Genomic DNA, 112968 nt, shown 5'->3' on the forward strand with positions numbered 1-112968 from the left:
TGGGAGCACATTCCCGCGCCGCCGGCCCTGCTGATCGGCATCCACTCCGGGGCGCCGTTCGTCTGGGACGCCTGGACCGTCGGCCTGCAATGGTGGCGGCGGTTCGGTCAGCAACGCCCCCTGCACGGCACCGCTCATGACGCCCTGATGGCCATCCCGCTGTTCGGGCGCTACTTCCGGTCGATGGGCGTGCTGCCGGCCGCGCCGGATGCCATCGCCACCGCCCTGGCCGAGGGCCGCGATGTGGCGCTGTGGCCCGGCGGGGAGGTCGACTCGCTGCGGCCCTGGACAGAGCGCGATCGCGCAAACCTGGCGGGACGTTCGGGTTTCGTGAAGATGGCGATACGCGCCGGGGTCCGCATCGTGCCGGTCGCGACCGTCGGCGGGGCCGATGCCATGCCGGTGCTCTTCCGCGGCGACCGGCTCTCGCGAATCTTGCACCTCGATCGCGTTCTGCGGCTCAAGGTCTTTCCGCTGGCTATCTCGCTGCCCTGGGGCATCGCCCCGGCCGCTTTGCCGCAACTTCCGTTGCCGGCCAAGATCAGGACCCGGTTCATGCCCGCGATCGAGCTCGACCACGATCCGGTGCGCGCCGAGGACGACGACTACGTCGACCGCAAGTACCGCGAGGTCCAGGACAGCATCCAGCAAGGCATGGACGCGCTGGCGCGCAAACGGGCGCTGCCGCTGTTTGCGTAACGCGAAGTCCTTGTAGCGCAGGACTTTCGAATTCGAACGTGCGGTGCGGTCAACGAGCGACGGCGTCGGACGCCGGCTCGTCCGCCGACGCCCACGCCGGTTGCTGCACCGGGTCGGTGAATATCCACTGCGGCTGCGGCGGCGTCAGCGCCATGTAACCCACCCCGCGGACGGTGTCGATCATCGACTCGTGTTGGGTGCCCAGCTTGGCGCGCAGCCGTCGCACGTGGACGTCGACTGTGCGGACCCGTCCGGTGGAGTCGTATCCCCACACCTCGTGCATCAGCCGGGTCCGACTGAAAGCCCGACCCGCATGTTGGACAAGGAAATTCAACAATTTGAATTCGGTGGCGGTCAGCCCCAGCTCCTTGCCGCCCAGCGAGGCGGCGAAGGTGGCGGGGTGCAGCAGCAGGTCGCCGAATTTCAGGGTGCCGTCAACGGCGTTGCGCCGTCGCTTGATCGCGAGTCGCAGCCGTGCCTCCAGTTCATCGGCCCCGGCGGCGGGCAGCAACACGTCGTCGCAGTGCCAGTCGATATCGACGGCGACGAAGTTGGTGGGCGCTACGACGACCACCACCGCGACACCGGGCGCGGTAGAGGTGAGCCGACGGCAGACCGCGCGGGCCGCCGCGAGGTCGCTGCGCGCATCGACGATCGCCGCGTCGACGGCATGCCGGCGCCCGGCGCCGTCGTCCTGGAGGGCCGCCCGGCGCATGGTGTGCGTCAACGCCTTCAGCGCCGGCAACGCCGCTTCGAAATCGTCCTGGTCAGAGACGAGTAGGACGTCCAAAGCTATCTCCAAACCTCGTGAGGGGTGTGCCTTACCCCTGCCCCCGTCGGCACTCGCAGGGAGATTTCTGCCAGCGCAACGCTGTGTACCCCCCAGGGGGTGAAGTATGCCAACTTTTCGGTTCACGGTTGGGGAAAATCCACGTCCCGGCATCGGATCCGGAAAACCCCACTCAGTCGATGGGTCCGGTCCGTGTACACGGACCGGACCCATCCTGGTGGCAAGCTATTGGTGCGACTTCTGGCGCTCCTCGGCGACCTCGGCACTGCCACGAGCCGCCTCGGCCTCGGCCTCTTTCTTGGCCGCGTCGCGCTGGGCTTCGGCCTTGTCCTGCTGCGCCTGGCCCTCGCGAGTCAGGTCGTCTTGACCGGTGACCGCGCCGACGGCTTCTTTGACCCGGCCCTTGACGTCTTCAACGACGCCCTTGACGGCTTCCGCGGGTCCTGACTTGTTGTCGTCCGACATGGATGATTCCCCCTCAGTGGCGTACTGGCGTGAGCGCTGCAACGCTCCTGGCAATCGATCGCGTCGATCGATCCAATGACACGGCGGGGCGGGGCCCTGCATTCTCAAAACCACTGGTTCCCGCCGTCTCGGACGTTATTCCCAGGCCACCGGCAGCTCAAACATGCGGTGCCGGAAAGCAAGTCGTGATCATCCGATGCCTGGGTGACCTGCGCAGACGGGTTGCGGCGTCGACCCGGACCGTCGAGCGGACACATAATGCACCCCGCCGGGGCGCGATTGTGTTGCGATGGGGCAGGATGTGAATGCCGTTCCGGAAAGGGCCGTCCGGGATCGCACTGTCATGCGAGGAGTCTGATGACGCAGCCCGAGCCGAACAGCGCCAACGGGGCGCAGCCATCCTCCGGGAACCACCCAGAAGCGTCCGGCCAGCCGCCGAGCCGGGCCAAGTATTCGCGAGTGCTGCTCAAGCTCGGCGGCGAAATGTTCGGCGGCGGTCAGGTCGGACTGGACCCCGATGTCGTCGCCCAGGTGGCCCGGCAGATCGCCGAGGTAGTCCGCGACGGCGTCCAGGTCGCGGTGGTGATCGGCGGCGGCAACTTCTTCCGCGGCGCGCAGCTGCAGCAGCGCGGTATGGAGCGCACCCGCTCGGACTATATGGGCATGCTCGGCACCGTCATGAACAGCCTTGCGCTGCAAGACTTTCTGCAGAAGGAAGGCATCGACACCCGGGTCCAGACCGCGATCACCATGGGCCAGGTCGCCGAGCCTTATATTCCGCTGCGCGCGGTTCGTCACCTGGAGAAGGGCCGGGTGGTGATCTTCGGGGCCGGCATGGGGTTGCCATATTTCTCCACGGATACCACCGCCGCCCAGCGGGCGCTGGAGATCGGCGCCGAGGTGGTGCTGATGGCCAAGGCGGTCGACGGCGTATTCACCGAGGATCCGCGCGAGAATCCCGATGCCGAACTGCTCACCGCGATCAGCCATCGGGAAGTCATCGATCGCGGCCTGCGAGTGGCCGATGCCACGGCGTTCAGCCTGTGCATGGACAATGGCATGCCGATCCTCGTGTTCAACCTGTTGACCAACGGCAATATCGCCCGCGCGGTTGCTGGTGAGAAGATCGGAACGCTGGTCACCACCTGAGGGGAAGGCGCGGAAATGCGTGCCGCGACGATGCAGAGCGCAGCTATGAGGAGGAGAGGCACAGATGATTGACGAGGCCCTCTTCGATGCCGAAGAGAAGATGGAAAAGGCCGTCACCGTCGCGCGGGACGACCTGTCCAACATTCGAACCGGCCGCGCCAACCCGGGCATGTTCTCCCGGATCGTGATCGACTACTACGGCACCAACACCCCGATCACCCAGCTGGCCAGCATCAACGTCCCCGAAGCCCGCCTGGTGGTGATCAAGCCGTACGAAGCCAATCAGGTGAACGCGATCGAGAACGCGATCCGCAACTCCGACCTCGGTGTCAACCCCACCAACGACGGCACCCTGATCAGGGTGGCCGTACCGCAGCTCACCGAGGAGCGCCGCCGCGAGCTGGTCAAACAGGCCAAGAGCAAGGGCGAGGACGCCAAGGTCTCGGTGCGCAACATCCGCCGCAAGGCGATGGAGGAGCTGCACCGCATCCGCAAGGACGGCGAAGCGGGCGAGGACGAGGTCGGCCGCGCGGAGAAGGACCTGGACAAGACCACCCAGCAGTACGTCAACCAGATCGAAGAGCTCGTCAAGCACAAAGAAGGCGAGCTGCTGGAGGTCTAGCGGCCGCTCAGCAGCTATGTTTTCGGGTCAGTGGCAACCTCCGACGCCGGCACCGGCACCCAGTCCGACGAATCGGCTCGTGGGGCCAAGAAGACATCGCGGGCGGGACGCGATCTGCCCGCCGCGATAGCGGTGGGCCTGTTCACCGGTGGCCTCGTCGTCGTGACGCTGCTGGTCGCGCCGCGGTACTGGGTGGTCCTGTGCGCGGGAGCGATCCTGGTCGCCAGCCACGAGGTGGTCCGGCGCCTGCGCGAAGCGGGCTACGTCATCCCGCTGATCCCGTTGCTGATCGGCGGGCAGGTCACCGTGTGGCTGACCTGGCCGTACGGTGCCCGGGGCGCGTTGGCCGGGTTCGGCGCCACCGTCGTGGTGTGCATGTTCTGGCGGTTGTTCATGCACGACGAAAGCCGGCACCACGATCCGGCGGCCGGTCCGCCGCCGCCGTCGAACTACCTGCGCGACGCGTCGGCGACCATCTTCCTGACCGCGTGGGTCCCGCTGTTCGCCTCGTTCGCCGCGTTGCTGGTCTATCACCCGCAGGAGGGCGCGGCGCGGGTTTTCTGCCTGATGATGACCGTCGTCGCCTCCGACGTGGGCGGGTACACGTTCGGTGTGTTGTTCGGCAAGCACCTGATGGTTCCGATGATCAGCCCCAAGAAGTCCTGGGAGGGTCTGGCCGGATCGCTGCTCTGCGGGATCACCTCGGCGTTGCTGATCGCCACCTTTTTGGCCCGCCGGCCCCCGTGGGAGGGTGTCGTGCTGGGCGTCGTGCTGGTGCTGACGTGCTCGCTCGGCGATCTGGTGGAATCTCAGGTCAAGCGCGACCTCGGCATCAAGGACATGGGCCGGCTACTGCCCGGCCACGGCGGTCTGATGGACCGGCTGGACGGGGTGCTTCCGTCGGCGGTCGCGGCCTGGACGCTGTTCACCTTGCTGCCCGCCTGACACCGCCATACTGGACACGTGATGGTCGGAGAATTGGTGTTCGATGCGCCGCGCCGCGGTCTGCCGCCGCGGCATCTGGCCGACCTCGACGAGGCGGGGCGCGCGTCGGCCGTCGCCGAACTCGGGTTGCCGCCGTTTCGGGCCAAGCAGCTCGCGCAGCAGTACTACGGCCGGTTGATCGCCGATCCGCGGCAGATGACCGACCTTCCGGCCGGCGTGCGCGATGCGGTCGCCGAGACGATGTTCCCGAATCTGCTCACGGCGGCCACCGAGATCACCTGCGACGCCGGCCGGACGCGGAAGACGTTGTGGCGCGCCGTCAACGACCCTGCCGGCACCACGTTCGAATCGGTGCTGATGCGCTACCCGCAGCGCAACACCGTGTGCATCTCGTCGCAGGCCGGCTGCGGGATGGCGTGTCCGTTCTGCGCCACCGGGCAGGGCGGCCTGACCCGCAACCTGTCGACCGCCGAGATCGTCGAACAGGTGCGAGCCGCCGCCGTCGCGGTCCGCGACGAATTCTCCGACCGGCTGTCCAACGTCGTCTTCATGGGGATGGGGGAGCCGCTGGCCAACTACGCGAGGGTGCTGGCCGCGGTGCGGCGCATCACCGAGGCTCCGCCGCACGGTTTCGGGATCTCGGCCCGCGCCGTCACGGTGTCGACGGTGGGTCTGGCGCCGGCGATCCGCAAGCTCGCCGACGAGCGGCTCGGGGTGACGTTGGCGCTGTCGCTGCATGCCCCCGACGACGAGCTGCGCGACACGCTGGTCCCGGTCAACAACCGCTGGAAGATCAGCGAGGCCCTGGACGCGGCCCGATACTACGGCGACGTCACGGGCAGGCGGGTCTCCGTCGAGTATGCCTTGATCCGGGACGTCAACGACCAGCCGTGGCGAGCCGACCTACTGGGCGAGCGGCTGCACGGCGCGCTGGGGCCGCTGGTGCACGTGAACCTGATTCCGCTCAACCCGACGCCGGGCAGCGATTGGGACGCCAGCCCGAAGCCGGTCGAGAAGGAGTTCGTCCGGCGGGTTCGCGCCAAAGGCGTCTCCTGCACGGTTCGCGACACCCGCGGGCGGGAAATCAGTGCTGCGTGCGGGCAGCTGGCGGCCGAAGGCAAGTGAACCGCGGCGGCGGGCGGCACGTCGTAGCAGACAAGACCAGCAGAGAAGGAACGCCATGATGAATCGCCTGTTGTCGCCCATGCGGCTGATAGCCGCCGCCCTCTTCGCCGCCGCCCTGATCCTCGGGCTGGCCGCTCCGCCGCCCGCCCAGGCCGCCGACGAACGCCTGAATTTCACCGGGACCACGCTGTCCGGGGCGCCGTTCAACGGCGCCAGCCTGCAGGGCAAGCCGGCGGTGCTGTGGTTCTGGGCGCCGTTCTGCCCGTTCTGCAACGCCGAGGCGCCCGGCGTCGCCCAGGTGGCGGCCGCCAATCCCGGCGTGGCCTTCGTCGGCATCGCCGGGCATTCGAGTGTGGGAGACGAGCAAGCTTTCGTCTCCAAGTACGGGCTGAACTTCACCAACCTCAACGACGCCGACGGCTCGATCTGGGCCCGCTACAACGTGCCGTGGCAGCCGGCGTACGTGTTCTATCGGGCGGACGGCAGCTCGACCTTCGTCAACAACCCCACCTCGGCCATGTCCCAGCAGGATCTGGCCGGCCGGGTGGCCGCGCTGAAGTGAACCAGGGCCTCGTCGGCCTGGCGTTCGCCGCCGGGCTGGTGGCCGCTCTGAATCCCTGCGGCTTCGCGATGTTGCCGGCCTACCTGCTGCTGGTGGTCCGCGGGGAGCGGGAGGGCAGCGCGCTGGGCGGCGTCGGGCGTGCCTTGGCGGCCACCGCGGGGATGGCGCTGGGCTTTCTGACGGTGTTCGGTGTGTTCGGCGCGCTGACGATCTCGGCGGCCGGCGTGGTGCAGCGGTATCTGCCCTACGCGACGGCCGCGATCGGCATCGTGCTCGTCGCACTCGGCGCTTGGTTGGTCGCGGGTAGGGAGTTGGCCGCGCTCACGCCTCGCTCGCTGGGCCCGCGGTGGGCGCCGAAGGCCGGGCAGCGCTCACGGATCCTCGGCATGTACTCCTACGGCGTCAGCTATGCCATCGCCTCGCTGTCCTGCACCATCGCGCCGTTCCTGGCGGTCACCGCGGCGGGCTTTCGCGGCGGATCGGTCGCCGGCGGCGTGCTGATCTACCTCGCCTACGTCGCGGGCCTGACCCTGGTGGTCGGCGTGCTGGCCATGGCCGCGGTGACGGCGAGCTCCGCGCTCACCGACCGGCTGCGCCGGGTCTTGCCGCTGGTGAACCGAATCGGCGGCCTCCTGCTGATCGTGGTCGGACTGTATGTGGGCTACTACGGCCTCTACGAGCTGCGCCTGCTGTACGCCGACGCCGATCCGCAAGACGCGGTGATCTCCGCGGCCGGGCGGCTGCAAGGCCCGCTGGCGGGCTGGGTGCACCAGCACGGCCTCTGGCCGTGGATCGCCGCGCTGGCGGTGCTGGTGATCGCCGCGCTCGCGGCGGCCCGGCGGCGACGCACCCGGGCGCGGTGACGAACCGGAGGGTTACGGCGCGTTACTTGAGCCAGCCGCGCCGGCGGCCCCACCAGTCGCGAACCAGAATCGCGAGGGCGAGCAGGGCGAAGCCGATCAGGTAGGCGTTTTCGACGTGGCCGATGTGGTTACCGCGCAGCATCGCCAGCAGGAAGATGATGATGAACACGCCGAGCCCGTGCCAGGTGCGGATGTTGATCTTGCTCCAGCCCCACGCGGCGGACGGCACCTCGGCGGGATCGACGCCGTTGTAGTGATCGACCTCGGTACTGGCCACGGCGCGTCCCTTCGAATCGGATTGGCTTCCGGTCAAGATTCTGGCATACGCACCGCGCTGGTACCCGGCCCAGGCGCGGGTTGGTGGTCGACCCTGGGAATCAGGGCCGACCACCAGCCTCGGCCGGCCTGCGCCACCGGCTTACGAGGGCGGCATCAAGACCGTGTCGATCATGTACACGGTCGCGTTCGCGGTGTGCACCCCGCCGCACACCAGCCCCGCATCGTTGACCTTGAGGTCATTTCCTTGACCGGCCACCGTCACTGTGGCGCCCTGCAGGGTCGCCGGGGTGCCGTCGACCTTGGCCGGACTGAGCTGACCTTGCACGACGTGGTAGCTCAGGATGCTTTTGAGCAGTACGGAGTCCGTCTTGAGTTTGTCCAGGGTGGCCGCCGGTAGCTTGTCGAATGCCGCGTTGGTCGGCGCAAACACCGTGTATTGCCCGTTGTTGAGAGTGTCGACGAGATTGACGTTCGGGTTCAACTTGCCCGACAAGGCCGCGGTCAGGGTGCTCAGCATCGGGTTGTTCGACGCCGCCGCCGCGACCGGGTGCTGCGCCATGCCGGCCACCGACCCGGGACCCGTGGGGTTTTGCGAGGCATACGCCGAGCACCCGGACCCGATCAGGCCGGCCGCCGGGTCGGCCGTCGCGGTCATCATGGCGGAGGACGCCGTGCCGGCAGGGGGTGCGGTGCTGGGGGTGCTCTGAGCCGTGGGCTTGTTGCTCGAACACCCGGCGATGCCCGTGATGACAATCGCTACGAGACCCGCAGCCGCGAGCGTTTTGGCGTGAACGTTCATCATTGAATTTCGCTTCCTTTGCTCGGCGCGGCCTACCGCCGCCCTCCCGGTTGACACGATTGATTCGGAGTCGCGCCGGTCCTGGATGGGTTCGAAATCCGTTCGCGGTGCGCGCCACCGGAAAGCGCTACGGGCGGACTACGAACACGGGGCGCCGAAACGGCACAATGAGGGGGTGACCCGCCCGACGACCACCGATCCCGGCGCGCGCCTGCGCGTCCTGGTGCTGGGCAGCACCGGTTCCATCGGCACCCAGGCGCTGGAGGTCATCGCCGACAACCCCGACCGCTTCGAGGTGGTCGGGCTGGCGGCCGGCGGGGCAAACCCCGAGACGCTGCGACGCCAGCGCGCCGAGACGGGCGTGACCAACATCGCCGTGCCCGACGAGCGCGCCGCGCAGCACATCGGTGACGTCCCCTACCGCGGTCCCGACGCCGTCACCCGGCTGGTCGAGGAGACCGAGGCCGACGTCGTCCTCAACGCACTGGTCGGGGCCCTGGGCCTGCGGCCGACGCTGGCCGCCCTGCAGACGGGTGCCCGGCTGGCGCTGGCCAACAAGGAATCGTTGGTTGCCGGCGGTCCGCTGGTGCTGCAGGCGGCGCGGCCAGGCCAGATCGTGCCCGTCGACTCCGAGCACTCCGCGCTGGCCCAGTGCCTGCGCGGCGGGGCGCCCGACGAGGTCGCCAAGCTGGTGCTGACCGCCTCCGGCGGGCCGTTCCGCGGCTGGTCCGCCACCGACCTGGAGGCCGTCACGCCCGAGCAAGCCGGCGCCCACCCGACCTGGTCGATGGGACCGATGAACACGCTGAACTCGGCGTCGCTGGTCAACAAGGGGCTCGAGCTCATCGAGACGCATCTGCTGTTCGGCATTGCCTACGACCGCATCGACGTCGTGGTGCACCCGCAGTCGATTGTTCATTCGATGGTCACGTTCGTCGACGGTTCGACGATCGCGCAGGCCAGCCCCCCGGACATGAAGCTGCCGATCTCGCTGGCGCTGGGCTGGCCCCGGCGGGTGGCCGGCGCGGCCGCCTCCTGCGACTTCAGCACCGCCTCTAGCTGGGAATTCGAACCGCTCGACGCCGAGGTTTTCCCCGCGGTGGAGCTGGCCCGGTATGCCGGGGAGACCGGCGGCTGCCTGACGGCGGTCTACAACGCCGCCAACGAGGAGGCGGCCGCCGCGTTCCTGCAGGGGCGGATCACGTTCGGCGCCATTGTCAGAACAATCGCCGACGTGCTGCACGCCGCGGACAAATGGGCGCCGCAATTGGGGGAAGTACCCGCTACCGTGGATGACGTACTAGACGCGCAGCGCTGGGCGCGTGAGCGAGCACAACACGTCGTGCGAGCCGCGAGCCCCGCAGGAGTCTGAAGCAGGGCTCCGCACACGGTTTGAGAAGGTCTCAGAAAGGTCCTGGCGCCTCATGTTTGCTATCGGCATTGCGCTGTTCGCGCTCGCCATCCTCATCTCGGTGGCGCTGCATGAGTGCGGGCACATGTGGGTCGCCCGCGCGACCGGCATGAAGGTGCGCCGCTATTTCGTCGGCTTCGGACCTACGCTGTGGTCCACCCGGCGCGGTGAGACGCAATACGGGCTCAAGGCCATCCCGCTGGGCGGGTTCTGCGACATCGCCGGGATGACGCCCGTCGAGGACCTGGCACCCGACGAGGGCGAGCGGGCCATGTACAAGCAGAAGACCTGGAAGCGGGTCGCGGTGCTGTTCGCCGGCCCGGGCATGAACTTCGTCATCTGCCTGGTGCTGCTCTACGCCATCGCGCTGATCTGGGGCCTGCCCAACCTGCACCCGCCGACCCAGGCCGTCATCGGCGAAACCGCCTGCGCCCCAGCCGAAATCGCCCCCGGAAAGTTCGGTACCTGCGCCGGGCCGGGACCGGCCGCGCTGGCCGGAATTCGCGCCGGCGACGTCGTCGTCAAGGTCGGGGGCACCCCGGTGTCCACCTTCGAGGACATGGCCGCCGCCGTGCGGAAGGCGCACGGCATCATCCCGATCGTCGTCCAACGCAACGGCAACCCGGTCACCACCTACGTCGACGTCACGCCCGTCCAGCGCTACGGCGTCAGTGGCGCCAATGGGCAGGGCGGCCCGAACCAGCCGTCCACGGTCGGCGCCATCGGGGTGGCCCCCGTCCATCTCGCCCCCACCCGCTACGGCGTGCTGTCGGCCATCCCGGCCACCGTCGCCTTCAGCGGCGAGCTGACCGTCGAGGTGGGCAAGGCGCTGGTCGCGATCCCGTCGAAGGTCGGCGCGCTGGTGCACGCCATCGGGGGCGGGCAGCGTGATCCGCAGACACCGATCAGCGTGGTGGGGGCCAGCATCATCGGCGGCGACACCGTCGACCACGGGCTGTGGGTGGCGTTCTGGTTCTTCCTGGCCCAGTTGAACCTCATCCTGGGGGCGATCAACCTGGTGCCGCTGCTGCCGTTCGACGGCGGCCACATCGCGATCGCGGTGTTCGAGAAGATCCGCAACGTCATCCGGTCCACCCGGGGCCTGGTCGCCGCGGCGCCGGTGAACTACCTCAAGCTGATGCCGGCGACCTACGTGGTCCTGGTGTTCGTGGTCGGGTACATGCTGCTGACGGTGACCGCCGATCTGGTGAACCCGATCCGGCTCTTCCAGTAAACGATCGAAAGGGGGAACAGTGACGATTGGCTTGGGCATGCCGGAGGCACCCGCGCCCACGCTTGCCCCCCGGCGCACCACCCGCCAACTGATGGTCCGCGACGTGGGGGTCGGCAGTGACCATCCCATCTCGGTGCAGTCGATGTGCACCACCAAGACCCACGACGTCAACTCGACGCTGCAGCAGATCGCGGAGCTCACCGCGGCCGGCTGCGACATCGTCCGGGTGGCCTGCCCGCGCCAGGAGGACGCCGACGCGCTGGCCGAGATCGCCCGGCACAGCCAGATCCCGGTGATCGCCGACATCCACTTCCAGCCGAAGTACATCTTCGCCGCGATCAACGCCGGCTGCGCCGCGGTGCGGGTGAATCCGGGCAACATCAAGGAGTTCGACGGCCGGGTCGGCGAGGTGGCCAAGGCCGCGGCCGCCGCGGGCATCCCGATCCGCATCGGCGTCAACGCCGGGTCGCTGGACAAGCGGTTCATGGAGAAGTACGGCAAGGCCACGCCCGAGGCACTGGTCGAGTCGGCGTTGTGGGAGGCCTCGCTGTTCGAGGAGCACGGTTTCGGCGACATCAAGATCAGCGTCAAGCACAACGACCCCGTCGTGATGGTCGCCGCCTACGAGCAGCTGGCCGCCCGGTGCGACTACCCGCTGCACCTCGGCGTCACCGAGGCCGGGCCCGCGTTCCAGGGCACCATCAAGTCCGCGGTCGCCTTCGGCGCGCTGCTGAGCCGCGGCATCGGCGACACCATCCGGGTGTCGCTGTCGGCGCCGCCGGTCGAGGAAGTCAAGGTCGGCATCCAGATCCTCGAATCGCTGAACCTGCGGCCGCGCGGGCTCGAGATCGTGTCCTGCCCGTCGTGCGGGCGTGCGCAGGTCGACGTCTACACCCTGGCCAACGCCGTCTCCGCGGGGCTGGACGGCCTCGACGTGCCGCTGCGGGTCGCCGTGATGGGCTGCGTCGTCAACGGACCCGGCGAGGCCCGCGAGGCCGACCTGGGCGTCGCGTCCGGAAACGGCAAGGGCCAGATCTTCGTGCGCGGCGAGGTCATCAAGACCGTGCCCGAGGCTCAGATCGTGGAGACGCTGATCGAAGAGGCTCAGCGGCTCGCCGCTGAAATGGGCATGGCGATGGACAGCGATCACGGTCCTGAAACAACAGCGAGCGGTTCGCCGATTGTGACCGTAAGCTGATGATTGCCGGTTCGCTGCTGCGGGCCTTCGAGTCACCCCACAGAGAGTTCGCCCCATGTCGGCTCCGCCCCTCTTTCGCCTGGTCGGCGACCGACGGGTGTCCGTGGTGCGTGATGCCGCCGCCGTCTGGCGGGTGTTCACCGACGATCCGATCGGGTCGTGCATGGTCGCGTCCCGCGTCGCCGATCACGGTATCGAGCCCAACGCCATCGGCGGGGAGCTGTGGACGCGGCGCGGCGCGCAGGAGTCGCTGTGCTTCGCCGGCGCCAACCTCATCCCGCTGCGCGGCGGACCGGACGATCTGAATGCCTTCGCCGACGAGGCGATGAGCGCGACCCGGCGGTGTTCGTCGCTGGTCGGCCGGGCGGAGCTGGTGATGCCGATGTGGCAGCGGCTCGAGCCGGCCTGGGGCCCGGCCCGCGACGTGCGCGCCAACCAACCGCTGATGGCGCTGGCCACCCACCCGCGGTGTGAGCTCGACGCCGAGGTGCGCCAGGTGCGGCCCGAGGAGCTGGACGCCTACCTGGTGGCCGCGGTCGACATGTTCATCGGCGAGGTCGGCGTCGACCCGCGGCTCGGTGACGGCGGCCGCGGTTACCGCCGCCGGGTGGCCAGCCTGATCGCCGCCGGCCGCGCCTGGGCACGCTTCGAGCGCGGTCAGGTCGTCTTCAAGGCTGAGGTCGGGTCCCAATCCCCGGGGGTGGGCCAGATCCAGGGGGTCTGGGTACATCCCGAGTGGCGCGGGATGGGCCTGGGCGCGCGGGGCACAGCGATGCTGGCCGCGGTGATCATCGGCAGCGGCCGCATCGCCAGCCTGTACGTGAACAACTTCAACGCGGTGGCCCGCGCCGCCTACGCGCGGGTGGGTTTCGAGGAAGTCGGGACCTTCGCGACGGTGCTGCTCGACTAGCCCCTCGGCCCGCGGGCGTAACGGGGTGACGATTTTTCGGCCGTTTTTTCGCCCTGGCGTGACGTGCGCGTGCATAACGGCTGGGTCTCGGTGTGTCGGCGCCGGTGTCGCGGCCGGAGTTTCTAACATCAGCACCGATGGCCACAAAAACCTCACCTGTATCAGTTGTTTCGGTCGCCGCCGGCATGCTGCTCGCGGCGGTGCTGGCGCTGTCCGGATGCACGCCGCGGCCCGACGGCCCGGGGCCGGCGGCCGACAAGTTCTTTCGCGCCCTGTCGGTCGGGGATACCGCGACGGCCGCGCAGTTGTGCGACGACGCCAACGACGCCCGCGAGGCGCTCAACGCCGCCTGGTCGGGGCTGCAGGCCACCCATCTGGACGCCCAGGTCCTGAGCGCGAAGTACGCCGAGGACACCGGTACGGTCAGCTACCGCTTCACCTGGCATCTGCCGAAGAATCGGACCTGGAACTACGACGGCGAGCTGAAGATGGCGCGCTACGAAGGTCGCTGGGAGGTCCGCTGGACGCCGACCGATCTGCATCCGCGGCTGGGCGAGCACCAGACGTTCGCGCTGCGCGCCGATCAGCCGCGGCGGGCCTCGGTCAACGAGCTCGGCGGCAGCGACGTGCTGGCGCCGGGCTACCGCTATCACTACACGCTGGACGCCGCCGCGGCCGGACCGCCGCAATCGCTGAGCTTCACCACCCACATGATCGTCGACGTGCTGCGGCCGTTCAACGACACGCTCACCGACCCGCAGCTGCTCGCCGAGCGGGCCAGCTCGACACCCAACCAGGTCGACTTGGGCGTGACGCTGCTGCCCGCCGACAACGACAAGGTCTTTCCCGCCATCGGACGGCTGCCCGGCATCGTCGTCACGCCCCAGGCCGACATGCTGCCCACCGACCCGCATTTCGCGTCGGCGGTCATCGGCCAGGTCAAGAAGGCGGTGATCGACCAGCTCGACGGCCAGGCGGGCTGGCGGGTGGTCAGCGTCAACCAGAACAACGTCGACGTCGCCGTGCTGCACGAGGTCGAGGGGTCGCCGGCGCCGTCGGTGTCCATCACCCTTGACCGCGCGGTGCAGAACGCCGCGCAGCACGCGGTGGACACCCGCGGCGGCAAGGCGATGATCGTGGTGATCAAGCCGTCGACGGGCGAGATCCTCGCGATCGCGCAGAACGGCGCCGCCGACGCCGACGGTCTGCCGGCGACCAACGGCCTGTTTCCGCCCGGGTCGACGTTCAAGATGGTCACGGCCGGCGCGGCCATCGACCGCGACATGGCCACGCCCAACACCATGCTCGGCTGCCCGGGCCACCTGGACATCGGCCACCGCACCATCCCGAACTACGGCGGCTTCGACCTCGGCGTGGTGTCGATGTCGCGAGCGTTCGCCAGTTCGTGCAACACTACGTTCGCCGAGCTGAGCAGCAAGATGCCGCCCCGCGGCCTGACCCAGGCGGCCACCCGCTACGGCATCGGGCTGGACTACACCGTCGACGGCATCACCACCGTGACCGGGTCGGTGCCGCCGACCGTCGACCTGGCCGAGCGCACCGAGGACGGCTTCGGCCAGGGCAGGGTGCTGGCCAGCCCGTTCGGCATGGCCCTGGTGGCGGCCACCGTCGCGGCCGGCAGGACGCCGGTGCCGCAACTGATCGCCGGCCGGCCGACGACGGTCGAGGGCCCGGACGTCCCAGACACACCGATCAGCCCGAAGATGGTCGACGCGCTGCGGCCGATGATGCGGCTGGTGGTGACCAACGGGACCGCCAAGGAGATCAACGGCTGCGGCGAGATCTACGGCAAGACCGGTGAGGCCGAGTTCCCCGGCGGATCGCACTCCTGGTTCGCGGGGTACCGCGGCGATCTGGCGTTCGCATCGCTGATCGTCGGGGGAGGCAGTTCGGAGTACGCCGTCCGGATGACCAAAGTGATGTTCGAATCGTTGCCCCCGGGCTACCTGGCCTGACGCCCCGGGCGCATCCGGTCCACGGGCCGCAACAGCGGTAAATTGCGAACATGACGGAAACCGGCGGGGACATGGTGGCCCCGATGTCACTGCGGGTCTCCGACGCCGACCGCAACGGCACGATGCGGCGACTGCACAACGCGGTTGCGCTCGGGCTGATCGATATCAACGAGTTCGAGCAACGGTCGTCGCGGGTGTCCTACGCGCGCACCCGCAGCGAGCTGGACGGCCTGGTCGGTGACCTGCCGGGTCCGGGCGCGATCGTGACCTCGGCGGCCGACCGGGTGGAGTTGCGCGGCTGGGCCGGCTCGCTGCGGCGGCACGGTGAATGGACCGTGCCCACACGGCTGGCGCTGGTGCGCCGGGTCGGTTCGGTCAAACTCGAGCTCACCAAGGCCCGGTTCGCGGGGCCGGTGGTGGTGATCGAGCTGGACATGCGGTTCGGCTCGGTGGAGATCTGGCTGCCGGAGGGCGCCAGCGCCTCCATCGACGACGTCCAGGTGTACGGCGGCAGCGCCCGCGACCGCCGCAAGGACGCACCGGCCGAGGGAACGCCGCACGTCGTGCTGACCGGCCGGGTGGTGTGCGGCTCGGTGACCATCCGCGGACCGCGCCGCTCGCTGCACTGGCCGCCGCGCGCCCGCTGACGGTGCGTTGACGGCGCAAAAGCGCGCACCCTCGAAGCCGCCGATGCAGAACCCGCGGCCCAGCGCCGCCTGCGATTAAGCTGGCGGCATGCCTGCTCGCACCGCGCTTTCGCCGGGAGTGTTGTCGCCGACGCTGCCGGTGCCCAATCGCATCCCGCGCCCGGAATACGCCTGGAAGCCCACCGTCAGGGAGGGCACCGAGCCGTGGGTGCAGACACCGGAAGTGATCGAGAAGATGCGCGTCGCCGGGCGGATCGCGGCCGCCGCGCTGCAGGAGGCGGGCAAGGCCGTCGCGCCGGGCGTGACGACCGACGAACTGGACCGGATCGCCCACGAGTACATGGTCGACAACGGCGCCTACCCGTCGACGCTGGGCTACAAGGGATTCCCGAAGTCGTGCTGCACGTCGCTCAACGAGGTCATCTGTCACGGCATCCCGGACTCGACGGTGGTGCAGGACGGTGACATCGTCAACATCGACGTCACCGCGTACATCGACGGCGTGCACGGCGACACCAATGCGACGTTTCTGGCCGGCGATGTCTCGGAGGAGCATCGGCTGCTCGTCGAGCGCACGCACGAGGCGACGATGCGCGCGATCAAGGCCGTCAAGCCCGGGCGTGCGCTGTCCGTCGTCGGCCGCGTCATCGAGGCATACGCAAACCGGTTCGGCTACAACGTCGTTCGCGACTTCACCGGCCACGGGATCGGCACCACCTTCCACAACGGGTTGGTGGTGTTGCACTACGACCAGCCCGCCGTCGAGACCATCATCGAGCCGGGCATGACGTTCACGATCGAACCGATGATCAACCTCGGTGCGCTGGACTACGAGATCTGGGACGACGGCTGGACGGTCGTCACCAAGGACCGCAAGTGGACCGCGCAATTCGAGCACACCCTGCTGGTCACCGCCGCCGGTGCCGAGATCCTGACCCAGGTGTAAGGAGCCGTGAGCGGGGCTCTGCTCGTCGCGGGGACCAGCTCCGACGCGGGCAAATCGGTGGTGGTCGCCGGGCTGTGCCGGCTGTTGGCCCGCACCGGAATCCGGGTCGCGCCGTTCAAGGCGCAGAACATGTCCAACAATTCGGTGGTCACCGTCGACGGCGGCGAAATCGGCCGCGCCCAGGCGCTGCAGGCCAGGGCGGCCGGGCTGGCGCCCAGCGTGCGCTTCAACCCGATCCTGCTGAAACCGGGCAGCGACCGGACCTCGCAGCTGGTGATCCGCGGGCAGGTCGCGGACTCGGTCTCCGCGGCCGACTATGTGCAGCACCGCGACGTGCTCGCCAAGGTCGTCATCGAGGAATTGTCTTGTCTGCGCGACGAATTCGACGCGGTGATCTGCGAGGGGGCCGGATCTGCGGCCGAGATCAACCTGCGCGCAACCGATCTGGCCAACATGGGACTGGCCCGGGCGGGGAACCTGCCCGTGATCCTGGTCGGCGACATCGATCGCGGCGGCCTGCTGGCCCACCTGTTCGGGACGGTAGCGGTGCTCGAGGCGGCAGACCAGGCGCTGATCGCGGGCTTCATCGTCAACAAATTCCGCGGCGACCCCGCGCTGCTGGAGCCGGGGTTGCGGCAGCTGCTCGACATGACCGGCCGGCCCACCTACGGGGTGCTGCCGTATGCCGAGGAGCTGTGGCTGGATGCCGAGGACTCGCTGTCGGTGCTGGCCCACCGCGTCGTCGGGACCCCGGAGCCGCCGCGCGGCGACGAGTGGCTGCGGGTGGCTGCGGTACGGCTGCCCCGGATCTCCAACTCCACCGATGTCGAGGCGCTGGCCTGCGAGCCAGGCGTGCTGGTGCGCTGGGTGACCGACCCGGCCGACGTGGCCGACGCCGACCTGATCGTGCTGCCGGGCAGCAAGGCCACCGTCGCCGACCTGGCCTGGCTGCGCGAGCGCGGGCTGGCCGCGGCCATCGCCGGGCATGCCGCGTCCGGCGGGCCGGTGCTCGGCATCTGCGGCGGCATGCAGATGCTGTGCCGGAACATCACCGACACGGTGGAGTCCCGACGCGGCGAGGTCGCCGGGCTGGGGCTGCTGGACGCCGACATCGCCTTCGGCGACGTCAAGACGCTGCGCAGCTGGCAGCGCCCGCTCACCGGGTACGAGATCCACTACGGCCGGCTGACCCGGTGCGGTGCGGCGAGCTGGTTCGATGTCGAGGCGCAGCCGCACGGCATCCACCGGGGTGCCGTCTACGGCACGCACTGGCACGGCCTGCTCGACAACGACGACTTCCGGCGCGCCTGGCTCACCCGCGTCGCCGACGCCGCCGGCCGGACCGGGTTCGTCGTTGCCGCCGACACCGACGTCGCCGGCCGCCGCGACGCCCAGCTGGATCGGGTCGCCGACCTGTTGGCCGCGCACCTGGACACCGACGCGGTGCTCGGCCTCCTCGACGGCCCGCCGCCGCAGCGGCCGCACGTCGCGAGCAGGCTGCGATCCGGATAACGCATGGAAACCTCGCGCGGCCAGGCCGGTTGGCTGTAGCGTGCGTAAGTGTCTTCGATGATGACCACTCTCGACGGCTTTCCCGTCCCGGTGGACCTCGCCGGTCCAGAAAAGGGTGTCGTCGTCATCATCCTGGGCGATGAGGACCGCCCGTTGGTCGCCTACGAGGCGGTTTGCGAACGCCTGCACACCGCCTCCCTGCGCACCGTCGTGATCGGCTTCGACCCGCGGCTGACCCCCAAGTCGGTGGTCGGCATCCTCGACGCGCTGGGCATCAGCTGGGCGGTGGTTGTCGGTGACCGCGCCGGCGGCGAATTGGCCTGGCAACTCGCGGCGACCCGGATCGGCCGGTTCGTCGGCCTGGTGGCCGTCGACCGCGGCCACCCGCGGGTGGCCGACCGCAACGGCGTGGTGCGCGACGAGCAATGCCCGCCGGTGGAGGTCGGCACGACCGTGTTGGTCAGCTCGCCGGCCGCCCGCAACGTGGCCCGCGACAGTCAGCGCTACGTCTACTCCGAGTACCGCACGGTCGACCTGCTCACCCGGCGCAACGCGCAAGAATCGACGGCGCAGTTGGCGGCCGAGATCGTGTTGCGCACCAGCACCTGGTAAACCGGGGCCCGTGGGTTTGAACGCTGAGCCGGAGGGTCTCGACCCGCAGCGCCCGGTGGTGGGCCTGACCAGTTACCTGGAACAGGTGCGCACCGGGATCTGGGACCTCTCCGCCGGGTACCTGCCCGCCGACTATTTCCAGGGCGTCAACTCGGCCGGCGGCATCGCGGTGTTGCTGCCGCCGCAGCCGGTGGACGACGGGGTCGTCGGCTCGGTGCTGGACGGCCTGGACGCCCTGGTGATCACCGGCGGTTACGACCTGGACCCCGCCGCCTATGGGCAGCAACCGCATTCGACGACCGACACGCCCCGCGCCGACCGCGATGCCTGGGAATTCGCGCTGTTGCGTGGCGCGCTGGACCGCGGGCTGCCGGTGCTGGGCATCTGCCGCGGCGCGCAGGTGCTCAACGTCGCCTTCGGCGGCACTCTGCACCAGCACCTACCGGATGTCCTGGGGCACAACGGACATCGGGCCGGCAACGGGATCTTCAACCGGCTGCCGGTCGGCACCGTGCCGGGCACCCGGCTGGCCGGACTGATCGGGGAGTCGGCCATCGCCTCCTGCTATCACCATCAGGCCATCGACAAGGTCGGCGAGTCGTTGGTGGTCAGCGCGCGGGATGGCGACGGCGTGGTCGAGGCGCTCGAGCTGCCCGGCGACGACTTCGTCCTGGCCGTGCAGTGGCATCCGGAGCAGACGCCGGACGACCTGCGGCTGTTCGAGGCGGTGGTGCACGCCGCCCGGTTGTACGCCGGCAGCCGATAAGCCTAGGCCTGCCGTCACACCGCTTCGACGGCCGCGTTCGCGGGCCCGGCCACGTTGGAAGTCACAACACGATCAGCGGAATCGCCGTCTCGGCCGGGGTGTCGCCGCCGTGGAAGCCGACGAGCTGCGCCATTTCCGGCGATTCGTGTGCGGTGGCCAGCACCGCGGCATCGCCGCTGCACACCACGACGACGTCGCCGATGCGCGCCAGGTGCCGGGGGTCGACCGGCCCGAACATCCCGGCGGCCACCGCCTGCCCGCGGCTGTACACCCGCGCCCGGTCGCCCAACAGCTCCGCCCAGGCTGCGCGCACGTCGGCCGCGGCGCCCGGCTCGGTGTGCAGGTAGCGCACCCGGGCCTCGCCGGCGACCACCCGCACGCCGGCGCTCAGCCGCGGATCGGCGTCCAGGTCGATGCGGGCCTCCGGCGGCACGTTGAGTCCGCCGTGATCGGCCGTCACCAGCAGCGCGGCGTTGGCCGGCAACGCGTCGACGATCCGGGTGAGCAGCGCGTCGACGCGGGCGCCCGCCTCGTGCCAGAACGGCGATCCGATGCCGAACACATGCGCGGCGGTGTCCAGTTCGGCGGTGTAGCCGTAGATCAGACCGGGCGCCGCGCGCAGCTCGTCGATGATGTGCTGGGCGTAGTCGGCGGCCGGGTCGACCGGGCGAAAGTCGGCGCCGCGGTACGCCGCGTCGGTCAGCCCGCTGCCCAGGAAGTAGGCCGGCAGCACCGCCCGCGCGGCGACCCCGCTGCGGCTCAGCCGCTCGAACCAGGTTGGCAGCGGCTGCCATTCGGCGTACGGCGGGTCGTCGCGCCAGTGGATGTGGGTGAGCACGCGATCGGTGCCGGGCACATTGAGCGTGAAGCCCAGGATCCCGTGTTCGCCGGGCTGCGCGCCGGTACCCAGCGACACCAGGCTGCTCGGCGTGGTGGACGGGAACGTGCAGGCGAGCTCGGTCAGCCGGCCCGCGCCGCCGGTCCAGACGGACGCCAGCAACGGCGCGCTGCCCGCCAACCGCGGTAGCAGGTGCCAGCCGAGTCCGTCGACCAGGACGACCGCGACGCGATCGATCTGCTCGGTGACCGATTCCGTCAGCCCGAGCGCGTCGACCGCGCCCGGGACCCCGAGTAGGGCGGCCGCCGACGGCAGCACATCGCGGATCGAGCCGGGCACGGGCCCATGGTCCCACGCGACAGCCGCCGGTCTTAACTCTCGGCGGGTGACCACTTTTCTTCGATGCGGGCGTATCGCCAGACCAGCAGTGCGGTTGCCCAGGTGAATAGGAACAGGCCGACGACGATGAAGCCGAGGGTGTTGAGGTCCAGGCTGGCCAGCCAGTCCCAGAACGGGCCTTGCCAGCCCAGTTGGCCCGCGAATAGGTCGAGCAGTTCGACGCTGCCGATGAGCAGCGCGACTGCGATCGACAGGCCGGTGATGGCGATGTTGTAGTAGATCTTGCGCACTGGGTTGGACAGGGCCCAGCCGTAGGCGAAGTTCATGAACGAGCCGTCGATGGTGTCCAGCAGGCACATACCGGCGGTGAACAGCACGGGCAGGCACATGATGGCATACCAGGGCAGTCCGGCTGCGGCGCTGGTGCCGGCCAGTACCAGTAGTGCGATCTCGGTGGCGGTGTCAAAACCCAGGCCGAACAGCAATCCGATCGGATAGCAATGCCAGGAGCGGGTGATCGATCGGGTGAAGCGGCCGAGGGCCCGGTTGAGTAGGCCGCGATTGTTCAGATGCTGTTCGAGTTCGGCGGCCATGGTTTGGGAGTCGTAGTCGCCGCGGCGCAACCGGACAAAGGCCCGCAGGATTCCGATCAGCACCATCAGATTGAGGATGGCGATCACGTAGAGGAACACGCCCGAGACGCTGGTGCCGATCAGGCCGGTGTAGTGGTGCAGCGCCGAGGAATCGTCTTCGACCGGTCCGATGATCGCCCTGACCCCGGTTGCCAGCAGTACCGCGAGTGCGAATACGACGGTGGAGTGGCCCAGCGAGAAGAAGAACCCGACGGCTAGGGGGCGTTGCCCGTCGCTCATCAGCTTGCGGGTGGTGTTGTCGATGGCGGCGATGTGGTCGGCGTCGAATGCGTGCCGCAGGCCCAGGGTGTAGGCCGTCACCCCGATGCCGATGCCAAACGCTTTGCCGCCCAGGCTGAGCCGGGCGGGATCAACAATCAGCAGCAGGATGCCCCAGCCGATGACGTGCAGGGTGACGATCAGTGCCAGCATCACCGCAAGGCGTCGCCACTCCGGCCGCGTCAGGGCGATCCGGAATCCAGGGCGCACCACGGGCCACCACGACGACCGCCGGGCGGCTTCTCTGTGCAGCATCACGGTCCTTACTGCGTTGGGCAGACAGCGATCGACTGTAGGTTCGGTCTTACCCTGGATGCAAGTTGATTGCAGGAAGGCGGGCACTCGAGCGCGCGAACGCTGGCAATCCGCGGTATCGGGCGCAACACTGAATGCGTGACGTCGAACCCGTCGCCTCTTGATCCCGCAGTCACCGAGCGCATCGGGGAGTTTCTGCGTGCCCGCGGCCTGCGGCGAATGGCCTCGCGGATCCAGGTATTGGCGGTGCTGGAGCCCGTCAACGGGCACCTCTCGGTGGCGGAGATCCACGAACGGGTGCGCGGCTGCCTGCCCGATGGCGCCCAGCCGCCCGACGTGGCAACCATCTACCGCACAGTGACCACCCTGGTCGACCAGGGGGTGCTGCACGCGCTGACTCTCGACGACGGTGTCACCACCTACGGACTGGCCACCGCGCCGCACCACCACGCCGTATGCACGCGCTGCGCCTCGATCAGCGAGGTGCCGGCGCGGCGGCTGTCCGCCGCGCTCGAGCACGCGATGGCGGGCAGCTTGTTTTCGCTGTCGGAGCGGGCCGGCTTGACGCTGCGCGGCCTGTGCCCGCAATGCCAGTCAGTCCAGGCCCAGTAACGCGTTTTCGACCACCTCGGCCAGGGCTGGATGAATCCAGTATTGACCACGGGCCATCTGTGCTGCCCGCAGTCCGAAGCTCATCGCCTGGATCAGCGGCTGGATGATCGACGACGCCTGATGGCCCATGATGTGTGCGCCCAGTAGTCGCCCGGTGCCGCGCTCGGCGATGAGCTTGACGATCCCGGTGGTGTCCTCCGTCGCCCAGCCGTAGGCGACGTCGCCGTAATCCTGGATCTTCACCGAGATATCGAAACCCTGTGCAATGGCCTCGTTTTCGGTCAACCCGACGGAGGCGATCTGAGGATCGGTGAATACCGCCGAGGGCACGTAGCGATGATCGGAGACGGCCATCGCCGCGGTGTCGTCCCAGTCGCACAGCAGGTTGTGTTGCACCACGCGCGCCTCGTGGTTGGCGACGTGCTTGAGCTGATACGGTGACGAGACATCGCCGAGGGCGAAAATCCCACGTGCGGAAGTCCTTTGGTATTCGTCGACCACCACCCGACCGTCGGCGACGGCGACGCCGGCCTGCTCGGCGTCGAGCTGGTCGGCGTTGGACACCCGGCCCGTCGCGACCAGCAGCGCGTCGGCGTGCACGCTGCGGCCGTCGTCGAGGCGCACCGCGACGCCCGAACCGTCGTTCTGCACACCCACCACATTGCGGTGTGTGTGCAGTTCCCATTTGTTCGAGGCGATGCGGGTGAAGCGCTTGCACACGGTGTCGTCGCAGTGCCGCAGCAGGCCCGAGCCGCGCACCACCAGGGTGACTCGGCTGCCCAGCGAGGAGAAGATGTGCGCGAATTCGGCCGCCACGAACCCGCCCCCGACGATCACCAAATGCGCTGGCAATTCGGCGATCCGCATGATCGTGTCGCTGGTGTAGTACCGGGCGCCGCAGTCCAGGATCACCGGCGGAACCACCGCCCGCGCCCCCGCGGCGATCACCACCCGGTCGGCCGTGAACTCGTCGCCGGCATCGGTGCGCAGCAGGTAGCGCCCGTCGGCCGCAACGGGACCGAAGCGGGTGTGCTGCTTGTAGACGTCGATGTTGGGCGCGGAACTTCGATAGTCCTCGCCGCTGACCCCGATCGGATCGATGCGTCCGAAGACGCGCGAGACGATGTCGTCCCAGCGCACCCGGTCGATGCGCGCATCGACGCCGTAGCGCGCCGCCTCGCGGACCGCCTGGGCGACCTCGGCGGCGTAGACGAACATCTTCGTCGGGATGCATCCGACGTTCAGGCAGGTCCCGCCGAAGGTGTCCTGCTCGCAGATCGCGACTCGCTTACCGGCGAACCGGTCGTCGAGAATGCTGTTGCCCGAACCGGCCCCGATGATCGCGATGTCGTAGGTCGGCACGCTCATCCCGCCTTGCCGGACGCCGCCGGCGCGCCGGCGGTGCTCAGGTAGCCGTCCAGCCAGCGGTCGAGTTCGCGGTAGGCGACCTCGCGGGGTTCCGGCAGCGACAGGAACACGTCGTGCTTGGCATCGACCACGGGAACGACCGTGCTGCGGTCGCCGATGCAGCCGGCCCACCGGGCGATCTGGGTGACGTCGAGCACGGCGTCACCGCGGTGCATGGTCTCGGGGTCGGTGAGCCGGTGCACGCTGTGATCCGAGCGCAGGATCAAATTCGGCACCCCGACATCGAGGCCGCGATGCAGCCTGCGCTGGCCGCGGCGCACGGCGTGCAGCCAGCCGAACGTGATGGGGAAGCCGCCCAACGGCTTCCACTGCAGGTTGTAGTCGAACTCGCCGTCGAAATCACGGTGCAGGGTGTTGCCGTAACCGCCCTTGCTGGACGGCCGGAGCACGCCCTTGGAGCGCACCCGCGACAGGCCGCCGATCATCGCGGTGGTCACGGGCAGCCGGACCACCATCGGGCCGTGCAAATCCAGAAACGGGCTGTTGAGCACCAGGCCGCCGACACCGGCGTGGGCGCCGGGTCGCTGGCGGCGCAGCCGGTCCAGCCACAGCGACACGATGAGCCCGCCGGCCGAGTGGCCGTACACCAGGACCCGGACGGGGTGGCCGGGACGGGCCGGCTCGCCGATGATGGCCAGGGCGCGTTCCAGCTCCGCGTCGTAGTGAGCCAGGTCGGTGATGAAGTGGGGCGTCTGGCCGTCGCGGTGCGAGCGGCCGCACTTTTGCAGGTCCAGTGCGTAGAAGTCGAAGCCGCGGTTGGCGAAGTGCTCGCCCAGTGCGGTGTTGAAGAAGTAGTCGGTATACCCGTGCACCGTCAGGACGGCATGCCGGGCGGCGGCCTCGGGTCCGCGGCGGATCAGGGTCGCGGCGATGTCGCCCTCGCCGGCGGGATCGGGCCCGAGCGGAATCGTGCACTGCCAGTAGCCGGGCAGGACGTCGGGCTCCCAGCCAGTCACGGGGCCAGCTTATAGCTCTTGCTGGAGCGGGCGGCGCAGGTCGGCCCGGTCACCCCGTTCGGGATAACCTGGGACCGGCGAAGCCGCCGAGGAGAGGATTAACGACCCGGTGTCAGACGTAGGGACCGCGCGCGTCGACGTCGTGCTGGTGGGCGCGGGCATCATGAGCGCCACCCTGGGTGCGTTGCTGCGGCTGCTGGAGCCGGACTGGTCGATCACCGTCGTCGAACGGCTGGACGCCGTCGGGGCCGAGAGCAGCAGCCCGTGGAACAACGCCGGCACCGGCCATTCGGCGCTGTGCGAGCTGAACTACACCCCGCAGCGCGCCGACGGCTCGATCGACATCAGCAAGGCGGTGACGATCAACGAGCAGTTCCAGGTGACCCGGCAGTTCTGGGCCTACGCCGTCGAAAACGGCGTGCTGACCGACCGCAGCTTCGTCAACACCGTTCCGCATGTGAGTTTCGTGCACGGGGCGCATCGCGTCGACTACCTGCGCCGGCGACGTGCGGCGCTGACCGGCAATCCGCTGTTCGCCGGAACCGAATTCATCGACGATCCGGACGAATTCGCCCGCCGGCTGCCGCTGATGGCGACCCAGCGCGACTTCTCCGAGCCCGTCGCGCTCAACTGGGCGGCCGACGGCACCGACGTCGACTTCGGTTCGCTGTCAAGACAACTCGTCGGCTTCAGCGTGCGCCACGGCGCCACTCTGCTGCTCGGGCACGACGTGAGCAACCTGACCCGGCGCTCCGACGGCGGCTGGACCGTCACTACCCGCAACCGCCACACCCGCGAAAAGCGCAACATCACAGCGAAATTCGTGTTCCTGGGAGCCGGCGGTGACACGCTTCCGCTGCTGCAGAAGTCCGGCATCACGGAGGCCAGGGGCTTCGCCGGCTTCCCGATCGGCGGCCGGTTCCTGCGTGCCGACAACCCGGCGCTGACGGCCGCGCATCGGGCCAAGGTGTACGGCGCTCCCGCGCCGGGGGCCCCGCCACTGGGGGCGCTGCATCTGGATCTGCGATTCGTCAGCGGCAAGTCCTGGCTGGTGTTCGGGCCCTACGCCGGCTGGTCGCCCAAGTTCCTGAAGTATGGCCGCCGCACCGATCTGGCCCGATCGATCAAGCCGGACAACGTGTTATCCATGCTGGGTGTCGGATTCACGGAGCGGATGTTGGTCAAATACTTGATCGGCCAGCTGCGCCTCACCCACGCCGACCGGGTTCGCGTGCTGCGCGAATTCTCGCCGGGCGCGGCCGATTCGGACTGGGAGCTGATGGCGGCCGGTCAGCGCGTGCAGGTAATTCGCCGGGACCGGCGCAAGTGCGGGGTGCTCGAGTTCAGCACCACCGTGGTGGGTTCGGCGGACGGCAGCATCGCGGGAATGCTCGGCGGCTCTCCTGGCGCCTCGACCGCGGTGCCGATCGCGCTCGATGTGCTGCGGCGATGTTTTTCCCACCGCTACCAGGCGTGGCTACCGATCCTCAAGGAGATGGTTCCATCACTGGGCGCCAAGCTATCCGACGAACCGGCGTTATTCGACGAGGTGTGGTCATGGGGATCGAAGATGTTGAAGACAGGCGTGTCATGACAGAGGCTTTGCGGCGCGTGTGGGCCCAAGATCTCGATGTGCCAACGCTTTACGAGCTACTGAAGCTAAGGGTCGAGGTGTTCGTGGTCGAACAGGCGATCCCGTATCCGGAGCTGGACGGCCGCGATCTGCTGCCCGAGACCCGCCACTTCTGGCTGGAGACATCCGGCGGGGAGGTGATCTGCACGCTGCGCCTGATGGAGGAGCACGCCGGCGGGCAGAAGGCCTTCCGGATCGGCCGGCTGTGCACCAAACGCAGCGCCCGCGGTCAGGGCCATACCACCCGGTTGCTGCGCGCCGCGCTGGCCGAGGTCGGCCACTACCCGTGCCGCATCAACGCGCAGACGTATCTGGCCGAGATGTATGCCCGGCACGGGTTCGTGCGCGACGGCGAGGACTTCGTCGACGACGGCGTCCCGCACGTCCCGATGCTGCGGCCGGGCTCCGGTCTGGCGGCAAAGCCGTGAAGCCCTACCCCTTCAGCGCGATCGTCGGCCACGAGCAGCTGCGCCTGGCCCTGCTGCTGTGCGCAGTGCGCCCGGAGATCGGCGGCGCGCTGATCCGCGGCGAGAAGGGCACCGCCAAATCGACGGCCGTGCGCGGACTGGCCGCCCTGCTGTCCGCCGCCACCGGAGCAGAGGGTGCCGGCCTGGTCGAAATGCCTTTGGGTGCTACCGAAGACCGGGTGGTCGGCTCGCTGGATCTGCAGCGGGTGCTGCGCGACGGCGAGCACGCGTTCTCGCCGGGCTTGCTGGCCCGCGCCCACGGCGGCGTGCTCTACGTCGACGAGGTCAACCTGCTGCATGACCACCTGGTGGACGTTCTGCTCGACGCGGCGGCGATGGGCCGGGTGCACGTCGAACGCGACGGCATCTCCCACTCGCATGAGGCCCGGTTCGTGCTGATCGGCACCATGAACCCGGAGGAGGGCGAGTTGCGCCCGCAACTGCTGGACCGGTTCGGCCTCACCGTCGACGTGCACGCTTCGCGCGACGTCGACGTGCGGGTGGAGGTGATCCGCCAGCGGCTGGCCTATGAGGCCGACCCGGACGGTTTCGCCCTGCGTTATGCCGCCGACGACGCCGAGCTGGCCCGGCAGATCGCCGAGGCCCGCGCCCTCGTCGGCGATGTGGTGCTGGGCGACAACGAGTTACGTCGCATCGCCGCGCTGTGCGCGGCCTTCGACGTCGATGGGATGCGCGCCGATCTGGTGGTGGCGCGCACCGCCGTCGCGCACGCCGCCTGGCGCGGCGCCGGCCAGGTCGAAGAGCAGGACATCCGGGTGGCCGCCGAGCTGGCATTGCCGCATCGCCGCCGCCGCGACCCGTTCGACGACCCGGGCATCGACCGCGACCAGCTGGACGCGGCGCTCGAGCAGACCGGCGCGTCGGAGGACCCGCGGCCGGATCCGGATCCGCCCGGCGGCGGATCAGCCACGGGGACGGAACACGAATCACTGCAACAGCATTCGGGATCCGCACGGCCGCCTTCGGCCCGGCCCAGTGCGCCCCCGGCGCAGACCTTCCGCACCCGGGCGCTGACCGTGCCGGGGGTCGGGGAGGGCGCACCGGGCCGGCGATCCCGCGCGCGCAACAGCTCCGGCAGCGTGGTGGCCGCCGCCGACGGCAGCGACGCCGGCGCGCATGGGCTGCACCTGTTCGCCACACTGCTGTCGGCCGCCGAGCACGCCGGGCCCGGGCCGTTGCGGCCCGGCCCGGACGACGTGCGCCGAGCCATTCGGGAAGGGCGCGAAGGCAATCTGGTGATCTTCGTCGTCGACGCGTCGGGCTCGATGGCCGCGCGGGATCGGATGGCCGCGGTTGGCGGCGCCGCCCTGTCGCTGCTGCGCGACGCCTACCAGCGCCGCGACAAGGTCGCGGTCATCACGTTCCGCGGGCAGCAGGCTCGGCTGGTGCTGCCGCCGACGTCGTCGGCATACATTGCGGGGCGCCGGCTTTCCCGGTTCGATACCGGCGGCAAGACCCCGCTGGCCGAGGGTCTGTTGGCCGCGCGCGAGCTGATTGTGCGAGAGCGGGCACGCGACCGGGCACGGCGCCCGCTGGTAGTGGTGCTCACCGACGGCCGGGCTACCGCCGGGCCGGACCCGTTGGGGCGCAGTCGCTTCGCCGCCGCTCGGCTGGTTGCCGAGGGCGCGGCCGCGGTCGTGGTGGATTGTGAAACCTCGTACGTGCGGCTGGGATTGGCCGGCCAGCTGGCCGGCCAGCTCGGGGCGCCGCTGATAAGGCTCGAGCAGCTGCACGCCGACCAGCTGATGCACGCCGTGCGCAGCGTGGCCTGAGTCGGGCGAAAGGTAGCCGCCGATGCCGCAGGGCACCCCAGCGCAGATCCCCGACGACGGCCTGACCACCCGAGCCCGGCGTAACACGCCGGTGCTGGCGGTGCACACCGGCGAGGGCAAGGGCAAGTCGACCGCGGCGTTCGGAATGGCGTTGCGCGCGTGGAATGTCGGACTGAGCGTCGCGGTGTTCCAATTCGTCAAGAGCGCCAAGTGGAAGGTCGGCGAGGAGGCGGCGCTGCGCGAGCTCGGGCAGCTGCACACCGAGCGTGGCGTGGGCGGGCCGGTGGAATGGCACAAGATGGGCTCGGGCTGGTCCTGGTCGCGCAAACCCGGCAGCGACGTCGACCACGCCGCGGCGGCGGCTGACGGGTGGGCCGAAATATCGCGGCGGCTGGCCGCGCAACGGCACGACTTCTACGTGCTCGACGAGTTCACCTACCCGCTCAAGTGGGGCTGGATCGACGTCGGTGACGTGGTCGAGGCGTTGGCGGCCCGGCCCGGGCACCAGCACGTGGTGATCACCGGGCGCGACGCCCCGCCCCGGCTGATCGAGGCCGCCGATCTGGTCACGGAGATGAGCAAGGTCAAGCACCCGATGGATGCCGGACGCAAAGGGCAAAAGGGCATCGAGTGGTGAGCGTTCCCGCGGTCGTCGTTGCCGCGCCGGCGTCGGGCAGCGGAAAGACCACGGTCGCAACGGGTTTGATCGGCGCGTTGCGACAGGCCGGGCATGTGGTGGCGCCGTTCAAAGTGGGCCCGGACTTCATCGACCCGGGCTATCACACACTGGCGGCCGGCCGACTCGGGCGCAACCTCGACGCGGTGATGGTGTCCGAGCGGCTCGTCGGGCCCCTCTACGCCCACGGCAGCGCCGGCGCGCAGCTTTCGGTGATCGAAGGCGTGATGGGCCTTTTCGACGGGCGGATCGGGCCCGCCGCGACCGTGCCGGCCCAGGGGTCGACGGCTCATGTCGCCGGGCTGCTGGGCGCCCCGGTGCTGCTAGTGGTCGACGCGCGCGGCCAAAGCCAGAGCATCGCCGCGCTGCTGCACGGGTTTTCGACGTTCGACTCGGCAACCCGGATCGCGGGCGTGATCCTCAACCGGGTCGGGTCGCAGCGGCACGAGCAGGTGCTGCGGCAGGCCTGCGAGCAGGCCGGCGTCCCGGTGCTGGGCGCCATTCCGCGCGCCGCCGAATTAGAGCTGCCGACAAGGTATTTGGGCCTGGTTACCGCCGTCGAGTATGGCCAGCGCGCGCGACTGGCGGTCGACGCGATGACCGCGCTGGTCGCTCGCCACGTCGACCTGGGCGCCGTGGTGGCGGCCGCCGGAAGCCGGGTCGCCGACCCCCCGTGGGATCCCGCGCACGCGGTCGTCGCGGAGCGCGGACGGCGGGCCGTCGTCGCGCTGGCGGCCGGGAAGGCCTTCACCTTCGCCTACGCCGAACACGTCGAGCTGCTGCGCGCCGCTGGTGCCGACGTGGTCGAGTTCGACCCGCTGACCGACGCGTTGCCGCAGGGCACCGATGCCGTCGTGCTGCCCGGCGGGTTTCCCGAGCAATTCACCGCGGAGCTGTCGGCCAATGACGTCGTGCGCCGCCAGATCGCGGATCTCGCCGCCGCGGGCGCGCCGGTGCACGCCGAATGCGCGGGTCTGATCTACCTGGCCACCGAGCTCGACGGGTATCCGATGTGCGGCGCCGTCGCCGGATCGGCGCGGTTCACCTCGCGGCTGACGCTGGCGTACCGCGAGGCCGTCGCCGTGGCCGATTCGTCGCTGTATCGCGTCGGCGAGCGCGTCGTCGGGCACGAATTCCACCGCACGGCGGTCACATTCACCGAGAGCTACCAGCCCGCGTGGGCGTACCGGGGCGCCCGGGGCACCAACGTCGACACCCTTCGCGACGGCGTCGTGCATGCCGGGGTGCACGCGTCTTATCTGCACACACATCCGGCGGCGACGCCCGGTGCCGTCGCGCGCTTCGTGGCGCACGCGGCCGCCCGGCGCCGAGAGGACCGTTGACTAGGCTTGCCGGGTGACCGAGAGCCCGTACCTCGTCGGACTGCGGCTGACCGGCAGGAAGGTCGTCGTGGTCGGCGGAGGCAGCGTCGCGCAGCGCCGGTTGCCATTGCTGATCGCCAGCGGCGCCGATGTGCACGTCATCACCCGCACGGCCACGCCCGCCGTCGAGGCGATGAGCGGGATCACCCTGGCCGTGCGCGAATACCGCGACGGTGACCTCGACGGAGCCTGGTACGCGATCGCGGCCACCAACGATCCGGCCGTCAACGCCGCGGTGGTGGCCGAGGCCGACGGTCGCCGTGTCTTCTGTGTGCGGGCGGACATCGCTGTCGATGGATCGGCGGTGACGCCGGCGACGTTCGAGTACGCCGGGCTGTCGGTCGGGGTGCTGGCCGGCGGCGAACACCGCAGATCGGCCGCGATCCGCTCGGCCATCCGCGAGGCGCTGCAGCAGGGGCTCATCACCCCCGAGAGCCCGGCGAGTTCCGATGTGGTGCGCGGCGGGGTGGCGCTGGTCGGCGGCGGCCCGGGCGACCCCGAACTGATCACCGTGCGCGGGCGCCGCCTGCTGGCTCACGCCGACGTCGTGGTCGCCGACCGCCTGGCGCCGCCGGAGCTGCTCGCCGAACTGGCGCCGCACGTCGAGGTCATCGACGCGGCCAAGATCCCCTACGGGCGGGCGATGGCGCAGGACGCCATCAACGGCGTGATGATCGAGCGGGCGCGGGCGGGGAAGTTTGTGGTGCGCCTCAAAGGGGGAGATCCCTTTGTGTTCGCCCGCGGCTACGAGGAGGTCTTGGCATGCATCGACGCCGGCATCCCCGTGACCGTGGTGCCCGGTCTGACAAGTGCCATAGCCGTGCCCGCCCTGGCGGGCGTTCCGGTCACGCACCGGGCGGTAAATCACGAGTTCGTGGTGGTCAGCGGCCACCTGGCGCCCGGTCATCCCGAATCGTTAGTGAATTGGAATGCGCTGGCGAAGATGTCCGGGACGATCGTTTTGCTGATGGCGGTCGAACGCATCGAACTCTTCGCCGAAATTTTGCTGAAAGGCGGGCGACCTGCGGATACGCCCGTCCTGGTGGTCCAAAACGGCACAACGGCAGATCAGCGCACCTTGCGAGCCACGCTTGCCGACACGCCCCGGAAGGTCCGTGCAGAGGGGATTCGACCTCCCGCGATCATCGTGATCGGGCCCGTAGTAGGCCTCAGCGGCGTTCGCCGCTTAAACAGATCTTAAGATTACTGTAAGGTAACCCGTTATGACGGCTCTCAACGACACAGAGCGCGCAGCCCACAATCTGGCCGCTGCCCGCCCCGATCGTCCGGCCCCGGCGCGCAGCCAGCGCCCGTCCCAGGCCGCTTCCGAGACCGCCTCTGCTCGTCTGAGCAGGTATTATCCTGCGTGGCTGCCGTCGCGCCGCTTCATTGCGGCGGTCATCGCCATCGGCGGCATGCAGCTGCTGGCCACGATGGACAGCACCGTGGCCATCGTGGCACTTCCTAAGATTCAGAACGAGCTGAGCCTGTCCGACGCCGGCCGCAGCTGGGTGATCACCGCCTACGTGCTGACCTTCGGCGGGCTGATGCTGCTGGGCGGTCGCCTCGGCGACACCATCGGTCGCAAGCGCACCTTCATCGTGGGCGTCACCCTGTTCACCATCTCCTCGGTGCTGTGCGCCGTGGCGTGGGACGAGGTGACGCTGGTCATCGCGCGGCTTTCCCAGGGGGTCGGGTCCGCCATCGCCTCGCCCACGGGTCTGGCGCTGGTGGCGACGACCTTCGCGAAGGGCCCGGCGCGCAACGCGGCCACGGCGGTATTCGCGGCGATGACCGCGGTCGGCTCCGTGATGGGCCTGGTCGTCGGTGGGGCGCTGACCGAGTGGTCTTGGCGGCTGGCCTTCCTGGTCAACGTCCCGATCGGGCTGGTGATGATCTACCTGGCCCGCACCGCGCTGCGGGAGACCAACCGGGAGCGGATGAAGCTCGATGCCGCCGGCGCCATGCTGGCCACCCTGGCGTGCACGGCCGCCGTGTTCGCCTTCTCGATGGGCCCGGAAAAGGGCTGGATCTCGATCACCACCATCGGCTCGGGCGTCGTGGCGCTGGGCGCCGCGTTGGCGTTCATCGTGGTCGAGCGCACCGCCGAAAACCCCGTCGTGCCGTTCGCTTTGTTCCGTGACCGCAACCGGCTGGTCACCTTCATCGCGATCTTTTTGGCCGGTGGGCTGATGTTCAGCCTGACGGTGTGCATCGGCCTGTACGTGCAGGACGTCCTCGGCTACAGTGCGCTGCGCGCCGGCATCGGCTTCATCCCCTTCGTCATCGCGATGGGGATCGGCCTGGGCGTCTCGTCGCAGCTGGTGTCGCGCTTCTCGCCCCGGGTGCTGACCATCGGCGGCGGGATCCTGCTGTTCTGGGCGATGCTCTACGGCTGGGCGTTCATGCACCGCGGCGTCGCGTACTTCCCCAACCTGGTCCTGCCCATCGTGGTCGGCGGCATCGGCATCGGCATGGCCGTCGTCCCGCTGACGCTGTCGGCGATCGCCGGCGTGGGCTTCGACCAGATCGGCCCGGTGTCGGCGGTCACGCTGATGCTGCAGAGCCTGGGCGGGCCGCTGGTGCTCGCCGTCATCCAGGCCGTGATCACCTCGCGGACGCTCTATATGGGCGGCATCACCGGCCCGGTGAAGTTCATGAACGAGGCGCAGCTGTGCGCGCTCGACAACGGCTACACCTACGGCTTGCTGTGGGTGGCCGGCGTGGCCGTCGTCGTCGGCGGCGCCGCGCTGCTGATCGGCTACACCCCCGACGAGGTTGCCCACGCCCAAGAGGTCAAGGAAGCCATCGACGCCGGCGAGCTGTAACCGCGTCGTAGGAGGCTACGCGCCCGGCTTCACCGAACACCCGACAGGCTAGGCTGGCCCGCTGTGATCACCCGGATGTCCGAGCTTTTCCTGCGCACCTTGCGCGACGATCCCGCCGACGCCGAAGTCGCCAGCCACAAGCTGCTGGTGCGCGCCGGATACGTCCGGCCGGTCGGCCCGGGGTTGTACAGCTGGCTGCCGTTGGGCTTGCGGGTGTTGCGCAACATCGAACGCGTCGTCCGCGAGGAGATGAACGCGATTGGCGGGCAGGAGATTCTGTTTCCCGCCCTGTTGCCGCGCGGGCCCTACGAGACGACGAGCCGGTGGGCCGAGTACGGCGACGGGGTGTTCCGGGTGCGGGACCGCCGCGACAACGACTACCTGCTGGCGCCCACGCACGAAGAGGTGTTCACCCTGACCGTCAAGGGCGAATACAACTCCTACAAGGACTTTCCACTCACCCTGTACCAAATCCAGGGCAAGTACCGCGACGAGGCCCGGCCGCGGGCCGGCATCCTGCGGGCCCGGGAGTTCGTGATGAAGGACTCCTACTCGTTCGACGTCGACGCCGGGGGGCTCAAAGCGGCCTACCACGCGCACCGCGAGGCCTATCAGCGCATCTTCGACCGGCTGGAGCTGCGCTACGTCATCGTGTCGGCGGTCTCCGGCGCCATGGGCGGCAGCGCGTCCGAGGAATTCCTGGCCGAGAGCCCGGTCGGCGAGGACACTTTCGTGCGCTGCCTGGAGTCGGGCTATGCGGCCAACGTCGAGGCCGTGCTCACCGCCCGGCCCGAGGCGCTGCCCATCGAGGGCCAGCCCGAGGCCGTCGTGCACGACACCGGCGACACTCCCACCATCGCCAGCCTGGTGGCCTGGGCGAACGACGCAGACCTGGGCCGCACCGTCACCGCGGCCGACACGTTGAAGAACGTCCTGGTGAAAGTCCGTGAGCCGGGCGGGGATTGGGAGCTGTTGGCCATCGGCGTGCCCGGCGACCGCGAGGTCGACGACAAGCGGCTGGGCGCCGCTCTGGAGCCCGCCGAGTACGAGCTGCTCGGAGACGCCGATTTCGCCAGGTACCCGTTCCTGGTCAAGGGCTACATCGGGCCGAAGGCATTGCGGGACAACCAGGTTCGTTATCTGGTCGATCCGCGGGTGGTCGACGGCACCAGCTGGATCACCGGCGCCGACGCGCCGGGCCGGCATGTCGTCGGGCTGGTGGCCGGCCGCGACTTCACCGCCGACGGCACCATCGAGGCCGCCGAGGTGCGTGAGGGTGATCCCTCCCCGGACGGCGCCGGCCCGCTGGTGATGGCGCGCGGCATCGAGATCGGGCACATCTTCCAGCTCGGCCGCAAATACACCGACGCCTTCGCCGTCGACGTGCTCGGCGAGGACGGCAAGCCGGTGCGATTGACCATGGGCTCCTATGGAATTGGGGTTTCGCGCCTGGTCGCGGTCGTCGCCGAACAGCAGCACGACGAGCTGGGCCTGCGCTGGCCCGCGGAGATCGCGCCGTACGACGTGCACATGGTGATCGCCAACAAGGACGCCGAGGCGCGGGCCGGGGCCGCGGAGCTGGCCGCCGACCTGGATCGGCTGGGGCTGGCCGTGCTGCTCGATGATCGCCAGGCCTCGCCCGGCGTCAAGTTCAAGGACGCCGAGCTCCTGGGCATGCCGTGGGTCGTCGTCGTGGGACGCGGCTGGGCCGACGGCGTGGTGGAGTTGCGCGACCGCTTCGGCGGTCAAACGCGTGAGCTGCCGACCGGCGACACGCTGGCCACCGACATCGCCGCGGCCCTGGCGCGTTAGGGACGACGGTAGCGACGCGCTTCGCCCGGCCTTGCCGCGCTCGCGATCGCCACGCTGGCTATTCGTTGCCGCCGGGGAAAGTTGTCGTGATGGGCCAGGCGCCCAGCACCCGGTTCCACCGGGCAGCCATCACCGCGCTCTGCGTCAGGGCCGTCGAGGCGAACGCGCGGTCGCCGGCCGTCTCGGCGTGCTCGATCACGGCGCGCCAGGCCGTCGCCCCGTCGTTCTCCATCCGCACCGCCAGGCGGGCCGCGTCGGCCCCGCTGGCCACCAGCATCGGCAACTGGTAGCCGGCGGCCGCGATCGGTGCGGTGACCTTGCGGGCGGCCAGCATGGCGATGACGTCGTCGCGGCGCTGACGGTGCTGATTCAGCGCGTCCACCACCAGGTTGTTCACGCCGGGCGGCGACAGCGCCGAGACGATGCCGTAGCCGTAAATCGTCGAGTGTTCGACCGCCAGCGCCTCGCACAACGCCGCGCTGTCGGCATCCTTGGGAACCGGGGCGCGTTTCGGCGATGCGCCCGGGGTGGGTTCGGCCGAGGTCATGGCGTAGGACCCGGCGGCACCAGGGCAATCTGGTAGGACGCGGTGCAGGACGCGGCGATGGAGCCCAGCAGTCCGGCTCGATAGCCCGACGACGAAGCGACCAGGCGGCTGGCGCTTTCGGCCGCGGCCTTGAGCGCACTGATGACGTCGGACACCGGCGGTGGCGGCGGTGGCGTGCCCGACGGGGTGGGGCTGGCGCTCGGGCTGGCCGTCTCGCTCGTCGAGCTCGCGAGCTTGTTGGCGGCCCGGAAGATCTCGGTCGACAGGGCGCGCGCGTGTGCGGCACGTTGGGTCGCGACCACCGTCAGCGCGGCGGCGATCTGCGGTGCCAGGCCGCTGGCCGCCGCGGCCGCACCGGCCAGCGCGCTGTCATGTCGAGCCTGGTCCAACGGCCCCAGCAAGTCTTCGGTCGCGGGTTGTTTGGGCTTGGACTCGCCGCAGGCGGACGTCGCCACCCCGAGCGCAGCCAGGGCCGCGGTGCCGGCGAGCGCACCCCGCCTGGTGGTGACGAATGCTGGGCTGGACACGCCCAACATCCTGCCATCAGAACGGCGGGCTCCAACGATAGGCAGACGGTGGGCACGACGGCAGGACGTTGACCACCCGATCACGCCGTTCTGGGCAATTCCTGGCGTATCGTGAATAGTCGGTTCTCGCGGGACGGCCGGATTTGCGTCCCGCCGGACGCCGGAAGTTGCCCAGGAATGACCGGGGCGGCGACATCCGCCAGATGACCGGACAACTCAAGACGAGGAGCTCGCCGTGACCACCGGGCTACCTTCTGCGATGCAGGTGATCGAGCTACTGAGTGGAGAGTTCGCGCGCGCCGGCTACGAGATCGAAGACGTGGTCATCGACACCCGAGCCCGCCCGCCGCGGATCATGGTGGTCGCCGACGGGGACACGGCTCTCGATCTGGACACGATCGCGACGCTGTCGAGATCGGCCGCCACGTTGCTCGACGACTTGAATGACATCGACGACCGCTATGTACTCGAGGTCTCCTCGCCCGGCATCGACCGCCCCCTGACCACCGAGAAACACTTCCGCCGCGCCCGCGGCCGCAAGGTCGAACTGACGCTGTCGGACGGATCGGCGCTGACCGGCCGCATCGGTCGGACCCACCCCGGGGCGGTCTCGCTGGTGGTTCGCGCGGGTAGCAAGCTGGCCGTGCGTGCGATCCCGTTCGATGACATTACAAAAGCCGTTGTCCAGGTGGAGTTTTCGCCGCCGGCTCAGGCTGAGCTGGAACTGGCGACCAGGGATCGGGCCGACAGGACGGAGGCCGGGACATGAACCGCGCCGACGACGGTGCAAAGCGTAGCGATGAGAAGGAGCGGCGCTGATGAACATCGACATGGCCGCGCTGCACGCGATCGAGGTGGACCGGGGCATCTCGGTCAACGAGCTGCTCGAAACCATCAAATCCGCGTTGCTGACCGCCTACCGGCACACCCAGGGGCACCAGACCGACGCGCACATCGAGATCGATCGCAAGACCGGGGTGGTGCGGGTGATGGCCCGCGAGGTCGATGAGGACGGCAACGTCATCAGCGAATGGGACGACACCCCAGAGGGATTCGGCCGGATCGCCGCGACCACGGCGCGTCAGGTCATGCTGCAGCGGTTCCGCGACGCCGAAAACGAGCGCACTTACGGCGAGTTCTCCACCCGCGAGGGCGAAATCGTCGCGGGCGTTATCCAGCGCGACAGCCGGGCCAACGCCCGCGGGCTGGTCGTGGTGCGGATGGGCACCGAAACCAAGGCCTCCGAGGGTGTCATCCCGGCTGCCGAGCAGGTCCCCGGCGAAAGCTACGAGCACGGCAACCGGGTGCGTTGCTACGTGGTGGGGGTGACCCGCGGATCGCGTGAGCCGGTGATCACGCTGTCGCGGACGCACCCGAACCTGGTGCGCAAGCTCTTTTCGCTGGAAGTCCCCGAGATCGCGGACGGATCGGTCGAGATCGTGGCGGTGGCGCGCGAGGCCGGCCACCGATCCAAGATCGCGGTGCGGTCGAACGTCCCGGGGCTGAACGCCAAGGGCGCCTGCATCGGTCCGATGGGCCAACGCGTGCGCAACGTGATGAGCGAGCTGTCCGGGGAGAAGATCGACATCATCGACTACGACGAGGACCCCGCCCGTTTCGTCGCCAACGCCCTGTCGCCGGCCAAGGTGGTGTCGGTCTCGGTGATCGACCAGACCGCCCGCGCCGCCCGGGTGGTGGTTCCCGACTTCCAGTTGTCGCTGGCGATCGGCAAGGAGGGCCAGAACGCGCGGTTGGCCGCCCGGCTCACCGGGTGGCGCATCGACATCCGCGGCGATTCGCCGGAGCATCCGGAAAACCAGAGCGAACACGGCGCCGGCCACCAGGTCGCGCACGATCACTGACCTCAGCTGAGCGGCCGGTGCGGGCGGTTCTGGCCGGCGATCAAGTGACGCTAGACTGAGCCGTGATCCAGCGCGAGCCTTCGGACCCCGAAACTAGAAGGACGCACCGAGCCACGGGTGGCCCCGTGCGGACGTGTGTCGGGTGCCGGAAGCGAGAGTTGGCCGTCAAGCTGCTTCGAGTGGTTGCTGCGTCGGCGCGGAACGGCGAATACGCCGTAATCGTTGACGCGGCGAGTAACCTGCCGGGGCGGGGTGCGTGGCTGCATCCCGCGGCGCAGTGCGCACAACAGGCGGTTCGGCGGCGAGCTTTCACCAAAGCGTTGCGCATCGACCGTCCACCGGACACGTCCGCGGTGGTCGAGCACGTACAGGCGCTCGACTCCCCGGGAAGAGAACAGGTAGCGAAGAACATGAGCACACCGTGAAGTCCCGATGACCATGCGTCATAGCTAAACCCGAGGCGCGGCCCGCTGCTGTCGCCTCATAGACAGGAGATGTAGTGGCAGGTAAGGCCCGCGTGCACGAGTTGGCTAAGGAACTCGGTGTCACCAGCAAGGAAGTTCTCGCCCGGCTGAACGAACAGGGCGAATTCGTCAAATCCGCATCGTCGACCGTCGAGGCGCCCGTCGCCCGTCGGCTGCGGGAATCCTTCGGCGGCGGTAAGCCGGCCGGCGGCGACAGGGGCGCCGCCAGGGTCGCCGACAAGTCGCTCGACCGGGCCCTGGACAAGGCGATTCCGAAGGCCGCCGGCAACGGCGAAGCGGCGTCCGCCGCGCCCGCGCCCGCGAAACCCGCTGATGGCGGCGCTGCGGCGCCCGCCGCCGCGCCCGCCGCGACGGCAGCCCCCACGCCGACGGCGCCCGCCCCCAAGCGGCCGGCGCCGTCCCCGGCACGGCCCTCGGCGCCCCCGCCCCGCCAGCCGCAACCGCCGGCGCCCGGTCAGGCGTCCGGCCAGCAGGCGCCGCCGCAGCCCGGCGCGACACCAGGTCCGCGGCCCGGCCCGATGCCCAGGCCGGCTGCCCGCACCCCGCGGGTCGGCAACAACCCGTTCTCGTCGGCACAGCCCGTCGACCGGCCCATTCCCCGTCCGCAGCCCCCGCGCCCCGGAGCGGCCCGGCCTGGTGCGCCCCGTCCGGGTGCCTCGCCGGGCAACATGCCGCCCCGTCCCGGCGGCGGTGCCGGCGGCGGATTCCGTTCGGCCCGTCCCGGCGGCGGTCCCCGGCCCGGCGGTGGCCGGCCGGGTGGTCCCGGCGGCGGCCGCGACGGCGGTGGCGGTGGCGGTGGTAATTACCGCGGCGGCGTCGGTGCCGCACCCGGCGGTGGCGGTGGTTTTCAGGGCCGTCCCGGCGGTGGACCGGGTGGTGGCGGTGGCCGTCCCGGCCAGCGCGGTGGCGCGGCCGGCGCCTTCGGTCGCCCGGGCGGCGCGCCGCGACGCGGTCGCAAGTCGAAGCGGGCCAAACGCGCCGAGTACGAGAACATGCAGGCGCCGGTCGTCGGCGGCGTGCGGTTGCCGCACGGCAACGGCGAGACCATCCGGCTGGCCCGCGGCGCATCGCTGAGCGACTTCGCCGACAAGATCAACGCCAACCCGGCCGCGCTGGTGCAGGCGCTGTTCAACCTGGGCGAGATGGTGACGGCGACGCAGTCGGTCGGCGACGAGACGCTCGAACTGCTGGGCAGCGAGATGAACTACGTCGTCCAGGTCGTCAGCCCGGAGGACGAAGACCGCGAACTGCTGGAGTCCTTCGATCTCACCTATGGCGAGGACGAGGGCGGCGAGGAGGACCTGCAGACCCGACCGCCGGTGGTGACCGTGATGGGTCACGTCGACCACGGTAAAACCCGCCTGCTGGACACCATTCGGAACGCCAGCGTCCGCGAGGGCGAGGCCGGCGGCATCACCCAGCACATCGGCGCCTACCAGGTGAGCGTCGAGCATGACGGCGTCGAACGGCCGATCACCTTCATCGACACCCCGGGTCACGAGGCGTTCACCGCCATGCGTGCTCGCGGTGCGAAGGCCACCGACATCGCCATCCTGGTGGTCGCCGCCGACGACGGCGTGATGCCACAGACGGTGGAAGCGATCAACCACGCACAGGCCGCCGACGTGCCGATCGTGGTGGCGGTCAACAAGATCGACAAGGAGGGTGCCGACCCGGCCAAGATCCGCGGCCAGCTCACCGAATACGGTTTGGTGGCAGAGGATTTCGGTGGCGACACCATGTTCGTGGACATCTCGGCCAAGAACGGCACCAACATCGAGGCACTCGAGGAGGCGGTGCTGCTGACCGCCGACGCCGCCCTGGACCTGCGGGCCAACCCCGACATGGAGGCCCAGGGGGTGGCGATCGAGGCGCACCTGGACCGCGGCCGTGGTCCGGTCGCCACGGTGCTGGTGCAGCGCGGGACGCTGCGGGTCGGCGACTCGGTGGTCGCCGGCGATGCCTACGGGCGCGTGCGCCGCATGGTCGACGAGCACGGCGAGGACGTCGAGGAGGCGCTGCCGTCGCGGCCGGTGCAGGTCATCGGCTTCACCTCGGTGCCCGGCGCCGGTGACAACTTCCTGGTCGTCGACGAGGACCGCATCGCCCGGCAGATCGCCGACCGGCGCAGCGCGCGCAAGCGCAACGCGCTGGCGGCACGGTCGCGCAAGCGGATCAGCCTGGAGGACCTGGACTCGGCGCTGAAGGAAACCAGCCAGCTGAACCTGATCCTCAAGGGCGACAACGCCGGTACGGTCGAGGCCCTGGAGGAGGCCCTGATGGGCATCCAGGTCGACGACGAGGTGGAGCTTCGGGTCATCGACCGCGGTGTCGGTGGCATCACCGAGACCAACGTCAACCTGGCGTCGGCGTCGGACGCGGTGATCATCGGCTTCAACGTGCGTGCCGAGGGCAAGGCGACAGAACTGGCCAACCGCGAGGGCGTGGACATTCGCTACTACTCGGTGATCTACCAGGCCATCGACGAGATCGAGAAGGCCCTGCGCGGCATGCTCAAGCCGATCTACGAGGAAAACGAGTTGGGCCGCGCCGAGATTCGCGCGCTGTTCCGCTCCTCGAAGGTCGGTGTCATCGCCGGTTGCATGATCATCTCGGGCGTCGTGCGCCGCAACGCCAAGGCCCGCTTGTTGCGCGACAACATCGTCGTCGTCGACAACCTGTCGATCACGTCGCTGCGCCGCGAGAAGGACGACGTCACCGAGGTGCGCGAAGGCTTCGAATGCGGTATGACACTTGGATATTCGGACATCAAGGAGGGCGATGTCATCGAGTCCTACGAGCTGGTCCAAAAGGAGCGCACCTGACCACCGTCCACGATGCAGTGGGGCCGAAGCGATGAGGAGTTGGCGGTGAATCGACATGGCTGATCCCGGACGGGCGCGCCGCCTGGCCAAGCGGATCAACACAATCGTCGCCTCGGCGATCGAATTCGAGATCACCGATCCCGGGTTGGACGGGGTGACGATCGTCGACACCAAGGTGACGGCGGATCTGCACGATGCGACCGTGTTCTACACCGTGATGGGGCGCACGCTCGACGAGGAGCCGGATTACGACGCGGCTGCCGCCGCACTCGAGCGGGCCAAGGGCACGTTGCGCACCACGGTGGGCGCCGGTACCGGGGTGCGCTTCACGCCCACCCTGACGTTCACCCGGGACACGACGTCGGAGACCGTGCAACGGATGGACGAGCTGCTGGCGCGCGCCCGCGCCGCGGACGCCGACCTGGCGCGGGTTCGGGTGGGGGCCAAACCGGCCGGTGAGGCCGATCCGTATCGGGCCGGCGGGTCGCCGGCAACCGAGGCTGAGGACACGGGTGACGGCGACCGATCCGAAGACTGACTTCGGCGCGGCCTCTTCGACCGGGGCCCGCGTCGATGCCATGGGCGCCGCCGAATTGCTCTCGGCGGCAACGAGTGTCGGGGTAATCTGTCACGTCCATCCCGACGCCGACACCATCGGCGCCGGGCTTGCGCTTGCTCTCGTGCTCGACAGCTGCGGCAAAGAGGTCGAGGTCAGCTTCGCGGCGCCCGAGACGCTGCCGGAGTCGCTGCGGTCGCTGCCCGGCTGCCACCTGTTGGTCAGCCCCGACGCGATCCGCCGTGACGTCGATCTGCTTGTCACCGTTGACGTTCCGAGCATCAAACGCCTCGGCGCGCTGGCCGAGCTGGCGGGTCCGGGCCGGCAGCTGCTGGTCATCGACCACCACGCGTCCAACAAGCTGTTCGGCACCGCGAACTACGTCGATGCCGCCGCGGACTCCACCACGTTCCTGGTGGCCGAGTTGCTCGACGCCTGGGGCAAGCCGATCGCCGCCGACGTCGCGCACTGCCTGTACGCGGGGCTGACGACCGACACCGGCTCGTTCCGGTGGGCCAGTGCCCGCGCCTTCCGGCTGGCGGCCCGGCTGCTCGACCTCGGTGTGGACAACGCCGCGATCAGCCGGACGCTGATGGACACCCACCCGTTCGGGTGGCTGCCGTTGCTGTCGCGGGTGCTGGGCTCGGCGCGACTGCTGCCGGACGCGGCCGGCGGCCGCGGGCTGGTCTATGTCGTCGTCGACCATCAGGAATGGGCCACCGCGCGCGCCGAGGAAGTCGAGAGCATCGTCGACATCGTGCGCACCACTCAGCAGGCCGAGGTGGCGGCGGTCTTCAAAGAGGTTGACCCGGGCCAGTGGTCGGTGTCCATGCGGTCCAAGCGCGAGGTGGACCTGGCGGCGGTTGCGTCGGCGTTCGGTGGGGGCGGCCACCGCCTGGCGGCGGGCTATTCGACTGCCGGCTCGATCGACGACGCGGTGGCCGCACTGCGCGCCGCGCTGGGGTAGGGCGGGTCAGAACGCCCAGCTGCCCGACGGCTGCAGCACGAAGCCGTGGTCCCCGCTGGTGGTGTCCAGGCAGGCGATGAGGTTGTCGGGGCCCACCGCGCACGTGACGTTGAGGTAGCTCACCTTCTGGCCGGCGGCCAGCAGCTTGCCGTTGTTCGGCAGCGCGGCCGGGTTGCCGCCGCACCCGCCGTAGGACATACGGCTGAGCTCGTAACCGGGTCCCTTGAAATTCACCGAGCCCACGACGCAGTCGCCCGGCCGCAGGTGACTGGCGCCGGGAAACGGTATGTCGTCCATGCCGGGCAACTCGCCGCTGCATTTGATGTCCTGCGACGGCTGCGGGGCCGGAGCCGGACCGCCGTAGAAGTCGCACGCCAGCGTGTTGCCCGCCGAGAAGGCGATCCGCGGGGTGCCGCTCGGGGCGGAGGACGTGACGTAGCCATCGGCCGGGACGGCGGCGAAACCGTCCAGATTCGGAAACCGCGGTGGCGGCGCCGCGAACGCGGGCTGCGCCGACGCGATCGCCGATGCCGCCGCCAGGCTCAGGACGCCCAGCACACGCATCGCGAGGCCGGCGACATCGCGCATCGATTTCCTCCTGCAACGCTCACTCGGCATGGACAACTGTTGGGATCGTATTGGCTGGCGATCACCGGTCTTTCATCCGGTGCCGGACGTCGCGTCGATCCACAGCGCCATCGCGATCCCGGAGCAAACGACCACAAGCACCAGTCCGATCGCCGGCCACTTCCACATCAGCGTCCCACGCAGGCCCGAGACCAGCGTTCCGCAGGCCGCGACCAGCAGCGCAACGCCCATACCGGACACCAGGATCAGCGCCCCGGTCCACGTGTCGTGCACGAAGTGGCCCACCTCGGCGGTGTCGCAGTTATCGCTGCAGATCGCCAACATCAGCGTCGACGACCGCGTCAGCGCCAGCAGGAACGCCAGGGCGCTCGCCACCAGCTGCCCCACGAACAGGAGCACGGTCGCGACGATGTCGGCGGTGGGGCGCTTGCGGGCGGGCACCGCGAACCCGGCCGCCGGGGGCGGTTGGTGGGTCATCGAGGGGCGCCTCAGCGCACCTGCGCCCGCCCGCGCTGCAACACGGCCTCCCGGTTGGCGGCGATGTCGTCGCCACTGGTGCGGAATTGCCTGGCCGCCGTCGCCTCCAGCCACAGCCCCTCGCTGGTCTGCGACTCGTCGATGCGGTGATACGACGCCAGCAGCGCCCGCACCGCGTCCTGGTTGTTGCCGACGATGGATGCGGCGACCTGGCGGGCGGTGGGCAGCAGTTGATCGTGCGGCACCACCTCGGTCGCCAGCCCTGCCCGCAGCGCGTCGGCCGCCGACAGGTAGTCGCCGGTCATGCTCATCCGCCGGGCCAGGCCGACGCCCACCTGCTGCGGCAGCCGGACGCTCAGGCCCCAGGTGGGCAGCAGGCCGACGCGAGCGTGGGTGTCGGCGAACCGCGCCTGCTCCGAGGCGATGACGATGTCGCAGTACAGCACCAACTCGAGGCCTCCGGTGACGGCGGCGCCGTTGATCGCGCCGATCACCGGCTTGGTCATCGACGGCCAGCGCGGCGAGATGTCCGGCAGCGCGGTCGCACCGCCGAGCTCCTTGAGGTCCAGCCCCGCGCAGAACACCGGGTCGGTGCCGGTGAGGATGACGACGTCGACGTCGTCGTCGGTCTCGGCGTCGGTCAGCGCCCCGAAAAACCGGTCGCGCAACCCAGAGGACAGCGCGTTGCGCGATTGCGGCCGGTTGAGAGTCAGGGTGCGCACCCGCTCGTCGGTCTCGATCAGCAGGATGTCGTCGCTCATGTCATCACCGTAGCCAGTGGCGAATCTCGCCTGACAGCCGCTCGTCGCGCTCGCCGGACCGTCCCCGCGCCTATCGTGGTAGCCATGTGCCCGAGCATCACCGAGCTGCGCGCGCTGCCACCGCGCCGCCAGCCGCCCAAGACGCTCCCGCCGCTGCGCCGGCCCGAGGTCGTGGCCCGCCTGGCCGGCGCGAAATGACGGTCACCGCAACGGTTGCCGCGCTCAAGGAGTGGAGCGCAGCCGTGCACGCACTGCTGGACGGCCGGCAGCTGGTGCTGCTGCGTAAGGGCGGCATCGGGGAGAAGCGCTTTGAGGTGGCCGCGAGCGAGTTCTTGCTGTTCCCGACGATCGCGCACAGCCACGCCGAGCGGGTGCGGCCCGAGCACCGCGACCTGTTGCCCGCCGCCGCGGCGGACAGCACCGAGGATCAGCTGACCATCCGGGCCGCCGCGAAAGTTGTTGCCGCACTTCCCGTTGAGCGAACGGACGGCCTCGAGGCGATCGAGGACCTGCACATCTGGACCGGCGACTCGGTGCGCGCCGACCGGCTCGACTTCCGGCCCAGACACAAGCTGGCCGTGCTGGTGGTGTCGGTGACCCCGCTGCTAGAGCCGGTGCGCATCGAACGCACACCCGACTACGCCGGCTGCACCAGCTGGGTTCAGCTGCCGGTGCGGCCAGCGCTGGGCACGCCGATTCACGACGACGCCGCGCTAACCTTGGTCGCCGCCCGGGTCCGCGCCGCCGTCGGCTGACAGGTCCCGCGCCCCGACCGGCAGCAGTAGCCGGGAGCGTCCGTAGCGCACGGTGTGGGTGGCCGGCCTCAGCTCGCGGCCGGTCAGCAGGGGTTCGCCGGTGCCCGGGTTGCGCGCATAGCGGGGAAACCAGCTGCCGGAGATGAGCAGCCGGATGCGGGAGCCGGCCGTGAACCGATGTGCCATGCCGTCGAGTTCGAGGCTGACGGGTTTGCGCGACTTCGGCGCGAGGGTCAGGCGCCGGTAACCGTCGCTGACGTTTCGGGACCGGCCTTTCGCGTCGACCTCGCTGACCCGCACGAACAGGTCGGCGTGCGGGTTGTCCGTGCTGTGGGTGAGCTCGACGACGGGGTTGCCGTACACGCAGACGTCCCGGGTGAGGGTTGCGCTGGTGAACGCCAGCACGTCGTCGCGCTGCGCGAGTGCGGTGTCGTCTTGGTAACCGCCGCCCGACAGCAGGGGACCGCCGGTGGTCGGCGTCGGGTCGGCCGGGTCGTAGCGGAAGGTCGCCGGGCCGACCTTGGTGAGGTCGGTCGGCGCAATCTCGTCCAGATACCCGCCGGGCCGCAGGTACAGCGCGCGGTTGGTGGTGGCGGGCGGCCAGTCGGGCACGCTGCGCCAGCCCTGCCCGGTCACATACACCCGGACCCGATTCGGGCGTCGCAGCTCCGCCCCGCCCAGGTGGGCGCCCAGCCAGTCCAGGGTGTCGCGCGTGATCGTGCCCAGTCCCTTGCTCAGCACCTGGGTGTGGGTCCACGGGCCCATCGTCAGGGCGACGTCGACGCCGCGGCGGCGCAGATGCGCGTACTGCTGCAGCGTCTGCCCCGCAAAGATGTCCTGCCAGCCGCCGATCAGCAGCACCGGCACCTGCACGCGATCGAGCGCGGCGCCGCACTGCACCGAGGCCCAGAACGGGTCGCCCGGGTCGGGGGAGGTCGCCCACGTCTCGAACCAGGGCGCCCCGGCGCCGAGCAACGCCCGCGCCGACTCGCCGAACGGCACCCCGGCGGCCGCGGCGCCCACCCGGCGGGGAGCCAGCAGTTGGCGGATCGCGGTCCGGAGCCGTACCGGGTCCTCCTGGTGGGACACCATGTCGCTCCAGCCCAGGAACTCGGTCGTGAACGAGCCGGTGCTCCACACCGCGGCCTCGAAGTCGTGCGGGCCGACGGTGATGACGGACGCGGCCAGCTCCGGCGGTGGGTCGACCAACAGCGCCCATTGGGTGTAGCCCAGATACGACAGCCCGACGGTGGCGAATTGCCCGGTGAACCAAGGCTGTTCGCGCAGCCAGGCCACGGTGTCGGCGCCGTCGGCGGCCTCGTTGACCATCGGTTCGAGCACGCCGCCGGAGCCGAACGTGCCGCGCACGCTCTGTAGCACGACGTGATAGCCGCGCGCCGCATACAGCCTGGCGAAGACGATCGAGAACGGAAACGCCCGCCCGTACGGACCGCGTACCAGTAGGGTGCCGGCGGGCTCGGCGGTCGCCGGCGCGTAGTGATCGGCCACCAGTTGCACGCCGTCGCGCATGGGGACCCGGACCCGGTCGACGGTGTAGCCCGTGGTCGGCCGCGGCAGCCCCAGCAGCCGGCTCAGCGCGCGGTCGCCGACGTGCCGCAGCGCGCGCGGCGGCGCGGGGCGGGTGTCTGTCGTACTCACGACCACCAGGTTAGGGCGCGGCCGCCGGGCGCTTCCGGCGCACCGCCGGGCCTAGAACTTGTAGTACGGGATCAGGTCGTTGGCCCGCTGCAGGTTGGTGGACGGGCAGTCGACCTCGGGGTTGGAGTACACCGCCGAGTAGTACAGCGCCTGCTGCAGCACGCCGTAGCTGGTCTTGAACGCCACCATGCAGGAGAAGAACCAGTAGCTGTTGTGGTAGGTCGGCTTGACCACCCAGTAGGTGGCGGCGCGGTGGCCACCGATCGTGGTCTCGAGAGCGTCCGGCGGCAGCGACTTTTCGTAGGGGCGCCAGATGATGGGCTCGACGGCCATCTGGTAGTTGCCCGCGTCCAGGTGGCAGCGCAGCCCGTCCTCGTATTCGGGCGGGGTGAAGGCCAGCCCGAGGCGTTGCAGGGCGTCGATCGGGATGTCCTTGCACGGATCGAACGGACTGGGGTCGGTGGTCGCCACGATCGGGCTCTTCATCGTGGTCTCCATCGGTGCCGCGGTCGATCGCAGCTCGACGGTCTCGGCCGGCGTCGGCGCGGGCGGGGCGCTGTGCCAGCCCACGACCACGGCGGTGATCAGCGCGGCAACCGCGCCGACCAAACGCATCCTGCGGAACACGACACCCCCTGACGTCGCGGCGGTTCCTTGCCGGGAGTGTACAAGTCGCGTCAGCTGGGTCACAGGGAAACGAGAACACGTTCTAATCCCGCAAGCAAGCGCCCCGCCGGGCCCGAGTGGTCCCGCCGGGTCGTTAGGCTGGTTACTCGTGGATTTGCAAGAACCGGGCCAGGGCTCGACAAACGGCGCGCAGCCGACACTGTGGGCGGTCTCCGACCTGCACACCGGACACCTGGGCAACAAGCCGATCACCGAGTCGCTGCACCCGGCGTCGCCGGATGACTGGCTGATCGTCGCCGGCGACGTCGCCGAGCGCACCGACGAGATCCGTTGGGCGCTCGACCTGCTCCGACGCCGGTTCGCCAAGGTCATCTGGGTGCCCGGCAACCACGAGCTGTGGACCACCAACCGCGACCCGATGCAGGTTTTCGGCAAGGCCCGCTACGACTACCTGGTCAACATCTGCGACGAGATGGGCGTGGTCACCCCCGAGCATCCGTATCCGGTGTGGACCGAACGCGGTGGCCCGGCCACCATCGTGCCGATGTTTTTGCTCTACGACTACAGCTTCTTGCCGAAGGGGGCGACCAGCAAAGCCCAGGGACTGGCCATCGCGAGGGAGGCCAACGTGGTGGCCACCGACGAATTCCTGCTGTCCTGCGAGCCGTACGCCACCCGGGATGCCTGGTGCCGCGACCGGCTCGCGGTAACCCGCACGCGGCTCGAACAGCTGGACTGGATGACGCCGACGGTTTTGGTGAATCACTTCCCGATGGTGCGCGAGCCGTGCGACGCGCTGTACTACCCGGAGTTCTCGCTGTGGTGCGGGACCACCCAGACCGCCGACTGGCACACCCGCTACAACGCCGTCTGCTCGGTCTACGGCCACTTGCACATTCCCCGCACCACCTGGTACGACGACGTGCGCTTCGAAGAAGTGTCGGTGGGTTACCCGCGGGAGTGGCGACGCCGCAAACCGCACAGCTGGCTGCGCCAGGTGCTGCCCGACCCGCAATACGAGCCCGGCTATCTCAACGAATTCGGCGGCCACTTCACCATCACCCAGGAGATGCGGGACCAGTCCGCCAAGTTCCGGGAACGATTGCAGCAGCGGCAATCCCGATGACGGCACAGCTGCTGGTCTCGTCGGTGCTGCCGTCGACCGATGCCCTGGCGTACGCGGAGACCTACTCCGACCCGCCCGGCCTGGCCCCGCTGCCCGAAGAAGAGGCGCTGATCACCAAGTCGGTCGCCAAGCGCCGCAACGAGTTCATCACGGTGCGGCACTGCGCCCGGATCGCGCTGGGCCAGCTGGGCGTGCCGCCGGTGCCGATCCTCAAGGGCGACAAGGGAGAACCGTGCTGGCCCGACGGCGTGGTGGGCAGCCTGACGCACTGCACGGGCTATCGCGGCGCGGTGGTCGGACGCAGCGGCTCGGTGCGCTCGGTGGGCATCGACGCCGAACCGCACGACGTGTTGCCCGACGGCGTGCTGGATGCGATCAGCCTGCCTGCCGAGCGCGGCGAGATCCCGGGCGCCATGCCGGCGGGTCTGCATTGGGACCGAATCCTGTTCTGTGCCAAGGAAGCAACGTACAAGGCATGGTTCCCGCTGACCAAGAGGTGGCTGGGCTTCGAGGACGCCCACATCACCTTCGTGGCCGATGGCTCCGGATCGGCGGGCGGGTTCGTCTCCCGGATCCTGATCGACCCCGAGGCGCTGTCGGGCCCCCCGCTGACGGCGTTGCACGGCCGCTGGTCGGTGGATCGCGGGCTCGTGTTGGCTGCCATCGTGTTATGACCGACAGCCAGCATCGGGCACCGCCTGGTGCAGGATTGGTCATCGTCGACAAGCCGGGCGGGATGACCAGCCACGACGTGGTGGGGCGCTGCCGCCGGATCTTCTCCACCCGGCGGGTGGGGCATGCGGGCACGCTGGACCCGATGGCCACCGGCGTGCTGGTGATCGGGATCGACCGCGCCACCAAGATTCTCGGCCTGCTGACGGCGTCGGACAAGTCGTATGCCGCCACCATCCGGCTGGGCCAGACGACGTCCACCGAGGACGCGGAAGGCGAACTGCTGCAAATCATTTCGGCCGTCCACCTGACCGACGAGGCGATCGGCGCCGCGGTCGTGGGGTTGCGCGGCGAGATCGAGCAGGTGCCGTCGGCGGTCAGCGCGATCAAGGTCGGCGGACGGCGCGCGTATGAACTGGCCCGCGAGGGCCGGGCCGTCGAGCTCACGGCGCGCCCGGTCCGCATCGACCGGTTCGACGTGTCGGCGACACGGCGGGGTTCCGGCGTCGTCGATCTGGACGTCGACGTCGACTGCTCGTCGGGAACCTACATCCGCGCGCTGGCCCGCGACCTCGGGTCCGCGCTGGGCGTCGGCGGGCACCTGACGTCGCTGCGGCGTACCCGGGTCGGCTGCTTCGGGCTCGACGAGGCGTGCTCTCTCGACGAGCTGGCCGAGCGACCCCGGCTGAGCCACACCCTCGACGAGGCCTGCCTGCTGGTGTTCCCGCGCCGCGACCTCGCCGCCGAGGAGGCCGAGGCGGTCAGCCACGGCCGGCCCCTGTCGCCGGCCGGCATCGACGGCGTCTACGCCGCCGCCGGCGCCGGCGGCCGGGTGATCGCGCTGCTGCGCGACGAGGGCTCGCGGACGAAGTCGGTCGTCGTGATCCGCCCCGCGACGCTGTAGGGCGTCAGAGCCTGCCGAGCAGTTCGGCCTTCTTGGTGGCGTACTCCTCGTCGGAAAGGATGCCGCGCTGGTGCAACCCGGCCAGCGATTCGATGGCCGCGACGATGGCCTGGGCATCTCCGGAGCCGCCGGCCTGCGGGGCGGTCTGCGGCGGGGCGGCTTGCGGCGGGGCGGCGGGGGTATGTGCCGGAGCGGGCGCAGCCGCGGGGGGCTGCGCCACCTGCTCGGCGCCGAGCTCGTTCAGGTTCAGCACGCCGAACGTCCCGAGCTGGCTGGTGAAGCTCACCGAGCTGATGCCACCGCCCTGCTGCTGTTGCACGCCGCCGATGCGGTGCTCGCCGGTGTCGAAGACCCTTGTCAGCCCCCCGATTTGGATGGCCAACCGGCGGGTGCCCGGAAAGAAGGCGTAGCGCACGTCGTTCTGCCCTCCGGCGGAGCTGGGAACTCCGAGATCGGCCGGCCACCAGCCGGCCGACGCGAATCCCGACTGCGATTGAGTAGCCGCGGCGGGAAACACCGTGGAGGTGGTCAACAGCTGGATCAATTCGTTGCACAGCGCGTCGACGCGCGCCTTGAGTGCATGGTCGAACATGTTGCCCACCATCGTCATCCCGCCGCGCATCCATTGGCCGGAGCCGCCCAGTTCGGGGATGTCGAATTGGGCCATGGTCCCGCCCCCGGCCCGCAGGGCGAACAGCATGGCCAGCACCGCCTGCTCGGACAGACCGTGACGCTGCGCCATTTCGGCGACGGCCTTGGCGGCTTCGGGGGTAACGGCGGCCTGCATGATTCGAGGGTACGTAGCGGGCAGGGGTTCAGCCACCGGATCCGCACGGCTAAGCTGCCGACTAGACGGGTGTCAAGAAACCCACGGTCCGGAAGGGGACAACGTTGTCCAGCAAGGTTTACGTCGTCGGTGTCGGGATGACGAAGTTCGAGAAGCCGGGTCGCCGGGAAGGCTGGGACTACCCGGACATGGCCCGGGAATCCGGCACCAACGCGCTGGCCGACGCCGGCATCGACTATCGCCAGGTGCAGCAGGGCTACGTCGGCTACTGCTCGGGTGACTCCACGTCGGGCCAGCGCGCGCTCTACGAGCTCGGCATGACCGGGATTCCGATCGTCAACGTCAACAACAACTGCTCGACCGGCTCGACGGCGCTGTTCCTGGCGGCCCAGGCCATCCGCGGCGGCATCGTCGACTGCGCGATCGCGCTCGGCTTCGAGAAGATGCAGCCCGGCTCGCTGGGTGGCGGCGCGCAGGACCGCGAATCGCCGATGGGTAGGCACGTCAAGGCGATGGCCGCGATCGACGAGTTCGCGATGCCCGTCGCGCCCTGGATGTTCGGCGCGGCCGGACGCGAGCACATGAAGCAATACGGCACCACCGCCGAGCATTTCGCCAAGATCGGCTACAAGAACCACCAGCACTCGGTCAACAACCCGTTCGCGCAGTTCCAGGAGTCCTACACCCTCGACGACATCCTGGCGGCCCGGATGATCTCCGACCCGCTGACCAAGCTGCAGTGCTCGCCGACCTCGGACGGGTCGGGCGCGGCGATCCTGGCCAGCGAATCGTTCGTCGACAGCCACGGGCTGGCCGGGCAGGCCGTCGAGATCGTCGGCCAGGCGATGACGACCGACTTCACGTCGACCTTCGACGGAAGCGCCAAGAACCTCATCGGTCATGACATGAATGTGCAAGCCGCGCAACGGGTTTACGACCAGTCCGGCCTGGGTCCGGAGGACTTCCAAGTGATCGAGTTGCACGACTGCTTCTCGGCCAACGAGCTGCTGCTCTACGAAGCCCTCGGCCTGTGCGGTCCCGGTGAGGCGCCCAAGCTGATCGACAACAACGACACCACCTACGGCGGGCGCTGGGTGGTCAACCCGTCGGGCGGCCTGATCTCCAAGGGCCATCCGCTGGGCGCGACCGGGCTCGCGCAGTGCGCCGAACTCACCTGGCAGCTGCGGGGTACCGCCGACAAGCGTCAGGTCGACAACGTCAGCGCCGCACTGCAGCACAACATCGGGCTGGGCGGGGCGGCCGTGGTCACCGCGTATCAGCGCGCCGAGCGCTAAGGACGCCATGTTCGAGTGGTCCGAGACCGACCTGATGATGCGGGACGCCGTTCGTCGGTTCGTGGACTCCGAAATCCGTCCGCACCTCGATGAGCTGGAAACCGGTGCGCTGTCGCCCTATCCGATCGCGCGCAAGTTCTTCAGCCAGTTCGGCCTGGACGCCATGGCCGCCGAGTCGGTCAAGAAGATGCTGGACCGTGAGCGCGCCAAGCAGAACGGCGAACCGAATGCCGAAAAGCGCGACAGCGCAGACGATTCCGGCGGCTTCGGTGGCCAGCAGTCAATGGTCGCGGTGCTGGTGTCCGAAATTGCCCGGGTCAGCATCGGACTGCTGAGCACCGCCTCGGTCAGCCTCGGCCTGGGCGCGGCGACCATCATGAGCCGCGGCACGCTGGCCCAGAAGGAACGCTGGTTGCCCGAGCTGATGACGCTGGAAAAGATTGCGGCGTGGGCGATTACCGAGCCCGACTCCGGATCGGACGCGTTCGGTGGCATGAAGACCTACGTCAAGCGCGACGGGCAGGACTACATCCTCAACGGGCAGAAGACGTTCATCACCAACGGGCCCTGCGCCGACGTGCTGGTGGTCTACGCCAAGCTCGACGAGGGTGACGCGGCCCAGGACAAGGTGGACAAGCGCAACCGCCCGGTGCTGGTGTTCGTCCTCGACGCGGGGATGGAAGGCCTGACTCAGGGCAAGCCGTTCAAGAAGATGGGCATGATGTCCTCGCCGACCGGCGAGCTGTTCTTCGACAACGTGCGGCTGAGCCCGGACCGGCTGCTCGGCGAGAGCGAGCAGCAGAGCGACGGCCGCGACAGCGCGCGGGACAACTTCGCCGCCGAGCGCATCGGGATCGCGATGATGGCACTGGGCATCATCGACGAATGCCAGCGGCTCTGCGTGGATTACGCGAAGACGCGGACGTTGTGGGGCAAGAACATCGGGCAGTTCCAGCTGATTCAGCTCAAGCTCGCGAAGATGGAAATCGCCCGAATGAACGTGCAGAACATGGTTTTTCAGACCATCGAGCGTCAGCAGGCCGGCAAGGCGCTGACGCTGGCCGAGGCGTCGGCCATCAAGCTGCACTCCTCGGAGGCGGCCACCGAGGTCGCGATGGAGGCGGTGCAGTTGTTCGGCGGCAACGGGTATATGGCCGAGTACCGGGTGGAACAGCTGGCCCGCGACGCGAAGTCGCTGATGATCTACGCGGGCAGCAACGAGGTCCAGGTCACCCACATAGCCAAGGGCCTGCTGACCACCTAATCCACGGCGCGAACGTGTACTCAGCGCGAAAAATCAGTCGAAATGTCGCAGTGGGAACACGTTCGGCGGATGGTTTCGCGGCGAGCCGGATCAGGGCGTCACCCAGATCGCCCGGGCGGCGGGGCTGCCCAGCTCGACGTTGCTCTCGGCGCCGTCGGCCGACGCGATCGCGACCGAGATCATCCCGGCGAATTCGCGCCGGGTCAGCACGCGCAGCCGCGAGTCCAGGTTGATCCCGACGCTGGTGAAGTAGCGCAGCATCTCCGGGTCCTTGTCGGAGATGCGGGCCACCGTCGCGGTTTCGCCGTCGTGGCACGCCCAGAGCTGGCGGGCCGGCGGGGTGGGAACCTGCCCGTCGGAGGCCGGGATCGGGTCGCCGTGCGGGTCGCGCTGCGGGAATCCGAGCTTGGCGTCGATGCGGTCCACCAGGCGATCGGACACCGCATGCTCGAGCACTTCGGCCTCGTCGTGCACCTCGTCCCAGCCGTAGCCGAGCTCGTTGACCAGAAAGGTCTCCAGCAGCCGGTGCCGCCGCACCACCTCCAGCGCCGCTCGCCGCCCGGCCTCGGTCAGGCTGACCGCGCCGTATTTCTCGTGATCGACCAGGCCCTGCTCGGCGAGCTTGCGGATCGACTCCGAGGCGGTGCTGGCCGACACCCCGATGCGGTCGGCCAGCATCTTGGTGCTGACCTTCTCCACCGACCACTCCTGGGCGTTCCAGATGACTTTCAAATAGTCCTGGCCAACCGCGGTGAGACCGCCGGTCTCGTCGTCAGCCCTCACAACCACAAAGTTTAGGCAACCCATGCTTGATCGTGCGCCCTGACCGGCGCGAGCCTGCGCCGGGCGGACGAATCGGGATCTTGTGCGCGCGGCGGTCGGCGTCGCGCCGTAGGCTGGCGATCGTGCAGCGGTGGCGCGGCCAAGACGAGATCCCCACGGACTGGGGCAGATGTGTACTCACCATCGGCGTGTTCGACGGCGTGCATCGCGGTCATGCCGAGTTGATTGCCCACGCGGTCAAGGCCGCCCGGGCCCGCAATGTGCCGACCGTGCTGATGACGTTCGACCCGCATCCCATGGAAGTGGTCTATCCCGGTAGTCATCCGGCGCAGCTGACCACGCTGACACGGCGGGCCGAGCTGGTCGAGGAACTCGGCATCGACGTCTTCCTGGTCATGCCGTTCACCACCGACTTCATGAAGCTCACCCCGGAGCGTTACGTCCACGAGCTGCTGGTCGAGCACCTGCACGTGCTGGAGGTGGTGGTGGGGGAGAACTTCACCTTCGGCAAGAAGGCGGGTGGCAACGTCGAGACGCTGCGCAAAGCCGGGGAGCGGTTCGGCTTCGCCGTCGAGGCGATGTCACTGCTCGCCGACCACCACAGCGAACAGAACGTGACGTTCTCGTCGACCTATATCCGGTCCTGTGTGGACGCCGGCGACATGGTGGCGGCCACCGAGGCGCTGGGCCGCCCGCACCGCGTCGAGGGCGTCGTGGTCCGGGGCCACGGTCGCGGCGCGGAACTGGGCTTTCCCACCGCGAACGTGGCGCCGCCGATGTATTCGGCCATCCCGGCCGACGGCGTGTATGCCGCCTGGTTCACCGTGCTCGGGCACGGCCCGGTAACCGGCACCGTCGTCCCGGGTGAGCGCTACCAGGCCGCCGTGTCCGTCGGCACCAACCCGACGTTCTCCGGGCGCACCCGCACCGTCGAGGCGTTCGTCCTGGACACCGCCGCCGACCTGTACGGACAGCACGTCGCGCTGGACTTCGTGGCGCGCATCCGCGGGCAGCACAAATACGACTCGGTGCAGGAGCTGGTCGACGCGATCGCCAACGACACCGACCGGACGCGTTCGCTGTTGTCGGCGGGCTGACGGCGGACGGGCCCCGGCCGTCGCCGTTTATGCCTGTCGTGAAACCGCTGCTAAGCTGCCGGATGACATCGGCGCGTGCTGCGGTTCGCGGTGGCCGTGCCCGAATTTCGAACCTTCGCGGACCGATTGATGGAGATATTTCGTGGCGCTGACAGCCGAGCAGAAAAAAGAGATTCTGGGCCAATACGGCCTGCATGACACCGACACCGGGTCCCCGGAGGCGCAGATCGCGCTGCTGACCAAGCGGATCGCCGACCTGACTGAGCACCTCAAGGTGCACAAGCACGACCACCACTCGCGGCGCGGACTGCTGCTGCTGGTGGGCCGCCGCCGCCGGCTGATCAAGTACATCTCCCAGATCGACGTCGAGCGGTACCGCTCGCTGATCGAGCGCCTCGGCCTGCGTCGCTGACCTGGGCCGGGCGTGGGCGGGTGCTGGCACCGCGCGGTCGCCCGTGTAGCATGAGAGCGTTCTGGGCCGGTTCGGCCCGAGCAAACGGTGCGGTCCGCGCAGATCCGTGCGTTCCGTTCCAGCGTGTCACTGCATAAGTCCAAGGAAGCAGCCCTGTCTGCATCGGGCGGTCTTCGGTAGTGGCTGCCGGGCTCTCCGGATCTGGGGCAGGTCGGCCGCTTCGATCGACGGCCGTAGCCGTATTCAGACACTCAATCCTGCTTCTCGTGCTCGCCGAGCACGCCTGCGGGTTTCGCATGGACGCGCGAAAAAGCTGAATAACTCGAGAGAGGCCGTACGGACACCTATGTCTGTAGCTGAAATTGAACAAGGCGTGTTCGAAGCGACCGCCACCATCGACAATGGGACCTTTGGTACCCGCACCATCCGTTTCGAAACCGGCCGGCTCGCCCTGCAGGCCGCCGGATCCGTAGTCGCCTATCTGGACGACGAGAACATGCTGCTGTCGGCGACCACCGCCAGCAAGTCACCCAAGGAGCACTTCGACTTCTTCCCGCTGACGGTCGACGTCGAAGAGCGGATGTACGCCGCCGGCCGCATCCCCGGCTCGTTCTTCCGTCGCGAGGGCCGCCCCTCCACCGACGCCATCCTGACCTGTCGGCTGATCGACCGCCCGCTGCGGCCGTCGTTTGTCTCCGGGCTGCGCAACGAGATCCAGGTCGTGGTGACGATCCTGAGCCTGGATCCCAACGACCTGTACGACGTGCTGGCGATCAACGCCGCGTCGGCCTCGACTCAGATCAGCGGGCTGCCGTTCTCCGGTCCCATCGGGGGCGTGCGGGTCGCGCTGATCGACGGCCAGTGGGTCGCATTCCCGACCGTCGAGCAGCTCGAGCGCGCCGTGTTCGACATGGTTGTCGCCGGCCGCAAGGTCGGCGAAGGCGACCAAAAAGACGTCGCGATCATGATGGTCGAGGCCGAGGCCACCGAAAAGGTCATCGCACTGGTCGAGGGCGGCGCCCAGGCGCCGACGGAAACCGTTGTGGCCGAAGGCCTGGAGGCAGCCAAGCCGTTCATCGACGCGCTGTGTACCGCCCAGCAGGAGCTGGCCGATGCAGCCGCCAAGCCCGTCGGCGACTTTCCGACGTTCCCGGACTACCAGGAGGACGTGTACTACGCGGTCGCCTCGGTGGCCACCGACGAGCTTGCCAAGGCGCTGACCATCGGCGGCAAGGCCGAGCGCGACGCGCGCACCGACGAGCTCAAGGCCGAGGTGGTCGCGCGGCTCGCCGAGACCTACGAGGGCCGGGAGAAAGAGGTCAGCGCGGCGTTCCGGGCGCTGACCAAGAAGCTGGTGCGCCAGCGCATCCTGACCGACCACTTCCGCGTCGACGGCCGCGGCATCACCGACATCCGGGCGCTGTCCGCCGAGGTCGCGGTCGTGCCGCGCGCGCACGGCAGCGCGCTGTTCGAGCGGGGCGAGACCCAGATCCTGGGTGTGACCACCCTGGACATGGTCAAGATGGCCCAGCAGATCGACTCGCTGGGGCCGGAGACCTCCAAGCGGTACATGCATCACTACAACTTCCCGCCGTTCTCCACCGGTGAGACGGGCCGCGTCGGCTCGCCGAAGCGGCGCGAGATCGGGCATGGCGCGCTGGCCGAGCGGGCGCTGATTCCCGTGCTGCCCAGTGTCGAGGAGTTCCCGTACGCCATCCGTCAGGTCTCCGAAGCGCTCGGCTCCAACGGCTCGACGTCGATGGGATCGGTGTGTGCGTCCACGCTCGCGCTGCTCAATGCCGGGGTTCCGCTCAAGGCGCCGGTGGCCGGCATCGCAATGGGCCTGGTCTCCGACGACGTCGAGGTGGACGGCAAGACGGAGCGCCGCTTCGTCACCCTCACCGACATCCTGGGCGCCGAGGACGCGTTCGGCGACATGGACTTCAAGTGCGCCGGCACTAAGGACTACGTCACCGCGCTGCAGCTGGACACCAAGCTCGACGGCATCCCGTCGCAGGTGCTGGCGGGCGCGCTGGCGCAGGCCAAGGACGCCCGGCTGACCATCCTCGAGGTCATGGCCGAGGCCATCGACGCACCCGACGAGATGAGCCCGTACGCGCCGGTGGTGACCACCATCAAGGTCCCGGTCGACAAGATCGGTGAGGTCATCGGTCCCAAGGGCAAGATGATCAACTCCATCACCGAGGAGACCGGCGCGCAGATCTCCATCGAGGACGACGGCACCGTGTTCGTCGGTGCCACCAACGGTCCCTCGGCGCAGGCCGCGATCGACCGGATCAATGCCATCGCCAACCCGCAGCTGCCGACGGTTGGCGAGCGCTTCCTCGGAACCGTGGTCAAGACAACGGATTTCGGTGCGTTCGTGTCGTTGCTGCCGGGGCGTGACGGTCTGGTGCACATCTCGAAGCTCGGCAGGGGCAAGCGCATCGCCAAGGTCGAGGACGTGGTGAACGTCGGCGACAAGCTGCGCGTGGAGATCGCCGACATCGACAAGCGCGGCAAGATCTCCCTGGTCCTGGTCGCCGAGGAGGGCGGGGCCGACAACGGAGCCGCGCCCGCAGCCGATTCTCCGGAGGCCGCACCAGCCGATGCCGCCAGCCCAGCCTAGAAGGCCAGCAGCTGATCCCGCGCTGCGGCGGGGCGCCCACCCCGTGGCAGCGAAATCCGAACACCACACGGCTCTGCGCCGTACCACGCTGCCGGGCGGCCTGCGGGTGGTCACCGAGTTCCTGCCTGCGGTGCGGTCGGCCTCGGTCGGCGTCTGGGTCGGTGTCGGATCGCGCGACGAGGGCGCCACGGTGGCCGGGGCGGCGCACTTCCTGGAGCATCTGCTGTTCAAATCGACGCCGACCCGTACTGCCGTCCAGATCGCTCAGGCGATGGACGCCGTCGGGGGCGAGCTGAACGCGTTCACCGCCAAGGAACACACCTGCTACTACGCCCACGTGCTGGACAGCGACCTGGAGCTGGCCGTGGACCTGGTCGCCGACGTCGTGCTCAACGGCCGCTGCGCGGCCGCCGACGTCGAGCTCGAGCGCGATGTCGTGCTCGAGGAAATCGCGATGCGCGACGACGACCCGGAGGACGCGCTGGGCGACATGTTTCTGGGTGCGCTGTTCGGCAACCACCCGGTCGGCCGGCCGGTGATCGGCAGCGCGCAGTCCGTGTCGGCGATGACCCGAACCCAGCTGCACTCGTTTCATGTGCGGCGCTACACGCCGGAGCGGATGGTCGTCGCGGTGGCCGGCAACGTCGACCACGACGGGGTGGTCGCGCTGGTGCGCGAGCACTTCGGGTCGCACCTGGTACGCGGCCGCCAGCCCATCGCGCCGCGCAAGACGACCGGGCGGGTCAACGGAAGACCGACGCTGGCCCTGGCCAACCGCGACGCCGAGCAGACCCACGTGTCGCTGGGCGTTCATACGCCCGGGCGCGGGTGGGAACACCGCTGGGCGCTGGCGGTGCTCAACACCGCGCTGGGTGGCGGCCTAAGTTCCCGGCTGTTCCAAGAGGTCCGCGAACTGCGCGGGCTGGCCTACTCGGTGTACTCGGCGCTGGACATTTTCGCCGATAGCGGGGCGTTGTCGGTGTATGCCGCGTGCCAGCCGGAGCGGTTCGCCGAGGTCATGAAGGTGACCGGCAAGGTACTCGAATCGGTGGTTCGCGACGGCATCAGTGACGCCGAATGCCGCATCGCCAAAGGCTCGTTGCGCGGCGGGCTGGTCCTCGGGCTGGAGGATTCCAGCTCCCGGATGAGCCGCATCGGGCGCAACGAGCTCAACTACGGCAAACACCGCAGCATCGAGCAGACCCTGCAGCGGATCGACGACGTGACCGTCGAGGAGGTCAACGCGGTGGCCCGCCGGTTGCTGAGCCAACGCTATGGTGCGGCGATCGTGGGTCCGTATGCCTCGAAACGGTCGCTGCCCCAACAACTTCGGGCGATGGTATCTTAACCGCATGGTACTGGGCTTTTGGGACATCATGGTGCCCATCGTGGGCGCGCCGATGTCCGGCGGACCCGGTAGCCCGGCGCTGGCGGCCGCGGTGTCCAACGCGGGCGGGCTCGGCTTCGTCCCCGGCGGGTACCTGAGCGCCGACAGATTCGCCGAGGACGTCGCCGCGGCGCGCGCCGCCACCACCGGCCCGCTCGGCGTCAACCTGCTTGTGCCGCAACCCAGTGTCGCCGACTGGGTGCAGCTGAACTATTACGCCTACGAGCTCGAGGGCATCGCCGACCACTACCAGGTGGCGGTCGGCCAGCCCGAGCACGGCGACGACGACGACTGGGAACGCAAGCTCGACGTCGTCTGCGATCTGCGTCCGGAGCTGGTGTCGTTCACCTTCGGTGTGCCGTCACCGGATGTGATCCGGCGGTTGGGCGCGCAAGGGCTACTGGTGATGATCACCGTGACGTCGGCCTACGAGGCGGGCATCGCCGTCGCCGCCGGCGCCGACAGCCTGGTGGTCCAGGGACCCGACGCCGGCGGACACCGCGCGACCTTCGCGCCGGACATGGAACCCGGCACCGAGTCGCTGCATCAACTGATCGACAAGATCCACCGGAACCACCGCGACGTGCCGATTATCGCCGCCGGCGGGCTGGGCACCGCCGAGGACGTCGCGGGCGTGCTACGCAGGGGAGCGGTGGCCGCACAGGTCGGCACCGCGCTGCTGCTCAGCGACGAGGCCAACACCACCACCGCGCAACGCACTGCCATGAAGAACCAGCTGTTCGCCAAGACGATTGTCACGCGCGCGTTCTCGGGCCGCTACGCCCGCGGCTTGGAGAACGAATTCATCCGGCTGTTCGACACCATCGCGCCGCTGGGCTACCCTGAGGTCAATCACATGACGCTCCCGATCCGGGAGGCGGCCACTGCCTGGGAGGACCCCAACGGAATGAACCTCTGGGCCGGAACGTCCTTTCAGGAGGCGCAGACCGGGCCGGTCGCCGATATCGTCGCGAGCCTCGCGGCTACCGACTGACGTATCGTGTCTGATCTGTCACGGCGGCGAATGTTGTTGGGCACCATGGCGATTTCGGCGCTGAGCGCCTGCGGGCGCGCCGCCGCCGATCCCGCAGACGACCGCCTCGGCGAATGGGAGCGCCGCTACAACGCGTACGTAGGGCTCTTCGCAACCGACATCGCGTCCGGACGCACGTGCGCGCACCGCGCCGACGACCCGTTCGCGATGTGCTCTACGTTCAAGGCCTACACCGCCGCATGTGTGCTGCAAAAAGCGCAGCGCGGCGAATTGGAGCTACAGCAACCGGTCTTCATCGATCCGTCGGGGCTGCTGCCCTACTCTCCGGTGACCGCGCCGCACGCCGGCAGCACCCTGCCGCTCGCGCAGCTGTGCGCGGCCGCGTTGCAGCGCAGCGACAATGTCGCGGCGAACCTGCTGTTGCGGGAGATCGGCGGGCCGCAGGCCATCACCGACTTCGCCCGCTCCGTCGGCGACGACCGCACCCGGCTGGATCGCTGGGAGCCCGACTTGAACTCTGCGATCCCCGGCGACCTTCGCGACACCAGCACTCCGCGAGCCCTGGGCGGCGGGATCCAAAAACTGCTCACCGGAACGGTTCTCGACGACGCGCATCGCAGTCAGCTGGAGGACTGGATGCGCGGCAACGTCACCTCGACCATGCGCGCCGGCCTGCCGGCGGGGTGGACCACCGCCGACAAGACCGGCACCGGCAGCTACGGCAGCACCAACGACGTCGGCATCGCCTACGGACCGGCCGGCCAGCGGGTGCTGTTGTCGCTCATGACGCGCTCGGCGTCGTCGAACCCCGACGCCGACGGGCTGGGCCCGTTGATCGCCGACGTGACCGCGGCGGTGCTGGGCTGGCTGACCGGTTGAGCGTCAGCGCAGCACGCCACCAGGCTCGGTGAAAGGCAAACCCAAATCCGCGGCCACCTGCTCGGACAACAGTGCGCCTTCATGCGTCGAAAGTCCTTTGGTCAGTGCGGGATCCGACCGGCAGGCAGCCTGCCAGCCGTGGTCGGCGAGCTTGAGCACATACGGCATGGTCGCGTTCGTCAGGGCAACGGTCGCGGTCTTCGGTACGGCGCTGGGCATGTTCGCCACGCAGTAGAACAAGGTGTCGTGCACGGCGAAGGTCGGGTCGTCGTGGGTGGTGGGCCGTGAGTCTTCGAAGCATCCGCCCTGATCGATGGCGATGTCGACCAGTACCGCACCGGACTTCATATGCGCGACAAGCGAATTCGAGATCAGCGTCGGTGCTTTGGCGCCGGGCACCAGGACGGCACCGATCACCAGGTCGGCGCGCTTGACGGCGCCCTCCAGCTCGTAGGCCGACGAATAGCGAGTCTGGATGCGACCGCCGAACTCGGCGTCGAGCAACCGAAGCTTGCCGATGTTGACGTCGAAGACCATCACGCTGGCCCCCATGCCGCCGGCAATTCGGGCGGCGTTGTAGCCGGCGGTGCCGCCGCCGATGACGACGACGTCGGCGGGCTTGACGCCGGGCACCCCGCCCATCAGCACGCCGCGCCCGCCGTGCGTGCGCATCAGGTGATAGGCCCCGACCTGAGCCGACAGCCGCCCGGCGACCTCGCTCATCGGCGCGAGCAACGGCAGCGCGCCTTCGGCGGTCTGGACGGTCTCATAGGCGATTGCTGTTGCGCCGGAAGATAATAGCGCCTCGGTGCAGGCGCGGGATGCGGCCAGATGCAGGTAGGTGAACAACACTTGCCCGCGGCGCAGCCGGGAGTATTCGCTCGGGATCGGCTCCTTGACCTTGAGCAGCAGGTCGGCTTCGGCCCACACTTCGCCGGCGGTGTCGGCCAGCTGGGCACCGGCCGCCTTGAACTCCGCGTCGGGGATCGCCGAACCGTCTCCGGCGCCCGCCTGCACCAGCACCTCGTGGCCGCGGCGGGTCAGCTCGGCCACTCCGGCCGGGGTGATCGCCACCCGGAATTCGTTGTTCTTCGTTTCGGTAGGGATGCCGACGCGCATGCAACAAGTGTGAAGAAAGTTCGAAGAAATCGCAAATATTATGACAATAATTCGCTAAATTGGGGATATGGACGATAGTTCGACGGAAATCGCCACGGAATTCGCTGAGCCGCCGAAGGATGTTCGGCCGGCCGATCTCGACGACGTGGACCGGCGCATCCTGGGGCTGCTGCACGCCGACGCGCGGATCACCAACAACGCCCTGGCCGAGGCGATCGGCATCGCGCCGTCGACCTGTCATGGCCGAGTCCGACGCCTGGTCGACCTCGGCGTCATCCGCGGCTTCTACACCGACATCGACCCGGTCGCGGTCGGATTGCCCTTGCAGGCAATGATTTCGGTCAGCCTGCAGTCCGGCGCGCGCGGCAAGATCCGCAGCTTCATCCAGCAGATCCGGAGCCGGCGGCAGGTGCGCGACGTCTATTTCCTCGCCGGCGCAGACGACTTCATCCTGCATGTCGCGGCTCGCGACACCGAAGACCTGCGCTCGTTCGTCGTCGAAAACCTCAACGCCGACGCCGATGTCGCCGGCACCCAGACATCGCTGATCTTCGAGCACCTGCGCGGGGCCGCGCCGATCTAGGTCTGGCGGGACGCTCGATCGCCGGTCGGTCACGAACCCGATACCGGCGGTTCGCAGACCTGAGCGCGCCGGGGCGCTCAGTCCAGGGGCGTCGATCGATCTCGCCGATAGCCGATGTGGGGCACCTTGATGCCGGACAGTGGCGTCCAGATGTAGCTGCGGCCGTCGAGCTGGAAACCGCGGTTCTCGTAGAACTCGCGCGCCTTATGGTTCTTTTCGGCGCACCACAGAATCACGTCGTTCGACGGGTTGGTGCGCACCGCCTTGCTGAGCAAGCGGGCTCCGATGCCGAGTTTTTGCGCTTCCTCGGCGGTGTAGAGGGCCTCGAGCCGCAGGGTGTCGGCAATAGTGCCGTCGGGTCCGCAGATCATCATGCCGAGGATCTTGTTGCGCGCCTCGGCAATCCACAGGCCCCAGCCCGGACGGTTCACCGCCTCGGGATATTTGACCTCGGCCCACCATTTCGGCGTTGCCATCACATCGAGCAGGTAGTCCTCGATGATTCCGGCCCAGGACTGCTTCCACACCGGGAAGTGCATGTCTGCGACTTTCGCGAATTCCTTCGGTTGGGCCCGTCGGATCTTGACGCCGCTCGACTTCACACCTGGGAGTGTCCCAGATACGCCGCCAGGGCGTTGGTCAGGCCGCGCCGGGCCAGCTCCAGGTCCGCGTAGGAGCCCAGCTGCCGCTCGGACACCAGGCCCCGCATCGCGCCCGGGATGAGTGCGGCGACCTCGCGCACGCGTTCCGGATCGACGTCGAGGCCGGCGAAGGCGCTCTGACAGGTTTCCAGCCAGCTTTTGCCCCAGGAGAACAACTCGGCGGCGGTGCGCGGGTAGAGCCGTTCGAGTTCGCCCGGGTCGCGGGGAAGGGCGGCCCGCAAGTTTTCGATCGCGCGCGAATCCGACGACGCCAGTCCGTTGTAGAGGGTGTCGATGATGGCGCCGACGCGCTCGCGCAGGGGCGCATCGGGGCGCACCGGTCCAAGTGTCGAGAACGTCGCGGCGCGCCGCTCGGCGGTGCGGTGCAGCACCGCGGCCCAGAAACCATCGGTGTCGCCGAACTGGTACTGCACGGCGCCCCAGGTGGCGCCGATCTCCTTGGCAATCCGGTTGGCCGAAACCGAGCCCGGTTCGCCGGAGGCCAGCGACCGCAGCGCAGCCTCGAGCATGCTTTCGCGCGTCGCGCTGCCGCGCCGATTGGGGCGCCGGCCGGCGATTCCGGCCTCGCCAGCCTGCCGAGTCATTCGCCCAGCCTAACGGTTCTGCAGGTTTCATAGAGGGTACTTTGATTTCGGGGAGATGCCGCCTATGATTCCTACCCGTGGAGGGAAGCTCGGATGGCTAAGCCGCCGTTGTCGATGAAACCGACGGGATGGTTCCAGGTCGCCTGGTCGGCCGAGATCGGCGCCGGCGACGTGCACAAGATGAAGTACTTCGACCAGGAGATGGTCGCCTGGCGTGCCGAGTCCGGCCAGCTGACGGTGATGAACGCCTACTGCGAACATCTGGGCGCGCACCTGGGTTACGGCGGCAAGGTCGTGGGCGAGGTGCTGCAATGCCCGTTCCACGGCTGGCAGTGGAGCGCCCAGGGCCGCAACGTCTGCATCCCGTACCAGGACCGCCCCAACCGCGGCCGCCGCATGCGGACCTATCCCGTGGTGGAGCGCAACGAGTCGGTCTACATCTGGCACGACGCGCAGGGTCGCGATCCGTACTTCGACGTCCCGGACGTGTTCGCCGCGTTCGCCGACGGCGGCAGCGCCGACGGCTACTACCCCCAGCAGCGGCTGTACCGCGCGGGCCTGGAATTGCATCCGCAGTACGTGCTCGAAAACGGGGTGGACTTCGCGCATTTCAAGTACGTGCACAACACCCCGATCGTGCCGGTCTTCACCCGCCACGACTTCGGCGAACCGGTGTCGTTCGTCGACTTCACCATCACCTTCGAGGGCGACGACGCTCAGTCGATCGAGGACGTCAACAGCGGCGTCGAGGCCATCAACGGCGGTCTGGGCGTCGCGGTTACCAAGAGCTGGGGAATGATCGACAACCGCACCATCTCGGCGATCACCCCGGTCGACGAGTTCACCTCCGACGTACGTTTCATGGTCTACATCGGCCGTACGGCGCACAAGGATCCCGTTCGCGCCGAGGCCAAGGCGGCCGAGTTCGGCCGCGAGGTCATCCGGCAGTTCGAGCAGGATATCGAAATCTGGCGCCACCAGCGCTACTCGGATCCCCCCGCGCTGGCCACCGACGAGTACGCGGGCTTCACGGCAATTCGCAAGTGGGCCAAGCAATTCTATCCCGACGACAGTTCTGTCCTGGCGGGCGGCGCCGCCGCCGCCGACGTGTATGCCGCAGCTCAGAAAGGCGGAGACGAATGAACGCACCCGCTGCGCCCGTTCGCGTGTTCCAGGTCGGAAGCGGAAACGTCGGCACGGAGATGATCAGGCGGATCGCGACCCAGCCAGACCTCGAACTGATTGGCGTGCATGCCTATTCGGCCGAGAAGGTCGGCAAGGACACCGGCGAGTTCGCCGGCCTGGACGCCAACGGGGTGAAGTTCACCGGGACCGTCGATGAGATCATCGCCGCCAGGCCGGACGTGCTGACATTCCACGGTGTGTTCCCCGACGAGGACCTCTATGTCAAGGTGCTCGAGGCGGGCATCGACATCGTCACCACCGCCGACTGGATCACCGGCTGGCACCGCGACATCAACCACCCGCACCCGTCCGGCAAGCGGGTCAGCCAGCTGCTGGCCGAGGCGTGTGCCAAGGGTGGCGCGACCTTTTACGGCACGGGAATGAACCCGGGGCTCAACCAGATCCTCGGCGTAGTGTGCTCGGCCGACGTCGCCGACATCGAAAACGTCACCACCATCGAGTCCGTCGATGTGTCGTGTCACCACTCCAAGGACACCTGGATCGAGGTGGGCTACGGCCTGCCGGTCGACGATCCGTCGATCCCGTCGAAGTTGGAAAAGTACACCCGCGTCTTCGCCGACAGCGTGCTGATGATGGCCGACTGCTTCGACCTGCCGCTCGACGAGGTCAAATTCAGCTACGAGCTGGGCGCCTGCACCAAGGACGTCGACCTGGGCTGGTACCTCCTGCCCAAGGGATCGCTCGGCGGAAACTACATCAGATATCAGGGCATGGTGGACGGGGTGCCGCGCGTCGAGACGCACTTGGAGTGGCAGATGACGCCGCACACCGACCCGCACTGGGACATCAAGGGCTGCTACATCACTCAGATCAAGGGCGACCCGTGCGTCTACAACAAGCACATGATCTTCCCCAGGCCGGGCGTCGACCTGTCCAATCCGGACAACTTCGCCTCCATCGGCATGACCGTCACCGGCATGCCCGCCCTGGCGGCGATCAGGTCGGTGGTGGCGGCGCGGCCGGGCCTGATCACCAGTGCGGACCTGCCGCTTCGCGCTTTCGCCGGGCGGTTCAAGAAGTAACCGAAAAGCCGACTATTTCGCTGGTCTTCATGTACGTGCCGCTTTGCCCCCGCACAATGTCGGCACCCACGAAGAAGGAGACGCGTCGAATGGCTTCACCTCGCTGGCCGGCCAGGATCGTCACGCCGCTGATGGCCGGTGCTGTCCTGCTCTGTACCGCCGGGACCGCCTCCGCCATCACCCCCCACGATGTCGACTTCCTGAACAGACTGCGCGGCCTCGGCTTCAATTGGCCGTCGCCTCAGGAGGACGCTGACATCGTCAACATGGGCCACCAAATCTGCATCGATCGCTGGAATGATTTCTCGCAGGACGCGCTTGCCCAGGACATTCACGGCACCCTGGGCCCCAAAGGCGTGAACTTCTCCGACGTCACCACCATGATCAGCCTCGCCGAAGACATGTTCTGCCCGTACCACTGATCCTCGCCGGCGCTCGTCTCGGGCGGGTGCCTAACCGTCCATAGGCACGCCGACGGCCTCCGTCTAGGGTGAAGACCATGCGAGTGGGCGTACTGGGAGCTAAGGGCAAGGTGGGGTCCACGATGGTGGCCGCGGTGCAGGCCGCCGAGGACTTGACCCTGTCCGCGGAGGTGGACGCCGGCGACCCGCTGAGCTTGCTCACCGAGGGCAAGACCGAGGCCGTCATCGACTTCACCCACCCCGGCGTGGTGATGGACAACCTGGAGTTCTTGATCGACAACGGGATTCACGCCGTGGTCGGCACCACCGGCTTCACCCCCGAGCGCGTCGCACAGGTCCAGGCGTGGTTGGGCGACAGCCCGAAGACGTCGGTGCTGATTGCGCCGAACTTCGCGATCGGGGCGGTGCTGTCGATGCATTTCGCCAAGCAGGCCGCGCCCTTCTTCGACTCGGTCGAGGTGATCGAGCTACACCACCCGCACAAGGCCGACGCGCCGTCAGGCACCGCGGCGCGCACCGCCAAGCTGATCGCCGAGTCACGAAAAGGATTGCCGCCCAACCCCGATGCGACCAGCACCAGCCTGCCCGGCGCCCGCGGCGCCGACGTCGACGGCATCCCGGTGCACTCCGTGCGCCTGGCCGGGCTGGTCGCCCACCAGGAGATCCTGTTCGGCACCGAGGGCGAGACGCTGACCATCCGCCACGACAGCATCGACCGCACCTCCTTCGTCCCGGGAGTGCTGTTGGCGGTCCGGCACATTCACGAACACCCCGGCCTGACGATCGGCATCGAGCCGCTGCTCAATCTGCAATGACCAAGACGCTGCGCATCCAGCTGCTCATCGCCTTCCTGTGCGCGGCAATGGTGACGTACTTCGTGCTGCTGGGCCATCTGGCGATCGCGATGATCGGTTCGGGCCGGCCCGCCGCGATCGGCCTCGGGGTGGCGGTGTTGGTCCTGCCCGGTGTCGGGCTGTGGGCGATGATCGCCACCCTGCGCGCCGGGTTCGCCCACCAAAAGCTCGCCCGGCTGGCCGCCGCGGACGGCATGGAGCTCGACGTCAGTGCGTTGCCTCGGCGGCCGTCCGGCCGCATCGAGCGCGACGCGGCCGACGCGATGTTCGCCACCGTGCGCGCCGAGGTCCAGGCCGAGCCGGACGACTGGCGGCGCTGGTACCGGCTGGCCCGCGCCTACGACTACGCGGGGGACCGCCGGCGCGCGCGGGAAGCCATGAAGACCGCTTGGGGACTACAGCGAGAGAGACACGGCGGCTGATGACCAAGACGCTGCTGATCGTGCACCACACGCCGTCGCCGCACACCCACGAGATGTTCGAGGCGGTGCTCTCCGGTGCCACCGACCCCGAGATCGAGGGCGTGGAGGTACTGCGCCGTCCCGCGCTGATGGTCTCGCCCGCCGAGATGCTGGCCGCGGACGGCTATCTGCTGGGCACCCCGGCCAACCTCGGCTACATCTCGGGGGCGCTCAAGCACGCCTTCGACTGCGCGTACTACCAGCTGCTCGACTCCACCCGCGGCCGGCCGTTCGGGCTGTACCTGCACGGCAACGAGGGCACCGAGGGCGCCCAGCGTGCCGTCAACACCATCACGACCGGCCTGGGGTGGACGAAAGCCGCTGAGACCGTGGTGGTTTCGGGTAAGCCGGGCAAGGACGAGCTGCAGGCGTGCTGGGAACTCGGGGCGACGGTCGCCGCCCGGCTGATGGACTAGGTGTGATGTCCAGGGAGGTTGTTTCTCCCGTTATCGGTGAGTCTGTGTGACAGGGAAGGCCTCCGGTTGTGAAGTGGAGCTGTCTAGGAACCGCTTCATCAACCAGGAGGCCTTCGTGTCCCACGCTAACGCTGCACTGACCCCGCGCGCTCGATTGAGGCTCGCCAGACTCGTCGTCGAGTCCGGTTGGACCTACGCGGCGGCGGCGAAGATGTTCATGGTCGCCCCGCGAACCGCCAAGAAGTGGGCCGATCGGTTCCGCGCCGAGGGGCCCGCCGGGATGGCCGACCGCAGCTCACGTCCGCACGTCAGCCCCACCAGGACCGCACCGGCGCTGATGCGCCGGATCGTGGATCTGCGATGGCGCAAGCGGCTCGGGCCGGTGCAGATCGGCGGGCGCTTGGGGGTGCCGGCCTCCACTGTGCACGCGGTACTGACCCGGTGCCGCATCAACCGGCTATCCCACATCGACCGCGTCACCGGCGAACCGCTGCGCCGCTACGAACATCCCCATCCCGGCGCGTTGATCCACGTCGACGTCACCAAGTTCGCCAACATCCCCGACGGTGGCGGTCACAGATTCCTGAGTCGAGAACAAAGCAAACGCAACGCCATCGCCACCGGCCACCGCACCGGGGAACGCGGTGGCATCTCGACGAATTACCGCCCGAAGATCGGAATCGCGTTCGTACACACCGTGATCGACGATCACTCTCGGATGGCTTACGCCGAGATCTGTACCGATGAGAAGGCCGCGACGGCCGTCGCCGTGCTGCAGCGCGCAGTCGCGTGGTTCGCCGAGTGCGGGGTCGTCGTCGAACGGGTGCTCTTAGACAACGGATCGGCCTACCGATCCTTCGCGTGGCGTGACGCCTGTGCCGAGTTGCGCGTCACTCCGAAGCGGACCCGCCCGTACCGGCCGCAAACCAACGGAAAGATCGAGAGATTCCATCGCACCATGGCCGACGGTTGGGCCTACGCCCGTCACTACCAGTCCACTAAAGAACGCGACACCGCTTTAGCGGGCTGGCTGCACTTCTACAATTTCCATCGAGCCCACTCCGCCATCGCAGGCAAGCCACCAGTCACCAGACTGACCAACCTCCCTGGACATCACAACTAGCCGACGACGGCCTTGGCGAATGCTCGCGCGACGTAACCCAGCGATCCCACCAGCATCGCGAACTTGATCAGGGCTGCGCTCCTGGCGCGCCGCGCGTGCACGGCAATCTCGGCGCCGTCGAGCACCTTCAGCAGCGAAACCCCTTCGGCCGCATCGGCGGCTACGGCGACGATCGCCGCGGCGGGCAGGATGGCCGGGTGGCCGCGCCGCCGGCGTGCCCGGTCGATCAGTAGCGCAACAAGCGCGCCGTAGGTCGCCATGTAGCCGAAGTCCAGCCACAGGGACAGCCGGGCGGCGCGCCGGCCGTCTTCGCCCCAGCGATTCATCATGGCCTGAGCCCGAGATGCGCTGCCGGCCAACTCAAACGGAATGATCCCCGGCCCGCCGGTACGGCGCATGCGTCGTTCCAATACGAGCATCACCGCCGTGTAGCCGACGTAGGAGACGGCCGCGGTCGCCAGGGCGTTGCTCTGCATGCGCGGATTCATGGCTCCAGCATGAGGCACGGATCCGGCACGACGAAAGTTGTCGTACCGGGCTGCGATGATGACGTCATGCCGTTCCCCGCCGCGCCGCCGCTGGCCGAAAATGTGCCGCGGCGTGTGGATGTGTTGTTTGAAGAGTTGGCGGAGTTGGCTGGTCAGCGCAATGCGATTGACGGGCGCATTGTGGAGATCGTCGCCGAGGTGGAGCGCGAGGAGCTCTGGGGTGCCACGGGTGCGCGCTCGGTGGCGGCGTTGGTGGCCTGGAAGCTGGGGTTGTCGTCCGGGAACGCCCAGACGATCACCACGGTGGCGGGTCGGCTCGAGGAGTTTCCCCGCTGCGCCCAGGGCCTGGCCGAGGGGCGATTGTCGTTGGATCAGGTCGGGGTCATTGCCGCGCGCGCCGCCGACGGGTCCGACGAGCACTATGCGCAGCTCGCCGCGGTCGCGACCGTCAATCAGCTGCGTACCGCGGTCAAACTGGAACCCCGGCCCGTACCCGATTCCCGGCCAGAATTCGAGCGCTCGATCACCAAGACCTCCGACGACGAGGGCAGCTGTTGGCGGATCAGACTGCCGCACCACGATGCGGCGAAGTTCGACGCGGCGTTGGCGTCTCATCGCGATGCGCTGGTCGCCGAGTGGAAACATGACCACGACGATGGCGACCACGGCTGCGGTCTGGTGCCGCCATTTCCCGGCACCCCCGAGGCGTTCATGCGCCTGGTGGAGGCCGGGTGGGACGCCGAGGCGGCCCGCCGCCCACACGGGGATCACACGACGGTGGTGGTGCACGTCGATGTTGGGCAACGTGCGGCTGCATTGCATGTGGGTCCGCTGCTCACCGACGCCGACCGCCGATACCTGACCTGCGATGCCACCTGCGAAGTCTGGTTCGAACGTGACGGCGAGGTCATCGGATCCGGGCGAGCCACCCGTCAGATCAATCGGCGGCTTCGTCGCGCGCTCGAGTACCGTGACCGCACCTGCGTGGTTCCGGGCTGCGGTGCCACCCGAGGTTTGCACGCACACCACGTCCGGCACTGGGAGGATGGCGGTCCGACCGAGTTGAGCAACCTGGTGCTGGTATGCCCGTATCACCACCGGCTGCACCACCGGGGCGTCATCACCATCGACGGCCCAGCGGGCGATCTCCTGGTCACCGACAGCTCCGGCCGCCGGCTCAGCGCGCGATCGCTCGCGCGTCCGCCGAACCTGCCCCCGCCGGACGTTCCACCGTGTCCCGGCCCCACCGGCGAGCGGGCCGACTGGTGGTGGTACGCACCCTTTCAACCCCAATCACCACCGACAACCGGTCACGACACCTAGACGTACGTCGGGCGGAACGCGTCGGCGGGCTGGGCGAGCGCCAGCGCGGAGCTGGTGCCGATCGGGCCGTGCCGGTCGAACAGGGTCGCGGCGCCGGTGGCCACTCCCGCCGTGCCGTAATGGCTTTGGGCGGCCAGCCCGATGAATTCGCCGTCGGGTAATCGGCTCGCCGTGACGGTGTAGTCGGCGTTGATGTAGCGCAAACCGCCTGTGCCCCAATGGGTGAGCGAACTCGTGATATCCCCGGCGAAGGCCAGGCGGGTAAACGGCGTCAGCGGGTGACCGTGGACCATCGGCCGAAACAGCCGCGCCCAGGCGAATTTCTGCGAGTGGGACTGCTCCCACTCGCCCGCAGCGATACCCGGGCTGCCTTCGACCGTGGCCCCGTATCCCCAGATGAGGAAGGGCATCTGCGCCGGAAAGCCGTCCGACGACGTCGGGAGCGGCGGCATCTGGGTCGGCGACGACCACACCTGGCCGTCGGGATGGTCGCCGCGACGCAGGAACAGCGCGCTGGCCCGCGCGACGACCGTGCCGCTTTGCACCAGCGCACCGTCGACCAGCTTGATGCGCCGGCCTTCGCGCTGCACCGAGGTCTCGATCCGCACCGGTTCCATCAGGGCCGGGCGTAACAGGTCAATGGTGAAGCGCGCGGGCTGCAGATCGGGATCCACACCGGATTGCTCTATGCCCCAACCCAACAGGCCGCCGACGATCTGACCCCCCATCGTGGCGCCCCACGGCCCCTGCGTCAGTGGCCCCGGAACATAGGAGTCGCCGTCGACAGTAAAGAACGCCTCCGGCATGATGGCGGAATCCTCGATCGTCACCGCTATCACGATAGGACACGCCGATAGTAAGGACCGGGCATGCCTCAGGTGATCGAAATTCCGCGCGACCACAACCCGTTCGACACGACGGGCGTATCCCGCGACACCGATGGCATCCCGCGCTATGACGAGTTACCGGCCACGCTGCTGGACATGCTGGCCTGCCACGTCGCCAGCCACCCGGACGACGAGGCTGTGGTGGAGGTCGGCGCCGGCCGGTTGACCTACCGGCAGCTGTGGGACCGCGCGTCGCGCATCGCCGGTGGCCTGTGCGCGGCCGGCGTGGGCCCCGGCGACCGCGTCGCGGTCCGCCACCCCGCGGGCATCGACTGGGCGCTGGCCTTCTGGGGGACGGTGATGGCGGGCGGCATTGCGGTGGCGGTCAATACGCGCTCGGCGCAGCCCGAGGTCGATTTCGTGCTGGCCGATTCCGGGACCCGGGTAGACCTGGCCGCCCACGTACCGCTGCCCGACGGCCCACCGTATGTGAGCGAACGGATCGACGGCGCCGACACGGCCGCCCTGTTCTACACCTCGGGTACCACCGGTCACCCCAAGGGAGTGCCGACCACCCATCGGGCCTTCCTCACCAACACCGAGAACGCGGTGCGGTGCGGCGGAATGCCCGCTAATGTCGGCGCGGAATTTCGCACGCTCGTATCTGTGCCGCTGTTTCACGTAACCGGTTGCAACACGCAGCTTCTGGTGGCCACCAGGCTCGGTGGGGCCGCGGTGATCCTGCCGGCGCTGAACCTCGAGGAGTTGATCGCCACGTTGAGAACCGAACGCATCTCGCAGCTGGTGACGGTTCCAGCGATCTATTCACTGATTTTGCGGCACAAGGGCTTTGCGACCGCCGACGTCTCCGGCGTCCGTTGGGTCGGGTACGGCGGTGCGCCCATCGCCCCGTCGCTGGTTCGCTCGGTGAAGGAGGCGTTCGGCGGTGCGACCGCGTTCAACGGATACGGCATGACCGAGTCGGCCTCCCTGATGACCGTGCTGCCGGATCGGGACGCGGTCGGGCACGCCGACTCCGTCGGCTACGCGGTGCCTTCGGTGGATCTCGGCGTGGTCCCCGGCGGGGACGATCCCACCGTCGGCGAACTGGTGGCGCGCGGGGCCAACCTGACCGCCGGATACTGGAACCGGCCGGAGGCCTCGAGGGCGACCTTCGCGGACGGCTGGCTGCGCACCGGGGACGTCGTTCGCGTCGACGCCGCGGGCCGGGTGCACATCGTCGACCGGCTGAAGGACATCATCAACCGCGGCGGCGAGAACATCTCCAGCGTCGAGGTCGAGGCGGTGCTGCTGGATGCGCCCAACGTCGCGGACGCGTGCGTGCTGGCGGTGCCCGACGACGTGATGGGCGAAAAGGTCGGCGCCGTGCTGTTCGGTGCCGAAGCGCGGATCGACGTCGCGGCCGTCCTCGAGCACTGCCGCGGCCAGCTCGCGGACTACAAGGTTCCGCAGTACGTCACGGTGGTGCCGGATGCGTTGCCGCGCAACGCCGGCGGCAAGTTACTCAAGGCCAAGCTGCGCGCCGAGGTGCAGTGGGGCGCCGCGCTGCGATGAACGTGACCCTGCTGATCGCCAACCGCGGCGAGATCGCGCTCCGGATCATCCGCACGGCTACCGAACTCGGGATGAAAACGGTCGCGGTGTACGCCGAGGACGATGCCGACAGCCCGCACGTGCACGCGGCCGACGAAGCGATCGGCCTGCCGGGGGCCGGCCCGGTAGCCTACCTCGACCAGGCGGCGATGCTGGCGGCGGCCAAGAGCGCCGCGGCCGCAATGATTCACCCGGGATACGGATTCCTTTCCGAGAACGCCGAATTCGCCGGCGCCTGCGCCGCCGCCGGATACACCTTCGTCGGGCCGGCCGCCGACGTGCTCGAAACGGTCGGCAACAAGTCCGCGGCCCGCGCGGCCGCGGTGGCCGCCGGGGCGCCGGTGTTGCCCTCCACCGACGGCCCGAGCAGCGTCGCGGACGTACATGCGTTCTTCGCCACGCACGACGGCCCGATCATGATCAAGGCGCTCGCCGGCGGAGGCGGCCGCGGCATGCGACGCGTGGACAGCGCCGATCAGATCGACGCCGCATACCGCCAGTGCGCCGCCGAGGCCCAACTGGGATTCGGCGACGGGGCGGTGTTCGCCGAGGCCGTGCTCGACGACGCCCGCCACATCGAGGTGCAGATCATCGCCGGGCCGGCCGGGCCGCGGACGCACGCACTCGCGCTCGGGGACCGCGACTGCAGCGTCCAGCGCCGCTACCAAAAGCTCGTCGAAATAGCGCCCGCACAAGCGCTTTCGGACACGTTACGGCGCGAACTGCATCAGGCCGCGGCGCGGCTGTGCGCCCGGGTCGGCCTGTGCGGCCTGGCCACCGTCGAGTTCCTGGTACTCGGCGATACCTACGTTTTCATCGAGGTCAACCCGCGAATCCAGGTCGAGCACACGATCACCGAAGAGGTGACCGGCGTCGACCTGATCGCCGTGCAGCTCGCCGTTGCCGGCGGCTCGTCCTACTACCAGCTGGGCCTGCCGGCCGGGATCGCTTCCGACGGCGACGAAGTCATCGGCGAGCCCGCTGCGCGGCGCGGGATCGCTATCCAGGCCCGGGTGAATGCGGAGACCTTCGCCGCCGACGGGTCGGTCGTACCGGCGGCGGGCACGTTGACGATGTTCTCGCCACCGGGTGGGCCGGGAGTGCGGGTCGACACCTACGGCAAGCCCGGCCTGGCCGTCGGCGCGCGATACGACTCGCTGCTGGCCAAGGTCATCACGCATGTGCACGGGACGTCGCTGCCGGCGGCATTGCGCAAGACCCGGACCGCCCTGGCCGAATTCGCCATCGAAGGGGTGCGCACCAACATCGGGATGCTACGAGAGCTGTTGTCCGACAGTGCATTCGAGTCTGGTTTCGTGACGACTGGGTATCTCGACGAGAAGCTTCCCGCGCTGGCCGCCGCGGCCCTGGCGCACGGGCATGACGTACGGGCGGCCGCCGTCGAGCTCCATCCGGGCGAGGAGGCGCTGCGGGCGCAGCTGGCCGGCACGGTGGTGGAGGTGGCGCCCGCCGGCGACGAGTTCGGTGCGGGCGGCCAGCTGGTGGTGCTCGAGGCGATGAAGATGCAGCACGTGGTGGTGGCGCCGGCCGCGCTGCGCACGGTTCGCAACCTGGTAACCGTCGGCCAGGTCGTCGGGACCGGGGATCCGCTGCTGGTGTTCACCCGGACCGGCGCCGGCGCGGATCGCGAAGCATCATCTGCCGCAGTCGATCTCGACCAATCGCGGCCCGACCTCGACGAAGTCGACCGGCGTCACCTGCTGACCCGCGACGAGGGCCGGGCGGCAGCGGTGGCCAAGCGGCACGACCGGGGGCGTCGCACCGCCCGGGAGAACATCGCCGATCTGGTCGACGCCGGGAGCTTCGTCGAGTACGGCGCGCTGGCTATCGCCGCGCAACGCAGCCGCCGTTCCGAGGCGGATCTGATCGCCAACACCCCGGCCGACGGGCTGGTGGCCGGACTGGCGACCATCGGCGCGGACCGCTTCGGGCCCGCGGCCGCCCAGGCGGTGGTGGTGTCCTACGACTACACCGTGCTGGCCGGAACGCAGGGCACGCGCAACCACGCCAAGACGGACCGGGTCTTCGACCTGGCCGGCCGAAAAGGGTTGCCGGTGGTGCTGTTTGCCGAGGGCGGCGGGGGACGGCCGGGCGACACCGACGTCGGCGGGGCCGCGGGCCTGGACGTGCCGACCTTCCGGGTGCTGGCCGCGCTGAGCGGCCGGGTGCCGCTGGTGTCAATCGTGTCCGGCCGCTGCTTCGCCGGCAACGCCGCGCTGGCCGGGGTCTGCGACGTGATCATCGCGACGCCCGACGCCAACATCGGAATGGGGGGGCCGGCGATGATCGAGGGCGGCGGCCTCGGGGTCTACCCGCCCGAAGCAATCGGGCCGATCGACGTGCAGCGCTACAACGGGGTGGTGCACCTGGTCGCCCGCGACGAGGCGGACGCGGTCGCCCTGGCCAAGCGGTATCTGTCGTACTTCCAAGGCAGCGTCGGCAATTGGGAGGCGCCGGACCCCCGGCTGGCCCGGCATGTGGTGCCGCAGAACCGGCTGCGCGCCTACGACGTGCACCGCGCCATCGAGTCGATCGTCGATGTCGGCTCGGTCCTCGAGCTGCGACCCGACTACGGCGTGGGCATCGTCACCGCGCTCGTCCGGGTCGAGGGAGTCCCGTACGGGTTGCTGGCCAACAGCAGCCACCACCTCGGTGGCGCGATCGACGCCGAAGCGGCGGACAAGGCAGGCGACTTCCTGGCGCTGTGCGAATCGTTCCGGTTGCCGGTGATCTCGCTGTGCGACACCCCGGGGTTCATGGTCGGACCGGAAGCCGAGAAGCAAGCCGCCGTGCGGCGGTTCGGCCGGATGTTCGTGCTCGGCGCGCGGCTGACCGTGCCGCTGGGAATGATCATCCTGCGCAAGGGATATGGGCTGGGCGCAATGGCGATGGCCGGCGGCTCATTCCACGCGCCGCACTTCACCGTCGCGTGGCCGACCGGCGAGATCGGCGGCATGGGCCTGGAAGGCGCTGTGCGGCTTGGCTTCAGCAAGGAGCTGGCCGCCGCGGCCGATGAGCGGGAGCGTCAGCAGCTGTTCGAGCGCCTGGTGGCCGCGGCCTACGAACACGGCAAGGCGCTGCGCGCGGCCACGACGTTCGAACTCGACGATGTCATAGACCCCTCAGATTCCCGGGCCTGGATTACCAGGTTGCCGGGAATCTGAGGGGTCTGTCGAAGGGTTATCAGGCGTGGCCGGAACCGCAGCCGACGCCCGGCAGACATCCGGTACCACCCGGAACGCCGCCCGGGCCCGCATTCTGCCCGCCGGAGCCGCAGCCGACGCCGGGCAGGCAGCCCTGGCCGCCCGGACCGCCACCGGGGCCCTGGTTCTGGCCGCCGGAGCCGCAGTTACCGTTGGCGTCGCAGCCGCCGCCGCCCGGGTCGTCCTTGAACACGACGTACGTGGCCGGACCTGTCTGCGCCGGGCCCATCGAAATGTCTGCCGCGGCCGCAGGAGCGGCGGCGATAGCAGCGGCAACAGCCCCGGCAACAACTAGTGGTTTCATGAGGGTCAATTTCGCTAACATGCGACTCGCATACCACGCAGACACGTGTACAAAACATCGTGAGCAAAATTGGGCGCATGAGTCCGCCGCCGGCGGAACCCGGTCGCCGAACACGACAGAAGGCATAGCGACATGACTTCACTGGATCTGACCGGACGCACCGCAATCGTCACCGGGGCCTCGCGCGGAATCGGCCTGGCGATCGCCCAACAGCTGGCGGCCGCCGGCGCCGGCGTGGTCCTCACCGCCCGCAAGCAAGAAGCAGCCGATGAGGCCGCCGCGCAGGTCGACGGCAATGCCCTCGGCGTCGGCGCGCATGCGGTCGACGAGGACGCCGCGCGGCGCTGCGTCGAGCTGACGCTGGACCGGTTCGGCAGCATCGACATCCTGGTGAACAACGCGGGCACCAACCCGGCCTACGGCCCGCTGATCGACCAGGACCACGCCCGATTCAGCAAAATCTTCGACGTCAACCTGTGGGCTCCGCTGCTGTGGACCTCGCTCGCGGTGAAGTCGTGGATGGGCGAGCACGGCGGCTCGATCGTCAACACCGCGTCCATCGGCGGCATGCATCAGTCCCCGGCGATGGGCATGTACAACGCCACCAAGGCGGCACTCATCCACGTCACCAAGCAGCTGGCGCTGGAACTGTCACCGCGGGTGCGGGTCAACGCGATCTGCCCGGGCGTCGTGCGCACCCGGCTCGCCGAAGCGCTGTGGAAGGACCACGAAGACCCGCTGGCCTCGACGATCGCGCTCGGCCGCATCGGCGAGCCCATCGACGTCGCCCAGGCGGTCGTCTTTCTGGCCTCCGACGCGGCCAGCTGGATCACCGGCGACACGATGGTGATCGACGGCGGTCTGTTGCTGGGCGCAGCGCAGGGCTTTCAGTCCACGCCGGATGGCGCGCAATGAGTTCCGCGGACTTCTCCGCAGACCTGAACGCGCGGGTGCAAAAACTGCTCGACGAGCACGACCCCACTGCCAGCGACCCACGGGAATTCCTTGGCGCGCAATATGATGCGGGCCTGGCGTGGGTGCACCTACCCGAGGGCTTCGGCGGCCTGGGCCTGCCCCGCAAGGCCCAGGAACTCGTCGACACGCGGCTGGCCGCCGCCGGCGCGCCGGTGGGCGGCACCCCGAAGAACTACATCGGCATGGGCATGGCGGCGCCGACGATCGCGGCGTTCGGCACCGACGAACAGAAGCGAAAGTTCCTGCGCCCGTTGTTCACCGGCGAGCAAATCTATTGCCAGCTGTTCAGCGAGCCCGGTGCCGGATCGGACCTGGCCGGGGTGTCCACCCGCGCGGTACGCGACGGTGACGACTGGATCGTCAACGGGCAGAAGGTGTGGACGTCGCAGGCCCAGCACGCGCAGATGGCCATCCTGGTCACCCGCACCGATCCGACGGTGCCCAAACACGCCGGCCTGACGTACTTCCTGTGCGACGTGACCCAGCCCGGTGTCGAGATCCGGCCGTTGCGCCAGATCACCGGCGAGGCGGAGTTCAACGAGGTGTTTCTGACCGATGCGCGGGTGCCCGACGCGAATCGGCTCGGCCCCGAGGGCGGCGGCTGGCGGGTGGCGACCACCACGCTCAACAACGAGCGGGTCGCGATCGGCTCGCGCTCGGGTGTACCCCGCGAAAGCGGTCATATCGGCAAGGTGACCGAGGCGTGGCGCAACGAGCCGGCGCTGCGTGATCCGGCGATGCACGACGAGCTGATGCGACTGTGGGTCGAGGCGGAGGTGCTTCGCCTGGCCGGCGAGCGGCTGGGCCAGCAGGCCAGTACCGGCCAGCCGGGACCAGAGGGCGCAGGCATGAAGATCGCCTTCGCCACGCTGGCACAGGCGATCTCGGGATTCGAGATCGAACTGCACGGCGAAGCGGGGCTGAGCTACGACGACTGGACCATGCGCCGGCCCGAGACGGTCGACTTGATCGGCCGCGAACCCGGCTACCGGTACCTGCGGGCGCGCGGCAACTCGATCGAGGGTGGCACCTCGGAGATCTTGCGCAACACCATCTCCGAGCGGATTCTCGGCCTGCCCGGCGAACACCGTGTCGACAAGGACGTCGCGTGGAAGGACCTGGATCGATGAGCGTCGGCGACCTGCTCTACTCCGACACCGAGGACGCGCTGCGCGACAGCGTTCGCCACCTGTTCGCCGACCGCTGCCCGCCCGACGTGGTCGGAAGCGCCTATGATGTTGCACCGCAAGATGTTTCGGGTATCTGGCGGACGCTGGCAGCCGAGCTAGGGGTGGCCGGCCTGCTGGTGCCCGAGTCGCTCGGGGGTGCTGGCGCCGGCGCGCGCGAAGCTGCGGTCGTGCTCGAGGAGATCGGGCGGGCGGTGGCGCCCGTGCCCTTCCTGACCAGCGCCGTCCTCGCGACCGTCGCGCTGTTGCGGGCCGGCGACACCGACACGGTGTCGGCGCTGGCGGCCGGCGAACTGATCGCTGCCCTGGTGCTGCCGCTGTCCACCGCGCCGGGCGACCCGGTGGGTGCGCTGGACTTCGGCGCCGGCGGGGTGACGGGAACGGTCACCAGCGTCGCCGGCGCCGCCGAGGCCGACGTGTTGGTGGCACCCGTCGCGGGCCCGCGCGGCCTGGAGTTGTACACCGTGTCTACGGCGGACGCGGGTGTGGAGGTGTCACCGGTGCTAGCCCTGGACATGACCAGACCACTTGCGCGCGTGCGGTTCTCGGGGGCGCGCTCATCCCGCGTCGGGCCCGGGGACGCCGCGGTGGCCGAAGCGCTGAACACCGGTGCGGCGCTGCTGGCTTCCGAGCAACTCGGAATAGCGCAGTGGTGTTTCGAGACCACGCTCGCATATGCCAAGCAGCGCAAGCAGTTCGGCCGAGCCATCGGCTCATACCAGGCGATCAAGCACCGGCTGGCGGATCTGTGGTTCGAGGTCGGCGCGGCGACGGCGGCGGCCCGCCATGCCGCCGACGCCTGCGCCCGCGGGGACGCGGACGCGAGCATCGCCGCGGCCGTCGCGCAGGCATACTGCAGCGGCATCGCCGTGCACGCGGCCGAGGAGTGCGTGCAGCTGCACGGCGGCATCGGGATGACGTGGGAGTATCCCGCGCACCTGTACCTCAAGCGGGCCAAGAGCGATCAGCTGGCGCTCGGCACCGCCTACCGGCATCGGGCCCGCCTGGCCGCACTGGTGGATCTGCCCGCCACCTGAGGTCCGTTCGCGGCCCGCGCGCGTCTGCTGCACAATCGGGTGCCGGATCGAACATGGGAGCAGCGAGATGCGTGTGTTGTTGACGACATACGATTCGCGCGGCGGCGTCGAACCGCTGCTCGGGCTCGCGGTGCAGCTACAGGCGCTCGGTGCGGAAGTGGTGTTGTGCGCGCCGCCGGATGAGGAATTCGCCCAGCGTGCAGCCGGTTTCGACGTGCCGCTGGTGCCGTTCGGCGAGCCGGTGCGCGTGTTGTCGGAGGGTGCCTCCCGGGCTTCGGAAGAAGACGTGCGCCGGCAGGTGCTCGGGCTGATCGACGCGCAGTTCGACACGGTCGCCGCCGCGGCGCAGGGGTGCGACGCGCTGCTGTCGGCCGGGTTGATTTGGACCTCGGCCGGCGCGCGGTCCGTCTGCGAGAAGCTGGGCATCCACTACGTCTACGCGAGCTACCACCCGACCCATCTGCCGTCGCCGCATCACCCACCCCCGGAGGCCGCGGGTCGCGGGCTGCCCTCGAACGCGGCCGGCAACCGCCTGATGTGGGACAACAACGCCCGCGGAGCCAACGTGCTGTTCGGTCCGACGCTCAACGGCCACCGCGCGTCGCTGGGCATGCCGCTGGTGGGCGACCTGCGCGCGTACGCGCACACCGAGCGGCCGTGGCTGGCGTCGGATCCCACGCTGGGCCCGTGGCCACAGCCGGCCGACATCGACGTCGTCCAGACCGGCGCCTGGCTGCTGCGCGACGAGCGACCGCTGCCCGACGACCTGGAGGAGTTCCTGAACGCCGGCGCCCCGCCGGTCTACGTGGGGTTCGGCAGCATGCCGTTGTGGGGCGCCAAGGACCTCGGCCGCACGGCGGTCGAGGCGATCCGCGAGCAGGGCCGCCGCGCGCTGCTGGCCCGCGGCTGGGCCGAATTGGACCTGATCGACGGCGCCGACGACTGCTTTGTGGTCGGCGAGGTCAACCAGCAGGCGTTGTTCGGCCGAGTGGCCGCCGCGATCCACCACGGCGGGGCCGGCACCACGACGACGGCCGCGCGGGCGGGCGTGCCGCAGCTGGTGATTCCCCAGGGCGCCGACCAGGTGTACTGGGCGCAACGGGTGGTCGAGCTGGGCATCGGCACCGCCTGCGACGGACCCGCGCCGCCGCTGCGGTCGCTGGCGTTCGCGCTGGAGGCGATCGTGACCCCGGCGACCGAGGCGTGCGCGCGCGACGTGGCCCGCGCCATGCGCACCGACGGCGCGGCGGTGGCCGCGAAGCTGTTGCTCGACGCCGCCGGCGGTTAGCGGGGCAGCGCCAAGCCGAAGACCTCGGTCATTGCCGCCCAATGCTTTTCGGCGGCCGCCTCGTCGTAGGGTTCGTTGTCCGGGACCGCGAATCCGTGGCCGGCCTGATACCACTCGATGACGTGCTGCACGCCGGCCTTGGTCAGCGCCTTGTCGAGCCGCTCGGCGTGCTCGACGGTGAAGGACGCGTCGTCCTCGGCACCGCCGATGTACACCACGGCCTTCATCCGGTCGGCCAGCAGGTGCGGGCTGTCGTCGGCGTCGGTCACCAGGCCGCCGCCGTGGAAGGACGCCGCGGCCGCGACATAGTCCGGTAGGCGGCCGGCCACCGTCACCGAGATGCGCCCGCCCATGCAGTAGCCGCAGACCCCGAACCGCTTACCGGCGACCTCCGGCCGGCTGCACAGGTAGTCGAAGAACGCCGACGCGTCGCTGGTGATCTTGTCCTGCGTCAGCCCGCCGATCATGGCGAACAAACGCTGACGTTCTTTCGCATCGCCGAACACGGTGGCTATGTCGAACGGGGCCCAGTCGCCGCTGCGGTAGTACACGTCGGGCAGCAGCACGGCGTAGCCGTAGCCGGCGAGCTTGGCTGCCATCTGCTCGAAGGTGTGGCGGACCCCGCCGGCATCGGGGAACATGACCACGCCGGGCCAAGGGGGTTGGGTCCCCGGACCGTCGGGAGTGATCAGGCGGACGGTGCAGGTGCCGTCGCCAGTGGTGACCGTGTCAGTGATGTTCGGCATGGGCTCCGTTCTACTCCTTGCGATCGCCGCGGAATTGATGGCGCCGACCCGCCGCGCCCGGCTTCGCCGCGCTTGCGATCGCCGCTAAGCTGGCCGCGTGCCGATCGCAACGCCCGGCTTCGCCGCGCTTGCGATCGCCGCGGAATTGATGGCGCCGACCCGCCGCGCCCGGCTTCGCCGCGCTTGCGATCGCCGCGGAATTGATGGCGCCGACCCGCCGCGCCCGGCTTCGCCGCGCTTGCGATCGCCGCTAAGCTGGCCGCGTGCCGATCGCAACGCCCTACGAGGACCTGCTGCGACTGGTGCTCGAGACGGGCACCGCGAAGTCCGATCGCACCGGCACCGGCACCCGCAGCCTGTTCGGCCAGCAGCTGCGCTACGACCTGTCGGCGGGCTTCCCTCTGCTCACCACCAAGAAGGTGCACCTCAAATCCGTCGTCTACGAGTTGCTGTGGTTTTTGCGCGGCGACTCCAACGTCGCCTGGCTGCAGCAGCACGGAGTCACGATCTGGGACGAATGGGCTTCCGACACAGGCGATCTCGGGCCCGTCTACGGGGTACAGTGGCGGTCTTGGCCCACGCCGAGCGGTGAGCACGTCGACCAGATCAGCGCCGCGCTTGAGCTGCTGCGCACCGACCCGAACTCGCGGCGCATCATCGTCTCGGCCTGGAACGTCGGCGAGATCCCGCAGATGGCGCTGCCGCCGTGCCACGCGTTCTTCCAGTTTTACGTGGCCGACGAGCGGTTGAGCTGCCAGCTCTATCAGCGCAGCGCCGACCTGTTCCTCGGCGTTCCGTTCAACATCGCCAGCTACGCGCTTCTCACCCACATGATGGCGGCTCAGGCCGGTCTCGGCGTCGGGGACTTCGTCTGGACGGGTGGCGACTGCCACATCTACGACAACCACGTCGAGCAGGTGCAGACCCAGCTCGCTCGTGAGCCGCGGCCGTATCCGGAACTGATTCTGGCGCAGCGGGATTCGATCTTCGACTATACCTACGAGGACGTCGTCGTCAAGAACTACGACCCGCACCCCGCGATCAAAGCCCCCGTCGCTGTATGACGGACATCGGACTGGTCTGGGCGCAGTCGACGTCCGGCGTGATCGGGCGTGGCGGCGACATCCCGTGGCGGGTGCCCGAAGACCTGGCCCACTTCAAGCAGGTCACCTTCGGACACACCGTGGTGATGGGCAGGCGAACCTGGGACTCGCTGCCCGCCGCGGTACGGCCGCTGCCGGGCCGCAGAAACGTCGTACTGAGCCGCCAGCCCGACTTCACCGCGGACGGAGCCCAAGTGACGGCGTCGCTCGAGGCGGCTTTTTCCTTCGCGGGGACCGACCCCGAGACCTGGGTGATCGGCGGCGCGGAGATCTATGTGCTGGGGCTGCCGCACGCCACCCGATGCGAGGTCACCGAGGTCGACATCCATCTGCCGCGCGACGACGACGACGCGCTGGCCCCGGTGCTCGACGAGACCTGGCGGGGCGAAACGGGGGACTGGCTCGTCAGCCGCGCGGGGTTGCGCTACCGCTTTCACAGCTACTGTCGGGCCTGACCCGGCAGCGTCCGCGGTGGTGCGCGGCCTGGAATACTCGGTCGGGGCTTGGCGTCGGTCGTAGAGGTACACATGGTGTTTCGAGGAGGGAAGATTGGTAGTGATAACCGAACCCGCATGGGCGTTCACCCGAAAGTTCATGGGCTACGACGCGGCGGCGGTCGACGCCCATATCGAAATGCTGAACACCAAGCAGAACCTGCTGATCAACGACGTCCAGAGCCTGCGTGCCCGGCTGAAGGAATCCGGTGACGAAGCGGCCGCGCTGCGCAAGGAGGTGGCCGCCCTCACCGACACCTCGCCGTCGCCGCGCGCGGTGCAGCAGCGGATGGCGAAGATGCTGCGGCGTGCCGTCGACGAGATCGCCGAGATGCAGGCCGAGGCGCGGGCCGAGGCCGAGGCGCTGATCGCCGACGCCGAGGCCGAGGCCGCCGAGGCGCACCGCAAGCGTGACGAGGTGCTGGCGGACATCGCGACCCAGCAGAAAGCCAGGGAAGCCGAATATCAGGAGACCAGGACGGCGCTGGAGGCCGAACTGGCCGGCCTGCGCTCCGACGCCCAGCAGGCGCGCGAGCAGTTGCTGGCGGAGGCCAGGCAACGGGCCGACCGGGATCGTGAAGAGGCCCGCCGCGCCGTGGACGAGGCAAGCCGGCGCCGCATCCAGATCCTCGAGCAGCTGATGGGCGTGTATCGCGACCTCGAATCGGTCCCGCACGCGCTTCAGGCGGCCCGCCAAGAGCACCAGAACCCGACCGACGCCGACGATCGCAACGTCAAGGCGGGCTGACCTCGCGTCCTGACCGGGGCCGTCGGTGTGGGGCGGTAATGTCGGCGCCGTGTCGATCGGCAACCGCCGGCTATCCGCCGCGCAGGCCCGGCGGATAGCCGTTGCGGCTCAAGGGTTTAACGAGCCGAAACCCAACGGCCCCATCACGCGTGCGCACTTGAAGCGGTTGATCGCACGAATCCAAGTGCTGCAACTGGATTCGGTCTCGGTGGCGGTGCGCGCGCACTACGCGCCGGTGTTCAGCAGGCTCGGCCCGTATGACCGCGACGTGCTGGACCGCGCGGCGTGGGGGCCGCGCTCGGCGCGCCTGCTCGCGGAATACTGGGCGCACGAGGCCGCGCTGATGGCCGTCGACGACTGGCCGCTGATGCGCTGGCGGATGCGCGAGTACCGGCACGGCCGGTGGGGCAAGCACATCGTCAGGGCCAATCCGCGGCTCGCCGACGAGATCGTGGCCGCCGTCGCCGAACTCGGGCCCAGCACCGCCGGGCAACTCGAGGCGCACCTTGCCGCCGAACCGCGCCGGAAAAAGGGAACCTGGTGGACCCGCAGCGACACCAAATGGGTCGCCGAGGCGCTGTTCGCCTCGGGCGCGCTGACCACCGCCACCCGGGTCGGCTTCGCCCGCCACTACGACCTGGCCGAGCGGGTGCTGCCGGCGAGCGTGCTGGCCCGCGAGATCGACGACGACGAGGCGATCCGTGAGCTGACGCTGCGCGCCGCCACCGCGCTCGGAGTGGCCACCGAGGCCGACCTGCGCGATTACTTCCGGCTGTCGGCCCAGCAGGCCAAGCCCGCCGTCGCCGCGCTGGTGACCGCGGGCGAGATCGAGCGGGTAGACGTCGACGGCTGGTCGGCGCCGGCGTATCTGCGGGCCACCCGGACGGTGCCGCGCCGCGACGGCGGGACGGCGCTGCTGTGCCCGTTCGACCCGTTGATCTTCTTCCGGCCACGGGTGGAGAGGCTGTTCGGATTCGTGTACCGCATCGAGATTTACACGCCGGCCAGCAAGCGTCAGTACGGCTACTACGTGTGGCCGCTGCTGATGGACGGCCACCTGGTGGCACGCGTCGACCTCAAGGCCGATCGGGTCGCGGACACACTTCGCGTGGTGGGGGCGTTCGCGGAGCCGGACGCGCCGCCGGCCCGCACCGCCGCGGCGCTGGCCGGCGAATTGGGCTCGATGGCGTCCTGGCTCGGGCTGGGCGGGTTCTCGGTGTCCGACCGCGGCGACCTGGCCGAGCCCCTGCGAGCGGCCGCCAAGCGGGCCGGCTGATGGCGCCGTCGACGGACAAGGAGCTCAAGGCCACCCTGTGGAAGGCCGCCAACAAACTGCGCGGGTCGCTGTCGGCCGGCGAGTACAAGGACGTCGTCCTGGGGCTGGTGTTCCTCAAATACATCGCCGAAGCGCGATGGAAAGCCTTGGCGGACAACGCGAAATCGCAGACCATCGGCCGGCTCGTCGACAAGGCGACGAGCGCCGTCATGACGGCGGAGCCGGCGTTGGCCGGGATGTTCCCGCGGTGCTACGAAAACCTCGACCAGCGCAGGCTGGGGGAGCTGGTGCTGGTGCTCGACGAGGTGCGGTTCAGCCGGCCCGGCAAGGGCCGGGCGCGGGATCTGTTGGGGGAGGTGTACGAGTACTTCCTCGGCAATTTCGCGCGCTCCGAGGGGCGGCGCGGCGGTGAATTCTTCACACCGGCCAGCGTGGTCCGGCTGATCGTCGAGCTCCTCGAACCCACCCGTGGGCGGGTGTACGACCCGTGCTGTGGCTCGGGCGGGATGTTCGTGCAGACCGAGCAGTTCGTCGCCGAGCGCGCTGGCGATCCCGGCGACGTCGTGATCTACGGGCAGGAGAGCGTGGAGCAGACGTGGCGGATGGCCAAGATGAACCTCGCCATCCACGGGATCGACAACACCGGCCTCGGCCGGGGAGACACGTTCGTCGACGACCGACACGCTGGTGTGCAGATGGACTACGTGATGGCCAATCCGCCGTTCAACATCAGGGATTGGGCCCGCGACGAGCGGGACCCGCGCTGGCGCTTCGGTGTGCCGCCCGCGGGCAACGCCAATTACGCCTGGATCCAACACATCCTGTCCAAGCCGGCTCCCGGCGGCACGGCCGGCGTGGTGATGGCCAACGGTTCGATGTCGTCCAATACGTGCGCAGAACGCGGGATTCGCGCGCGCTTGGTCGACGCCGGGCTGGTGTCATGCCTGGTGGCGCCGCCCGCCCAGCTTTTTCGCAGCACCGCGATCCCGGTGTGCCTGTGGGTTTTTGCCGCCGATCGGGAGCCCGAACACGCCCGACGGGTGTTGTTCGTCGACGCCCGCGCGCTGGGCCACCTCGTCGACCGGGCGAGCGCGCCCTGACCGACCAGGAGATCGTCCACATCGCCGACACCTATCGCGCGTGGCGCGGCTCGCCCTCGGCCACCACGAAAGGCATTGCTTACCAAGATGTTCCGGGATTCTGCAAATCGGTGCCCGTCGGCGGCATCAGGGCGGCCGGTTACTCGCTGACACCCGGGCGGTATGTCGATGCCGCGGACAACGGGGACGACCGGGAGCCGACCGGGGAGAAGGTCGCCCGCCTCACCAAAGACCTGCTGGCCGCGCTCGACGTATCCGCGCGGCTGGACACCGCGGTCCGCGAGCAGATGGACCGGCTGCGGTGAGGGTCAGGCTGGGCGATCACCTCGACTTCTGCAATGGCACCCGGTTGCCCGCGCGGGCGTTGGCCGGGCACATTCCGGTGTACGGGGCCAACGGGCGGATCGGCGGCGTCGCCCAGGCGAACGCGCGGGGCCCGCTGATCGTGATCGGGCGCGTCGGAACCTATTGCGGCAGCCTGCGTTACAGCGATTCCGAGGTGTGGGTCACCGACAACGCGTTGGTATGCCGGGCAAAAGGCCCGAGGAGACCCGTTATTGGTACTACGCGCTGCGGCAGTGCCGGCTGAACGAGCACCGGGCCGGATCGGGGCAACCCCTGCTCAACCAGCGCATCCTTCGCGACGTCGTCACCGGTGCCGCCGCCCCCGGCCGGCGGCGCCGGATCGGCGAGCTGCTGGGCGCCGTCGACGACAAGATCGCCGCCAACCGGCGTGTCATCGACGCGGCGGAGGCGCTGATGGTCGCGATGGTCGAGGCCCTGGATGACTACGTGCCCCTGCGCGAGCTGGCCGATCGATCGAGCGTGGCGGTGCGGCCCGGCCAATTCGACCACACGGTGGCCCATTTCAGGTTCTCGGCGTTCGACGACGGGGCGTGGCCGCAGTGTGCCGATTCCGGATCGATCGGCAGCGCCAAGGTGCTGCTGCCCGCGTCGTGCGTGCTGGTGTCGAAACTGAATCCGCGCACCCTGCGTATCTGGGATGTCGTGCAGCTGCCCGCCGAGATGGCCGTGGCGAGTATGGAGTTCGCCGTGCTGCGGCCGCGTGACGTCGGCACCTCGGCGCTGTGGTCAACGCTGCGACAGTGGGGCGTCCGCGAAGCGCTGCACCAGCGGGTGGCCGGAACGTCGCAGAGCCGCCAGCGGATCCAGCGCGGCGAGCTGATGGAGATGCCGGTGCGCGACGTGCGCCGGCTGTCCGCGACGACCGCGACGACGGTCGCGGGTCTCGGCGCCCTGTGTCACGCGCGGCGCGGCGAGTCCGCGCGGCTGTCGGGTTTTCGTGACGCCCTGCTGCCGTTGCTCATGTCGGGCAAGGTGGGCATCGCCGCCGGGCTAAGGTAAGCGCCGTGGCCGAGACGGCGCCGCTGCGCGTGCAACTGATCGCCAAGACCGAGTTCTTGGTGCCGCCGGACGTGCCGTGGAGCACCGACGGCCCCGATGTGCAAGGCGGCTCCGCGCTGGTCGAGTTCGCGGGCCGGGCCTGCTACCAGAGTTGGTCCAAACCCAATCCCCGCACGGCGACCAACGCCGGCTACATCAAGCACATCATCGACGTCGGGCACTTCTCGGTCCTGGAACACGCGAGTGTGTCGTTCTACATCACGGGTATCTCGCGCTCGTGCACACACGAACTGATTCGGCACCGCCACTTCTCCTACTCGCAGCTCTCGCAGCGCTACGTGCCGGAGGGCGACTCGCGGGTGGTGGTCCCGCCCGGCCTGGGCAACGACCCCGAGCTGCAGCAGATCCTGGCCGCGGCCGCCGACGCCAGCCGGGCCACCTACGCCGAACTGCTGGCCAAACTCGAGGCCAAATTCGCCGACCAGCCCAACGCCATCCTGCGCCGCAAGCAGGCGCGCCAGGCCGCCCGCGCGGTGCTGCCGAATGCCACCGAAACCCGCATCGTCGTGACCGGCAACTACCGGGCCTGGCGGCACTTCATCGCCATGCGGGCCAGTGAGCATGCCGACGTGGAAATCCGGCGGCTGGCCATCGAATGTCTGCGCCGGCTGGTCGAGGTCGCACCCGCGGTGTTCGCGGACTTCGAGATCGCCACGTTGGCCGACGGCACCGAGGTCGCGACCAGCCCTCTTGCCACCGAGGCCTGACCGTCGAGTGTGCTCGCCTGGCTTTCGGTGTGCGCTCACGGCGACGACACGCCGGGCAACCGCGCTCAGAACGCACATACGATGCCGTGACCGCACACGCGATGCCGTGACCGCACGCTCGAAGCCCGCTGACCGGGGGTAGCGGGCGGGGCGGCGGTGCAAATCCCTTGCTGCCGCCAGGTAGCCTGAACACCGTGAGTTCGGTCGGATTCGACGCCCCCGCGCGCCTGGGGACCCTGCTGACCGCGATGGTGACGCCGTTCGCCGCCGACGGTTCCATGGACACCGCCAAGGCGGCCCAGTTGGCGCAGCACCTGGTGGACGCCGGATGCGACGGCCTGGTGGTCTCGGGGACCACCGGCGAGTCCCCGACCACCACCGACGAGGAAAAAATCAGGCTGCTGGCTGCCGTCCTCGAAGCGGTGGGCGACCGGGCCCGCGTCATCGCCGGCGCCGGCACCTATGACACCGCGCACAGCATCAAGCTGGCCAAGGCCAGCGCCGCCGAGGGCGCGCACGGCCTGCTGGTCGTCACGCCGTACTACTCCAAGCCGCCGCAGCGTGGGCTGATCGCCCATTTCACCGCCGTCGCCGACGCCACCGAGCTGCCGGTGCTGCTCTACGACATCCCGCCACGGTCGGTGGTGCCGATCGAGCCGGACACCATCCGGGCGCTCGCGGCGCACCCGAACATCGTCGGCATCAAGGACGCCAAGGCCGACCTGCACAGCGGCGGGCAGATCATCGCCGAGACCGGATTGGTCTACTACTCCGGTGATGACGCGCTGAATCTGCCGTGGCTGGCGATGGGCGGGATCGGCTTCATCAGCGTGATCTCGCATCTGGCCGCTGGTCAGCTGCGAGAGTTGTTGTCCGCCTTCAATTCCGGGGACATCGCGACGGCCCGCAAGATCAACGTGTCGGTCGCCCCGCTGTGCAACGCGATGGGCCGCCTCGGTGGCGTGACCTTGTCCAAGGCGGGGCTGCGGCTGCAGGGCATCGACGTCGGGGACCCCCGGTTGCCGCAGGTGCCGGCCACCCCGGATCAGATCGAGGCGCTGGCCGCGGACATGCGCGCCGCCTCCGTGCTCAGATAGCCAGGGTGATCCGCCGGTGAACCACGAACTCAGTCCACCCGGTCCGCTGACCGCAGGGGGATTACGGGTCACCGCGTTGGGCGGTATCAGCGAAATCGGCCGCAACATGACCGTTTTCGAGCATCTGGGCCGGCTGCTGATCATCGACTGCGGCGTGATGTTCCCTACCCACGACGAGCCCGGCGTCGACCTGATCCTGCCCGACCTGCGTCACATCGAGGACCGGCTCGACGACATCGAGGCGCTGGTGCTGACGCACGCGCACGAAGACCACATCGGCGCGATCCCGTTCCTGCTCAAGCTGCGCCCCGACATCCCCGTCGTCGGTTCCAAGTTCACCCTGGCCATGGTCGCCGCCAAATGCCGCGAGCACCGCATCAAGCCGGTGTTCGCCGAAGTCAAAGAGGGACAACGCAGCCGGCACGGAGTGTTCGAATGCGAGTACTTCGCCGTCAACCACTCCATCCCCGACGCGCTGGCCATCGCGGTGTACACGGGCGCGGGAACCGTCTTGCACACCGGCGACATCAAGCTCGACCAGCTGCCGCTGGACGGCCGGCCGACCGACCTGCCCGGCATGTCGCGGCTCGGCTCACGAGATGGAGCCGGCGTGGACCTGTTCCTGTGCGATTCGACCAACGCCGAGCACCCCGGTGTCGGCCCGTCGGAGAGCGAAGTGGGTCCGACGCTGCACCGGCTGATCCGCGGCGCCGATGGCCGTGTCATCGTCGCCTGCTTCGCCTCCAACGTGGACCGGGTGCAGCAGATCATCGACGCCGCGGTGGCATTGGGCCGGCGGGTGTCGTTCGTCGGGCGATCGATGGTGCGCAACATGGGCATCGCGCGGGAGCTGGGCTTCCTGCGCGTCAACGACTCCGACGTCATCGACATCTCGGCGGCCGAGCAGATGCCGCCCGAGCGGGTGGTGCTGATCACCACCGGCACCCAGGGCGAGCCGATGTCGGCCCTGTCGCGGATGTCGCGGGGCGAACACCGCAGCATCACCCTGACCGCCGGCGATCTGGTGGTGCTGTCGTCGTCGCTGATCCCGGGCAACGAGGAAGCGGTCTACGGCGTCATCGACGAGCTGTCCAAGATCGGCGCGCGCGTCGTCACCAATGCCCAGGCGCGGGTGCATGTCTCCGGCCACGCATACGCAGGCGAGCTGCTGTTCCTGTACAACGGCGTGCGGCCACGCCAGGTCATGCCGGTGCACGGGACGTGGCGGATGCTGCGCGCCAACGCGAAACTGGCCGCAGGCACGGGCATCGCCCCGGAGTCGATCCTGCTGGCCGAGAACGGCGTCAGTGTCGACCTGGTGGCCGGCAAGGCGTCGATCGCCGGGGCGGTGCCGGTCGGCAAGATGTTCGTCGACGGGCTGATCACAGGCGATGTCGGTGATATCACGTTGGGGGAGCGGCTCATTCTCGCCGAGGGCTTCGTCGCGGTGACGGTCGTGGTGACCCGCGGCACCGGGCGGCCGGTGACCACGCCGCACCTGGATTCGCGCGGCTTCTCCGAGGACCCCAAGGCGCTCGAGCCCGTCGTGCGCCGGGTCGAGGAGGAGCTGGAATCGCTGGTCGCCAACAACGTCACCGACCCGATCCGCATCGCGCAGGGCGTGCGCCGCACCGTCGGCAAGTGGGTGGGCGAGACCTACCGCCGGCACCCCATGATCGTGCCGACTGTCATCGAAGTGTGACGCTTATCCGCGAAATGTGATCTGCTGCAGTATTTTTCGGTGTACAGCCCGTTCAGGACAGGCCCAAGACGCTATTCAGCGTGCCGGTGATTTCGGCGAGGGATGCGACGAGGCGCTCGTCGCCCGCGTCGTTGGCCGCAGTCGCTGCGGCCGTGGCGTTGCGCAGCGCTTCGTTGATGCGCTTCTCGACTACCTCCGCGCCCAGCCTGAGCAGGCCCGGTTCGATGATGATGTCGGTCAACACCAGGTACCCGTTCAGGGTCACTTCGACGGTTTCGGTTTCGTCGGTGGCCGTGAAGGTATCGGTGTCCGTTCGGCGCATATGGTCGTCGAGGATCGATTCGAATTGCTGCGCTTGCCGCAGCGCCTCGGCGACCTGCGGGTGTGTTTGGGCGGTCATGGGGCGTCCTTCCTTATCGGCAGCAGCATTGGTGCGGGAGTCTACTGGTCAGTTTTTGGTCCAGTATCTGCATGAGTTTAGAGCGCCTTATCCGCTCCGAATGCACGTGTTTGCCTCGTGTTTTTTGAGTGAATCCAATTTTCAGTTGCAATTGGTGCGCCGAAAATTGGTGCGCTGACCCCACGGCGAGCGGTGTTACGTTGCGTATACGCAACTGTTGCTTAGGTGCAATGCTGCCAGTAAGTGTGAAGGGAATCTCCTATGTCGATCTTTGCTTCTGCCGCCAGGTGCATCGCCGGCTTGGCCAACCTGGGTCAACAAGGCGCCGGCTTGGGCCTCGATTTCAGTGGCTGGAGCGGCTCCGATCCGGGCGCTGAAGGCTATGCGGCGACGGCAACCAATACCGCCGCCGACCTCGGGTCCTTCGGGGCTGCGATCGGCGGCAAGGTGATGTCTCGGTACATCAAGAACATGCCTCAGGACGATCTGATCCGGCTGGAGGCCCGGATGGGCGGCCAAAAGGGCGTCAACGAATTCACCAAAGCGGCCAGCATCATCTCCTGGACCATCACCACCGTCCAGCTTTTGCAGCTGACGACCGGATTCGGGACGCCCTATGACGGTGCTTCCCTGCAAACCGGTTCGCAGCAATTCACTTCACTGGCCGAGCAGCTGAAGTCCGCGCTTCCCGACACCGGTTGGGAGGGTGAGGCTTCGGAAGCCTATGCCGGCCTGGACACAACACTGCAGACCGTGGCGCAGAAAATGGCCGATCTGGATAGCCAGCTGGCGGCCCTGGTGAAAAACCAGGGCGAGTGGGTCACCCATATGCAATTGGCTTTCGGCATATTGAACGACCTCCTCGCCACGGCTCTCATCATCGAGTTGATTCTCACGTTGGCGGTGCCGGCCCCGGCCGGCCCCGCGGTGGCGAAAGCCTTCGCAATCACGGTTGCGAGTTTGGGGATTTCGGCTGCCGTGGGCTTCCTGGGGACTTTGCTCGGCTATTCGATCGAGAACGGCAAAAAGGCAGATGCGTTGGCCGATAGCTACGCGCAGCTGGTCGCGGGGATTGTTCAAAACGATTCGGTCGCTCAGGCGAAAGTCGCCGTCGCGGGCCAGTCCACGGTGTCGAGTTTCGAGGCCGTCTCGGCCGGCCTGTCCGGACCATCCGCCATTGCCGGGCCGCCGACAGCCGCGCCGCGGACCGACGCAGCCAACGATCGCGCGGCGCAACGCGTGCAGCGTGACGCCGAGGTGGGCGGAGCTGACCCTCGCGGCGCCGCGGCACCCGAATACGCGTCCTCGTCCGCACCCACGGGCGCCATGCCCACGCTGGTTCAGGCCGCCGCAATGTCCGGGCAGGCCACGAACCTGTCCGGCCGGGTGTCCCGGCCCGAAAGCCTGGTCAACCAGGCCAGGGCGCAGGTTCACCAGCTTGCCCAAGGGGACCCGCAGGAAGAAAATGCGGTGCCCGCCGGCGAGGTCCGCACCGACGAGGGTGCGGGGACGAGTCTGGCGGCACACGGAACCGAGCGTGCACCCATCGGGGCGGCGCCGACGGGTGCCGCACCAGCAGACCAGGTGGGCCCGTTTCAGCGCAGCGCGTGATTCGTTGCCGACCAACGTGATTCAGCAGTATTTAAGGAGAAGCAACCATGGCTGACCTAGTCGTCACACCAGAACACCTCGACACATTGGCGACGAAACAAGACCAAGCGGCCACCCAGGCCACGACCGCGGCATCGGCGGGCTCCAATGTGGAAGTCGCCACCTGGGTCACCCACGGCGTCGTCAGCGGGGCGTCCAATGTGGCCTTCACCAAAGCCGCGGCCGCGCGGAAGAAGACCGCCGACGCGATGAGCAAGGCGTCGACCGAGCTCGCCGGCAAACTGCGCACCGCGAAAGCCGTCTACGGAAGCGCCGACGACGAAGCGGGCGAGAACATCGACCGACAGCTCCTCGATCGCTGATCACATCGCAGCGCGCTAAACCTTCTCGGCGTAGGCCGACCATTCGAGCTGCGACGCCTTGAGTTTGCGACCGGTGGGCTCGACATAACGCTGCATCAGTTCGTCGGGCCCGGCCTGCTCGATCAGTCGCCAGCCGTAGTCGGCGATAAAACCGGCGACCTCGTCGGGCTCTAAACCAAAGTGCCACAACTGCTTTCGCTGGCGGACATTGCGATACAACGTCCGCGTGCCGTAGCGATTCTTCCCGTCGATGAAATCGCGGCGTACGTAGGTGAACACCAGCCGGCTGCCCGGCGCGGCGGCCCGCAGCCCCTCCAGCGTCCGCCGCACACCGCCCTCGGTGAGGTATTGGGTCACGCCCTCGCAGATGAAGAAGCCGCGGTAATCGGCGTGATAGCCGTGCTCGGCCAACGCCGTCAACAGGTCGTCGTGCTCGAAGTCCAGCGCCACCAACCGAACCGACAGGGGCGGGCCGCCGAGCACCCGACGCACCGTCTTGGCCTTGCGGGCGATGTTGACCGGCAGGTCGACCTCGAACACCGGGATGCGTACGTGCCGATTTAGTAGGTAGGCGCGGGTGTCCAGGCCGGCGCCCAGGATGACAACGGCGTTGATGTCGTCGAGTGCCTCGCTGACCTTGTCGGCGATGAGCCGCTTGCGGCAGGCCAGATTCGCCCACAGTCCGGGGCCCGTCCACTCCGATCCGCGCACCAGCAGGCGGCGGATCGGCGCCACCCGGGTCGCGGCGACCAGCCAGCGCAGCGGCGCCGGCAGGAACAGGTCGGCGAGGTCGTCGTCAAGCAGCCGGCGCCCCGGTGGCTCGTTCTGCTCGACGGCGGCCAGCACCATCGGGCCAAAGGCGGTCTGAGCGGCGGGATTACGGGCCATGCGCGGCTAGGTGTTCAGAAAACCCGCGTCGACGGGCGGGGTGACGCTGGTGATCAGGGCGACCCGGCCCTCCAGCGGCCGGTCGGTCACCGGCGAATTTGGCCTTTGTCCGGGTCGCCCGCGGGCACCGGCTGCAGCAGTTTGATGTCCGGGGCCCCGGCCAGGTGCTCGCCGGCGGCGGTGAACAACTTGGCCACCGCGGGAGCGCTGCTGTGCGCCTTGAGTGCCTCCTCGTCGGCCCACTGCTCGACGAAGACGAAGGTCTCGCCCGATTCGTGCACCGCATACACCTGGCAGCCGGGCTCGGTGTGCACCTCCTCGGCCGCGGTCTTGAGGATGTCGCGGACCGCGTCAACCGATTCGGGTTTGACGGTCAAGGTGGCGACGACGACAACGGGCATGCGGGTGCCTCCTGGCAGCTCAAGTGGTAGTTGACGGCGTGAGGTTCATCACCCGCCAAATCACATCAGCCACCCTACTGCGGCGCCGAGCGGGCCAGTCGGGCGCGTCCGGCGGTCGCCAGTGTGGCGGATGGTGCAGATGATGTATTTGCGACTACCCTTGCCATCATGCCCAGTAAGACCGCCGCCCGCTCCGGAACCCGAACGAGCAGGTCAAAAGCCCCTTCGCGGTCCAGCAAGTCGCGCGGTGCGAGGCCGGCACCACCCCGCAAGCGGCCGAGCAGGGCCGCCAAGCGGCGTCATCAGTCGCTGCTGGTCGCCACCGGGGTGACGTGTGGCCGCGCGCTGCGTGCCACCTGGCTGATGGCGGCCCGCGGTACCGGGGGCGCGGCGCGGTCTATCGGACGGGCCCGTGACCTCGAACCCGGCCACCGTCGGGACGGCGTCGCGCTGGTGCTGCTCGCTCTCGCGGTGGTGGTGGCGGCCGGCTCCTGGTTCCACGCCGCCCGGCCCGTCGGGGCGTGGGTCGACGTGGTGCTGCGGACGTTCATCGGCGCAGGCGTCCTGGCGCTTCCCGTGGTGCTCGCGGCGGTCGCGGTGCTGCTGATGCGGACCGAACCCAACCCCGAGGCGCGGCCCCGGCTGATCCTGGGCGCTACCATGATCGGTCTGTCCTGCCTGGGCCTGCGGCACCTGTGGTCGGGCTCGCCGCAGGACCCCGAATTGCGCCGTCGCGCCGCGGGCTTTATCGGATTTGCCATCGGCGGCCCGTTGTCGGACGGGCTGACCCCGTGGATCGCCGCGCCGCTGCTGTTCATCGGGTTCATGTTCGGCCTGCTGCTGCTGACCGGCACCACCATCCGTGAGCTGCCCCAGGCGATGCGGGTCATGTTCAACACCCGGTTCGTCGACGAGGTCTACGACTACGACGACTACGACCCCTATCGAGACGACGCCGACGACTTCGAGGACGACACGCCTCGCCCCGACGTCCCCGACGTGAGCGAGGACAAGGCGCCCCCGGCCTGGCCGCCGGTCGAGGAAGTTCCGGCCTCGCCAGACGACCCGTTCGACGAGGCACCCACCATCCCGGAGCCGACCGCGCGCAGCCGGCGCCGCGTGGCCAAGAAGCCGCAGACCCCGATCGTCGACCGGGTCGTCGAGGGGCCCTACCACCTGCCGTCGCTGGATCTGCTGGTCGCGGGCGACCCGCCCAAGAAGCGCAGCGCGGCCAACACCCAGATGGCCGACGCCATCAGCGAGGTGCTGACCCAGTTCAAGGTGGACGCCGCCGTCACCGGCTGCACCCGTGGGCCGACCGTCACGCGCTACGAGGTCGAGCTGGGGCCGGGCGTCAAGGTCGAGAAGATCACGGCGCTGCAGAAGAACATCGCCTACGCCGTGGCCACCGAGAGCGTGCGCATGCTGGCGCCGATCCCGGGCAAGTCGGCCGTCGGAATCGAGGTGCCCAACACCGACCGCGAAATGGTGCGGCTGGCCGACGTGCTGACCGCGCCGGAGACCCGCCGCGACCACCACCCGCTGGTGATCGGGCTGGGCAAGGACATCGAGGGCGACTTCATCTCGGCCAACCTGGCCAAGATGCCGCACCTGCTGGTCGCCGGCTCCACCGGATCGGGTAAGTCCAGCTTCGTCAACTCGATGCTGGTGTCGCTGCTGACCCGGGCCACTCCCGAAGAGGTCCGGATGATCCTGATCGACCCGAAGATGGTGGAGCTGACGCCGTACGAGGGCATTCCGCATCTGATCACCCCGATCATCACCCAGCCCAAGAAGGCGGCGGCCGCGCTGGCGTGGCTGGTCGAGGAGATGGAACAGCGCTACCAGGACATGCAGGCCTCCCGGGTGCGCCACATCGACGATTTCAACGCCAAGGTGCGCTCCGGCGCCATCACCGCGCCGCTGGGCAGCCAGCGCGAATACCGGCCGTACCCCTACGTCGTCGCCATCGTCGACGAGCTGGCCGACCTGATGATGACCGCCCCGCGCGACGTCGAGGACGCCATCGTGCGGATCACCCAGAAGGCCCGGGCCGCGGGCATTCACCTGGTGCTGGCGACCCAGCGCCCGTCCGTCGACGTCGTCACCGGCCTGATCAAGACCAACGTGCCCTCCCGGCTGGCGTTCGCCACGTCGTCGCTGACCGACAGCCGGGTGATCCTGGACCAGCAGGGCGCCGAGAAGCTGATCGGGATGGGCGACGGCCTGTTCTTGCCGATGGGCGCCAACAAGCCGCTGCGGCTGCAGGGCGCCTACATCACCGACGACGAGATCCAGGCTGTTGTCGGGGCGTGCAAAGAGCAGGCTGAACCGGAGTACACCGAGGGCGTCACCACCGCGAAGCCCACCAACGAACGCACCGACGTCGACCCCGACATCGGCGACGACATGGACGTGTTCCTGCAGGCCGTCGAGCTGGTGGTGTCCAGCCAGTTCGGCTCCACGTCGATGTTGCAGCGCAAGCTGCGCGTCGGCTTCGCCAAGGCGGGCCGGCTGATGGACCTGATGGAGACGCGCGGCATTGTCGGGCCGTCCGAGGGCTCCAAGGCACGCGAGGTGCTGGTCAAGCCCGACGAGCTGGCCGGGACGCTGGCACTGATCCGCGGCGGCGCCAGCGCCGACGGATCCGACGACGGTGGCGGCGGCGAGGAATAGATCTTCCGCTGGATCTTCCGCCGAACGTGTACGCACTGCGAGAAATCGGCCCAGATCCCGCGCTAAGTGCACGTTCGGTGGCTCGGCGGCCCGCCGTCAGAGGTGCAGCAGCATCCGGGTGTTGCCGAGGATGTTGGGCTTGACGTAGCTGAGGTCCAGGAACTCCGCGACGCCGATGTCGTAGGAGCGGCACATCTCCTCGAACACCTCGGCGGTGACGGGCGTGCCCTCGATCTCGGTGAAGCCGTGCTTGCCGAAGAAGTCGGTCTCGAAAGTCAGCACGAAGATCCGCTCCAGCTGCAGCTCGCGCGCGACCTCGAGCAGACGCGTGACGATCGAGTGGCCGATGCCGTGCCCGGTCGCCACCGGGTCGACCGCGACGGTGCGGATCTCGCCCAGATCCGACCAGAACACGTGCAGCGCGCCGCAACCGACCACCGTGCCCGGCTGCTCCGGGTGCTCGGCCACCCAGAACTCCTGGACGGCCTCGTACAGCGTCACCAGCGCCTTTTCCAGCAGGATCTTGCCCGCGTAGGTGTCGACGAGGTGCTTGATCGTGGGGACGTCGGACGTCCGCGCGCGCCGGACCACCACCGGCCGCTTCTCCCGTGCGCTTTCGGTCACGGTTTAACAGTATTGACATCAGCGACGGGTGCGCTGGTCAACCGTTATTCTGTTGCCGTGTGGGGGCAGCTGCCGACAGGTCCTGTGGCAGGGCGCGTCCGCATCGCCAACCTTGCGAACATCCTGACTTTAATGCGGCTGGTGCTGGTCCCGATTTTCCTGCTGGCGCTGTTCGCCGGGGGTGGCCACCAAACCGCTTGGCGTGTCATTGCTTTCGTGATTTTCGCGGTGGCCTGCATCACCGACCGGCTGGACGGGCTGCTGGCCCGCAACTACGGGATGGCGACCGAATTCGGCGCCTTCGTCGATCCGATCGCGGACAAGATGCTGATCGGATCGGCCCTGGTCGGGCTGTCGATGCTGGGGGACCTGCCGTGGTGGGTCACGGTGCTGATCCTGATCCGTGAGGTCGGGGTCACGATGCTGCGACTGGCGGTGATCCGCCGCGGCGTCATCCCGGCGAGCTGGGGCGGGAAGCTCAAAACGTTCGTCCAGGCGGTGGCGATCGGCTTGTTCGTGCTGCCGCTGTCCGGGCCGTTCCTGGTGGCGGCGTCGGTGGTGATGGCCGCCGCGATCCTGCTCACGGTGGTCACCGGCCTGGACTACGTGGCCTCCACGATCCGGGAGGTGCGGCGCACGCCCAACTGATCCGTCCAGGCCGGGAACCAACGACGGCGTCGCCTGCGTTTACCTAGTGGCGGCGCCACTGCGGCGCCGAAAGCGTGACCTGACCGAAGGAGAGCGGGATGTCGCCATTGGTGCGGGAGGTCATCGGCGATGTGCTGCGCCGGGCCCGGACGTCGCAAGGCCGGACGCTGCGCGAGGTGTCGGACGCGGCGCGGGTGAGTCTGGGTTACCTCTCGGAAGTGGAGCGCGGCCGCAAGGAGCCCTCCAGTGAGTTGCTCAACTCGATCTGCGACGCCCTGGACGTCGCGCTCTCGACAGTCCTCATCGACGCCGGTCAGCAGATGGCCGGCGAGGAACGTGCTGCTCACAGTGCGGTCCCGAGCACGCCCGGTGCTGCGGGCGTCGACGCGCGCATCAAGGTCGTCATCCCACCGGTGGCGTCGCTGGCGGTGGCCTGAATCCAGGCGACGCGGGCCGGCCGGATCCCGCCTCAGGTGGGAGCAGTGGCGAGCGATCCGATTCGCTGCCAGGGGTGGGGTGATCGACACGGACCCGATAAATTGGGCGGCAAGGTGAGCGCTGGGGCCTAACCGGGCCCCGGTCATCGAGAAACGAAGGTGGAGCTAAGTCATGGCCAATCCGTTCGTCAAAGCGTGGAAATACGTCATGGCGCTGTTCAACGCGAAGATTGACGAGCACGCCGACCCCAAAGTCCAGATTCAGCAGGCCATCGAGGAAGCCCAGCGTGCGCATCAGGCGCTCACCCAGCAGGCGGCGCAGGTGATCGGCAACCAGCGGCAGCTGGAGATGCGGCTCAACCGGCAGCTGGCCGACATCGAGAAGCTGCAGGTCAACGTGCGTCAGGCGCTGACGCTGGCCGATCAGGCCACCGGCGCCGGCGATACGGCCAAGGCCACCGAGTACAACAACGCCGCCGAGGCGTTCGCGGCGCAGCTGGTCACCGCCGAGCAGAGCGTGGAAGACCTCAAGACCCTGCACGACCAGGCGCTGGCCGCCGCCGCCCAGGCGAAAAAGGCCGTCGAGCAGAACTCGATGGTGCTGCAGCAGAAGATCGCCGAGCGCACCAAGCTGCTCAGCCAGCTCGAGCAGGCGAAGATGCAGGAGCAGGTCAGCGCGTCGTTGCGGTCGATGAGCGAGATCGCCGCCCCGGGCAACACCCCGAGCCTCGACGAGGTCCGCGACAAGATCGAACGCCGCTACGCCAACGCCATCGGCTCCGCCGAACTCGCGCAGGGCTCGGTGCAGGGCCGCATGCTCGAGGTCGAGCAGGCCAGCGTGCAGATGGCCGGGCACTCCCGGCTGGAGCAGATCCGCGCCTCGATGCGCGGCGAGGCCCTGCCGACGGGCGGGACCGCGACGCCGGGGGCGGCCCCCGCCGCGCCCGCGCCCGCCGAAGCCACCGGGGGGCCTGTCGCCGAGAAGCCGATTGGTCAATAGCTCGGTGGCCGGGGCGGCATGGCGGTGAACGTGAGTCAGCGCGAGCCGTGGCGCACGCTGCTGCATCGGGGCCTAGAGGCCGCCGCCGACGCCTCGGACCTGGTTGGCCGCAAGATTCGTGCCGCCGCTGATCCGCGCGCGCGGCTGCTGCGCCGGCGTCGGCGCGCGCTGCGCTGGGGCTTGTTGTCGGCCGCGGTGTGTGTGTTCTGGGCGGCGGTCACCGCGTTGCTGGCGGCCTGGGGCTGGTTCGCGTTGCTGCTGGAGATCACCGGCGCGATCGCGGTCGTGATGGCCATCCCGGCGACGCTGCTGCTGTTTCGCTATCGGTCGCTGCGAGCCGAGCCGCTGCCACCGCAGCGACCGGCCAACGGCCGCCGGCTGCCGCCGCCCGGTTCGGCCGCGCGTCCGGCGATGTATGCCCTGGGCGCCTCCGAGCGGGGCTTCTTCTCGCTGCTCGGCGTCATCGAGCGCGGGGCCATGCTGCCGCCGGCCGAGATCGGCGATCTGACCGCCGCGGCGCAGCGGACTTCGGCGGCGATGGCCGCCAACGCCGCCGAGGTGGTGTCGATGGAGCGCGCGGCGCACGCCGCGGAGTCCTCGCGCGCGTACCTGGTCCCCACGATCAACGCGCTCACCTCGCAGCTGAGTGCCGGCGTCCGGCAGTACAACGAAATGGTCACTGCCGCAGCGCAATTGGTTTCCTCGGCGAACGGCAACGGCGATGCGGGGCTGGTGGCCGCGCATCAGCGCTATCGCGCCGAGCTGGTGCAGGCCACCGATCGGCTGATCGGCTGGGCGCAGGCGTTCGACGAACTCGGCGGGTTGCCGCGCGGTTAGCGACCCGGCGGGCGCGGCCGGCGCCGTGGTGTCAGAACGACGGCTTCAGCGACGGCAGCACCAGCGCCACCAGCCCACGGGCGGTCGCCTTGAGCATGTCGTAGAAGTCGAAATAGTCGCGCCACAACGTGATTCGACCGTTGTGCACTTCGAAGACGCCGCAGACCCAAAACTGCAGCCGCAGCGGGCCGAAGATCAGCGCATCGCTGCGCTCGGTGAGTACCGCGGCGCCGTCGGCGGCGATGCGGTGGATCTTCACCTCGAATGCGGCGCGGCCCTCCATCTGACGGAACAGCTTGATGGCGCGGGCGCGGCCACGAATCGTCGGCAGCCCGACGTTCTCGTAGACGAGGTCGTCGTCCAGTGCGGCGTCCGCGGCGTCGTAGTCGCCGTCCTGCAGGGCGTTCAGGAAACCCTCGACGACGCGCGTGTTCCCCACGGTGGCCCCAGTCAGTTCGGTCATGGGTGCCAGCGTAGGCGAGCCCGCCGGCCCGGGGCTATGGCAAGGTAGCCGGATGCGCGTCGCGGTGATCGCCGGGCCGGATCCCGGGCACTCGTTTCCCGCGATCGCGCTGTGCCAACGCTTTCGGACTGCCGGCGACGCGCCGACCCTGTTCACCGGCACCGAATGGCTCGACACGGCCCGGGCTGCCGGCATCGATGCCGTGGAACTCGACGGGCTGGCCGCCACCGACGAGGACCGCGACGCCGGGGCCCGGATTCACCGCCGGGCCGCGCGGATGGCCGTGCTCAACGTGCCGGCGCTGCGCGACCTCGCGCCCGAGTTGGTGGTCTCCGACGTCATCACCGCGGGCGGCGGTATGGCCGCCGAGCTGCTGGGGATCCCATGGATCGAGCTGACCCCGTCTCCGCTGTACCTGCCGTCCAAGGGGCTGCCGCCGATCGGCAGCGGCCTGGCGCCGGGCACCGGAATCGGCGGTCGGCTGCGCGATGCCGCGATGCGGGCGATGACCGCCCGCTCCTGGCGCGCCGGGCTGCGCCAGCGATCCGACGCCCGCGTGGCGATCGGGCTGCCGGCCCGCGACCCCGGCCCGTTGCGGCGGCTGATCGCCACGCTGCCCGCGCTGGAGGTCCCGCGCCCGGACTGGCCGGCCGAGGCCGTCGTGGTGGGCCCGCTGCATTTCGAGCCGACGAATCGGGTGCTGGACATTCCCGCCGGCTCCGGGCCGGTCGTGGTGATCGCGCCCTCGACCGCGCTGATCGGGACGCAGGATCTCGCCGAGGTCGCGCTGCGGTGCCTGACGCCGGGGGAGACGTTGCCCGCGGGGGCGCGGGTGGTGGTGTCGCGCCTGGGCGGGGCGGAGCTGAGCGTACCGCCCTGGGCGGTGGTCGGGCTGGGTCGCCAGGACGACCTGTTGGCGCACGCCGACGTGGCGATCTGCGGCGGCGGCCACGGCATGGTGGCCAAGTCGCTGCTGGCCGGGGTGCCGTTGGTCGTGGTTCCCGGTGGCGGCGACCAGTGGGAGATCGCCAATCGGGTGGCGCGCCAGGGCAGCGGGCGGTTGATCCGCCCGTTGACCGCCGACGCGTTGGTGGCCGCGGTCAACGACGTGCTGTCGACGCCCGGCTACGGGCTGGCGGCGCGGGCGGCCGCCGCCGGCAGCGTCGGCGTCGCCGACCCGGTGTGGGTGTGCCATGAAGCGCTCGCCCTGGCGGGCTAGCGGCTCGGTATCTTGGCTGGCGTGCGGCTGACGGAGTTCAACGAGCGGGTGGTGTTGCGCTTCGGCGCGGCTTACGGCGCATCGGTGTTGGTCGATCACGTGCTCAGCGGCTTCGGCGGCCGGACCGCGGCCGAGGCGATCGAGGCGGGCGTCGAACCCCGCGACGTCTGGCGGGCGTTGTGCGCCGACTTCGACGTGCCCCGCGACCAATGGTGAGCGGCTGTCCCGTCGGCCCGGGTGCTCACCGCCGGCTCGACCGCGGCGCCCGGCGGAACACGCAGTCGCCGCAGACGGATCGCCCGGGCAGGCGATAGAACAGGCAGCAGCTCTCGCGCGCGAAGCCCAGGTGTGAGTCGGTCAGCACGCCGGACCCGGCCAGCACGCCGGTCTCCAGCAGGGAGTCGGTCATCTCGACGATGCGGGCGCGCAGGTCGGGCCGCGCCGCCAGCAGCGCTCGCGACGCGCCGACGAGCGCGGAGGCGATGTTGCCCGCCAGCAGGGCCGGCGCCAGCTTGACCCGCAGCCCGTCGGCGAACGGCCGCATGTGTTGGTGCACCACGATCCGGTACAACGACCTCGCCGAGACCTCGGCATCGGGCGCTGCGACGGGTTCGGGCATGCGCAGCTGGGCCCCGTCGTCGGCGCGTTGCAGGTCGCGCAGGTCGGGGACGACGCCGTGGGCCAGGGCGCACGCCAGCACCGGCGACCAGAGCCGGCTGGCATGGCCGAGATGAACCAGCGAGGCGCCGATCCGCAGGTCCGTCGTGTGATAGCGCCTGGCGGTGGCGTCGATCAGATCGGCGAAGCCGTCGGCGTAGTCCTGGCGGACCGGGTGCCACCCCGTCGCGCCGCAACCGTTCACGGTCAACGCGAAAAAGCCTTTGTAGGAAGAGATTTCGGCTAGTTCGCCGGAAATTTCCATGCTGGCGCGACCACCCCTCTCCGGGGAAATCCGCCCCGGTGTCGATTGAGGAGGCGCCGACGGTGAGTATCTGGCTCTCGGGATGTGACCGATCACAGTGGCGGGACCGCACCGGATTCGCACCGGTTTCCTCGGCTCTTGCGGGCCCGTCGACGCCTTTTCGATAGCCGATATTGCCACACGCCCGCCGTGCGGCGTGTCGAACGTAAATCGAACAGGTGTTCGTCTACTGTGTTGATCACTCGAGGAGTGACGACTTGTCGGTAGCCAGCTCTAGTGTCACGGCCAACCGACCGATACCGGTCAGCGCAACACCGACTACAGGAGAGAACCATGGCGCAAGCCCCCGACCGTGAGAAGGCCCTCGAACTGGCGATGTCCCAGATCGAGAAGAGTTACGGCAAAGGCTCGGTGATGCGTCTCGGCGACGAGACGCGGCAGCCGATCTCGATCATCCCGACTGGATCCATCGCACTGGACGTGGCCCTGGGCATCGGCGGCCTGCCTCGCGGCCGGGTCGTGGAGATCTACGGTCCGGAGTCCTCGGGTAAGACCACCGTCGCCCTGCACGCGGTGGCCAATGCCCAGGCGGCCGGCGGCGTCGCGGCCTTCATCGACGCCGAGCACGCCCTGGATCCCGATTACGCCAAGAAGCTCGGCGTCGACACCGATTCCCTGCTGGTCAGCCAGCCCGACACCGGTGAGCAGGCCCTCGAGATCGCCGACATGCTGATCCGCTCCGGCGCCCTGGACATCCTGGTCATCGACTCGGTGGCCGCACTGGTGCCGCGCGCGGAGCTCGAGGGCGAGATGGGGGACAGCCACGTCGGGCTGCAGGCCCGGCTGATGAGCCAGGCGCTGCGGAAAATGACCGGCGCGCTGAACAACTCGGGAACCACGGCGATCTTCATCAACCAGCTCCGGGAAAAGATCGGCGTGATGTTCGGCAGTCCCGAAACCACCACGGGTGGCAAGGCTTTGAAGTTCTACGCGTCGGTGCGCATGGATGTGCGCCGGATTGAGACGCTCAAGGACGGCACCGACGCGGTCGGCAACCGCACCCGGGTCAAGGTCGTCAAGAACAAGGTGGCGCCGCCGTTCAAGCAGGCCGAGTTCGACATCCTCTACGGCCGCGGCATCAGCCGGGAGGGCTCGTTGATCGACATGGGGGTGGATCAGGGCTTCATCCGTAAGGCCGGCTCCTGGTTCACCTACGAGGGCGAACAGCTCGGCCAGGGTAAGGAGAACGTCCGAAACTTCTTGGTGGAGAACGCCGACATCGCCAACGAGATCGAGAAGAAGATCAAGGAAAAGCTCGGCATTGGGGCCGTGGTGACCGATGACTTGTCCGATGACGGCGTCCTGCCAGCCCCCGTCGACTTCTGAGCCCTCCCGCGAAGAGCAGGCGCGGGCACTGTGCCTGCGCCTGCTCACCGCGAGGTCGCGCACCCGGGCCGAATTGCAGGGCCAGCTGACCAGACGCGGATATCCCGACGATGTCAGCGCCGCGGTACTCGACCGGCTGGCCGCCGTCGGGCTGGTAGATGACGCCGACTTCGCCGAGCAGTGGGTGCGATCCCGACGGGTCAAGGCGGGAAAAAGCCGGCGCGTGTTGGCCGCCGAGCTGCGCACCAAGGGCGTCGACCACGAGGTGATCAGCACCGCGCTGGCCGGGATCGATCCCGGCGCCGAGCGGGACCGGGCCGAGGAGCTGGTGCGGTCCAAGCTGAGGCGCGAGACCCTGAGCGACGATGACACGCGGATCAGCCGCCGGCTGGTCGGAATGCTGGCCCGCCGCGGCTACAGCCAGAACCTGGCATGCGAGGTCGTCTTCGCCGAACTGAGCGCCGAACGCGAACGCAGGCGCGTCTAGCTGGGGGTTGATCCCACAGGTCCCGGTCGCCGTACCATGGCCCCGTGACTTCGACAGTGGCGCCAGACGCCGGACCTGCGGCTGTGCCCGGTCCGGGATCGGTGCGCACCTATCAGGTCCGCACCTATGGCTGCCAGATGAACGTCCACGACTCCGAGCGGTTGGCCGGCCTGCTCGAGGCGGCCGGTTACACGCGCGCGCCCGACGGCTCGGATTTTGGAGACGCCGACGTCGTGGTCTTCAACACCTGCGCTGTCCGGGAAAACGCCGACAACAAGCTGTACGGCAACCTCAGCCACCTGGCTCCGCGCAAGCGGGACGATCCCGACATGCAGATCGCGGTCGGCGGCTGCCTGGCCCAAAAGGACCGGGAAGCCTTGCTGCGCAAGGCCCCGTGGGTCGACGTCGTCTTCGGTACGCACAACATCGGCTCGCTGCCCACGCTGCTCGACCGCGCCCGGCACAACAAGGTTGCCCAGGTCGAAATCGCCGAGGCGCTGCAGGAGTTCCCGTCGTCGCTGCCCAGCGCCCGCGAATCCGCCTATGCCGCATGGGTTTCGGTCTCCGTTGGCTGCAACAACAGCTGCACCTTCTGCATCGTGCCGTCGCTGCGCGGAAAGGAGGTCGATCGCAGCCCGTCCGACATCCTGGCCGAAGTCCGGTCTCTGGTCGACGACGGCGTGCTCGAGGTGACGCTGCTCGGCCAGAACGTCAACGCCTACGGCGTCTCGTTCGCCGATCCCGCGCTGCCCCGGGATCGCGGCGCCTTCGCCAAGCTGCTGCGGTCCTGCGGCGAAATCGACTCACTCGAGCGGGTGCGGTTCACCTCGCCGCACCCGGCCGAGTTCACCGACGACGTCATCGAGGCGATGGCGCAGACGCCGAATGTCTGCCCGGCCCTGCACATGCCGCTGCAGTCCGGTTCCGACCGGATGCTGCGGGCGATGCGGCGGTCCTATCGCGCCGAACGCTACCTGGGCATCATCGACCGGGTCCGGGCGGCGATGCCGCACGCGGCGATCACCACTGACCTCATCGTCGGCTTCCCCGGCGAGACCGAAGAGGATTTCGCGCAGACCCTCGACGTGGTCCGCCAGGCCCGGTTCGCCGCCGCATTCACCTTCCAGTACTCCAAGCGTCCCGGCACCCCGGCCGCAGAGCTCGACGGGCAGCTGCCGAAAGCCGTTGTACAGGAACGCTATCTGCGCCTGCTGGAGCTGCAGGAGCAGATCTCGCTGGACGGAAACCGCGCGCTGATCGGGCAGACCGTCGAGCTGCTGGTCGCTACCGGCGAGGGACGCAAGGACGCGCGCACCGCGCGCATGAGCGGGCGCGCCCGCGACGGCCGGCTGGTGCACTTCGCCGCCGACACGCCCGTGCGGCCCGGTGACATCATCACCACCGCGGTCACCGGGGCCGCGCCGCATCATCTGCTCGCCGACGCCGGAGTCCTGACCCACCGCCGCACCCGCGCCGGCGACGCGCACGCCGCCGGGCAGCGACCGCGCGGCGTCGGGCTGGGCATGCCCGGCATCGGGCCCGCCGCCGAACCCGCCGAATCCCTGGGATGTGCCCGATGAAGAAGGAACGCAACGAAATCGACGCGCTGCGCGCTGAGATCGAAGCCGCCGAACGCCGTGTCGCACGCGAAATCGATCCCGGCATCCGGGGATTCGTCGTTGCGATCCTGGTCTTCGTGCTGATCGGATCGTTCGTTCTGCCCCACACCGGTAGCGTGCGTGGCTGGGACGTGCTGTTCAGCAGCCACGGCGCCGGCGCCGCCGCGCTGGCCCTGCCGTCCCGCGTCTTCGCGTGGTTGGCGCTGGTGTTCGGCGTGGGTTTCTCGATGCTGGCCTTGACGACGCGACGCTGGTCGCTGGCGTGGATCGCGCTGGCGGGTTCGGCGCTGGCGAGCGTGACGGGCCTGCTGGCCGTGTGGTCACGCCAGACCGTGGCCGTCGGTCATCCCGGTCCCGGGGTGGGGTTGATCGTGGCGTGGATCGCGGTGATCCTGTTGACCTTTCACTGGGCCCGCGTCGTGTGGTCGCGCACCCTCGTGCAACTGGCGGCCGAGGAGGAGCGGCGCCGCGTCGCCATGCAGCAGCAGCACCGGACTTTGCTGGACACCCTGGGCGCCGACGGCAGCGACGGCACGGAAGCCCAGCCGCCGGCCGATCAACCCGACGGCCGCTAGCGCTTCAGCGCCTGAGCGGCGGCGTCCGCCCACTGCCGCCATTGCTGGGCATTGGCCTGTGCCTCTTCGGCCTCCTTGGTCCGGCCGGCCGCGGCCGCCTTGCGGGCCTGCTGCTCGAAGTGCTCGGCACGGGTCGCGAACTGTTCGGCCCGCGCCTGCGCCTCGGGATCCGCCCAATTGGCCTCGCCGGCGTCGCGCACCCGCTTCTCGACGGCCCGCAGCCGCCGCTCCAGCTCCGCCGACCGCTCCCGGGGCACCTTGCCGATCGCATCCCACTTGTCGGCGATCGAGCGCAGCGCCGCCCGGGCGGCCTCGTGATTGCTGGTGTCGATCTTCTCGGCCTCGGCCAGCAGCGCCTCCTTGGCGGTGGCGTTGGCCGCAAACTCGGCGTCCTTCTCGGCGGTCACCGCGTTGCGGGCGGTGAAAAACGTGTCCTGAGCGGCCTTGAACCGTCGCCACAGGGCGTCGTCGATCTCGCGGGACGTGCGTCCGGCACCCTTCCACTCGGTCAGCAGCCTGCGGAATTCGGCGCTGGTCGCGGCCCAGTCGGTCGAGTTGGACAATTCCTCGGCGCGCTCGCACAGCCGTTCCTTGGACTGCTTGACCGTGGAACGCTCGCGGTCCAGCTCGGCGAAGTGCGATCCGCGCCGCCGGTTGAACGATTCCCGGGCCGCCGAATAGCGCTTCCACAGCGCGTCGTCGACCTTGCGATCCAGACCGGAGATGGTCTTCCACTCGTCGAGAATCTCGCGCAGCCGATCGCCGGCCGTCTTCCACTGCGTGGCGTTCGCGGCCAGCTCCTCGGCCTCGGCGGCCAGCGCCTCCTTGCGCGCGGTCTGCGCGGCCCGCTGCTCGTCGCGACGGGAGCGGTCCGCGGCCACCGCGGCACCGGCCTGGTCGACCAGGCTCGTCAACCGGGCCGCGAGCGCGTCGATGTCGCCCAGCACCAACGCCGTCGGCAACGTTTCGGCCAGCGCCGACGCTTGGGCCCTGATCTTGCGGGCGTCACCGCTTCCCGAGGCTAGGCGCTCCTCCATCAGCGTGACTTCGGTGCTCAGGTCGTCGAACCGCCTGCCGAAGTGAGCGAATGCGGCTTCGGTGTCGCCGGCCTGCCACGAGCCGACGACGCGTTCGCCGGCCGAGCTGATCAGCCACACCGTGCCGTCGGGGTCGACACGACCGAACTGGTGGGGATTGCTGCGCGGTGCTGCCGGCACGGGTTGAGCACCGGGTCGCGCGCCCGGGCCCTGCGGCCGGGGACCGGGGCGGGGTCCCGGGCGTGGGACCGGCCTGGAAATCGGATCCTGTGACGACCCGGCCGGGTCGTCGTGGCCAGGTTCGTTGGCTGTCATGCGCTCGTCACCACTTGTTACACCCTTTCGCGCGTCGCTATCCCGCGCACCTGCCGCGCGCAGCGGCGCCCATACGGTCGGGAGGTGGGCCGCGGCTGCCCGCGATCGCCCACTGCTCCGCCACCGATTCCAACAGTATTCAAGCAGCTTGGTAAAGCCGGATGCGGAAACCTTGTCGTCGCCGTCCGGACAGCCGGATGTGAAAAGGTGGATACCGCCAGGTTGCCTGCTATCAATTGCCCTCGACAGCGTGGAGAAAACCGCACCTGGACCAGGCGGACGCGCTGAACCGCGGTCGGCCGGTTCATCTGGGAGCAGTCGGCGTTTGGGGCCGGGGCACTGACCGCGTCGATGCCGGCGGCGGCGGTGTCCCCGTTTCTGGTCGCGGCTTTGCTGACCGTCATCGTTCTCGGCGAGACGCTGAACGCGAGCCGGGCCGGGATGTCGCCCTGGGGGCGGCGGTCGTGGCGGTGACGGCGGCGACGATCGAGCTGGCGCGCGTCGACGCCGCGGCGACAGCCGAGCGGGTTGCGGGCCGGGGTGGCGGTCCCGCCCGAGCAGCCGGCGTAAGTGCTGCCGTCAGAGCGCCGTTTCCGGATCGGACGCCGAATCGCCCACCGGCGGATAACAGTTCGATTCCACCGTCGTTCGGGCCATATGACGGCATCGCCCGCCCCGGTACCGTAACGGTTACCGATGTTGTAGCTGTTACCTGTGGGACGAAATCGAGAGGCGGCCGCCCGCAACCTGTGACACCATTGAAGGCTGGCTCCGGTCCTGACGGTCGGTTCGCTGGATGACCCATAGGCGCGTCACAGCTTCGACATAGGTTCGTGGACTAGTTGTGGTGAATCGCGCGAAATTTTTGGCGCGGACCGTGCAAGCGGTCAGTAAACGGGTAGTGAATACCCGGTGCGGGCCCGGCTCGCCGACCGGACGTGGGGGAGGAGGTCGCAGATGACAAAAGCTGATGTTGCGGTTGTCCTCGCGCTGCTCGCCGCGTTCGCCTCGGCGATGGGCAACGTCGTCCGCCAGCGCTCGGCGCAGGAGATCACCGACAAAGAGGTCGGCCACCTGGAACTGTTCCGCATGTCGGTGCGCGACGCAAAGTGGTGGCTGGGCGCCCTCGGGGCGATCGCCAACTACGGCCTGCAGGCTGCGGCGCTGGCGCTGGGGTCGGTGATGATGGTCACGGCGCTGCAGGTGACGGCGCTGCTGTTTGCGCTGCCGATCTATGCACACATAACGGGGAACCGGGTGAGCCGCCGCGAGTGGACCTGGGCGATCCTGCTGGCCGCCGCCCTGGCGGTGGTGGTCACGGTCGGCGACCCGGACGCGGGCGCGTCGCGCGGCTCGGTGGCCACTTGGATGGTGGTGGCCCTGGTCATGGGCCCGGCTCTGGTGTTCTGTGTGGTGGGCGCCCGGATCTGGTCGGGTTCGGTGGCCGCGGTGCTGTTGGCGGTGGTCGCGGGTTCGTCGCTGGCGTTGTTCGCGGTGTTGACCAAGGCGGTCGTCGAGGTGGTCGGCGGCGGCCTCGGCGCCCTGCTCACCGCGCCGGAGTTCTACGTCTGGATCGCCGCGGCACTGGCCGGGATGATCTTCCAGCAGTCGTCGTTCCGCGCGGGTTCGCTGACCGCCT

The 112968-nt window shown here is 69.1% G+C and carries 112 protein-coding genes, 3 pseudogenes and 1 riboswitch (2 of these 116 running past the window's edge); of the genes and pseudogenes, 84 read left to right on the forward strand and 31 right to left on the reverse strand.

Annotation, left to right across the window (positions count from 1 at the left end):
* Positions 1 to 699: the 3' portion of a lysophospholipid acyltransferase family protein gene (locus tag MSG_RS08340; RefSeq protein ID WP_096438705.1), read on the forward strand. 237 nt of this gene lie to the left of the window's left edge; only the last 699 of its 936 coding nucleotides appear in the window; its start codon lies beyond the left edge, outside the window; it ends in the stop codon at positions 697 to 699.
* Between the two features lie 49 nt (positions 700 to 748).
* On the opposite strand, the gene MSG_RS08345 is transcribed toward MSG_RS08340, so the two are convergent.
* Together MSG_RS08345 and mbp1 are read right to left on the reverse strand one after the other, a co-directional pair.
* A complete protein-coding gene (locus MSG_RS08345; protein WP_232011263.1) occupies positions 749 to 1495 on the reverse strand; it encodes a winged helix-turn-helix domain-containing protein in 747 nt (248 codons plus the stop codon).
* A gap of 219 nt (positions 1496 to 1714) precedes the next feature.
* Positions 1715 to 1954 carry a microaggregate-binding protein 1 gene (gene mbp1 / locus MSG_RS08350; protein ID WP_096438709.1) on the reverse strand — a complete coding sequence of 80 codons (240 nt, stop codon included), beginning with the start codon at positions 1952 to 1954 and terminating at the stop codon, positions 1715 to 1717.
* Positions 1955 to 2311: 357 nt separating this feature from the next.
* Here mbp1 and pyrH point away from each other — a divergent pair, with 357 nt between their 5' ends.
* The 6 genes from pyrH (at position 2312) to MSG_RS08380 (ending at position 7220) form a co-directional block, all read left to right on the forward strand.
* Complete coding sequence (gene pyrH, locus MSG_RS08355; RefSeq protein WP_096438711.1) at positions 2312 to 3103, forward strand: UMP kinase; 792 nt, start codon at positions 2312 to 2314, stop codon at positions 3101 to 3103.
* A gap of 64 nt (positions 3104 to 3167) precedes the next feature.
* On the forward strand, positions 3168 to 3725 hold the full coding sequence (gene frr, locus MSG_RS08360) for a ribosome recycling factor (protein WP_096438713.1): 558 nt from the start codon (positions 3168 to 3170) through the stop codon (positions 3723 to 3725).
* Between the two features lie 30 nt (positions 3726 to 3755).
* Positions 3756 to 4670: a phosphatidate cytidylyltransferase gene (locus MSG_RS08365; protein WP_096438715.1), complete on the forward strand. Its 915-nt coding sequence runs from the start codon at positions 3756 to 3758 to the stop codon at positions 4668 to 4670.
* 21 nt (positions 4671 to 4691) lie between these two features.
* A complete protein-coding gene (rlmN, locus tag MSG_RS08370; RefSeq protein ID WP_096438717.1) occupies positions 4692 to 5795 on the forward strand; it encodes a 23S rRNA (adenine(2503)-C(2))-methyltransferase RlmN in 1104 nt (367 codons plus the stop codon).
* Between the two features lie 55 nt (positions 5796 to 5850).
* The gene (locus tag MSG_RS08375; RefSeq protein WP_096438719.1) at positions 5851 to 6357 is read left to right on the forward strand and encodes a protein disulfide oxidoreductase; all 507 of its coding nucleotides are present in this window, start codon (positions 5851 to 5853) and stop codon (positions 6355 to 6357) included.
* Positions 6354 to 7220 carry a cytochrome c biogenesis CcdA family protein gene (locus tag MSG_RS08380; protein ID WP_096438721.1) on the forward strand — a complete coding sequence of 289 codons (867 nt, stop codon included), beginning with the start codon at positions 6354 to 6356 and terminating at the stop codon, positions 7218 to 7220. Before MSG_RS08375 ends, MSG_RS08380 begins: the two co-directional genes overlap by 4 nt.
* A 22-nt stretch (positions 7221 to 7242) precedes the next feature.
* Here MSG_RS08380 and MSG_RS08385 read toward each other — a convergent pair whose 3' ends face one another.
* Entirely contained in the window at positions 7243 to 7497 is a 255-nt protein-coding gene (locus MSG_RS08385) for a DUF2631 domain-containing protein (protein ID WP_096438723.1), read from the reverse strand.
* Between the two features lie 141 nt (positions 7498 to 7638).
* Entirely contained in the window at positions 7639 to 8301 is a 663-nt protein-coding gene (locus tag MSG_RS08390; protein ID WP_096438725.1) for a fasciclin domain-containing protein, read from the reverse strand.
* A gap of 172 nt (positions 8302 to 8473) precedes the next feature.
* Between MSG_RS08390 and dxr the strand changes: the two genes are divergently transcribed.
* From dxr to MSG_RS08440, 10 genes are all read left to right on the forward strand, one after another.
* On the forward strand, positions 8474 to 9670 hold the full coding sequence (dxr, locus tag MSG_RS08395; protein ID WP_232011194.1) for a 1-deoxy-D-xylulose-5-phosphate reductoisomerase: 1197 nt from the start codon (positions 8474 to 8476) through the stop codon (positions 9668 to 9670).
* 52 nt (positions 9671 to 9722) lie between these two features.
* Positions 9723 to 10943 (forward strand): M50 family metallopeptidase, encoded by a 1221-nt coding sequence (locus tag MSG_RS08400; protein ID WP_096438729.1) that lies wholly within the window; start codon positions 9723 to 9725, stop codon positions 10941 to 10943.
* Positions 10944 to 10962: 19 nt separating this feature from the next.
* Positions 10963 to 12141, forward strand: a complete 1179-nt coding sequence (ispG, locus tag MSG_RS08405; protein WP_096438731.1) for a flavodoxin-dependent (E)-4-hydroxy-3-methylbut-2-enyl-diphosphate synthase — start codon at positions 10963 to 10965, stop codon at positions 12139 to 12141.
* A 55-nt stretch (positions 12142 to 12196) separates the two neighbouring features.
* On the forward strand, positions 12197 to 13051 hold the full coding sequence (locus MSG_RS08410; RefSeq protein WP_096438733.1) for a GNAT family N-acetyltransferase: 855 nt from the start codon (positions 12197 to 12199) through the stop codon (positions 13049 to 13051).
* Positions 13052 to 13188: 137 nt separating this feature from the next.
* Positions 13189 to 15027 carry a penicillin-binding transpeptidase domain-containing protein gene (locus MSG_RS08415; RefSeq protein WP_096438735.1) on the forward strand — a complete coding sequence of 613 codons (1839 nt, stop codon included), beginning with the start codon at positions 13189 to 13191 and terminating at the stop codon, positions 15025 to 15027.
* Positions 15028 to 15077: 50 nt separating this feature from the next.
* A complete protein-coding gene (locus MSG_RS08420; protein WP_096438737.1) occupies positions 15078 to 15674 on the forward strand; it encodes a DUF1707 SHOCT-like domain-containing protein in 597 nt (198 codons plus the stop codon).
* 88 nt (positions 15675 to 15762) lie between these two features.
* Entirely contained in the window at positions 15763 to 16620 is an 858-nt protein-coding gene (gene map, locus MSG_RS08425) for a type I methionyl aminopeptidase (RefSeq protein ID WP_096438739.1), read from the forward strand.
* Between the two features lie 6 nt (positions 16621 to 16626).
* On the forward strand, positions 16627 to 18132 hold the full coding sequence (locus MSG_RS08430; RefSeq protein ID WP_096438741.1) for a cobyric acid synthase: 1506 nt from the start codon (positions 16627 to 16629) through the stop codon (positions 18130 to 18132).
* 57 nt (positions 18133 to 18189) lie between these two features.
* The gene (locus MSG_RS08435) at positions 18190 to 18744 is read left to right on the forward strand and encodes an alpha/beta hydrolase (RefSeq protein ID WP_096438743.1); all 555 of its coding nucleotides are present in this window, start codon (positions 18190 to 18192) and stop codon (positions 18742 to 18744) included.
* Between the two features lie 10 nt (positions 18745 to 18754).
* The gene (locus MSG_RS08440) at positions 18755 to 19510 is read left to right on the forward strand and encodes a gamma-glutamyl-gamma-aminobutyrate hydrolase family protein (protein ID WP_232011195.1); all 756 of its coding nucleotides are present in this window, start codon (positions 18755 to 18757) and stop codon (positions 19508 to 19510) included.
* Between the two features lie 61 nt (positions 19511 to 19571).
* Here the strand turns inward: MSG_RS08440 and MSG_RS08445 are convergent, their stop codons facing one another.
* Both MSG_RS08445 and nicT read right to left on the reverse strand, forming a co-directional pair.
* Complete coding sequence (locus MSG_RS08445; protein ID WP_096438747.1) at positions 19572 to 20687, reverse strand: alkaline phosphatase family protein; 1116 nt, start codon at positions 20685 to 20687, stop codon at positions 19572 to 19574.
* Positions 20688 to 20719: 32 nt separating this feature from the next.
* A complete protein-coding gene (gene nicT, locus MSG_RS08450; protein ID WP_096438749.1) occupies positions 20720 to 21853 on the reverse strand; it encodes a Nickel transporter NicT in 1134 nt (377 codons plus the stop codon).
* A gap of 138 nt (positions 21854 to 21991) precedes the next feature.
* On the opposite strand from nicT, the gene MSG_RS08455 reads away from it, so the two are divergent.
* Positions 21992 to 22465 carry a Fur family transcriptional regulator gene (locus tag MSG_RS08455; RefSeq protein ID WP_096444232.1) on the forward strand — a complete coding sequence of 158 codons (474 nt, stop codon included), beginning with the start codon at positions 21992 to 21994 and terminating at the stop codon, positions 22463 to 22465.
* Here the strand turns inward: MSG_RS08455 and mtr are convergent.
* Both mtr and MSG_RS08465 read right to left on the reverse strand, forming a co-directional pair.
* On the reverse strand, positions 22448 to 23827 hold the full coding sequence (gene mtr / locus MSG_RS08460; protein ID WP_096444230.1) for a mycothione reductase: 1380 nt from the start codon (positions 23825 to 23827) through the stop codon (positions 22448 to 22450). The two genes, MSG_RS08455 and mtr, sit on opposite strands and share 18 nt — an antisense overlap.
* Before the next feature lie 2 nt (positions 23828 to 23829).
* The gene (locus MSG_RS08465; RefSeq protein ID WP_096438751.1) at positions 23830 to 24849 is read right to left on the reverse strand and encodes an alpha/beta hydrolase; all 1020 of its coding nucleotides are present in this window, start codon (positions 24847 to 24849) and stop codon (positions 23830 to 23832) included.
* Between the two features lie 109 nt (positions 24850 to 24958).
* On the opposite strand from MSG_RS08465, the gene mqo reads away from it, so the two are divergent.
* From mqo to MSG_RS08505, 8 genes are all read left to right on the forward strand, one after another.
* A complete protein-coding gene (mqo, locus tag MSG_RS08470; protein ID WP_096438754.1) occupies positions 24959 to 26443 on the forward strand; it encodes a malate dehydrogenase (quinone) in 1485 nt (494 codons plus the stop codon).
* Entirely contained in the window at positions 26440 to 26910 is a 471-nt protein-coding gene (locus MSG_RS08475; RefSeq protein ID WP_096438756.1) for a GNAT family N-acetyltransferase, read from the forward strand. Before mqo ends, MSG_RS08475 begins: the two co-directional genes overlap by 4 nt.
* Positions 26907 to 28742 (forward strand): magnesium chelatase subunit D family protein, encoded by a 1836-nt coding sequence (locus tag MSG_RS08480; protein WP_096438758.1) that lies wholly within the window; start codon positions 26907 to 26909, stop codon positions 28740 to 28742. The genes MSG_RS08475 and MSG_RS08480 overlap by 4 nt, the downstream gene beginning before the upstream one ends.
* Before the next feature lie 22 nt (positions 28743 to 28764).
* Positions 28765 to 29379, forward strand: coding sequence for a cob(I)yrinic acid a,c-diamide adenosyltransferase (cobO, locus tag MSG_RS08485; protein ID WP_096438760.1), 615 nt, complete (start codon positions 28765 to 28767; stop codon positions 29377 to 29379).
* Entirely contained in the window at positions 29376 to 30761 is a 1386-nt protein-coding gene (locus MSG_RS08490) for a cobyrinate a,c-diamide synthase (protein ID WP_096438762.1), read from the forward strand. The genes cobO and MSG_RS08490 overlap by 4 nt, the downstream gene beginning before the upstream one ends.
* Before the next feature lie 13 nt (positions 30762 to 30774).
* A complete protein-coding gene (gene cobA / locus MSG_RS08495) occupies positions 30775 to 32001 on the forward strand; it encodes a uroporphyrinogen-III C-methyltransferase (RefSeq protein WP_096438764.1) in 1227 nt (408 codons plus the stop codon).
* Between the two features lie 22 nt (positions 32002 to 32023).
* The gene (locus MSG_RS08500; RefSeq protein ID WP_096438766.1) at positions 32024 to 33628 is read left to right on the forward strand and encodes an MFS transporter; all 1605 of its coding nucleotides are present in this window, start codon (positions 32024 to 32026) and stop codon (positions 33626 to 33628) included.
* Positions 33629 to 33691: 63 nt separating this feature from the next.
* Positions 33692 to 35440: a proline--tRNA ligase gene (locus MSG_RS08505; protein WP_096438768.1), complete on the forward strand. Its 1749-nt coding sequence runs from the start codon at positions 33692 to 33694 to the stop codon at positions 35438 to 35440.
* 58 nt (positions 35441 to 35498) lie between these two features.
* On the opposite strand, the gene MSG_RS08510 is transcribed toward MSG_RS08505, so the two are convergent.
* Positions 35499 to 35987 (reverse strand): ferritin-like domain-containing protein, encoded by a 489-nt coding sequence (locus tag MSG_RS08510; protein ID WP_096438770.1) that lies wholly within the window; start codon positions 35985 to 35987, stop codon positions 35499 to 35501.
* Positions 35984 to 36523, reverse strand: a complete 540-nt coding sequence (locus tag MSG_RS08515; protein WP_096438772.1) for a hypothetical protein — start codon at positions 36521 to 36523, stop codon at positions 35984 to 35986. Before MSG_RS08515 ends, MSG_RS08510 begins: the two co-directional genes overlap by 4 nt.
* Before the next feature lie 226 nt (positions 36524 to 36749).
* Here MSG_RS08515 and rimP point away from each other — a divergent pair, with 226 nt between their 5' ends.
* The 6 genes from rimP to MSG_RS08545 all read left to right on the forward strand — a co-directional run bounded on the left by rimP (position 36750) and on the right by MSG_RS08545 (position 43209).
* Positions 36750 to 37283 carry a ribosome maturation factor RimP gene (gene rimP / locus MSG_RS08520; RefSeq protein ID WP_096438774.1) on the forward strand — a complete coding sequence of 178 codons (534 nt, stop codon included), beginning with the start codon at positions 36750 to 36752 and terminating at the stop codon, positions 37281 to 37283.
* 49 nt (positions 37284 to 37332) lie between these two features.
* Complete coding sequence (nusA, locus tag MSG_RS08525; RefSeq protein WP_096438776.1) at positions 37333 to 38376, forward strand: transcription termination factor NusA; 1044 nt, start codon at positions 37333 to 37335, stop codon at positions 38374 to 38376.
* Positions 38377 to 38555: 179 nt separating this feature from the next.
* The gene (locus tag MSG_RS08530) at positions 38556 to 38801 is read left to right on the forward strand and encodes a YlxR family protein (protein WP_308737756.1); all 246 of its coding nucleotides are present in this window, start codon (positions 38556 to 38558) and stop codon (positions 38799 to 38801) included.
* A gap of 74 nt (positions 38802 to 38875) precedes the next feature.
* Entirely contained in the window at positions 38876 to 41686 is a 2811-nt protein-coding gene (gene infB / locus MSG_RS08535) for a translation initiation factor IF-2 (RefSeq protein ID WP_096438778.1), read from the forward strand.
* Between the two features lie 55 nt (positions 41687 to 41741).
* A complete protein-coding gene (rbfA, locus tag MSG_RS08540) occupies positions 41742 to 42224 on the forward strand; it encodes a 30S ribosome-binding factor RbfA (protein ID WP_096438780.1) in 483 nt (160 codons plus the stop codon).
* A 40-nt stretch (positions 42225 to 42264) separates the two neighbouring features.
* Entirely contained in the window at positions 42265 to 43209 is a 945-nt protein-coding gene (locus MSG_RS08545) for a DHH family phosphoesterase (RefSeq protein WP_096444234.1), read from the forward strand.
* Between the two features lie 6 nt (positions 43210 to 43215).
* Here MSG_RS08545 and MSG_RS08550 read toward each other — a convergent pair whose 3' ends face one another.
* The 3 genes from MSG_RS08550 to MSG_RS08560 all read right to left on the reverse strand — a co-directional run bounded on the left by MSG_RS08550 (position 43216) and on the right by MSG_RS08560 (position 45035).
* Positions 43216 to 43797, reverse strand: a complete 582-nt coding sequence (locus tag MSG_RS08550) for a hypothetical protein (RefSeq protein WP_096438782.1) — start codon at positions 43795 to 43797, stop codon at positions 43216 to 43218.
* Between the two features lie 72 nt (positions 43798 to 43869).
* A complete protein-coding gene (locus MSG_RS08555) occupies positions 43870 to 44274 on the reverse strand; it encodes a hypothetical protein (protein ID WP_096438784.1) in 405 nt (134 codons plus the stop codon).
* 11 nt (positions 44275 to 44285) lie between these two features.
* On the reverse strand, positions 44286 to 45035 hold the full coding sequence (locus tag MSG_RS08560) for an enoyl-CoA hydratase (protein ID WP_096438786.1): 750 nt from the start codon (positions 45033 to 45035) through the stop codon (positions 44286 to 44288).
* 105 nt (positions 45036 to 45140) lie between these two features.
* Here MSG_RS08560 and MSG_RS08565 point away from each other — a divergent pair.
* Positions 45141 to 45233: pseudogene (locus MSG_RS08565) on the forward strand (DUF2277 domain-containing protein); the annotation flags it as partial.
* Positions 45230 to 45790, forward strand: a complete 561-nt coding sequence (locus MSG_RS08570; protein WP_096438788.1) for a DUF1802 family protein — start codon at positions 45230 to 45232, stop codon at positions 45788 to 45790. The pseudogene MSG_RS08565 and the gene MSG_RS08570, both read left to right, overlap by 4 nt.
* On the opposite strand, the gene MSG_RS08575 is transcribed toward MSG_RS08570, so the two are convergent.
* Both MSG_RS08575 and MSG_RS08580 read right to left on the reverse strand, forming a co-directional pair.
* On the reverse strand, positions 45749 to 47449 hold the full coding sequence (locus MSG_RS08575) for a CocE/NonD family hydrolase (RefSeq protein ID WP_096444236.1): 1701 nt from the start codon (positions 47447 to 47449) through the stop codon (positions 45749 to 45751). The genes MSG_RS08570 and MSG_RS08575 overlap by 42 nt on opposite strands.
* Before the next feature lie 51 nt (positions 47450 to 47500).
* The gene (locus MSG_RS08580; RefSeq protein WP_105886868.1) at positions 47501 to 48076 is read right to left on the reverse strand and encodes a DUF3558 domain-containing protein; all 576 of its coding nucleotides are present in this window, start codon (positions 48074 to 48076) and stop codon (positions 47501 to 47503) included.
* 154 nt (positions 48077 to 48230) lie between these two features.
* Here MSG_RS08580 and MSG_RS08585 point away from each other — a divergent pair, with 154 nt between their 5' ends.
* From MSG_RS08585 to truB, 3 genes are read left to right on the forward strand one after another with little or no spacing between them, the layout of a single operon-like run.
* A complete protein-coding gene (locus tag MSG_RS08585) occupies positions 48231 to 49202 on the forward strand; it encodes a metallophosphoesterase family protein (protein ID WP_096444238.1) in 972 nt (323 codons plus the stop codon).
* Positions 49199 to 49876: a 4'-phosphopantetheinyl transferase PptT gene (gene pptT, locus MSG_RS08590; protein WP_096438792.1), complete on the forward strand. Its 678-nt coding sequence runs from the start codon at positions 49199 to 49201 to the stop codon at positions 49874 to 49876. The genes MSG_RS08585 and pptT overlap by 4 nt, the downstream gene beginning before the upstream one ends.
* Complete coding sequence (truB, locus tag MSG_RS08595) at positions 49873 to 50778, forward strand: tRNA pseudouridine(55) synthase TruB (RefSeq protein WP_096438794.1); 906 nt, start codon at positions 49873 to 49875, stop codon at positions 50776 to 50778. Before pptT ends, truB begins: the two co-directional genes overlap by 4 nt.
* Before the next feature lie 4 nt (positions 50779 to 50782).
* Here truB and MSG_RS08600 read toward each other — a convergent pair whose 3' ends face one another.
* Positions 50783 to 51565, reverse strand: coding sequence for an SHOCT domain-containing protein (locus MSG_RS08600; RefSeq protein ID WP_096438796.1), 783 nt, complete (start codon positions 51563 to 51565; stop codon positions 50783 to 50785).
* A gap of 104 nt (positions 51566 to 51669) precedes the next feature.
* Between MSG_RS08600 and MSG_RS08605 the strand changes: the two genes are divergently transcribed.
* Positions 51670 to 52860 (forward strand): lipid-transfer protein, encoded by a 1191-nt coding sequence (locus MSG_RS08605; RefSeq protein WP_096438798.1) that lies wholly within the window; start codon positions 51670 to 51672, stop codon positions 52858 to 52860.
* Between the two features lie 7 nt (positions 52861 to 52867).
* A complete protein-coding gene (locus MSG_RS08610) occupies positions 52868 to 54124 on the forward strand; it encodes an acyl-CoA dehydrogenase family protein (protein WP_096438800.1) in 1257 nt (418 codons plus the stop codon).
* Positions 54125 to 54214: 90 nt separating this feature from the next.
* On the opposite strand, the gene mntR is transcribed toward MSG_RS08610, so the two are convergent.
* On the reverse strand, positions 54215 to 54907 hold the full coding sequence (gene mntR, locus MSG_RS08615; protein WP_096438802.1) for a manganese-binding transcriptional regulator MntR: 693 nt from the start codon (positions 54905 to 54907) through the stop codon (positions 54215 to 54217).
* Between the two features lie 122 nt (positions 54908 to 55029).
* Between mntR and MSG_RS08620 the strand changes: the two genes are divergently transcribed.
* The 6 genes from MSG_RS08620 (at position 55030) to bla (ending at position 62305) form a co-directional block, all read left to right on the forward strand.
* Positions 55030 to 56004 (forward strand): bifunctional riboflavin kinase/FAD synthetase, encoded by a 975-nt coding sequence (locus MSG_RS08620; RefSeq protein WP_096438804.1) that lies wholly within the window; start codon positions 55030 to 55032, stop codon positions 56002 to 56004.
* A gap of 142 nt (positions 56005 to 56146) precedes the next feature.
* On the forward strand, positions 56147 to 56416 hold the full coding sequence (gene rpsO / locus MSG_RS08625; protein WP_096438806.1) for a 30S ribosomal protein S15: 270 nt from the start codon (positions 56147 to 56149) through the stop codon (positions 56414 to 56416).
* 346 nt (positions 56417 to 56762) lie between these two features.
* Positions 56763 to 59045, forward strand: a complete 2283-nt coding sequence (locus MSG_RS08630; RefSeq protein ID WP_162899175.1) for a polyribonucleotide nucleotidyltransferase — start codon at positions 56763 to 56765, stop codon at positions 59043 to 59045.
* A complete protein-coding gene (locus MSG_RS08635) occupies positions 59026 to 60393 on the forward strand; it encodes a M16 family metallopeptidase (RefSeq protein WP_096438810.1) in 1368 nt (455 codons plus the stop codon). Before MSG_RS08630 ends, MSG_RS08635 begins: the two co-directional genes overlap by 20 nt.
* A 4-nt stretch (positions 60394 to 60397) precedes the next feature.
* Positions 60398 to 61426, forward strand: a complete 1029-nt coding sequence (locus MSG_RS08640; RefSeq protein ID WP_096438812.1) for a nitronate monooxygenase — start codon at positions 60398 to 60400, stop codon at positions 61424 to 61426.
* 6 nt (positions 61427 to 61432) lie between these two features.
* Positions 61433 to 62305, forward strand: coding sequence for a class A beta-lactamase (gene bla, locus MSG_RS08645; protein WP_096438814.1), 873 nt, complete (start codon positions 61433 to 61435; stop codon positions 62303 to 62305).
* A gap of 3 nt (positions 62306 to 62308) precedes the next feature.
* Here the strand turns inward: bla and ald are convergent, their stop codons facing one another.
* A complete protein-coding gene (ald, locus tag MSG_RS08650; RefSeq protein WP_096438816.1) occupies positions 62309 to 63424 on the reverse strand; it encodes an alanine dehydrogenase in 1116 nt (371 codons plus the stop codon).
* Between the two features lie 67 nt (positions 63425 to 63491).
* Here ald and MSG_RS08655 point away from each other — a divergent pair, with 67 nt between their 5' ends.
* Positions 63492 to 64007, forward strand: coding sequence for an HTH-type transcriptional regulator AldR (locus MSG_RS08655; protein WP_096438818.1), 516 nt, complete (start codon positions 63492 to 63494; stop codon positions 64005 to 64007).
* Between the two features lie 77 nt (positions 64008 to 64084).
* On the opposite strand, the gene MSG_RS08660 is transcribed toward MSG_RS08655, so the two are convergent.
* Together MSG_RS08660 and MSG_RS08665 are read right to left on the reverse strand one after the other, a co-directional pair.
* Positions 64085 to 64609, reverse strand: coding sequence for a GNAT family N-acetyltransferase (locus MSG_RS08660; protein ID WP_232011196.1), 525 nt, complete (start codon positions 64607 to 64609; stop codon positions 64085 to 64087).
* Positions 64606 to 65178 carry a TetR/AcrR family transcriptional regulator gene (locus tag MSG_RS08665; RefSeq protein WP_096444242.1) on the reverse strand — a complete coding sequence of 191 codons (573 nt, stop codon included), beginning with the start codon at positions 65176 to 65178 and terminating at the stop codon, positions 64606 to 64608. Before MSG_RS08665 ends, MSG_RS08660 begins: the two co-directional genes overlap by 4 nt.
* Positions 65179 to 65346: 168 nt before the next feature.
* On the opposite strand from MSG_RS08665, the gene MSG_RS08670 reads away from it, so the two are divergent.
* The 7 genes from MSG_RS08670 (at position 65347) to MSG_RS08700 (ending at position 70757) form a co-directional block, all read left to right on the forward strand.
* Complete coding sequence (locus tag MSG_RS08670; protein WP_096438820.1) at positions 65347 to 66396, forward strand: Rieske 2Fe-2S domain-containing protein; 1050 nt, start codon at positions 65347 to 65349, stop codon at positions 66394 to 66396.
* The gene (locus MSG_RS08675; protein WP_096438822.1) at positions 66393 to 67481 is read left to right on the forward strand and encodes an NAD(P)H-dependent amine dehydrogenase family protein; all 1089 of its coding nucleotides are present in this window, start codon (positions 66393 to 66395) and stop codon (positions 67479 to 67481) included. Before MSG_RS08670 ends, MSG_RS08675 begins: the two co-directional genes overlap by 4 nt.
* An 89-nt stretch (positions 67482 to 67570) precedes the next feature.
* Positions 67571 to 67903, forward strand: coding sequence for a DUF732 domain-containing protein (locus MSG_RS08680; protein ID WP_162899176.1), 333 nt, complete (start codon positions 67571 to 67573; stop codon positions 67901 to 67903).
* A 77-nt stretch (positions 67904 to 67980) separates the two neighbouring features.
* A complete protein-coding gene (dapB, locus tag MSG_RS08685; RefSeq protein WP_096444244.1) occupies positions 67981 to 68718 on the forward strand; it encodes a 4-hydroxy-tetrahydrodipicolinate reductase in 738 nt (245 codons plus the stop codon).
* Complete coding sequence (locus MSG_RS08690; RefSeq protein WP_096438826.1) at positions 68715 to 69179, forward strand: hypothetical protein; 465 nt, start codon at positions 68715 to 68717, stop codon at positions 69177 to 69179. Before dapB ends, MSG_RS08690 begins: the two co-directional genes overlap by 4 nt.
* Entirely contained in the window at positions 69179 to 69634 is a 456-nt protein-coding gene (locus MSG_RS08695) for a flavodoxin family protein (protein WP_096438828.1), read from the forward strand. Before MSG_RS08690 ends, MSG_RS08695 begins: the two co-directional genes overlap by 1 nt.
* Before the next feature lie 115 nt (positions 69635 to 69749).
* Complete coding sequence (locus MSG_RS08700; protein WP_118915833.1) at positions 69750 to 70757, forward strand: IS481 family transposase; 1008 nt, start codon at positions 69750 to 69752, stop codon at positions 70755 to 70757.
* Here the strand turns inward: MSG_RS08700 and MSG_RS08705 are convergent.
* Complete coding sequence (locus MSG_RS08705; protein ID WP_096438832.1) at positions 70754 to 71245, reverse strand: hypothetical protein; 492 nt, start codon at positions 71243 to 71245, stop codon at positions 70754 to 70756. The two genes, MSG_RS08700 and MSG_RS08705, sit on opposite strands and share 4 nt — an antisense overlap.
* A 66-nt stretch (positions 71246 to 71311) precedes the next feature.
* Between MSG_RS08705 and MSG_RS08710 the strand changes: the two genes are divergently transcribed.
* Complete coding sequence (locus MSG_RS08710; protein ID WP_096438834.1) at positions 71312 to 72568, forward strand: HNH endonuclease signature motif containing protein; 1257 nt, start codon at positions 71312 to 71314, stop codon at positions 72566 to 72568.
* On the opposite strand, the gene MSG_RS08715 is transcribed toward MSG_RS08710, so the two are convergent.
* Positions 72565 to 73398, reverse strand: coding sequence for a thioesterase family protein (locus MSG_RS08715; protein ID WP_162899178.1), 834 nt, complete (start codon positions 73396 to 73398; stop codon positions 72565 to 72567). The genes MSG_RS08710 and MSG_RS08715 overlap by 4 nt on opposite strands.
* 39 nt (positions 73399 to 73437) lie before the next feature.
* Between MSG_RS08715 and MSG_RS08720 the strand changes: the two genes are divergently transcribed.
* A complete protein-coding gene (locus MSG_RS08720; protein ID WP_181159140.1) occupies positions 73438 to 74970 on the forward strand; it encodes a class I adenylate-forming enzyme family protein in 1533 nt (510 codons plus the stop codon).
* Positions 74967 to 78194, forward strand: a complete 3228-nt coding sequence (locus MSG_RS08725; protein ID WP_096444250.1) for an acetyl-CoA carboxylase family protein — start codon at positions 74967 to 74969, stop codon at positions 78192 to 78194. The genes MSG_RS08720 and MSG_RS08725 overlap by 4 nt, the downstream gene beginning before the upstream one ends.
* Positions 78195 to 78213: 19 nt before the next feature.
* Here the strand turns inward: MSG_RS08725 and MSG_RS08730 are convergent, their stop codons facing one another.
* Positions 78214 to 78537, reverse strand: a complete 324-nt coding sequence (locus MSG_RS08730; protein WP_096438836.1) for a PE-PGRS family protein — start codon at positions 78535 to 78537, stop codon at positions 78214 to 78216.
* A gap of 132 nt (positions 78538 to 78669) precedes the next feature.
* Between MSG_RS08730 and MSG_RS08735 the strand changes: the two genes are divergently transcribed.
* From MSG_RS08735 to MSG_RS08750, 4 genes are all read left to right on the forward strand, one after another.
* On the forward strand, positions 78670 to 79452 hold the full coding sequence (locus MSG_RS08735; RefSeq protein WP_096438838.1) for an SDR family oxidoreductase: 783 nt from the start codon (positions 78670 to 78672) through the stop codon (positions 79450 to 79452).
* Positions 79449 to 80642, forward strand: a complete 1194-nt coding sequence (locus tag MSG_RS08740) for an acyl-CoA dehydrogenase family protein (protein ID WP_096438840.1) — start codon at positions 79449 to 79451, stop codon at positions 80640 to 80642. Before MSG_RS08735 ends, MSG_RS08740 begins: the two co-directional genes overlap by 4 nt.
* Positions 80639 to 81736: an acyl-CoA dehydrogenase family protein gene (locus MSG_RS08745; protein WP_096438842.1), complete on the forward strand. Its 1098-nt coding sequence runs from the start codon at positions 80639 to 80641 to the stop codon at positions 81734 to 81736. The genes MSG_RS08740 and MSG_RS08745 overlap by 4 nt, the downstream gene beginning before the upstream one ends.
* A 67-nt stretch (positions 81737 to 81803) precedes the next feature.
* Positions 81804 to 83024 (forward strand): glycosyltransferase, encoded by a 1221-nt coding sequence (locus MSG_RS08750; RefSeq protein WP_096438844.1) that lies wholly within the window; start codon positions 81804 to 81806, stop codon positions 83022 to 83024.
* Here the strand turns inward: MSG_RS08750 and MSG_RS08755 are convergent.
* Positions 83021 to 83770 carry a dienelactone hydrolase family protein gene (locus MSG_RS08755; RefSeq protein ID WP_096438846.1) on the reverse strand — a complete coding sequence of 250 codons (750 nt, stop codon included), beginning with the start codon at positions 83768 to 83770 and terminating at the stop codon, positions 83021 to 83023. The genes MSG_RS08750 and MSG_RS08755 overlap by 4 nt on opposite strands.
* A gap of 263 nt (positions 83771 to 84033) precedes the next feature.
* On the opposite strand from MSG_RS08755, the gene MSG_RS08765 reads away from it, so the two are divergent.
* The 9 genes and pseudogenes from MSG_RS08765 (at position 84034) to MSG_RS08805 (ending at position 93422) form a co-directional block, all read left to right on the forward strand.
* Positions 84034 to 84834 (forward strand): thymidylate synthase, encoded by an 801-nt coding sequence (locus MSG_RS08765; protein WP_096438850.1) that lies wholly within the window; start codon positions 84034 to 84036, stop codon positions 84832 to 84834.
* Positions 84831 to 85328, forward strand: a complete 498-nt coding sequence (locus MSG_RS08770; RefSeq protein ID WP_096438852.1) for a dihydrofolate reductase — start codon at positions 84831 to 84833, stop codon at positions 85326 to 85328. The genes MSG_RS08765 and MSG_RS08770 overlap by 4 nt, the downstream gene beginning before the upstream one ends.
* 100 nt (positions 85329 to 85428) lie before the next feature.
* Positions 85429 to 86115, forward strand: a complete 687-nt coding sequence (locus MSG_RS08775; protein ID WP_096438854.1) for a DivIVA domain-containing protein — start codon at positions 85429 to 85431, stop codon at positions 86113 to 86115.
* A gap of 55 nt (positions 86116 to 86170) precedes the next feature.
* On the forward strand, positions 86171 to 87391 hold the full coding sequence (locus tag MSG_RS08780; RefSeq protein WP_096444252.1) for a winged helix-turn-helix domain-containing protein: 1221 nt from the start codon (positions 86171 to 86173) through the stop codon (positions 87389 to 87391).
* Positions 87391 to 88796 (forward strand): annotated as a pseudogene (locus MSG_RS08785) (N-6 DNA methylase). Before MSG_RS08780 ends, MSG_RS08785 begins: the two are co-directional and overlap by 1 nt.
* Positions 88793 to 89856: pseudogene (locus MSG_RS08790) on the forward strand (restriction endonuclease subunit S). The pseudogenes MSG_RS08785 and MSG_RS08790 overlap by 4 nt, the downstream one beginning before the upstream one ends.
* Positions 89857 to 89861: 5 nt before the next feature.
* A complete protein-coding gene (gene thyX, locus MSG_RS08795; RefSeq protein WP_096438856.1) occupies positions 89862 to 90623 on the forward strand; it encodes an FAD-dependent thymidylate synthase in 762 nt (253 codons plus the stop codon).
* A gap of 194 nt (positions 90624 to 90817) precedes the next feature.
* Positions 90818 to 91720: a 4-hydroxy-tetrahydrodipicolinate synthase gene (gene dapA, locus MSG_RS08800; RefSeq protein WP_096444254.1), complete on the forward strand. Its 903-nt coding sequence runs from the start codon at positions 90818 to 90820 to the stop codon at positions 91718 to 91720.
* Between the two features lie 16 nt (positions 91721 to 91736).
* Positions 91737 to 93422, forward strand: a complete 1686-nt coding sequence (locus MSG_RS08805) for a ribonuclease J (protein WP_096438858.1) — start codon at positions 91737 to 91739, stop codon at positions 93420 to 93422.
* A 52-nt stretch (positions 93423 to 93474) separates the two neighbouring features.
* Here the strand turns inward: MSG_RS08805 and MSG_RS08810 are convergent, their stop codons facing one another.
* Positions 93475 to 93822 (reverse strand): YbaB/EbfC family nucleoid-associated protein, encoded by a 348-nt coding sequence (locus tag MSG_RS08810; protein ID WP_096438860.1) that lies wholly within the window; start codon positions 93820 to 93822, stop codon positions 93475 to 93477.
* A gap of 300 nt (positions 93823 to 94122) precedes the next feature.
* Here MSG_RS08810 and MSG_RS08815 point away from each other — a divergent pair, with 300 nt between their 5' ends.
* Together MSG_RS08815 and MSG_RS08820 are read left to right on the forward strand one after the other, a co-directional pair.
* A complete protein-coding gene (locus MSG_RS08815; RefSeq protein ID WP_096438862.1) occupies positions 94123 to 95433 on the forward strand; it encodes an EspA/EspE family type VII secretion system effector in 1311 nt (436 codons plus the stop codon).
* Positions 95434 to 95480: 47 nt separating this feature from the next.
* On the forward strand, positions 95481 to 95795 hold the full coding sequence (locus tag MSG_RS08820; protein WP_096438864.1) for a type VII secretion target: 315 nt from the start codon (positions 95481 to 95483) through the stop codon (positions 95793 to 95795).
* A 15-nt stretch (positions 95796 to 95810) separates the two neighbouring features.
* On the opposite strand, the gene MSG_RS08825 is transcribed toward MSG_RS08820, so the two are convergent.
* Both MSG_RS08825 and MSG_RS08830 read right to left on the reverse strand, forming a co-directional pair.
* The gene (locus MSG_RS08825) at positions 95811 to 96683 is read right to left on the reverse strand and encodes an SAM-dependent methyltransferase (protein WP_096438866.1); all 873 of its coding nucleotides are present in this window, start codon (positions 96681 to 96683) and stop codon (positions 95811 to 95813) included.
* An 86-nt stretch (positions 96684 to 96769) separates the two neighbouring features.
* Complete coding sequence (locus MSG_RS08830) at positions 96770 to 97084, reverse strand: putative quinol monooxygenase (RefSeq protein ID WP_096438868.1); 315 nt, start codon at positions 97082 to 97084, stop codon at positions 96770 to 96772.
* 168 nt (positions 97085 to 97252) lie between these two features.
* Between MSG_RS08830 and MSG_RS08835 the strand changes: the two genes are divergently transcribed.
* Positions 97253 to 99760, forward strand: coding sequence for a DNA translocase FtsK (locus MSG_RS08835; protein ID WP_096438870.1), 2508 nt, complete (start codon positions 97253 to 97255; stop codon positions 99758 to 99760).
* Between the two features lie 96 nt (positions 99761 to 99856).
* On the opposite strand, the gene MSG_RS08840 is transcribed toward MSG_RS08835, so the two are convergent.
* Positions 99857 to 100384 carry an amino-acid N-acetyltransferase gene (locus tag MSG_RS08840; protein ID WP_096438872.1) on the reverse strand — a complete coding sequence of 176 codons (528 nt, stop codon included), beginning with the start codon at positions 100382 to 100384 and terminating at the stop codon, positions 99857 to 99859.
* Between the two features lie 84 nt (positions 100385 to 100468).
* Here MSG_RS08840 and pgsA point away from each other — a divergent pair, with 84 nt between their 5' ends.
* The 4 genes from pgsA (at position 100469) to pspM (ending at position 103306) form a co-directional block, all read left to right on the forward strand.
* Positions 100469 to 101032 (forward strand): CDP-diacylglycerol--glycerol-3-phosphate 3-phosphatidyltransferase, encoded by a 564-nt coding sequence (gene pgsA, locus MSG_RS08845; RefSeq protein ID WP_181159143.1) that lies wholly within the window; start codon positions 100469 to 100471, stop codon positions 101030 to 101032.
* 98 nt (positions 101033 to 101130) lie between these two features.
* A complete protein-coding gene (clgR, locus tag MSG_RS08850; protein WP_096438874.1) occupies positions 101131 to 101469 on the forward strand; it encodes a transcriptional regulator ClgR in 339 nt (112 codons plus the stop codon).
* A gap of 172 nt (positions 101470 to 101641) precedes the next feature.
* The gene (pspA, locus tag MSG_RS08855; RefSeq protein WP_096438876.1) at positions 101642 to 102469 is read left to right on the forward strand and encodes a phage shock protein PspA; all 828 of its coding nucleotides are present in this window, start codon (positions 101642 to 101644) and stop codon (positions 102467 to 102469) included.
* 18 nt (positions 102470 to 102487) lie between these two features.
* Positions 102488 to 103306 (forward strand): phage shock envelope stress response protein PspM, encoded by an 819-nt coding sequence (gene pspM, locus MSG_RS08860; protein ID WP_096438878.1) that lies wholly within the window; start codon positions 102488 to 102490, stop codon positions 103304 to 103306.
* 31 nt (positions 103307 to 103337) lie between these two features.
* Here pspM and MSG_RS08865 read toward each other — a convergent pair whose 3' ends face one another.
* Positions 103338 to 103769 (reverse strand): limonene-1,2-epoxide hydrolase family protein, encoded by a 432-nt coding sequence (locus MSG_RS08865; RefSeq protein ID WP_096438880.1) that lies wholly within the window; start codon positions 103767 to 103769, stop codon positions 103338 to 103340.
* Between the two features lie 52 nt (positions 103770 to 103821).
* On the opposite strand from MSG_RS08865, the gene MSG_RS08870 reads away from it, so the two are divergent.
* Positions 103822 to 104988: a glycosyltransferase gene (locus tag MSG_RS08870; protein ID WP_096438882.1), complete on the forward strand. Its 1167-nt coding sequence runs from the start codon at positions 103822 to 103824 to the stop codon at positions 104986 to 104988.
* 21 nt (positions 104989 to 105009) lie between these two features.
* Positions 105010 to 105204 (forward strand): DUF3046 domain-containing protein, encoded by a 195-nt coding sequence (locus MSG_RS08875; protein WP_408632018.1) that lies wholly within the window; start codon positions 105010 to 105012, stop codon positions 105202 to 105204.
* Between the two features lie 25 nt (positions 105205 to 105229).
* Here MSG_RS08875 and MSG_RS08880 read toward each other — a convergent pair whose 3' ends face one another.
* Positions 105230 to 105910: a (2Fe-2S)-binding protein gene (locus MSG_RS08880; RefSeq protein WP_096438886.1), complete on the reverse strand. Its 681-nt coding sequence runs from the start codon at positions 105908 to 105910 to the stop codon at positions 105230 to 105232.
* A 44-nt stretch (positions 105911 to 105954) separates the two neighbouring features.
* Positions 105955 to 106076, reverse strand: a riboswitch (cobalamin riboswitch).
* Between the two features lie 167 nt (positions 106077 to 106243).
* On the opposite strand from MSG_RS08880, the gene recA reads away from it, so the two are divergent.
* The 4 genes from recA to MSG_RS08900 are packed head-to-tail and all read left to right on the forward strand — an operon-like array spanning position 106244 to position 109977.
* Positions 106244 to 107296, forward strand: a complete 1053-nt coding sequence (gene recA, locus MSG_RS08885) for a recombinase RecA (protein WP_096438888.1) — start codon at positions 106244 to 106246, stop codon at positions 107294 to 107296.
* Positions 107262 to 107783 (forward strand): recombination regulator RecX, encoded by a 522-nt coding sequence (gene recX, locus MSG_RS08890; RefSeq protein ID WP_096438890.1) that lies wholly within the window; start codon positions 107262 to 107264, stop codon positions 107781 to 107783. The genes recA and recX overlap by 35 nt, the downstream gene beginning before the upstream one ends.
* A 44-nt stretch (positions 107784 to 107827) precedes the next feature.
* Entirely contained in the window at positions 107828 to 109363 is a 1536-nt protein-coding gene (gene miaB / locus MSG_RS08895; RefSeq protein WP_096438892.1) for a tRNA (N6-isopentenyl adenosine(37)-C2)-methylthiotransferase MiaB, read from the forward strand.
* Positions 109351 to 109977 (forward strand): Rv2732c family membrane protein, encoded by a 627-nt coding sequence (locus tag MSG_RS08900; protein ID WP_232011197.1) that lies wholly within the window; start codon positions 109351 to 109353, stop codon positions 109975 to 109977. The genes miaB and MSG_RS08900 overlap by 13 nt, the downstream gene beginning before the upstream one ends.
* Here MSG_RS08900 and MSG_RS08905 read toward each other — a convergent pair.
* Positions 109974 to 111329: a DUF349 domain-containing protein gene (locus tag MSG_RS08905; protein ID WP_096438894.1), complete on the reverse strand. Its 1356-nt coding sequence runs from the start codon at positions 111327 to 111329 to the stop codon at positions 109974 to 109976. The genes MSG_RS08900 and MSG_RS08905 overlap by 4 nt on opposite strands.
* A gap of 351 nt (positions 111330 to 111680) precedes the next feature.
* On the opposite strand from MSG_RS08905, the gene MSG_RS25540 reads away from it, so the two are divergent.
* Together MSG_RS25540 and MSG_RS08910 are read left to right on the forward strand one after the other, a co-directional pair.
* Positions 111681 to 111803: a hypothetical protein gene (locus MSG_RS25540; RefSeq protein ID WP_232011198.1), complete on the forward strand. Its 123-nt coding sequence runs from the start codon at positions 111681 to 111683 to the stop codon at positions 111801 to 111803.
* Between the two features lie 483 nt (positions 111804 to 112286).
* Positions 112287 to 112968, forward strand: partial view of a DMT family transporter gene (locus tag MSG_RS08910; protein ID WP_170063148.1) — the 5' portion only. It continues 281 nt past the right edge of the window; the window shows 682 of its 963 coding nt (coding positions 1-682); it begins with the start codon at positions 112287 to 112289; its stop codon lies off the right edge, out of view.

The organism is Mycobacterium shigaense (genome assembly GCF_002356315.1).
Lineage (GTDB): Bacteria > Actinomycetota > Actinomycetes > Mycobacteriales > Mycobacteriaceae > Mycobacterium > Mycobacterium shigaense.

Excerpts from the sequence above, each read along its gene's own strand:
- mbp1 (WP_096438709.1), bottom strand. The coding sequence starts at position 1,954 with ATGTCGGACGACAACAAGTCAGGACCCGCGGAAGCCGTCAAGGGCGTC.
- pyrH (WP_096438711.1), top strand. The coding sequence starts at position 2,312 with ATGACGCAGCCCGAGCCGAACAGCGCCAACGGGGCGCAGCCATCCTCC.
- frr (WP_096438713.1), top strand. The coding sequence starts at position 3,168 with ATGATTGACGAGGCCCTCTTCGATGCCGAAGAGAAGATGGAAAAGGCC.
- rlmN (WP_096438717.1), top strand. The coding sequence starts at position 4,692 with ATGGTCGGAGAATTGGTGTTCGATGCGCCGCGCCGCGGTCTGCCGCCG.
- MSG_RS08375 (WP_096438719.1), top strand. The coding sequence starts at position 5,851 with ATGATGAATCGCCTGTTGTCGCCCATGCGGCTGATAGCCGCCGCCCTC.
- MSG_RS08390 (WP_096438725.1), bottom strand. The coding sequence starts at position 8,301 with ATGATGAACGTTCACGCCAAAACGCTCGCGGCTGCGGGTCTCGTAGCG.
- MSG_RS08400 (WP_096438729.1), top strand. The coding sequence starts at position 9,723 with ATGTTTGCTATCGGCATTGCGCTGTTCGCGCTCGCCATCCTCATCTCG.
- MSG_RS08410 (WP_096438733.1), top strand. The coding sequence starts at position 12,197 with ATGTCGGCTCCGCCCCTCTTTCGCCTGGTCGGCGACCGACGGGTGTCC.
- MSG_RS08415 (WP_096438735.1), top strand. The coding sequence starts at position 13,189 with ATGGCCACAAAAACCTCACCTGTATCAGTTGTTTCGGTCGCCGCCGGC.
- MSG_RS08420 (WP_096438737.1), top strand. The coding sequence starts at position 15,078 with ATGACGGAAACCGGCGGGGACATGGTGGCCCCGATGTCACTGCGGGTC.
- map (WP_096438739.1), top strand. The coding sequence starts at position 15,763 with ATGCCTGCTCGCACCGCGCTTTCGCCGGGAGTGTTGTCGCCGACGCTG.
- MSG_RS08435 (WP_096438743.1), top strand. The coding sequence starts at position 18,190 with ATGATGACCACTCTCGACGGCTTTCCCGTCCCGGTGGACCTCGCCGGT.
- nicT (WP_096438749.1), bottom strand. The coding sequence starts at position 21,853 with ATGCTGCACAGAGAAGCCGCCCGGCGGTCGTCGTGGTGGCCCGTGGTG.
- MSG_RS08475 (WP_096438756.1), top strand. The coding sequence starts at position 26,440 with ATGACAGAGGCTTTGCGGCGCGTGTGGGCCCAAGATCTCGATGTGCCA.
- cobO (WP_096438760.1), top strand. The coding sequence starts at position 28,765 with ATGCCGCAGGGCACCCCAGCGCAGATCCCCGACGACGGCCTGACCACC.
- MSG_RS08500 (WP_096438766.1), top strand. The coding sequence starts at position 32,024 with ATGACGGCTCTCAACGACACAGAGCGCGCAGCCCACAATCTGGCCGCT.
- MSG_RS08510 (WP_096438770.1), bottom strand. The coding sequence starts at position 35,987 with ATGACCTCGGCCGAACCCACCCCGGGCGCATCGCCGAAACGCGCCCCG.
- MSG_RS08515 (WP_096438772.1), bottom strand. The coding sequence starts at position 36,523 with ATGTTGGGCGTGTCCAGCCCAGCATTCGTCACCACCAGGCGGGGTGCG.
- nusA (WP_096438776.1), top strand. The coding sequence starts at position 37,333 with ATGAACATCGACATGGCCGCGCTGCACGCGATCGAGGTGGACCGGGGC.
- rbfA (WP_096438780.1), top strand. The coding sequence starts at position 41,742 with ATGGCTGATCCCGGACGGGCGCGCCGCCTGGCCAAGCGGATCAACACA.
- MSG_RS08545 (WP_096444234.1), top strand. The coding sequence starts at position 42,265 with ATGGGCGCCGCCGAATTGCTCTCGGCGGCAACGAGTGTCGGGGTAATC.
- MSG_RS08550 (WP_096438782.1), bottom strand. The coding sequence starts at position 43,797 with ATGCGCGATGTCGCCGGCCTCGCGATGCGTGTGCTGGGCGTCCTGAGC.
- MSG_RS08555 (WP_096438784.1), bottom strand. The coding sequence starts at position 44,274 with ATGACCCACCAACCGCCCCCGGCGGCCGGGTTCGCGGTGCCCGCCCGC.
- MSG_RS08560 (WP_096438786.1), bottom strand. The coding sequence starts at position 45,035 with ATGAGCGACGACATCCTGCTGATCGAGACCGACGAGCGGGTGCGCACC.
- MSG_RS08570 (WP_096438788.1), top strand. The coding sequence starts at position 45,230 with ATGACGGTCACCGCAACGGTTGCCGCGCTCAAGGAGTGGAGCGCAGCC.
- pptT (WP_096438792.1), top strand. The coding sequence starts at position 49,199 with ATGACGGCACAGCTGCTGGTCTCGTCGGTGCTGCCGTCGACCGATGCC.
- truB (WP_096438794.1), top strand. The coding sequence starts at position 49,873 with ATGACCGACAGCCAGCATCGGGCACCGCCTGGTGCAGGATTGGTCATC.
- MSG_RS08600 (WP_096438796.1), bottom strand. The coding sequence starts at position 51,565 with ATGCAGGCCGCCGTTACCCCCGAAGCCGCCAAGGCCGTCGCCGAAATG.
- MSG_RS08610 (WP_096438800.1), top strand. The coding sequence starts at position 52,868 with ATGTTCGAGTGGTCCGAGACCGACCTGATGATGCGGGACGCCGTTCGT.
- MSG_RS08630 (WP_162899175.1), top strand. The coding sequence starts at position 56,763 with ATGTCTGTAGCTGAAATTGAACAAGGCGTGTTCGAAGCGACCGCCACC.
- MSG_RS08635 (WP_096438810.1), top strand. The coding sequence starts at position 59,026 with ATGCCGCCAGCCCAGCCTAGAAGGCCAGCAGCTGATCCCGCGCTGCGG.
- MSG_RS08640 (WP_096438812.1), top strand. The coding sequence starts at position 60,398 with ATGGTACTGGGCTTTTGGGACATCATGGTGCCCATCGTGGGCGCGCCG.
- ald (WP_096438816.1), bottom strand. The coding sequence starts at position 63,424 with ATGCGCGTCGGCATCCCTACCGAAACGAAGAACAACGAATTCCGGGTG.
- MSG_RS08655 (WP_096438818.1), top strand. The coding sequence starts at position 63,492 with ATGGACGATAGTTCGACGGAAATCGCCACGGAATTCGCTGAGCCGCCG.
- MSG_RS08665 (WP_096444242.1), bottom strand. The coding sequence starts at position 65,178 with ATGCTCGAGGCTGCGCTGCGGTCGCTGGCCTCCGGCGAACCGGGCTCG.
- MSG_RS08670 (WP_096438820.1), top strand. The coding sequence starts at position 65,347 with ATGGCTAAGCCGCCGTTGTCGATGAAACCGACGGGATGGTTCCAGGTC.
- MSG_RS08675 (WP_096438822.1), top strand. The coding sequence starts at position 66,393 with ATGAACGCACCCGCTGCGCCCGTTCGCGTGTTCCAGGTCGGAAGCGGA.
- MSG_RS08680 (WP_162899176.1), top strand. The coding sequence starts at position 67,571 with ATGGCTTCACCTCGCTGGCCGGCCAGGATCGTCACGCCGCTGATGGCC.
- dapB (WP_096444244.1), top strand. The coding sequence starts at position 67,981 with ATGCGAGTGGGCGTACTGGGAGCTAAGGGCAAGGTGGGGTCCACGATG.
- MSG_RS08690 (WP_096438826.1), top strand. The coding sequence starts at position 68,715 with ATGACCAAGACGCTGCGCATCCAGCTGCTCATCGCCTTCCTGTGCGCG.
- MSG_RS08695 (WP_096438828.1), top strand. The coding sequence starts at position 69,179 with ATGACCAAGACGCTGCTGATCGTGCACCACACGCCGTCGCCGCACACC.
- MSG_RS08705 (WP_096438832.1), bottom strand. The coding sequence starts at position 71,245 with ATGAATCCGCGCATGCAGAGCAACGCCCTGGCGACCGCGGCCGTCTCC.
- MSG_RS08710 (WP_096438834.1), top strand. The coding sequence starts at position 71,312 with ATGCCGTTCCCCGCCGCGCCGCCGCTGGCCGAAAATGTGCCGCGGCGT.
- MSG_RS08720 (WP_181159140.1), top strand. The coding sequence starts at position 73,438 with ATGCCTCAGGTGATCGAAATTCCGCGCGACCACAACCCGTTCGACACG.
- MSG_RS08725 (WP_096444250.1), top strand. The coding sequence starts at position 74,967 with ATGAACGTGACCCTGCTGATCGCCAACCGCGGCGAGATCGCGCTCCGG.
- MSG_RS08730 (WP_096438836.1), bottom strand. The coding sequence starts at position 78,537 with ATGAAACCACTAGTTGTTGCCGGGGCTGTTGCCGCTGCTATCGCCGCC.
- MSG_RS08735 (WP_096438838.1), top strand. The coding sequence starts at position 78,670 with ATGACTTCACTGGATCTGACCGGACGCACCGCAATCGTCACCGGGGCC.
- MSG_RS08740 (WP_096438840.1), top strand. The coding sequence starts at position 79,449 with ATGAGTTCCGCGGACTTCTCCGCAGACCTGAACGCGCGGGTGCAAAAA.
- MSG_RS08745 (WP_096438842.1), top strand. The coding sequence starts at position 80,639 with ATGAGCGTCGGCGACCTGCTCTACTCCGACACCGAGGACGCGCTGCGC.
- MSG_RS08750 (WP_096438844.1), top strand. The coding sequence starts at position 81,804 with ATGCGTGTGTTGTTGACGACATACGATTCGCGCGGCGGCGTCGAACCG.
- MSG_RS08755 (WP_096438846.1), bottom strand. The coding sequence starts at position 83,770 with ATGCCGAACATCACTGACACGGTCACCACTGGCGACGGCACCTGCACC.
- MSG_RS08770 (WP_096438852.1), top strand. The coding sequence starts at position 84,831 with ATGACGGACATCGGACTGGTCTGGGCGCAGTCGACGTCCGGCGTGATC.
- MSG_RS08810 (WP_096438860.1), bottom strand. The coding sequence starts at position 93,822 with ATGACCGCCCAAACACACCCGCAGGTCGCCGAGGCGCTGCGGCAAGCG.
- MSG_RS08820 (WP_096438864.1), top strand. The coding sequence starts at position 95,481 with ATGGCTGACCTAGTCGTCACACCAGAACACCTCGACACATTGGCGACG.
- MSG_RS08825 (WP_096438866.1), bottom strand. The coding sequence starts at position 96,683 with ATGGCCCGTAATCCCGCCGCTCAGACCGCCTTTGGCCCGATGGTGCTG.
- MSG_RS08830 (WP_096438868.1), bottom strand. The coding sequence starts at position 97,084 with ATGCCCGTTGTCGTCGTCGCCACCTTGACCGTCAAACCCGAATCGGTT.
- MSG_RS08835 (WP_096438870.1), top strand. The coding sequence starts at position 97,253 with ATGCCCAGTAAGACCGCCGCCCGCTCCGGAACCCGAACGAGCAGGTCA.
- clgR (WP_096438874.1), top strand. The coding sequence starts at position 101,131 with ATGTCGCCATTGGTGCGGGAGGTCATCGGCGATGTGCTGCGCCGGGCC.
- pspA (WP_096438876.1), top strand. The coding sequence starts at position 101,642 with ATGGCCAATCCGTTCGTCAAAGCGTGGAAATACGTCATGGCGCTGTTC.
- pspM (WP_096438878.1), top strand. The coding sequence starts at position 102,488 with ATGGCGGTGAACGTGAGTCAGCGCGAGCCGTGGCGCACGCTGCTGCAT.
- MSG_RS08865 (WP_096438880.1), bottom strand. The coding sequence starts at position 103,769 with ATGACCGAACTGACTGGGGCCACCGTGGGGAACACGCGCGTCGTCGAG.
- MSG_RS08870 (WP_096438882.1), top strand. The coding sequence starts at position 103,822 with ATGCGCGTCGCGGTGATCGCCGGGCCGGATCCCGGGCACTCGTTTCCC.
- MSG_RS08880 (WP_096438886.1), bottom strand. The coding sequence starts at position 105,910 with ATGGAAATTTCCGGCGAACTAGCCGAAATCTCTTCCTACAAAGGCTTT.
- recA (WP_096438888.1), top strand. The coding sequence starts at position 106,244 with ATGGCGCAAGCCCCCGACCGTGAGAAGGCCCTCGAACTGGCGATGTCC.
- recX (WP_096438890.1), top strand. The coding sequence starts at position 107,262 with ATGACGGCGTCCTGCCAGCCCCCGTCGACTTCTGAGCCCTCCCGCGAA.
- MSG_RS08900 (WP_232011197.1), top strand. The coding sequence starts at position 109,351 with ATGTGCCCGATGAAGAAGGAACGCAACGAAATCGACGCGCTGCGCGCT.
- MSG_RS08905 (WP_096438894.1), bottom strand. The coding sequence starts at position 111,329 with ATGACAGCCAACGAACCTGGCCACGACGACCCGGCCGGGTCGTCACAG.
- MSG_RS25540 (WP_232011198.1), top strand. The coding sequence starts at position 111,681 with ATGCCGGCGGCGGCGGTGTCCCCGTTTCTGGTCGCGGCTTTGCTGACC.